Annotated in this window: 88 protein-coding genes and 4 tRNA genes (2 of these 92 running past the window's edge); 48 read left to right on the plus strand and 44 right to left on the minus strand. The window is 60.2% G+C overall.

What is annotated here, in order from left to right:
- Together copD and copC are read right to left on the minus strand one after the other, a co-directional pair.
- On the minus strand, nt 1-783 hold the 5' portion of the coding sequence (gene copD / locus JFT63_RS02465; RefSeq protein ID WP_186561741.1) for a copper homeostasis membrane protein CopD. 75 nt of this gene lie to the left of the window's left edge; 783 of the gene's 858 nt are visible here — the first part of the coding sequence; it begins with the start codon at nt 781-783; its stop codon lies beyond the left edge, outside the window.
- A 3-nt stretch (nt 784-786) separates the two neighbouring features.
- Nucleotides 787-1,152 carry a copper homeostasis periplasmic binding protein CopC gene (gene copC, locus JFT63_RS02470; protein ID WP_198843380.1) on the minus strand — a complete coding sequence of 122 codons (366 nt, stop codon included), beginning with the start codon at nt 1,150-1,152 and terminating at the stop codon, nt 787-789.
- 116 nt (nt 1,153-1,268) lie between these two features.
- On the opposite strand from copC, the gene JFT63_RS02475 reads away from it, so the two are divergent.
- Nucleotides 1,269-1,889, plus strand: coding sequence for a TetR/AcrR family transcriptional regulator (locus JFT63_RS02475; protein WP_005789320.1), 621 nt, complete (start codon nt 1,269-1,271; stop codon nt 1,887-1,889).
- Nucleotides 1,890-2,473: 584 nt separating this feature from the next.
- On the opposite strand, the gene preA is transcribed toward JFT63_RS02475, so the two are convergent.
- From preA to hydA, 3 genes are all read right to left on the minus strand, one after another.
- Nucleotides 2,474-3,748: an NAD-dependent dihydropyrimidine dehydrogenase subunit PreA gene (preA, locus tag JFT63_RS02480; RefSeq protein WP_057700550.1), complete on the minus strand. Its 1,275-nt coding sequence runs from the start codon at nt 3,746-3,748 to the stop codon at nt 2,474-2,476.
- Nucleotides 3,748-5,115 (minus strand): NAD(P)-dependent oxidoreductase, encoded by a 1,368-nt coding sequence (locus JFT63_RS02485; RefSeq protein ID WP_057701124.1) that lies wholly within the window; start codon nt 5,113-5,115, stop codon nt 3,748-3,750. The genes preA and JFT63_RS02485 overlap by 1 nt, the downstream gene beginning before the upstream one ends.
- 161 nt (nt 5,116-5,276) lie before the next feature.
- Nucleotides 5,277-6,716, minus strand: coding sequence for a dihydropyrimidinase (gene hydA, locus JFT63_RS02490; RefSeq protein ID WP_057700549.1), 1,440 nt, complete (start codon nt 6,714-6,716; stop codon nt 5,277-5,279).
- Between the two features lie 589 nt (nt 6,717-7,305).
- Between hydA and JFT63_RS02495 the strand changes: the two genes are divergently transcribed.
- Nucleotides 7,306-8,793 (plus strand): NCS1 family nucleobase:cation symporter-1, encoded by a 1,488-nt coding sequence (locus JFT63_RS02495; protein ID WP_198843381.1) that lies wholly within the window; start codon nt 7,306-7,308, stop codon nt 8,791-8,793.
- Between the two features lie 144 nt (nt 8,794-8,937).
- Entirely contained in the window at nt 8,938-10,221 is a 1,284-nt protein-coding gene (locus JFT63_RS02500; RefSeq protein WP_198843382.1) for a Zn-dependent hydrolase, read from the plus strand.
- 117 nt (nt 10,222-10,338) lie between these two features.
- On the opposite strand, the gene JFT63_RS02505 is transcribed toward JFT63_RS02500, so the two are convergent.
- The 3 genes from JFT63_RS02505 to JFT63_RS02515 are packed head-to-tail and all read right to left on the minus strand — an operon-like array spanning nt 10,339 to nt 16,118.
- Nucleotides 10,339-11,754: an efflux transporter outer membrane subunit gene (locus tag JFT63_RS02505; protein WP_198843383.1), complete on the minus strand. Its 1,416-nt coding sequence runs from the start codon at nt 11,752-11,754 to the stop codon at nt 10,339-10,341.
- Complete coding sequence (locus JFT63_RS02510; protein ID WP_198843384.1) at nt 11,738-12,907, minus strand: efflux RND transporter periplasmic adaptor subunit; 1,170 nt, start codon at nt 12,905-12,907, stop codon at nt 11,738-11,740. The genes JFT63_RS02505 and JFT63_RS02510 overlap by 17 nt, the downstream gene beginning before the upstream one ends.
- On the minus strand, nt 12,897-16,118 hold the full coding sequence (locus JFT63_RS02515) for an efflux RND transporter permease subunit (RefSeq protein WP_198843385.1): 3,222 nt from the start codon (nt 16,116-16,118) through the stop codon (nt 12,897-12,899). Before JFT63_RS02515 ends, JFT63_RS02510 begins: the two co-directional genes overlap by 11 nt.
- A 206-nt stretch (nt 16,119-16,324) precedes the next feature.
- On the opposite strand from JFT63_RS02515, the gene JFT63_RS02520 reads away from it, so the two are divergent.
- Nucleotides 16,325-16,735: a PA0061/PA0062 family lipoprotein gene (locus JFT63_RS02520; RefSeq protein WP_198843386.1), complete on the plus strand. Its 411-nt coding sequence runs from the start codon at nt 16,325-16,327 to the stop codon at nt 16,733-16,735.
- Here JFT63_RS02520 and JFT63_RS02525 read toward each other — a convergent pair.
- Complete coding sequence (locus tag JFT63_RS02525; RefSeq protein WP_164692270.1) at nt 16,732-16,893, minus strand: hypothetical protein; 162 nt, start codon at nt 16,891-16,893, stop codon at nt 16,732-16,734. The two genes, JFT63_RS02520 and JFT63_RS02525, sit on opposite strands and share 4 nt — an antisense overlap.
- A 334-nt stretch (nt 16,894-17,227) precedes the next feature.
- Between JFT63_RS02525 and JFT63_RS02530 the strand changes: the two genes are divergently transcribed.
- Nucleotides 17,228-17,893, plus strand: coding sequence for a peptidase C39 family protein (locus JFT63_RS02530; RefSeq protein ID WP_198843387.1), 666 nt, complete (start codon nt 17,228-17,230; stop codon nt 17,891-17,893).
- 116 nt (nt 17,894-18,009) lie between these two features.
- Here JFT63_RS02530 and pbpG read toward each other — a convergent pair whose 3' ends face one another.
- On the minus strand, nt 18,010-18,933 hold the full coding sequence (pbpG, locus tag JFT63_RS02535; RefSeq protein ID WP_044274651.1) for a D-alanyl-D-alanine endopeptidase: 924 nt from the start codon (nt 18,931-18,933) through the stop codon (nt 18,010-18,012).
- 784 nt (nt 18,934-19,717) lie between these two features.
- Between pbpG and JFT63_RS29940 the strand changes: the two genes are divergently transcribed.
- Nucleotides 19,718-20,605 (plus strand): fimbrial protein, encoded by an 888-nt coding sequence (locus tag JFT63_RS29940; RefSeq protein ID WP_198843388.1) that lies wholly within the window; start codon nt 19,718-19,720, stop codon nt 20,603-20,605.
- Between the two features lie 217 nt (nt 20,606-20,822).
- On the opposite strand, the gene folD is transcribed toward JFT63_RS29940, so the two are convergent.
- Complete coding sequence (gene folD, locus JFT63_RS02545) at nt 20,823-21,677, minus strand: bifunctional methylenetetrahydrofolate dehydrogenase/methenyltetrahydrofolate cyclohydrolase FolD (protein WP_078803388.1); 855 nt, start codon at nt 21,675-21,677, stop codon at nt 20,823-20,825.
- 275 nt (nt 21,678-21,952) lie between these two features.
- Here folD and JFT63_RS02550 point away from each other — a divergent pair.
- The 10 genes from JFT63_RS02550 (at nt 21,953) to JFT63_RS02595 (ending at nt 31,378) form a co-directional block, all read left to right on the plus strand.
- Nucleotides 21,953-22,029 (plus strand) — tRNA-Arg (locus JFT63_RS02550).
- A gap of 32 nt (nt 22,030-22,061) precedes the next feature.
- A tRNA-His gene (locus JFT63_RS02555) sits at nt 22,062-22,137 on the plus strand.
- 57 nt (nt 22,138-22,194) lie between these two features.
- A tRNA-Leu gene (locus JFT63_RS02560) sits at nt 22,195-22,279 on the plus strand.
- A 76-nt stretch (nt 22,280-22,355) separates the two neighbouring features.
- Nucleotides 22,356-22,431, plus strand: a tRNA-His gene (locus JFT63_RS02565).
- Nucleotides 22,432-22,832: 401 nt separating this feature from the next.
- Nucleotides 22,833-24,143, plus strand: coding sequence for a trigger factor (tig, locus tag JFT63_RS02570; RefSeq protein WP_057700538.1), 1,311 nt, complete (start codon nt 22,833-22,835; stop codon nt 24,141-24,143).
- 91 nt (nt 24,144-24,234) lie between these two features.
- Nucleotides 24,235-24,870 (plus strand): ATP-dependent Clp endopeptidase proteolytic subunit ClpP, encoded by a 636-nt coding sequence (gene clpP / locus JFT63_RS02575; RefSeq protein WP_005789297.1) that lies wholly within the window; start codon nt 24,235-24,237, stop codon nt 24,868-24,870.
- A 112-nt stretch (nt 24,871-24,982) separates the two neighbouring features.
- Nucleotides 24,983-26,266 (plus strand): ATP-dependent Clp protease ATP-binding subunit ClpX, encoded by a 1,284-nt coding sequence (gene clpX / locus JFT63_RS02580; RefSeq protein ID WP_003238279.1) that lies wholly within the window; start codon nt 24,983-24,985, stop codon nt 26,264-26,266.
- Nucleotides 26,267-26,454: 188 nt separating this feature from the next.
- Nucleotides 26,455-28,851, plus strand: coding sequence for an endopeptidase La (lon, locus tag JFT63_RS02585; RefSeq protein ID WP_186561711.1), 2,397 nt, complete (start codon nt 26,455-26,457; stop codon nt 28,849-28,851).
- A 148-nt stretch (nt 28,852-28,999) separates the two neighbouring features.
- Complete coding sequence (locus JFT63_RS02590; RefSeq protein ID WP_057700536.1) at nt 29,000-29,272, plus strand: HU family DNA-binding protein; 273 nt, start codon at nt 29,000-29,002, stop codon at nt 29,270-29,272.
- 231 nt (nt 29,273-29,503) lie between these two features.
- Complete coding sequence (locus tag JFT63_RS02595; RefSeq protein ID WP_057700535.1) at nt 29,504-31,378, plus strand: SurA N-terminal domain-containing protein; 1,875 nt, start codon at nt 29,504-29,506, stop codon at nt 31,376-31,378.
- A gap of 90 nt (nt 31,379-31,468) precedes the next feature.
- Here JFT63_RS02595 and nhaA read toward each other — a convergent pair whose 3' ends face one another.
- Nucleotides 31,469-32,812 (minus strand): Na+/H+ antiporter NhaA, encoded by a 1,344-nt coding sequence (nhaA, locus tag JFT63_RS02600; protein ID WP_198843389.1) that lies wholly within the window; start codon nt 32,810-32,812, stop codon nt 31,469-31,471.
- Between the two features lie 118 nt (nt 32,813-32,930).
- Complete coding sequence (locus JFT63_RS02605) at nt 32,931-34,112, minus strand: MFS transporter (protein WP_198843390.1); 1,182 nt, start codon at nt 34,110-34,112, stop codon at nt 32,931-32,933.
- Nucleotides 34,113-34,226: 114 nt separating this feature from the next.
- On the opposite strand from JFT63_RS02605, the gene JFT63_RS02610 reads away from it, so the two are divergent.
- Nucleotides 34,227-35,132 carry a LysR family transcriptional regulator gene (locus JFT63_RS02610; protein ID WP_057700532.1) on the plus strand — a complete coding sequence of 302 codons (906 nt, stop codon included), beginning with the start codon at nt 34,227-34,229 and terminating at the stop codon, nt 35,130-35,132.
- 83 nt (nt 35,133-35,215) lie between these two features.
- A complete protein-coding gene (locus tag JFT63_RS02615; protein ID WP_198706680.1) occupies nt 35,216-36,007 on the plus strand; it encodes a DUF2242 domain-containing protein in 792 nt (263 codons plus the stop codon).
- A 367-nt stretch (nt 36,008-36,374) separates the two neighbouring features.
- Here the strand turns inward: JFT63_RS02615 and JFT63_RS02620 are convergent, their stop codons facing one another.
- Nucleotides 36,375-37,409: an AraC family transcriptional regulator gene (locus tag JFT63_RS02620; RefSeq protein WP_186561703.1), complete on the minus strand. Its 1,035-nt coding sequence runs from the start codon at nt 37,407-37,409 to the stop codon at nt 36,375-36,377.
- A gap of 3 nt (nt 37,410-37,412) precedes the next feature.
- Nucleotides 37,413-38,543, minus strand: coding sequence for a carbon-nitrogen hydrolase family protein (locus JFT63_RS02625; RefSeq protein ID WP_198843391.1), 1,131 nt, complete (start codon nt 38,541-38,543; stop codon nt 37,413-37,415).
- Between the two features lie 211 nt (nt 38,544-38,754).
- Here JFT63_RS02625 and JFT63_RS02630 point away from each other — a divergent pair, with 211 nt between their 5' ends.
- Both JFT63_RS02630 and JFT63_RS02635 read left to right on the plus strand, forming a co-directional pair.
- Nucleotides 38,755-40,794 carry an NADPH-dependent 2,4-dienoyl-CoA reductase gene (locus tag JFT63_RS02630; protein ID WP_198843392.1) on the plus strand — a complete coding sequence of 680 codons (2,040 nt, stop codon included), beginning with the start codon at nt 38,755-38,757 and terminating at the stop codon, nt 40,792-40,794.
- A gap of 57 nt (nt 40,795-40,851) precedes the next feature.
- Nucleotides 40,852-41,739, plus strand: coding sequence for a 1-aminocyclopropane-1-carboxylate deaminase/D-cysteine desulfhydrase (locus tag JFT63_RS02635; protein ID WP_198843393.1), 888 nt, complete (start codon nt 40,852-40,854; stop codon nt 41,737-41,739).
- 106 nt (nt 41,740-41,845) lie between these two features.
- Here JFT63_RS02635 and JFT63_RS02640 read toward each other — a convergent pair whose 3' ends face one another.
- The 3 genes from JFT63_RS02640 to JFT63_RS02650 form a co-directional block, all read right to left on the minus strand.
- Nucleotides 41,846-42,406 carry a cytochrome b gene (locus JFT63_RS02640; protein ID WP_186561695.1) on the minus strand — a complete coding sequence of 187 codons (561 nt, stop codon included), beginning with the start codon at nt 42,404-42,406 and terminating at the stop codon, nt 41,846-41,848.
- A 114-nt stretch (nt 42,407-42,520) separates the two neighbouring features.
- Entirely contained in the window at nt 42,521-43,348 is an 828-nt protein-coding gene (gene phnX, locus JFT63_RS02645; RefSeq protein WP_057700525.1) for a phosphonoacetaldehyde hydrolase, read from the minus strand.
- 96 nt (nt 43,349-43,444) lie between these two features.
- The gene (locus JFT63_RS02650; RefSeq protein ID WP_198843394.1) at nt 43,445-44,569 is read right to left on the minus strand and encodes a 2-aminoethylphosphonate--pyruvate transaminase; all 1,125 of its coding nucleotides are present in this window, start codon (nt 44,567-44,569) and stop codon (nt 43,445-43,447) included.
- 111 nt (nt 44,570-44,680) lie between these two features.
- On the opposite strand from JFT63_RS02650, the gene JFT63_RS02655 reads away from it, so the two are divergent.
- Entirely contained in the window at nt 44,681-45,535 is an 855-nt protein-coding gene (locus tag JFT63_RS02655) for a LysR substrate-binding domain-containing protein (RefSeq protein ID WP_186561689.1), read from the plus strand.
- Here the strand turns inward: JFT63_RS02655 and JFT63_RS02660 are convergent.
- Nucleotides 45,511-46,401 (minus strand): LysR substrate-binding domain-containing protein, encoded by an 891-nt coding sequence (locus JFT63_RS02660; protein ID WP_198706687.1) that lies wholly within the window; start codon nt 46,399-46,401, stop codon nt 45,511-45,513. The genes JFT63_RS02655 and JFT63_RS02660 overlap by 25 nt on opposite strands.
- A gap of 258 nt (nt 46,402-46,659) precedes the next feature.
- Here JFT63_RS02660 and JFT63_RS02665 point away from each other — a divergent pair, with 258 nt between their 5' ends.
- Together JFT63_RS02665 and JFT63_RS02670 are read left to right on the plus strand one after the other, a co-directional pair.
- On the plus strand, nt 46,660-47,985 hold the full coding sequence (locus tag JFT63_RS02665; RefSeq protein WP_057700521.1) for an MFS transporter: 1,326 nt from the start codon (nt 46,660-46,662) through the stop codon (nt 47,983-47,985).
- A gap of 109 nt (nt 47,986-48,094) precedes the next feature.
- Entirely contained in the window at nt 48,095-48,802 is a 708-nt protein-coding gene (locus tag JFT63_RS02670) for a YebC/PmpR family DNA-binding transcriptional regulator (protein ID WP_057700520.1), read from the plus strand.
- 133 nt (nt 48,803-48,935) lie between these two features.
- Here the strand turns inward: JFT63_RS02670 and JFT63_RS02675 are convergent, their stop codons facing one another.
- Together JFT63_RS02675 and zapE are read right to left on the minus strand one after the other, a co-directional pair.
- Nucleotides 48,936-50,225 (minus strand): protein kinase, encoded by a 1,290-nt coding sequence (locus JFT63_RS02675; protein ID WP_057700519.1) that lies wholly within the window; start codon nt 50,223-50,225, stop codon nt 48,936-48,938.
- 37 nt (nt 50,226-50,262) lie between these two features.
- Nucleotides 50,263-51,357: a cell division protein ZapE gene (gene zapE / locus JFT63_RS02680; RefSeq protein ID WP_198843395.1), complete on the minus strand. Its 1,095-nt coding sequence runs from the start codon at nt 51,355-51,357 to the stop codon at nt 50,263-50,265.
- A 181-nt stretch (nt 51,358-51,538) separates the two neighbouring features.
- Here zapE and JFT63_RS02685 point away from each other — a divergent pair, with 181 nt between their 5' ends.
- The 7 genes from JFT63_RS02685 to JFT63_RS02715 all read left to right on the plus strand — a co-directional run bounded on the left by JFT63_RS02685 (nt 51,539) and on the right by JFT63_RS02715 (nt 57,864).
- A complete protein-coding gene (locus JFT63_RS02685) occupies nt 51,539-52,039 on the plus strand; it encodes a Csu type fimbrial protein (RefSeq protein WP_057701123.1) in 501 nt (166 codons plus the stop codon).
- Nucleotides 52,033-52,578: a Csu type fimbrial protein gene (locus JFT63_RS02690; RefSeq protein ID WP_198843396.1), complete on the plus strand. Its 546-nt coding sequence runs from the start codon at nt 52,033-52,035 to the stop codon at nt 52,576-52,578. Before JFT63_RS02685 ends, JFT63_RS02690 begins: the two co-directional genes overlap by 7 nt.
- A gap of 18 nt (nt 52,579-52,596) precedes the next feature.
- Nucleotides 52,597-53,139 carry a Csu type fimbrial protein gene (locus tag JFT63_RS02695; RefSeq protein WP_198843397.1) on the plus strand — a complete coding sequence of 181 codons (543 nt, stop codon included), beginning with the start codon at nt 52,597-52,599 and terminating at the stop codon, nt 53,137-53,139.
- 2 nt (nt 53,140-53,141) lie between these two features.
- Nucleotides 53,142-53,630, plus strand: a complete 489-nt coding sequence (locus JFT63_RS02700) for a Csu type fimbrial protein (protein ID WP_198843481.1) — start codon at nt 53,142-53,144, stop codon at nt 53,628-53,630.
- A gap of 26 nt (nt 53,631-53,656) precedes the next feature.
- Nucleotides 53,657-54,445, plus strand: a complete 789-nt coding sequence (locus JFT63_RS02705) for a fimbrial biogenesis chaperone (protein ID WP_057700515.1) — start codon at nt 53,657-53,659, stop codon at nt 54,443-54,445.
- 72 nt (nt 54,446-54,517) lie between these two features.
- A complete protein-coding gene (locus JFT63_RS02710) occupies nt 54,518-56,866 on the plus strand; it encodes a fimbria/pilus outer membrane usher protein (protein ID WP_198843482.1) in 2,349 nt (782 codons plus the stop codon).
- 77 nt (nt 56,867-56,943) lie between these two features.
- Nucleotides 56,944-57,864 carry a Csu type fimbrial protein gene (locus tag JFT63_RS02715; RefSeq protein WP_198843483.1) on the plus strand — a complete coding sequence of 307 codons (921 nt, stop codon included), beginning with the start codon at nt 56,944-56,946 and terminating at the stop codon, nt 57,862-57,864.
- Here JFT63_RS02715 and JFT63_RS02720 read toward each other — a convergent pair.
- Both JFT63_RS02720 and JFT63_RS02725 read right to left on the minus strand, forming a co-directional pair.
- Nucleotides 57,861-58,598 (minus strand): anti-sigma factor family protein, encoded by a 738-nt coding sequence (locus tag JFT63_RS02720; RefSeq protein WP_198843398.1) that lies wholly within the window; start codon nt 58,596-58,598, stop codon nt 57,861-57,863. The two genes, JFT63_RS02715 and JFT63_RS02720, sit on opposite strands and share 4 nt — an antisense overlap.
- Nucleotides 58,595-59,101 (minus strand): sigma-70 family RNA polymerase sigma factor, encoded by a 507-nt coding sequence (locus tag JFT63_RS02725; RefSeq protein ID WP_198843399.1) that lies wholly within the window; start codon nt 59,099-59,101, stop codon nt 58,595-58,597. Before JFT63_RS02725 ends, JFT63_RS02720 begins: the two co-directional genes overlap by 4 nt.
- A gap of 197 nt (nt 59,102-59,298) precedes the next feature.
- On the opposite strand from JFT63_RS02725, the gene JFT63_RS02730 reads away from it, so the two are divergent.
- From JFT63_RS02730 to JFT63_RS02750, 5 genes are all read left to right on the plus strand, one after another.
- Complete coding sequence (locus tag JFT63_RS02730; RefSeq protein WP_198843400.1) at nt 59,299-60,906, plus strand: amino acid adenylation domain-containing protein; 1,608 nt, start codon at nt 59,299-59,301, stop codon at nt 60,904-60,906.
- Nucleotides 60,899-62,185 (plus strand): hypothetical protein, encoded by a 1,287-nt coding sequence (locus JFT63_RS02735; RefSeq protein ID WP_198843401.1) that lies wholly within the window; start codon nt 60,899-60,901, stop codon nt 62,183-62,185. The genes JFT63_RS02730 and JFT63_RS02735 overlap by 8 nt, the downstream gene beginning before the upstream one ends.
- 42 nt (nt 62,186-62,227) lie before the next feature.
- On the plus strand, nt 62,228-62,992 hold the full coding sequence (locus tag JFT63_RS02740; RefSeq protein ID WP_032880559.1) for an enoyl-CoA hydratase-related protein: 765 nt from the start codon (nt 62,228-62,230) through the stop codon (nt 62,990-62,992).
- Nucleotides 62,993-63,110: 118 nt separating this feature from the next.
- Nucleotides 63,111-64,193 (plus strand): catalase family peroxidase, encoded by a 1,083-nt coding sequence (locus tag JFT63_RS02745; protein ID WP_198843402.1) that lies wholly within the window; start codon nt 63,111-63,113, stop codon nt 64,191-64,193.
- The gene (locus JFT63_RS02750) at nt 64,190-64,729 is read left to right on the plus strand and encodes a cytochrome b (RefSeq protein ID WP_057700511.1); all 540 of its coding nucleotides are present in this window, start codon (nt 64,190-64,192) and stop codon (nt 64,727-64,729) included. Before JFT63_RS02745 ends, JFT63_RS02750 begins: the two co-directional genes overlap by 4 nt.
- A 52-nt stretch (nt 64,730-64,781) precedes the next feature.
- On the opposite strand, the gene JFT63_RS02755 is transcribed toward JFT63_RS02750, so the two are convergent.
- Complete coding sequence (locus tag JFT63_RS02755) at nt 64,782-65,933, minus strand: M14 family metallopeptidase (protein WP_198843403.1); 1,152 nt, start codon at nt 65,931-65,933, stop codon at nt 64,782-64,784.
- 464 nt (nt 65,934-66,397) lie between these two features.
- Nucleotides 66,398-66,748 carry a DUF6124 family protein gene (locus JFT63_RS02760; RefSeq protein ID WP_198843404.1) on the minus strand — a complete coding sequence of 117 codons (351 nt, stop codon included), beginning with the start codon at nt 66,746-66,748 and terminating at the stop codon, nt 66,398-66,400.
- Between the two features lie 130 nt (nt 66,749-66,878).
- Here JFT63_RS02760 and JFT63_RS02765 point away from each other — a divergent pair, with 130 nt between their 5' ends.
- On the plus strand, nt 66,879-67,514 hold the full coding sequence (locus tag JFT63_RS02765) for a LexA family protein (protein WP_198706695.1): 636 nt from the start codon (nt 66,879-66,881) through the stop codon (nt 67,512-67,514).
- Here JFT63_RS02765 and JFT63_RS02770 read toward each other — a convergent pair.
- From JFT63_RS02770 to JFT63_RS02785, 4 genes are all read right to left on the minus strand, one after another.
- Nucleotides 67,511-69,436: an acetyl/propionyl/methylcrotonyl-CoA carboxylase subunit alpha gene (locus tag JFT63_RS02770; protein ID WP_198843405.1), complete on the minus strand. Its 1,926-nt coding sequence runs from the start codon at nt 69,434-69,436 to the stop codon at nt 67,511-67,513. The two genes, JFT63_RS02765 and JFT63_RS02770, sit on opposite strands and share 4 nt — an antisense overlap.
- Complete coding sequence (locus tag JFT63_RS02775) at nt 69,433-70,239, minus strand: gamma-carboxygeranoyl-CoA hydratase (protein WP_198706697.1); 807 nt, start codon at nt 70,237-70,239, stop codon at nt 69,433-69,435. Before JFT63_RS02775 ends, JFT63_RS02770 begins: the two co-directional genes overlap by 4 nt.
- A 133-nt stretch (nt 70,240-70,372) precedes the next feature.
- Nucleotides 70,373-71,980 (minus strand): carboxyl transferase domain-containing protein, encoded by a 1,608-nt coding sequence (locus tag JFT63_RS02780; RefSeq protein WP_198843406.1) that lies wholly within the window; start codon nt 71,978-71,980, stop codon nt 70,373-70,375.
- An 11-nt stretch (nt 71,981-71,991) separates the two neighbouring features.
- Complete coding sequence (locus JFT63_RS02785; RefSeq protein ID WP_057700504.1) at nt 71,992-73,155, minus strand: isovaleryl-CoA dehydrogenase; 1,164 nt, start codon at nt 73,153-73,155, stop codon at nt 71,992-71,994.
- A gap of 151 nt (nt 73,156-73,306) precedes the next feature.
- Here JFT63_RS02785 and JFT63_RS02790 point away from each other — a divergent pair, with 151 nt between their 5' ends.
- Entirely contained in the window at nt 73,307-74,938 is a 1,632-nt protein-coding gene (locus JFT63_RS02790) for an AMP-binding protein (RefSeq protein ID WP_198843407.1), read from the plus strand.
- A 99-nt stretch (nt 74,939-75,037) separates the two neighbouring features.
- The gene (locus JFT63_RS02795) at nt 75,038-80,185 is read left to right on the plus strand and encodes an NEL-type E3 ubiquitin ligase domain-containing protein (RefSeq protein WP_198843408.1); all 5,148 of its coding nucleotides are present in this window, start codon (nt 75,038-75,040) and stop codon (nt 80,183-80,185) included.
- Between the two features lie 552 nt (nt 80,186-80,737).
- On the opposite strand, the gene JFT63_RS02800 is transcribed toward JFT63_RS02795, so the two are convergent.
- From JFT63_RS02800 to JFT63_RS02810, 3 genes are all read right to left on the minus strand, one after another.
- Nucleotides 80,738-81,637 carry a hydroxymethylglutaryl-CoA lyase gene (locus JFT63_RS02800; RefSeq protein ID WP_186561663.1) on the minus strand — a complete coding sequence of 300 codons (900 nt, stop codon included), beginning with the start codon at nt 81,635-81,637 and terminating at the stop codon, nt 80,738-80,740.
- Nucleotides 81,638-81,653: 16 nt separating this feature from the next.
- Nucleotides 81,654-82,046 carry a MerR family transcriptional regulator gene (locus JFT63_RS02805; RefSeq protein WP_057700500.1) on the minus strand — a complete coding sequence of 131 codons (393 nt, stop codon included), beginning with the start codon at nt 82,044-82,046 and terminating at the stop codon, nt 81,654-81,656.
- Nucleotides 82,047-82,227: 181 nt separating this feature from the next.
- Nucleotides 82,228-83,157 carry a LysR family transcriptional regulator gene (locus JFT63_RS02810; RefSeq protein WP_057700499.1) on the minus strand — a complete coding sequence of 310 codons (930 nt, stop codon included), beginning with the start codon at nt 83,155-83,157 and terminating at the stop codon, nt 82,228-82,230.
- Nucleotides 83,158-83,307: 150 nt separating this feature from the next.
- Between JFT63_RS02810 and JFT63_RS02815 the strand changes: the two genes are divergently transcribed.
- Nucleotides 83,308-84,537 carry an acyl-CoA dehydrogenase gene (locus tag JFT63_RS02815; RefSeq protein WP_198843409.1) on the plus strand — a complete coding sequence of 410 codons (1,230 nt, stop codon included), beginning with the start codon at nt 83,308-83,310 and terminating at the stop codon, nt 84,535-84,537.
- A gap of 112 nt (nt 84,538-84,649) precedes the next feature.
- Here the strand turns inward: JFT63_RS02815 and JFT63_RS02820 are convergent, their stop codons facing one another.
- Together JFT63_RS02820 and xthA are read right to left on the minus strand one after the other, a co-directional pair.
- A complete protein-coding gene (locus JFT63_RS02820) occupies nt 84,650-85,981 on the minus strand; it encodes a substrate-binding domain-containing protein (protein WP_198843410.1) in 1,332 nt (443 codons plus the stop codon).
- A 210-nt stretch (nt 85,982-86,191) separates the two neighbouring features.
- Nucleotides 86,192-87,004 (minus strand): exodeoxyribonuclease III, encoded by an 813-nt coding sequence (gene xthA, locus JFT63_RS02825; RefSeq protein ID WP_057700496.1) that lies wholly within the window; start codon nt 87,002-87,004, stop codon nt 86,192-86,194.
- Between the two features lie 168 nt (nt 87,005-87,172).
- Here xthA and JFT63_RS02830 point away from each other — a divergent pair, with 168 nt between their 5' ends.
- The 3 genes from JFT63_RS02830 (at nt 87,173) to JFT63_RS02840 (ending at nt 93,300) form a co-directional block, all read left to right on the plus strand.
- A complete protein-coding gene (locus JFT63_RS02830) occupies nt 87,173-87,823 on the plus strand; it encodes a GNAT family N-acetyltransferase (RefSeq protein WP_057700495.1) in 651 nt (216 codons plus the stop codon).
- 63 nt (nt 87,824-87,886) lie between these two features.
- Nucleotides 87,887-89,614, plus strand: coding sequence for an autotransporter assembly complex protein TamA (locus JFT63_RS02835; protein ID WP_057700494.1), 1,728 nt, complete (start codon nt 87,887-87,889; stop codon nt 89,612-89,614).
- A complete protein-coding gene (locus JFT63_RS02840; RefSeq protein ID WP_198843411.1) occupies nt 89,614-93,300 on the plus strand; it encodes a translocation/assembly module TamB domain-containing protein in 3,687 nt (1,228 codons plus the stop codon). The genes JFT63_RS02835 and JFT63_RS02840 overlap by 1 nt, the downstream gene beginning before the upstream one ends.
- Before the next feature lie 135 nt (nt 93,301-93,435).
- On the opposite strand, the gene JFT63_RS02845 is transcribed toward JFT63_RS02840, so the two are convergent.
- The 8 genes from JFT63_RS02845 to JFT63_RS02880 all read right to left on the minus strand — a co-directional run bounded on the left by JFT63_RS02845 (nt 93,436) and on the right by JFT63_RS02880 (nt 106,345).
- A complete protein-coding gene (locus JFT63_RS02845; protein ID WP_198843412.1) occupies nt 93,436-95,916 on the minus strand; it encodes a fimbria/pilus outer membrane usher protein in 2,481 nt (826 codons plus the stop codon).
- A gap of 85 nt (nt 95,917-96,001) precedes the next feature.
- Nucleotides 96,002-96,751, minus strand: coding sequence for a fimbrial biogenesis chaperone (locus JFT63_RS02850; protein WP_198843413.1), 750 nt, complete (start codon nt 96,749-96,751; stop codon nt 96,002-96,004).
- A 75-nt stretch (nt 96,752-96,826) separates the two neighbouring features.
- Nucleotides 96,827-97,423: a fimbrial protein gene (locus tag JFT63_RS02855; protein ID WP_198843414.1), complete on the minus strand. Its 597-nt coding sequence runs from the start codon at nt 97,421-97,423 to the stop codon at nt 96,827-96,829.
- A 107-nt stretch (nt 97,424-97,530) separates the two neighbouring features.
- Nucleotides 97,531-98,178, minus strand: a complete 648-nt coding sequence (locus JFT63_RS02860; RefSeq protein ID WP_198843415.1) for a response regulator — start codon at nt 98,176-98,178, stop codon at nt 97,531-97,533.
- Nucleotides 98,179-98,200: 22 nt separating this feature from the next.
- Entirely contained in the window at nt 98,201-101,350 is a 3,150-nt protein-coding gene (locus JFT63_RS02865) for a hybrid sensor histidine kinase/response regulator (RefSeq protein WP_198843416.1), read from the minus strand.
- A gap of 86 nt (nt 101,351-101,436) precedes the next feature.
- Nucleotides 101,437-102,624 (minus strand): EAL domain-containing response regulator, encoded by a 1,188-nt coding sequence (locus tag JFT63_RS02870; protein ID WP_198843417.1) that lies wholly within the window; start codon nt 102,622-102,624, stop codon nt 101,437-101,439.
- Nucleotides 102,611-105,412 (minus strand): ATP-binding protein, encoded by a 2,802-nt coding sequence (locus JFT63_RS02875; protein ID WP_198843418.1) that lies wholly within the window; start codon nt 105,410-105,412, stop codon nt 102,611-102,613. The genes JFT63_RS02870 and JFT63_RS02875 overlap by 14 nt, the downstream gene beginning before the upstream one ends.
- Nucleotides 105,413-105,466: 54 nt before the next feature.
- Nucleotides 105,467-106,345 (minus strand): fimbrial protein, encoded by an 879-nt coding sequence (locus JFT63_RS02880; RefSeq protein WP_332875209.1) that lies wholly within the window; start codon nt 106,343-106,345, stop codon nt 105,467-105,469.
- A 286-nt stretch (nt 106,346-106,631) separates the two neighbouring features.
- On the opposite strand from JFT63_RS02880, the gene JFT63_RS02885 reads away from it, so the two are divergent.
- From JFT63_RS02885 to JFT63_RS02900, 4 genes are read left to right on the plus strand one after another with little or no spacing between them, the layout of a single operon-like run.
- Nucleotides 106,632-107,105, plus strand: a complete 474-nt coding sequence (locus JFT63_RS02885) for a MarR family winged helix-turn-helix transcriptional regulator (RefSeq protein WP_032896609.1) — start codon at nt 106,632-106,634, stop codon at nt 107,103-107,105.
- Nucleotides 107,102-108,553, plus strand: coding sequence for an efflux transporter outer membrane subunit (locus JFT63_RS02890; protein ID WP_198843420.1), 1,452 nt, complete (start codon nt 107,102-107,104; stop codon nt 108,551-108,553). The genes JFT63_RS02885 and JFT63_RS02890 overlap by 4 nt, the downstream gene beginning before the upstream one ends.
- Before the next feature lie 15 nt (nt 108,554-108,568).
- Nucleotides 108,569-109,768 carry an efflux RND transporter periplasmic adaptor subunit gene (locus tag JFT63_RS02895; RefSeq protein ID WP_198843421.1) on the plus strand — a complete coding sequence of 400 codons (1,200 nt, stop codon included), beginning with the start codon at nt 108,569-108,571 and terminating at the stop codon, nt 109,766-109,768.
- A complete protein-coding gene (locus JFT63_RS02900; RefSeq protein ID WP_186558554.1) occupies nt 109,768-111,297 on the plus strand; it encodes a DHA2 family efflux MFS transporter permease subunit in 1,530 nt (509 codons plus the stop codon). The genes JFT63_RS02895 and JFT63_RS02900 overlap by 1 nt, the downstream gene beginning before the upstream one ends.
- 657 nt (nt 111,298-111,954) lie before the next feature.
- Here the strand turns inward: JFT63_RS02900 and lpxH are convergent.
- Together lpxH and JFT63_RS02910 are read right to left on the minus strand one after the other, a co-directional pair.
- Nucleotides 111,955-112,704, minus strand: coding sequence for a UDP-2,3-diacylglucosamine diphosphatase (gene lpxH / locus JFT63_RS02905; protein ID WP_198843422.1), 750 nt, complete (start codon nt 112,702-112,704; stop codon nt 111,955-111,957).
- Nucleotides 112,701-113,207: a peptidylprolyl isomerase gene (locus JFT63_RS02910; RefSeq protein ID WP_014718940.1), complete on the minus strand. Its 507-nt coding sequence runs from the start codon at nt 113,205-113,207 to the stop codon at nt 112,701-112,703. The genes lpxH and JFT63_RS02910 overlap by 4 nt, the downstream gene beginning before the upstream one ends.
- A 260-nt stretch (nt 113,208-113,467) precedes the next feature.
- On the opposite strand from JFT63_RS02910, the gene JFT63_RS02915 reads away from it, so the two are divergent.
- Both JFT63_RS02915 and cysS read left to right on the plus strand, forming a co-directional pair.
- Nucleotides 113,468-115,168, plus strand: coding sequence for a glutamine--tRNA ligase/YqeY domain fusion protein (locus JFT63_RS02915; protein ID WP_057700480.1), 1,701 nt, complete (start codon nt 113,468-113,470; stop codon nt 115,166-115,168).
- 15 nt (nt 115,169-115,183) lie between these two features.
- Nucleotides 115,184-115,343 carry the 5' end (the start) of a cysteine--tRNA ligase gene (gene cysS, locus JFT63_RS02920; RefSeq protein WP_198843423.1) on the plus strand. The gene runs 1,223 nt beyond the window's last position, so only the first 160 of its 1,383 coding nucleotides appear in the window; the start codon lies at nt 115,184-115,186; its stop codon lies off the right edge, out of view.

Genomic DNA, 115,343 nt, shown 5'->3' on the forward strand with positions numbered 1-115,343 from the left:
TTCCATCATCACACTGGCTTTCAAACTGCCCAGGCGCTGTTCGCAGCGTTCGATACGCAACCGGTTCAGCAATGCCAACCCCAGCATACCCAGCACCAACCCCACCTTGATCAGCAGGATCAAGGCAAACCCATCGAACAGCGGCGTAGGCCACAGTTGCCCGGTGAGCACGCGCACATTGATCAGGCCGGTCACCAGCAGGCCCGCGACGAGGCCATAACCTACGCCGCTGAAGCGCCGCAGAATCGGCTCCAGGCGATGCTTGCGGGCGTGTCTCAGGATTAAAACCAGCACCAGCAACCCACCCAGCCAGGCCCCTACGCACAGCAGATGCACTACCTGGTTGAGGATCAGCAATCGCCCATTCAGCCCGTCGAGCATGGCGCCATGGCCTACCGGCGCCAGGGTCGCCAGCAGCAGGGCAGTCAGCGGCAAGCGCAGGGCCGGCCAGGGTTTGATCAGCACGATCACCAACAGAAAATTCAGCAGCAGGTGCCAGGCCCATACCTGGCCGAAAAAGGTCTTGCCCAGCACCAATTGCACGGTGGCCGGTTGCAGTGCTGCGGCCCAGCTGCCGGCCATGCTGGCAGTGATCAACAGCAGCCACACTACGCCGGAAACCAGCCCCACACAGGCCAGGCCGCGGGTGATGCGCAGTAGTTGCCGGTCCAGCACCGGCTGCACTGTGGCGCCGAGCAGCCAGGGCCTGAGCACACAAGCCCCGAACATCAGCAGCACGACGATAAAATGCAGGAAGCGGCACAGCACCAGCAGGGTTGCCATGGGTTACTGGCCGACCTTGAAGTTGTATTCACCGCTGCTCTTGTGGGTGTCGACCGACACCGCATTCCACACGACCTTGTAATTGCCGGTCGCGAGCGGTGCGGCAGGGGTCACAACCAGGACTTTCTTGTCGGCGTCCGGGGTTTCCAGGCCCTTGATGGCGATTTCAGTACCGTCCTTGCTCAGGGAGACTTTGGTGAAGGTGGCTTCGACACCTTCGCTGAAGGTCAGGCGCAGATCGGCGGGCGCAGCGACGGTGGTGTCAGGCGCAGGCGTCGAGCTTTTGAGGTGAGCATGGGCAAACGCCGTTGAGGCGCCAAGCAGGGCAGTGAATAGAGCAGCAGCCGTCAGGGACTTCTTGATCAACATTGTTCAATACCAATCAGAGGATAGGAACCGGCAGTGTACGAAGTTTCGGCTCGGCCTGTCGCCCCGATCTAGAGCTGGTGGTAGTCTCTAACTCGTGTTGTTGTCAGGGAGCCCTTATGGGCAATCACAAGATCGGAATCCGTCGGGTCAACGTCGAGAAAATCCTGCTGGCGGCGGAAAAAGTCTTCGCTGAAAAAGGCTATGGCAGTACCGCCATGGCCGACATCGCCGAAGAGGTGCAACTGCCGCGTTCTAACCTGCATTATTACTTCACCACCAAAAGCGAACTGTACAGCGCGGTGCTGTTCGACCTGCTGGAGCTGTGGAAGCAGGACGCCTTGAGCTTCGAAACCTTCGATGACCCGCGTGTGGTGCTCAGCAGCTATATTCGCGCCAAGATGCAGCGCTCGCGCACGCGCCCTTACGGCTCCAAGGTCTGGGCCAATGAAATCATCCACGGCGCGCCCACGCTCGGTGAGGCCCTGGATGAAAGCCTGTACGACTGGGCCAAGATGAAGGAAGCGAAGATTCGCCAATGGGTGCAAGACAAACGCATCCTGCCGGTGGAGCCGTCGAGCCTGCTGTACATGATCTGGGCCTCGACCCAGCACTACGCCGACTTTGATCACCAGGTGAAAATCTTGAATGATCACCAGCCGTTGTCGGATATGCAGTTCGAGAAAGCGATTCAGACGGTGACCAGCGTGATTTTGCGGGGGATCGGGTTGGAGCCTTGAATATTGTAATGAGGCTGAGGGCCTCATCGGGGGCAAGCCCCCTCCCACAGTGGATCTATGTGAACCTGATCAAATGTGGCAGGGGGCTTGCGCCCGATAGCCATGGGTATCTACACAACTTTTGTAGCCACTGCCGACGCTAACCACGATGCGAAGCGAGCCGCTCTTGCTCTTGCTCTTGATCTGCTTTTGATCTTAGGCGCCCCGTTAAACCACGCTGGCCGGAATTCGACAGGGATTTGGGGGGTAAACCGGCAGGGATGCCGGTTTAGCCGCCCCGCGCCATGGATGGCGCGTGGCGGCGGCCCCCCAGATCCATGGCGGATTACGGGCACACCGAGCCTAAGCGAGGTGCCGAGTGGTGGGGCAAGAGCGCTTTGGTTACTTTCGCGCCTTTCGAAAGTGACCCGCTGTAAAAGCGGAACCCTAAGTGGCCGTTACCGCAGGAATGGATATGTACTCGGTCTGATCCAGCATCCTGGTCGGCTCTTAGGCCGCCATCGGGGGCAAGCCCCCTCCCACAGGTCCGGCGTCGCACCAAAGAGTTGTGTAGATACCTATGCCCCGATAGCAGTCTAAAAGGCCTACACAGCTTCGCGATAAGGGTTGCGTGGGTCCTGCGTCCAATTCAAAAACGGCTTGCCCGTGTCCATCGGCACCATCTCAATACAGTCCGCCACCGGGCAGGTGATCTGGCACAGGTTGCAGCCCACGCACTCATCATCAATTACTTCGTACTTATGCGTGCCATCCGCCTGCTTCAAACTGGCGATCGCCTGGTGCGAAGTGTCCTCACAAGCAATGTGGCAACGCCCACAGCCGATACACGCCGCCTGGTCGATCCTGGCGATCACCTGGTAGTTGATATCCAGGTACTTCCAGTCTGTGGTGTTACCCACAGCCCGCCCGGAAAATGCCTGCAGGCTGGTGTAACCCTGGCTGTCCATCCAACGCGACAGCCCGTCCTTCATCTCGTCCACAATCCTGAAGCCATGCAGCATCGCCGCCGTGCACACCTGCACCGCGCCGCAGCCCAGGGCGACGAATTCCGCGGCATCGCGCCAGTTGCCGATACCGCCGATGCCGCAAATCGGCAGGCCCTGGGTCTGTGGGTCGCGGGCGATTTCGGCGACCATGTTCAGTGCTATCGGCTTGACCGCCGAACCGCAGTAACCGCCGTGGGTGCTCTGAGTGCCGACCACCGGCAGGGCGACCATGCGCTCCAGGTCTACGCTGGTGATGGAGTTGATGGTGTTGATCAACGACACTGCGTCCGCACCGCCGCGATACGCTGCTCTTGCTGCCACGCGGATGTCGGTGATGTTGGGCGTGAGCTTGACGATCACCGGCAGCGAGCAATACGTCTTGCACCAGCGTGTCACCTGTTCCACATACTCCGGTACCTGGCCGACCGCTGCGCCCATGCCACGTTCGGGCATCCCGTGGGGGCAGCCGAAATTCAGCTCGATGCCATCGCAGCCGGTCGCCTCCACCAGGGGCAGGATGTTTTTCCAGGACTCCTCAACGCAGGGCACCATCAGCGATACGATCAGGGCACGGTCGGGCCAGTCCTTTTTCACCTGGGTGATTTCCCGCAGGTTGATCTCCAGGGAGCGGTCGGTGATCAGTTCGATATTGTTGATGCCCAGCACTTCACGATTCGCCCCGTAATGCGCAGAGTAGCGTGATGACACGTTCACTGCCGCCGGGTCTTCACCCAGGGTTTTCCACACCACGCCCCCCCAGCCGGCTTCGAAGGCGCGAACCACGTTATAAGCTTTGTCGGTGGGCGGCGCGGAGGCCAGCCAGAAGGGGTTGGGGGCTTTGATACCGGCGAAGACTATCGAGAGATCGGCCATTACGCAGCCTCCACATTCAGCATGAGTTGGGCGTGCATGGCCTCGGCGGCCAGCTTGCCATGTTGCACGGCTTGCACGGTGAGGTCCTGGCCGAGGCTGACGCAATCGCCGCCGGCATACACGCCGGGGATACTGGTGCGCAGCTGTTCATCGACAAAGATGCGCTCACCCACACGGTGCAGTTGCTGAGCCAGCGGGTCGTGCAGTGCCTCGTTGCCGAAGCCTTGGCCGATGGCCTTGAAGATCGCATCGGCGGCCAGTTCGAAGGTTTCTCCCGTCGGTAGCAAACGACCCTGTTCCAGGTGGGTGCGGGCGAAACGCATACCGCGTACACGGCCCTGCTCATCGAGCAACACTTCGTCGGGCTGGGCCCAGGTCAGCAGCCGCACTTGATTGGCCTTGGCAATGTCTTGTTCGTGATGGGTAGCGCCCATGTCCGTCAGGCCGCGGCGGTACACAAGGTTTACATCGCGGGCACCGAGGCGAGCCATTTGCACGGCCATGTCGATGGCGGTATTGCCAGCGCCGAGCACGATGCAGCGGTCGGCCAGGGGCAATTGGGTGAGGTCATCGGCCTGGCGCAGTTCGCGGATGTAGTCGGTGGCGGCGAGCAGGCCGGGGGCGTCTTCGTGCGCCAGACCCAGTTGTTTGCTGGCCGCCAGACCGAGGCCGAGGAACACCGAATCGAATTGCTGGTGCAGTTCGCTCAAGGTCAGGTTGTGGCCCAGGCGCTCGCCGTGGCGGATTTCGATACCGCCGATTTGCAAAAGGAAATCCAGTTCCTGCTGGGCAAAATCATCCACCAGCTTGTACTTGGCGATCCCGTATTCATTCAGGCCGCCGGCTTTTTCCCGGGCTTCGAAAATCACCACGTCATGGCCGTGCAAGGCGGCGCGGTGGGCGCAGGCCAACCCCGCAGGCCCAGCGCCGACCACGGCGATGCGTTTGCCGGTGGGCGCGGCGCGCTGGAACGGGTGTTCGCTGAAGTGCGCGTTGTCGATGGCGTAGCGTTGCAACAGGCCAATCAGTACCGGCGCGCATTCTTCGGCGTTGTTACGCACGCAAGCTTGCTGGCACAGGATCTCCGTGGGGCAAACCCGTGCGCAACTGCCGCCGAGGATGTTGGCCGAGAGAATTTTCTGCGCGGCGCCTTGCACGTTCTCGGTGTGGATATTGCGGATGAACGACGGGATGTCGATATCGCTGGGGCATGCATTCACGCATGGCGCGTCGTAGCAGTACAGGCAGCGCGAGGCTTCCAGGTGCGCTTGCCGGGCGTTGAGCGGCGGTGCCAGGTCAGTGAACTGGCTGGCGAGGGTGGCCGCATCATCACGGGGGTGGGGGAGGTGGGTCAGGGTCTGGATCACGGTATTGGCCTCACGGTTATTGAGGTGCTGCCTCTGATGGGCATTGGTTTTTTTTTGCCTGTACTGGCCTCTTTGCGAGCAAGCGCGCTCCCACATTCCACCGCTTTTTTCCTGTTGAAATGGGATCAAATGTGGGAGCGGGCTTGCTCGCGAAGGGGGCTTCAGCGGTTCACGGCCACTGGCTTGCAAAGCGCTGCCCGCTTGCTCAACTGCTCGAACACCGACGGATACGCCGGCCGCTCCACATACCGTCCGGCCCCTCGCTCGGCGCGCAGGTCGCCATCGGCCCAGACCAGCTTGCCCTGGCTGATGGTGTGGCTGGGCACGCCGCGTACGGTCTTGCCTTCAAAGATGTTGAAGTCGACTTGCTGGTGGTGGGTCTTGGCCGAAATGGTTCGCGTGCCGTCAGGGTCCCAGAGCACCAGGTCGGCATCGGCGCCGACGCGAATCGCACCTTTACGGGGGTAGAGGTTGAAGATTTTCGCGGTGTTGGTGGAGGTCAGCGCAACGAACGCTTGCATCGACAGGCGCCCGGTGTTGACGCCTTCGTGCCACAGCAGCGCCATGCGGTCTTCGATACCGGCGGTGCCGTTGGGGATTTTGCTGAAGTCGTCACGCCCGGCGGCTTTTTGCTCGGCGCAGAAGCAGCAGTGGTCGGTGGCGGTGGTGTGCAGGTTGCCCGATTGCAGGCCGTGCCACAGGGCCTCCTGGTGCCCGCGCGGACGGAACGGCGGGCTCATGACGTAGCCGGCGGCGGTCTGCCAGTCCGGATGCTGGTAGACACTGTCGTCGAGCAGCAAGTGGCCGGCGAGTACTTCACCGTACACCGCCTGGCCCTTGCCCCGGGCGTAGGTGATTTCATCCAGCGCTTCTTTGGTCGACACATGCACCAGGTACAGCGGCGTGCCGATGGTCTCGGCAATTCGTATTGCGCGGCTGGCCGCTTCGCCTTCCACCTGAGACGGACGCGACAGCGGGTGGGCTTCCGGCCCGGTGATGCCCTGGGCCATCAGCTTGCGTTGCAGGTGATACACCAGTTCGCCGTTTTCCGCATGGACGGTGGGCACCGCGCCCAGTTCCAGGCAGCGTTCGAAGCTGGCCACCAGGGTATCGTCGGCGGCCATGATCGCGTTCTTGTAAGCCATGAAATGCTTGAAGCTGTTGATGCCGTGATGGCTGACCAGCTCGGCCATTTCCTCGCGCACCTGCTCGCTCCACCAGGTGATCGCCACATGGAAGCCATAATCGGATGCGGACTTTTCGGCCCAGCCGCGCCACTGGTGGAAGGCTTCCATCAAGGATTGCTGCGGGTTGGGAATCACAAAATCGATGATTGAAGTGGTACCACCGGCCAGGCCCGCGGCCGTACCACTGAAAAAGTCTTCGCTGGCCACGGTACCCATGAAGGGCAGTTGCATGTGGGTGTGGGGATCGATGCCGCCCGGCATCAAGTATTGGCCGCTGCCATCGAGTAGTTCAGTGCCTGCGGGAATATCCAGATTCGTGCCAATGGCCCGGATTAGACCGCCTGCGCATAACACGTCGGCGCGGTAACTTTCATCATGGGTAATAACGGTTGCGCCACGGATCAACAGCGACATGTCGAGTTCCTCACAGGCTTGACCGGCTTATGCCAGTTCTAAGTTGTAATACCGCCAGTCGATGATTGATTAATTCCTGTCATCGGTGACAGGAATAGAAACTAGCCCGAGTTTTTCGATTGGGCAAGTAGATTTTTTTCAAGCGTTTAATTAAATCAAGTTATTGATTTTAAAGGTAAAAACAACAAAATCACCAAAATGTAGCGGTAGCTCACCATTTTGACGCACTTGACAGCTTCGCTTTTTGAGCAACATTTCTTATTGCAAATCAGACGCTTGAGATATGCCTATTGACGGCGCTGAAAAATAAAAATAATTGTGTTGCACCAGATTGAGACCTGAGGGTTCGGGCAACTTGTGCAATGGGTCGCCTGAATAACGCGGCCATTAACTCAGGCTCACTTGGAAAGCTGATAAACATCAGCACGTTATATAAGCGGTGCGGGTTCAGCCGCCGTTGTCGGCACGGTAATTGAGTGCAAAGGCGACGGGTCGGAACCCGAGATGTCATGTTGTTTATGCGGTACTCCGGCCTCCTGCACACCGCGTGCAGGTGAGCAAAATAATTTTAAAAAACCGTGGAGCGGCCATGCAACAGAACAGATCGCAAGTCATCGAGCGCAACGGCCTGTACGAACTCGACGCCGGCCCCGACGTCCTCGACAGCCCTCGCTACAACCACGACATGGCACCCACCAAGGTGCACGAGCGCACCTGGAACAAATGGCACATCACCGCCTTGTGGGTCGGCATGTCGATCTGCGTGCCGACCTACACGCTGGGCGGGGTACTCACCGCGTATTTCGGCTTATCGGTGGGCGAGGCGCTGATGGCGATCCTGCTGGCCAATATCGTGGTGTTGATCCCGCTGACGCTCAACGCGTTTCCCGGCACCAAGTACGGCATCCCGTTTCCGGTGCTGTTGCGCTCGTCATTCGGCATTCTTGGTTCCAACGTGCCGTGCCTGATTCGCGCGCTGGTGGCCTGCGGCTGGTTTGGCATCCAGACGATGTTTGGCGGGTTGGCGATTCACCTGTTTCTCGGCTCCATTTTCGAAGGCTGGAAGTCGCTGGGCGGCACCGGTGAAGTGATTGGCTTCATGATTTTCTGGTGCCTGAACCTGTGGGTGGTGCTGCGCGGTGCCGAGTCGATCAAGCGCCTGGAAACCCTGTCGGCGCCGTTGTTGGTGGCGGTAGGCATTGGCCTGCTGGTATGGGCGATGCCGAATGTGTCCCTCAGCGAGCTGATGGCGATCCCGCCCAAACGCCCTGAAGGCGCAAGCCTCACCGGCTACTTCATGGCCGGCCTGACCGCGATGGTGGGCTTCTGGGCCACCTTGTCGCTGAACATTCCCGACTTCAGCCGCTACGCCAAGAGCCAGAAAGACCAGATCCTGGGGCAGATCTTCGGCCTGCCGTTGACCATGTTTTTGTTCGCCGCCCTCGGCGTGATCATGACCGCCGCCTCGGTGAAGTTGGTGGGCGTCAGCGTCTCCGACCCGGTGACCCTCATTGGCCATATCCAGAGCCCGGTGTGGGTAGCCGTGGCGATGGCGCTGATCATCGTCGCCACCCTGTCCACCAATACGGCGGCGAACATCGTTTCGCCTACAAACGATTTCCAGAACATCGCGCCCAAGCTGATCAATCGCACCACCGCGGTGATCCTGACCGGCCTGGTAGGGCTGGCGCTGATGGCCCATGAACTGCTGAAAAAACTTGGGTTGATCGTCTCCGATGTCAGCCTGGAGACCGTCTACTCCAACTGGTTGCTCGGCTATTCGAGCCTGCTGGGCCCGATTGCCGGGATCATGGTGGTGGACTACTTCATCACCCGCAAACAGCAACTGGACCTGGCAGGACTTTACCGTGATGACGTGTACCCGGCGTGGAACTGGAGCGGGTTTATCGCCTTTGGCGTACCGGTGGTACTGACCCTGTTGTCGCTGGGCAGCGATGCGTTCAGCTGGTTCTACAGCTACGGCTGGTTCACCGGTTCTGCGTTGGGCGGGGTGTTGTATTACGGGCTTAATGCCAAGCGCGCTAGCAGTCCACTCACCGCCAAATCCCCGTTGTAAACACGGTCGAGGTGGGAGCTGGCTTGCCTGCGATAGCGGACTATCAGTTAAAGCCATGTCGACTGACACACCGCCATCGCAGGCAAGCCAGCTCCCACAATTGACCGCGTCAATGCATAAGAAACTCAGCCTGAGGAGACCCCCATGAACGCTGCCCTCGACGTTCTGCAATCGACCCATCAGCACATCAACCGCGACCGTCTGTGGCAGTCGCTGATGGACCTGGCCAAACTCGGCGCCACGCCCAAGGGCGGTGTGTGTCGCCTGGCCCTCACCGACCTCGACCGCAAGGCTCGCGATCTCTTCGTGCAGTGGTGCGAAGCGGCCGGCTGCACTGTGACCATCGACGGCATCGGCAATATCTTCGCGCGCCGCCCCGGTCGCAATCCCGACCTGCCACCGGTGATGACCGGCAGCCATATCGACACCCAGCCCACCGGCGGCAAGTTCGACGGCTGCTTCGGCGTGCTGGCCGGTGTGGAAGTGCTGCGCACCCTTAACGATCTGAATGTGGAAACCGACGCGCCGCTGGAAGTGGTGGTATGGACCAACGAAGAAGGCTCGCGCTTCCCGCCGTGCATGATGGGCTCAGGGGTGTTTGCCGAGAAGTTCACCCTGGCCGATACCCTGGCCAAAGTGGATGCCGATGGGGTCAGCGTGGGGGATGCGTTGAACGCGATTGGCTATGCCGGAACGCGGCCGGTCAGCGGGCATAAGGTCGGCGCTTATTTCGAGGCCCATATCGAACAAGGGCCGATTCTGGAGGATGAACACAAAACCATCGGCGTGGTGCTCGGCGCCCTCGGGCAAAAGTGGTTTGACCTGAAGCTGCGCGGTGTTGAAGCCCATGCCGGCCCTACACCCATGCACTTGCGCAAGGACGCCCTGGTCGGCGCGGCCGCGGTGGTGGCCGCCGTAAACGCGGCGGCGTTGGCACACCAGCCCCACGCATGCGGCACGGTGGGTTGCCTGCAAGCGTATCCGGGATCGCGCAACGTGATTCCTGGCGAAGTGCGCATGACCCTGGATTTTCGTCACCTGGAACCGGCACGGCTGGATTCGATGATTGCCCAAGTGCGCCAGGTGATCGAGGACACCTGCGCCAAACATGGCTTGAGTTTCGACCTGCAGCCTACGGCGGACTTCCCGCCGCTGTACTTCGACAAAGGCTGTGTGGAGGCGGTGCGCGATGCCGCCAAGGGCTTGGGCTTGTCGAACCTGGACATCGTCAGCGGGGCAGGGCACGACGCGATCTTCGTGGCTGAACTGGGCCCGGCGGGGATGATCTTTGTACCGTGTGAAGGCGGCATCAGCCACAACGAAATCGAAAATGCCGCACCGGATGACTTGGCGGCGGGGTGCGCGGTGTTGTTGCGCGCCATGCTAGCCGCTTCAGCGGCCATCGCCAGCGGCAAACTCGCGGCCTGAAATGCGCTAAAAATGTAGGAGCGAGCTTGCTCGCGAAAACGCCAACGATAACGCGTGCTTCCTGAAAAAACGCAGCGTCTGTGGGTTTTTCGCGAGCAAGCTCGCTCCTACAGGGTATTAACTCGGCTGCCAGCCGCCGCCGAGTGCGGTCAAGAGTCCCACGCTCGCCTGCAACTGCCGGGTCTGCACCGCCTGCAACGTTCGCTGTGCCTGCAAGGCGGCGGTTTGGGCGGTGACCACGTCCAGGTAACTCACCGCCCCGGCCTGATAGCTGTTCATCGCCAAGGCCTGGGTATGTTGCGCCGCCTCTGCCGCCGCTTGCTCGTCCTCGGCTTGCTGCTGCAGATCCCGCAGTTGCGCGAGGTTATCTTCCACCTCGCGCACGGCTTTCAATACGTGGCTACGGTACTGTGCCGAGGCCTCCTCGAACTCGGCTTTTGCCTGGCGCTCATTGGCGCTCAAGCGCCCGCCGTCGAAGATCGGCAGGTTCATCAGTGGCCCCAACGCCCAATACCGGTTGCCGGCGGACAGCAGGTTGCCAACGCCTTGGGTCTGCCCGCCCAGCACACCGGTCAAACTGAAATCCGGAAACCACGCTGCCTTGGCCACGCCGATAGTCGCGTTGGCTGCAAACACGCGGCGTTCAGCGGCGGCAATGTCCGGGCGACGCTGCAGCAGGTGGCTGGGCAACTGCGCTGGAATGCCGGGCAACGCCATTAACTGCGAGCTGGGCGGCAGTGAAAATTCACTGGCCGTCACGCCCACCAATTCACCGACTGCATGCTCGGTCAAGTTGCGTTGCCCACGCACTTCATCCAGCTGTGCCTTGGCTTCGGCCAGTTGGTTTTGTGCGCGGGTCAAGTCCAGTTCCGAGGCAATCTGGCCTTCATAACGGCTGCGGGTCAGTTGGAGCGCCTGGCTGAATTCCTCCAGTGAGCTATTGAGTATCCTGCTTTGCGCATCCAGCCCATTGAGCTGCACATACAGGCTCGCCAACTGCTGTTGCAGGCTCAGGCGCACCACCGCCAGATCATCAAAGGACGCTTGCGCCTGGGCATCGCCTGCAGCGACCTGGTTGCGGACTCTACCCCACAGGTCGAGGTCGTAACCCAGGGAGAACCCAGCGGTATTGCTGTTGTACACCGACGGCTGTGTAGTGCCGCGTAACGGTCGTGAATCCGATTGACGCTGGCGCAGCGGTTGCGCACTGGCGGTGATTTGCGGGAAAAGGCCCGCGTGCAGTTGACTGGCATAGGCCTGGGACGCATCGAAGTGCGCCAGCGCCGCGGCCAGGTCCGGGTTGGCCTTGAGCAGTTGCTGTTGCAGCGCGTTCAGGCGCGAATCGTGGTAAAGCTGCCACCACTGGGGCGCCAATTGGTCCGACGGTTGCGCGCTGTGCCAGGGGCCATCGCTGGTTTGTTCACGGTAGTTCGCGGGCAGGTCAATCGACGGCACTGTATAGGTGGGTGCCATCGAGCAACCCTGCAACGCCAGCAGCATCAACGCCGCCAGTGGCTTAAGCCTTGGGCGCATGGGCACCTCCCGAGGCGTCGGCCAGTTGCACCGGGTCGCCTTCGCGCAGGGCGTCGGGCGGGTTGTCGATGATGCGGTCAGCAGGCTTCAAGCCCTGGTCGATCACCAGGCGCTCGCCGAGGTCCAGGCCAATATGAATGTCTTGCAGGTGCACATGGTTGCGACCGTCCAGTACCGCAACCTGGGTGCCCTGGGCGCGGAAGATCAAGGCGCTGGCCGGGATGCTTACGCCATGGGTATCAGCCGGAATCGGCAGGGTGACTTCGGCGTAATCGCCCGGCAGCAGTTCGCCGTTGGGGTTGTCGGCGACGAACTGGGCGAGCAGGGTGCCGGAGCGGCGGTCGATGGCGGTGGAGTCACCGATCAGGCGCGCCTTGAAGTGCTCACCGGGGTGCTCGGGGACGGTCAGTTCGGCCTCGAGGCCCGCATGAATGACCGCTGCATAGTTCTGCGGCACCGGCACGTACAAGCGCAATTGGTGGGTGTCGGCAATGTTGAACAGTTCCGGATCGCTGGCGTTATCGGCCTTGATCAACTGGCCGATGTCCGTGTTGCGGGCGGTGATGGTGCCGGCGAACGGCGCGCGCAAGCTCTTGTAGCTTTCCAGGGCGCACAGTCGCGCATAGTCTGCTGCGGCGGCTTCGGTGTTGGCCTTGGCGGCTGCGGCGTTGGAGGTTTTCTCATCGGCGTCCTGGCGCGATACCGAATGGCTGGCCAGCAGGTTTTGCCAGCGGGTCGCCGTGGTGGCTGCCAGGCGTGCGTTGGCTTGTTGCTGGATCAGGCGGGCATGGGCCTGTGCCAGTTGTTGGTCGAGGTCGGGGCTGTCGATTTCGGCGAGGAGTTGCCCGGCCTTGACCTGGGCGCCGATGTCGACTTTCCAGTCCTTCAAGTAGCCGCTCACCCGCGCATGGATCGCCGCCTTGCTCCATGCCTCCAGGTGGGCGGGCAGGCGCAGGGTGTCACCGGCGGCGTTTGGCTTGGGTTGGAACACCATCACCTGGGGGACGGCGGCGGCTTCGGTCCAGGCGGTGACCGATTGCTCGTGCAGCGTACGCGCGTGCAGGCCGCTGGCGACTAACAGGGCAGCCAACGTCAGGCCACCGACACCCAGGACCATCAGACGCTTGCGCGAGGGTTTTTGATCAGGCGACATGGGGCGTTTCTCCAGCAGTTGCGCGAGTAGGATGACGGCCGTGGACCAGGCTGAAGACCACGGGAACAAACAACAAAGTGGCGACGGTGGCGAAGACCAGGCCTCCGATGACCGCCCGGCCGAGCGGGGCGTTCTGCTCCTCGGAAATCGCCAGGGGCAGCATGCCGATGATCATTGCCAGGGCGGTCATGCACACCGGGCGAAAGCGTGTGTAGCCAGCTTCCAGCGCGGCTTTCAACGCATCGCCGTGTTCGGCCAGGCGCTCACGGCAGAAGCTCACCACCAGGATCGAGTTGGCGGTCGCCACGCCCATGCACAAGATGGCGCCGGTGAGTGCCGGTACCGACAACGAGGTGCCGCTGAGAAACAGCATCCATACGATGCCCGCCAGTGCTGCCGGCAACGCCGTGATGATCACAAAGGGGTCAGCCCATGACTGGAAGTTGACCACGATCAGCAGATAGATCAGCACCACCGCGCCGAGCAGCCCGAAGCTCAAACCACTGAACGCCTCATGCAGCGCATCGATCTGCCCGTGCAGGCTGATGGTCGCGCCTTTGGGACGCATGGACGCCGTGTCATCCAGCACTTTTTGCACATCGCGGGCGACGCCGCCGAGGTCGCGGCCTTGCACGTTGGCGTACAGGTCCAGGGTCGGTTCGATGTTGTAGTGGGTCACCACGGCCGGGCTTTGTACCCGGGAGATGGTCGCCACGCCGCCGAGGATTTGCGCCTGGCCATTGGCACCGGTCACCGGCAGCGCTTCCAGGGACGGCAGGCTGTCGAGACGATATTGCGGGGTGGCAGCGACGATGGAGTAAGACACGCCGTTGGCCGGGTTGAGCCAGAAGGTCGGCGCGGTTTGCGAGCTGCCGGCGAGGGAGGCGACCATGCTGTTGGTGACATCACGCTCGGTAATGCCCAGGCCATTGGCGCGCATACGGTCCACGTTTACTTGCAGCGAGGGGTAGCCGGTGGACTGCTGGATACGCAGGTCGGCAATCCCCGGTACATGCTGCAAGCGCCGTTCAAGCTCGATGGCATAGGCGCGGTTTTCTGCGTCACTGCGCCCGGAGATTTTGACGTCCAGCGGGGCGGGTGCGCCGAAGTTGAGGATCTGGCTGCTGATGTCGGCGGGCAGGAACGCAAAGTGGCTGCCGGGGAAGCTTTGCGGCAGGGCTTGGCGCAATTTTTTCACATAGTCGGCGGTGGGTGCGTGGTGCGCTTTCAAGCTGACCTGGATGTCACCGTCCTGCGGGCCGATGGTGCCGCTGCTGCTGTAGGCCATGTCGATGCCGCTGAGCGGAATGCCAATATTGTCGACGATGGTGTCCAGTTCTTCGGCGGGGATGACCTCGCGGATCCGCGCTTCGATGCGGTCGAACGCCGCGGCGCTTTCCTCAATGCGCGTGCCCAGGGGCAAGCGCACATGCAGCGCCAGGGCACCCGCATCGGTGGCCGGGAAAAAGTCCTGGCCCAGGCTCGGCAACAGCAGGAACGACGCGAGTACGCAGGCCAGGAACCCGATAATGAAGCGCTTGCGTGCGCCCAGTGCCAGCGTCAGCAGGCCATGGTAGGTGTCGCGGACATTGGAAAAGTGCCGCTCGAACCCTTGCTGAAAATTCAGCACCGATTGCAGCAATGCATTACGTGGTTTCAGGTGCTGTTCGCCCTCGTGGTGGTTGATGAATGCATCTTCCGGATGATGCCCTGCGCCTGACTCCGGCCTATGCGGTTTGAGCAAAAACATCGCCAGCGTCGGCACCAGGGTGCGCGAGAGAATGAACGAACTGGCCATGGCGAAGATCACCGCCAACGCCATGGGCCGGAACAGGTAACCGGCGATGCCTTGCAGCAAAAACATCGGTACGAACACGATGCAGATGCACAACAGCGAGACGAACGCCGGGCCGACGATTTGCGCGGCGCCGTCGAGAATTGCAGTCTTCACCGCCTTGCCTTGTTCCAGGTGCCAGTTGATGTTTTCGATGGTCACCGTGGCGTCATCCACCAGGATGCCCACGGCCAACGCCAGCCCGCCCAGCGTCATGACGTTGAGGGTTTGACCGCTGACGGCCAACAGCGCGATGGCCGAAAGCACCGCCAGGGGAATCGAGGCGGCGATGATCAAGGTCGAGCGCCAACTGCCGAGAAACAGCAGGATCATCGCACTGGTGAGCAACGCGGCAATGATGCCTTCCTGGGCCACGCTGCCCACCGACTGCTTGACGAACACCGAGGCATCGCCCAGCAGCGAGGTTTTCAATGAAGGCGGCAGGGTTTCGTTGATGCGCGGCAGCATCTGCCGGATACCGTCGATGATCGACAGCGTGGAAATGCTGCCGTTTTTCAGCGCCGGCATCAGCACGGCGCGATGGCCGTCGACCCGCACGATGTTGGTTTGCGGCGGTGAACCGTCGCGCACATGCGCCACTTGGCCGATGGTGATCAGCGCACCGTCAACGGTCTTGATCGGCAGGTCGTTGAGCTCATCGATAGCCTTGGGGCTGTTGTTGAGCAGGATCGTGTATTCGTTGGGCCCCAGCTTGGCGGTGCCCACCGGGATAATCTGGTTCTGCAGCGCCAGGGCATTGCCCACATCCTGGGCCGACAAGCCTTTGGCGGCCAGGGCTTGGGGGTCGAGGTCCAGCGTAATCTGCCGTTGCTTGCCGCCCATCGGCGTGGGCATGGCCAGGCCGGGGAGGGCGCTCAAAGGCAGGCGGATATTGTTTTGCACCAGGTCGCGAATTTTGGCTTCCGAAAGGCTGGGGCTGGAGAACGCCATTTGCAGGATCGGCACCGTGGAGGCGCTGTAGTTGAGGATCAGCGGCGGGGTGATGCCCGGTGGCATTTGCTTGAGCACGGTTTGTGATACCGCCGTGACCTGGGCATTGGCGGTACGGATATCCACGCCAGGCTGGAAGAAGATCTTGACGATGCCCATGCCGGGCAACGATTGCGACTCGATGTGTTCGATGTCGTTGACGGTGGTGCTCAGGGAGCGTTCGTAGGTGTAGATCACCCGGCCGGCCATGGCGTCCGGGGACAGGCCGTTGTACTGCCACACCACGGCGACCACGGGAATGCCGATATCGGGAAAAACATCCGTGGGCGTGCGCAGGGCCGCCATCGGCCCGATGATGCAGATGAATATAGCCAGCACGATGAAGGTGTACGGCTTGTGCAGTGCGGTCTTTACCAGCCCGAGCATGCGTGAGTCTCCGAGAAGAGCAGGATTGCAAACCCCGGCAGTCTTGCCCGACCCACCTAACACGCACCTTTCAGCCAGGTGAAGGAAGTTTTAGTTAACGGCTGAAGATCCTTTCATAGGGATTCATTTGTTCCAGGAGAGGCGGCTGATCAAGCTTGTCAGCCATCGGATACGACTTTTTCATTCATGCCCTTTGGAGCCCTGTCATGTCACACAAGCCACTGTTGTTAGTTCCCGTCCTTGGCTTTGTCTGTTTACTGTCGGCCTGCGCCGGCCCGATCCCCAAGGCGGACCCCAGCCAAGCCTGGATCGGCCTGCAGGAAGAAGCGCCGAATGACCTGATGGCCGAGCGTGTCGATGGCAAGCGCGTGGACGATGGGCGCTATTTTGAAGTGACCCCGGGGGACCATCGCCTGGACGTGACCTTATTTGAAGACGAGCCGGGTGACGACAACCAGCAGGACTGCCAGGGCCGCATCGAGTACAAGCATTTCAAGGCGGGTGAGCACTACACCCTGGTGGAGTCGAGCCTGGGCACCACGGTGCGCGCGTCCCTTGAGGACGGCCACGGCAAGGAAATTGCCGCGACCCAGGACTTCAATTGCATGCCTGGCTAGGCGTGATGCGCCGTCGCCTTGCGCGGCTCGGCGGGTTCAGCAGGTTTGACGTGGGGGTGATGATGCCGGCGCGTCACGCGCATGACCCCCCACAGCATGGCGGCGGCGACGGCCAGCCAACCACAGATCAACAGGAAAATCGTTGTCGCAAGGCTCATTCGGGCCTCCTTTCGCCCACCTGGGGCACACACAGTCTTCTCAATGGACAGTCTAGTCAGCTGGCGGTTGCCTGCTATTGACCAATGGTCGAGTCTGTCCAACTTCTTTGCTCTATCGTCACCGCTTTATTGCGCGCGTCGGCTATAGATATCTTGCGCCGCCCCCTGTAGGAGCGAGCTTGCTCGCGAAAAACGTCAACAATGACGCAGGCTCCCTGAATAAACCCGGCGCCTGTAAGTTTTTCGCGAGCAAGCTCGCTCCTACGGGATAGAGAAAGCGCGATTGGGCTATGATCGGGGCCTTTACCGGCAGTTGATCAAGAGAGTGAAAAAATTGCGCTTACGGTCGAACCTTAAAACTTCCTTGCTACTGGCCGTTGCCCTTGGGTTGGCGGCCTGTTCCAGCAACACTCCATCGAAACTGCCTGGCTTGCCCGAGCGCGTCGAACTCAATGGCGTGCCGACCTTTCGCAGCGAGGCTTATCAGAGCGGTCCTACGGCACTTGCCAGCATGCTGTCGCAACAAGGCATTGTCATGACACCGGGTTTGCTTGATAAGCCGCTGCGCCTGCCCGGCGCCGAGGCGGACCTTGAGCGCAACATGCAGGTGCTGGCGCGTGAGTACGGGCTGATGGTGTACCCATTGGACGCCAAGCTGACCGCCGTGCTGGCCCAGGTAGCGGCGGGTTACCCGGTGATGGCGCGGATCAACGCCAGCTATTGGTCCGGAGCGCGTTATGTCGTGGTGGTGGGGTTCAACCAGCAGAAGAGTACGGTGCTGTTACGCTCAGGCAATGAGCGCCGCTTGAGCATGAGCTTCAGCGACTTCGAGTCGGCGTGGAAGGGCGCGGGCCATTGGGCCATCCTGACCCAGCGCCCGAGCCAGTTGCCGGCCGATGTGGACGCGCAGCGCTGGCGCGATGCGGCCAATGCCACCGCCCAGGCGGGGCAGGAGCAAGCGGCGGCCCAAGCGCTCAAGGTGTTGGCAGAGAAGAAGTGAAACTCAAATGTGGGAGCGGGCTTGCTCGCGAAGGCGCAGTGTCAGTCGCTGAATGCTTAGGTTGACCCACCGCATTCGCGAGCAAGCCCGCTCCCACACTAAAAACGCATCGTTGCTTATCGACGTACTTCCGTAGCGGTCGCTCGATTCTTGAGGTTTTTATCGGCCTTGTAACGCAGCGCCACATCCGGCACTGCGCCGCCTTTGCCGGTCTCGACCCAACTACGAATACGGCTGGCATCGGCAAAATGGGTGAACTTGCCAAAGGCATCCAGGATCACCAGCGACACCGGGCGATTGCCCATGCTCGTCACCAGCACCAGGCAATGGCCGGCCTGGTTGGTAAAGCCGGTCTTGGTCAGCTTGATATCCCAGTTGGCGCGGTTGATCAGGTGGTCGGTGTTGGAGAAGCCCAAGGTGTAGTTGGGCTTGCGGAACGACACGGTCTTTTCCTTGGTGGTGCTCAACTGGCTCAGCATCGGGAATTTACGCGCATAGGCCAGCAGCTTGCTCAGGTCGCGGGCGGTCGACACGTTATGGATCGACAGGCCGGTGGGCTCCACGTAATGGGTGCTGGTCATGCCCAGGGATTTGGCCTTGGCGTTCATCGCCGCGATAAAGGCTGCGTAACCGCCAGGATAATGGTGGGCCAGGCTCGCAGCGGCGCGGTTTTCCGAAGACATCAGCGCAATCAGCAGCATTTCCTTGCGCGGCATCTGGCTGCCGATCTTCACCCGCGAGAACACGCCTTTCATCTCAGGCGTGTCGGTGATGTTGATGTCGATGTACTCGTCCATATTCTGCTTGGCTTCGAGGACGATCAGGCCGGTCATCAGCTTGCTCACCGAGGCGATGGGTACCACCACGTCGGGGTTGCTGGAATAAATGACTTTATTGGTCTGCAAGTCGACCAGCATGGCGCTGCCGGAGGCGATTTGAAGCTTGGAGGCGTCACGCGGGGCCAGGGTGGTTTCGGCGGCGTGGGCAAAGGTGCCTGTCAAAGCGAAAAACAGGCTGACAATAGAGAGACGAATTTTCACGCGGATGAACTCGCTAAAATGTAAGGAAATACCGTTGTGGAACGGGCTTTATGACAAATGACGTTACATTTTAGGAGTATGGATCAGAAAGCGATAGAGAGCCTTAAATAAAGGCTGTAAGCCGATGATTGGTTGGGGTTGTACCGATTTTGTACCCATCACTGCGCGCTCAAGCTTTCCAACTTCTGACGGTCCGTGGTTGCCGAAAGCCATTTTGCATCGGGCCTCAACCGCATTACCTGTCATGTGGCAGTAGATGCCCTATGCAGGCATGCCTACGCGACCATTTAGAATCCATGCCTGCGCAGGTTCCGCCGCGGTTTTATCCGACCCGGCATGGAGGCGTCGCAGCCCAGACATTGGCAAGGCCCAAGCGTTCGCCATCACCGCCTGCGGCGATCCCGCTGCTGTCCAGCGAGGCGCGTCAGCCACCCGCGCCGCTATGGTGCTCTCCGAGACGCCTTTCGCTTAGGGCGCGAATGAAAAGCCTATGCATTGTAGCCCGCAGGCTAGCATCGAGGAGAGCGGAAAAAAGGTGCAGATTCTATAGCTGGATCTAGAAAGGGCTGCAAATTTAAGGATCATCTTATGTCGCAGGTAAAATCATCGTGGTGATATGCGCGACTGAAATGTATGTGGAGTTATGATGAAGAAGTGCGAGTGGTTTGTAAGCTCTATATTTAGGGGGGTAGGCGCACGGGTATCAAATATAATGTTGGTGTCGTTGCTGGTTTTATCTGATTCGTCATTTGGGGGCGAAACTCCTAGGTGTGGAAATAGCCCAGTGAGCGTGCCTTTGGAATTGGTATTCAATGGCTCAAACAATCTTCAGGTAGGCAGAGATGTACCTGTGGGGACAGTTATCTATGAGGAAACGATTTCTGCCGGAGAGGTTCTTTTTCTATGTAAAAAAATAACTCATTCAATCGGGATTCAGGATGGTCCTGCGTCTGCGCATGGGAACGAAAACACCTTCCCTCTATTGGGGAGCAAAAGTTTATCATGGAGAATTCGTTTGTCCGGCTCTCCGGAGGTTGAAGGCATTGCAACTCGCCCTTATGGCCCAGGCTTGATGCCAAATACTATCTACGCGCTGGGGCCTGGTGCATTTACTCTATACTTGGTCAAGACTGGAGAGTTTACTAATGATACTGTTGTGCCGACAGGCATTATTGGTATGGTGCGCGGTGGCTCTGGGTATGGGAATACGCTCGGATTGCTCGCCAATATTAAAATTAGAAATGGAAGTCGCCCTATTGTTTCGTCTTGCAGCACTCCAGAGTTTATAGCGGTGAATATGGGGGTGTATGTTTCATCTGATTTGGACAGTGGAGAGAGTAAAGCCGTTCCGTTTAGTATTAAGTTGAGTGAGTGTGATGATAGTGTGGCTATTGTTAAATACAGTTTCTTGCCAGCTACCCCAGTGCTCGATCAAAGTAAAGGCGTGGTTTCACTTAATCGAGGATCTACTGCCCGAGGAGTTGGACTCAGGATTACACGGGAGAATGGCGGTGCTGTTGTTTTTGGCAACAGCTACCGTGTAGATGGCTTTACTTCTGGTCTCACAAATTTCGATATCCCGTTTCATGCGACGTATTCTCGATTAATGGGAGAGCCATTAATATCGGGTACAGCTGATACTGAGTTGACTTTTGTCATGACGTATCTATGAAAGTATGAATTCTTGGCTCGGACGGTGGGAGGGGGTGCAGTAGTATCTTTACGGCGCGCTATTCCTTGAGTTGGCAAGGCTTCAGCCATCACTGAGTGGGATCTGCGCCTCGGCCATTGCGCCCCGAAGGCGTACTTAAAAACTAAGAAAAAAACAATTTTTCTGAGGTGATAAAAAGCCCTGCGCTAAGGCAGGGCTTTTTCATTACGCCTGGTTATTAACCGTGCAGGGTTTCGGCGGCATATAAGGTGTTTTCCAGTAGACAGGCCCGGGTCATCGGCCCGACACCGCCTGGCACTGGTGTGATCCAGCCTGCACGGGGCAGGGCGGTTTCATACACCACGTCGCCCACCAACTTGCCGTCTTCCTGGCGGTTGATGCCCACGTCGATGACGATGGCACCTTCCTTGATCCACTCACCCTTGACCAGGCCCGGCTTGCCGGCGGCGACTACCACCAGGTCAGCGCGGCCGACGTGGCCGGCCAGATCCTTGGTGAAGCGGTGGGTGACGGTCACGGTGCAGCCGGCGAGCAGCAGTTCCATGGCCATCGGGCGACCGACGATATTCGATGCGCCCACCACGACGGCGTCCAGACCATACAGGTCGACACCGGTGCTTTCCAGCAGCGTCATGATGCCTTTAGGGGTGCATGGACGCAGCAGGGGAATGCGTTGGGCCAGGCGGCCGACGTTATAAGGGTGGAAACCGTCGACGTCTTTGTCCGGGCGGATGCGCTCCAGCAGTTTGGAGGCGTCCAGGTGCTCAGGCAGTGGCAGTTGCAGCAGGATGCCGTCCATCTGCGGATCATCGTTGAGGCTGTCAATCAGGTCGGTCAGGGCCTGTTGAGTGGTGTCCGAAGGCAAGTCGTAGGCCTTGGAAATAAAGCCGACCTCTTCACAGTCTTTACGCTTGTGCGAGACATAAACCTGAGAGGCAGGATCGCTGCCGACCAGGATCACCGCGAGGCCAGGCGTGCGCAGGCCTTGCTGGCTGCGCTCGGTGACTCGTTTGGCGATCTGCTGGCGCAGGCTGGCGGCGATTGATTTGCCGTCGATAAGTTGTGCAGTCATTACGCGTGATTAACCATCGAGAGGGGGAAGAAAAGTGCGCGCATTCTCGCATGCCAAGGCGCGAGGGCAAAGGCGCTTGGTCTGCAAATTGCCCTAACCCCTTAAATAAAATCAGTTTTTTTCAAAAAAGATTTGACGGGTTTCCGGGGCATCTATACTATTCGTCGCACTTGTCGGGCACAGCCTAGCACTGGTTAAGAAGGTCGAGCAGAATAGTTGTACTGCAAGGCTGGAAGCACTTAGTTTGTAATCCTCCAAGAGTACAGATTAATAAGGCGCCCGTAGCTCAGCTGGATAGAGCATCCGCCTTCTAAGCGGATGGTCGCAGGTTCGAGTCCTGCCGGGTGCGCCATTAGGCAGCTTTGGCACAAGTAGCGCTATATGGTGGGCGTAGCTCAGTTGGTAGAGCACGGGATTGTGACTCCCGTTGTCGAGGGTTCGATCCCCTTCGTCCACCCCATATTCTGAAAGGCGCCAGATTTAACAGTCTGGCGCCTTTGCTTTAAGAGTTTCAAGCGCGGATGTGGTGGAATTGGTAGACACACTGGATTTAGGTTCCAGCGCCGCGAGGCGTAAGAGTTCGAGTCTCTTCATCCGCACCAATTAAAGCTTTTGCCGGTCGTCAGGCGGGCAGGGCTCAACAAAGAAGTGGTTTGGTTTCTTTGTTAACGCAATATGGTGGGCGTAGCTCAGTTGGTAGAGCACGGGATTGTGACTCCCGTTGTCGAGGGTTCGATCCCCTTCGTCCACCCCATATTCGAAAGGCGCCAGATTTAACAGTCTGGCGCCTTTTTTGGTTTTGGCGGTTTGAGATTGGGTAGTTGCAGGTGCTGGGCTGCCCCGGCAGGGCGTATCGTCGTATTTGTGTATCTCGATGATGCCGCGCTGCTTGCCTGTTCTGTTCGCAGGGCGGGCCGTCAGGGAGATGAATGGTTGTTCCTTCTATATATAGAGAGGGGCGGCGCAGAGCCCTGGCGCAATTTGGCTGTATTTGTCACCGGGGCGAGGTGCATCCGTGCCTTCGTACCGATAAATTGTCGGCTGTTTTCCGCTGTATTTTCAGTAGGGTGACTTCTTGAGTTTGACCCACTAGAATGCATGCCCTTGATTGGGGTCGGAAATGGCCGGCTAACGTCTGTGCAACGAGGAATATCCATGCAAGTTTCTGTTGAAAATACTACTGCTCTCGAGCGCCGCATGAGCATCACCGTGCCGGCAGAGCGTATCGAGACTGCGGTCAACAAGCGTCTGCAGCAGACTGCCCAGAAGGCCAAGATCGCTGGTTTCCGTCCAGGCAAAGTGCCGATGAGCGAAATCAAGCGTCGTTTTGGTGCCGATGCGCGCCAGGAAGCTGTAGGTGACGTGATCCAGGCTTCTTTCTACGAAGCGGTTGTCGAGCAAAAGCTGAACCCGGCTGGCTCGCCTTCGATCGAACCCAAGTCTCTGGAAGCTGGCAAGGACCTGGAATACGTTGCTGTATTCGAAGTGTTCCCGGAATTCGAAGTGGCTGGTTTCGAAGGTATCGAAATCGAGCGTCTGAGCGCCGAAGTGGCTGATTCGGACCTGGACAACATGCTGGAAATCCTGCGCAAGCAGAACACTCGCTTTGAAGTGACCGAGCGTGCTGCCCAGAACGAAGACCAACTGAACATCGATTTCGTTGGCAAGGTTGACGGCGAAGTGTTCGCTGGCGGCTCCGCCAAGGGCACCCAGCTGGTGCTGGGTTCCAACCGCATGATCCCGGGCTTTGAAGACGGTCTGGTTGGCGCCAAGGCCGGCGAAGAGCGCGTTCTGAACCTGGAATTCCCGGCGGACTACCAGAACCTGGACCTGGCCGGCAAAGCCGCCGAGTTCACCGTGACCGTCAACAGCGTTTCCGAGCCTAAGCTGCCAGAGCTGAACGAAGAGTTCTTCGCTCAATTCGGTATCAAGGAAACCGGCATCGAAGGTTTCCGCACCGAAGTTCGCAAGAACATGGAGCGTGAGCTGCGCCAGGCCATCAAGTCCAAGGTCAAGAACCAGGTCATGGACGGTCTGCTGGCCGCCAACCCGATCGAAGTGCCAAAGGCTCTGCTGTCCAACGAAGTGGATCGCCTGCGCGTACAAGCTGTTCAGCAGTTTGGTGGCAACATCAAGCCTGACCAACTGCCGGCCGAGCTGTTCGAAGAGCAAGCCAAGCGCCGCGTTGTGCTGGGTCTGATCGTGGCTGAAGTGGTCAAGCAGTTCGACCTCAAGCCTGACGAAGACCGTGTTCGCGAAATGATCCAGGAAATGGCTTCGGCCTACCAGGAGCCTGAGCAGGTCGTGGCTTGGTACTACAAGAATGACCAGCAACTGAACGAAGTACGTTCGGTTGTGCTTGAAGAACAAGTTGTGGATACTGTTCTGCAGAAGGCTAAGGTGACCGATAAAGCGGTCTCTTACGAAGAAGCAGTCAAACCGGCGGAAGCAGCACAAGCCGACTGATTGTCCAACTCGTTGGAAATTCAACCATAAGCCAGCCTCGCGCTGGCTTATGCGTTTTCAAGACATGACTATTTGGGAGTAACTGCAGAGCATGTTCCGTAATTCCTATATTCAGCAGAACTCTGATATCCAGGCCGCTGGCGGCCTGGTCCCGATGGTTGTCGAGCAGTCCGCTCGTGGCGAACGCGCCTACGACATCTACTCGCGCCTGCTCAAGGAGCGAGTGATCTTTCTGGTTGGCCCGGTAGAGGACTACATGGCTAACCTGATCTGTGCGCAATTGCTGTTCCTTGAAGCGGAAAACCCGGACAAGGACATCCATCTTTACATCAACTCGCCAGGTGGTTCGGTGACCGCAGGGATGTCGATCTACGACACCATGCAGTTCATCAAGCCAAATGTGTCGACTACCTGTATCGGCCAGGCTTGCAGCATGGGCGCGTTCCTGCTGACAGCGGGCGCCGAAGGCAAGCGTTTCTGCCTGCCTAACTCACGCGTGATGATTCACCAGCCATTGGGCGGTTTCCAGGGGCAGGCATCGGACATCGAAATCCATGCCAAGGAAATCCTCTTTATTCGTGAGCGTCTGAACACGCTGATGGCCAAGCACAGCGGGCACACACTGGAAGAAATCGAGCGCGATACCAACCGTGATAATTTCATGAGCGCAGAAGCTGCCCGTGAATACGGGTTGATCGACGCAGTGATCGAAAAGCGCCCCGCTTAATATAAGCCGCTCAAAATAGGGCTGGTCGGCATGTCCGACCACTGGCGGGCTTGAAAAAGCCCGCATAAGCCTTCATCTTGTGTTGCAAGCCTATCGGATTTGGATCGAACGAATGACTGACACCCGCAACGGCGAGGACAACGGCAAGCTGCTCTATTGCTCCTTCTGTGGCAAAAGCCAGCATGAAGTACGCAAATTGATTGCCGGCCCCTCGGTGTTTATCTGCGACGAATGCGTCGACCTGTGCAATGACATCATCCGCGAGGAGGTGCAGGAAGCCCAGGCCGAGAGCAGTGCGCACAAACTCCCATCGCCTAAAGAAATCAGCGGCATCCTTGACCAATATGTTATTGGCCAGGAGCGTGCAAAGAAGGTTCTGGCCGTAGCGGTGTACAACCACTACAAGCGCCTGAACCAGCGTGACAAGAAAGGCGACGAGGTCGAACTCGGCAAGAGCAACATCCTGCTGATCGGTCCTACAGGCTCGGGTAAAACCTTGCTTGCGGAAACCCTCGCTCGCCTGCTGAACGTTCCGTTCACCATCGCCGACGCCACCACCCTCACCGAGGCTGGCTATGTAGGCGAAGATGTCGAGAACATCATTCAGAAGCTGCTGCAAAAATGTGACTACGACGTAGAGAAGGCCCAGATGGGTATTGTCTACATCGACGAAATCGACAAGATTTCGCGCAAGTCCGACAATCCATCGATCACCCGGGATGTTTCCGGTGAAGGCGTGCAGCAGGCCCTGTTGAAACTGATCGAAGGCACGGTTGCTTCCGTACCGCCACAAGGCGGCCGCAAGCACCCGCAGCAGGAATTCCTTCAGGTTGATACGCGCAACATCCTGTTCATTTGTGGCGGTGCGTTCTCCGGCCTGGAGAAGGTTATCCAGCAGCGCTCCACCCGTGGCGGCATTGGTTTCAGTGCGGAAGTGCGCAGCAAGGAAGAAGGCAAGAAGGTGGGCGAGTCCCTGCGTGAAGTCGAGCCTGACGATTTGGTCAAGTTCGGTCTGATCCCGGAATTCGTTGGCCGTCTGCCGGTCCTGGCGACGTTGGATGAGTTGGATGAGGCGGCTTTGATTCAGATCCTCACCGAGCCGAAGAACGCCCTGACCAAGCAATACGCCAAGTTGTTCGAGATGGAAGGCGTGGACCTCGAGTTCCGTACCGACGCGCTCAAATCGGTGGCCAAGCGGGCACTGGAGCGCAAGACCGGTGCACGTGGCCTGCGTTCGATCCTGGAAGGCGTATTGCTCGACACCATGTACGAAATCCCCTCGCAGTCTGAGGTGAGCAAAGTGGTGATCGACGAAAGCGTTATCGAAGGCAAGTCCAAGCCACTGTATATCTACGAAAACAGTGAGCCGACGGCCAAGGCTGCGCCAGACGCGTAAGCGTTCAGCAGCTGCGGTACAAGCAAGGGGCCTTTAGGGGCCCCTTGTTTTTTGGGGCGTTTTCTTGGTGCGGTGGTTAAATTCGCGTGTATTCATGCGTTTAACTACTGGCATTGAGCTTGTTTTTTTTGCATGTAACCCCCATCTTGGTTTCATGCTTACTTATCAACTGTCATAGAGGCGAAATCATGAAGACAACCATCGAATTGCCTCTCCTGCCGTTGCGTGATGTCGTCGTCTATCCGCACATGGTTATCCCGCTGTTCGTGGGGCGCGAGAAGTCTATCGAAGCCCTCGAGGCCGCGATGACGGGCGACAAGCAGATCCTGCTGTTGGCCCAGAAGAATCCTGCTGATGATGATCCGGGTGAAGATGCCCTGTATCGCGTCGGCACCATTGCCACTGTGCTGCAACTGCTCAAGCTGCCGGATGGCACCGTCAAGGTGCTGGTGGAAGGCGAGCAACGTGGTGCGGTTGAGCGTTTCATGGAGGTGGACGGCCACCTGCGCGCCGAAGTGGCACTGATCGAAGAAGTCGAAGCTGCCGAGCGCGAATCCGAAGTGTTTGTGCGCAGCCTGCTCTCGCAGTTCGAGCAGTATGTGCAGTTGGGCAAGAAAGTCCCGGCTGAAGTCCTGTCTTCCCTCAATAGCATTGATGAGCCAAGCCGCCTGGTCGATACCATGGCCGCGCACATGGCGCTGAAAATCGAGCAGAAGCAGGACATCCTCGAAATCATCGACCTGTCGGCCCGTGTCGAGCATGTGTTGGCGCTGCTGGATGGCGAAATCGACCTGTTGCAGGTAGAAAAACGCATCCGTGGCCGCGTGAAAAAGCAAATGGAGCGCAGCCAGCGTGAGTACTACCTGAATGAGCAGATGAAGGCCATTCAGAAAGAACTCGGCGACGGCGAGGAAGGCCACAACGAAATCGAAGAGCTGAAAAAGCGCATTGATGCCGCTGGCCTGCCCAAGGACGCCTTGACCAAGGCCACTGCCGAGCTGAACAAGCTCAAGCAGATGTCGCCTATGTCGGCCGAAGCCACCGTGGTGCGCTCCTACATCGATTGGCTGGTGCAGGTGCCGTGGAAGGCCCAGACCAAGGTACGCCTGGATCTGGCCCGCGCCGAAGAAATCCTCGATGCCGACCACTACGGTCTTGAAGAAGTCAAAGAGCGCATCCTCGAATACCTCGCCGTGCAAAAGCGCGTGAAAAAGATCCGTGGTCCGGTGTTGTGCCTGGTCGGCCCACCGGGTGTGGGTAAAACCTCCCTGGCCGAGTCGATTGCCAGTGCCACTAACCGCAAGTTTGTGCGCATGGCCCTGGGCGGGGTGCGTGACGAGGCGGAAATCCGTGGTCATCGCCGTACTTACATCGGTTCGATGCCAGGAAGATTGATTCAAAAGATGACAAAAGTGGGCGTGCGCAACCCGCTGTTCCTGCTCGATGAAATCGACAAAATGGGCAGTGATATGCGTGGCGATCCTGCCTCGGCGCTGCTTGAAGTACTCGACCCCGAGCAGAATCACAACTTCAACGACCATTACCTGGAAGTCGACTACGACTTGTCTGACGTAATGTTCCTGTGCACGTCCAACTCCATGAACATTCCGCCAGCCTTGCTGGACCGGATGGAGGTGATTCGTCTGCCGGGTTACACCGAAGACGAGAAGATCAATATCGCCGTCAAATACCTCGCGCCCAAGCAGATTTCGGCCAATGGCCTTAAGAAGGGTGAGATCGAATTTGAGGTCGAGGCGATCCGCGACATCGTGCGTTATTACACCCGCGAGGCCGGCGTACGGGGCCTGGAGCGCCAGATCGCGAAGATTTGCCGCAAGGCGGTCAAGGAACACGCCCTGGAGAAACGTTTCTCGGTGAAAGTGGTGGCTGACTCCCTGGAGCACTTCCTGGGTGTGAAAAAATTCCGTTACGGCCTGGCCGAGCAGCAGGATCAGGTCGGGCAGGTGACTGGCCTGGCGTGGACCCAGGTGGGTGGCGAATTGCTCACCATCGAAGCTGCGGTGATTCCGGGCAAAGGCCAGTTGATCAAAACCGGCTCCCTCGGCGACGTAATGGTCGAATCCATTACCGCCGCGCAGACTGTGGTGCGTAGCCGCGCGCGAAGCCTGGGCATTCCTCTGGACTTTCACGAGAAGCACGACACCCATATCCATATGCCGGAAGGGGCGACTCCGAAGGACGGCCCTAGCGCGGGCGTAGGCATGTGCACGGCGCTGGTGTCGGCATTGACTGGCATTCCGGTGCGCGCCGATGTCGCAATGACCGGGGAAATTACCCTGCGTGGTCAGGTACTGGCCATCGGTGGTCTGAAAGAGAAACTGCTTGCGGCACACCGAGGTGGAATCAAGACGGTGATCATTCCTGAAGAGAATGTTCGCGACTTGAAGGAAATTCCTGACAACATCAAGCAGGATCTTCAGATTAAACCGGTTAAATGGATTGACGAGGTCCTGCAAATTGCGCTGCAATACGCGCCGGAACCCTTGCCGGATGTAGCTCCGGAGATAGTCGCGAAGGACGAAAAACGCGAGTCAGATTCCAAGGAAAGAATTAGCACGCATTAATGTGTTAAAGCCTGGGGGCTTCCTTGACAGCTTTTTAGAGCCCTTGTTATAAAGCGGCTCTTAAGTGTCTGTAGGCCACCCAGCACTGGTTTTTGCTTTCACCAAAAAACTTAGAATCATACTCAATAGATATATAAGGGGACTTAGAGTGAACAAGTCGGAACTGATTGATGCTATCGCCGTATCCGCTGATATCCCGAAAGCTGCTGCTGGCCGTGCGCTGGACGCAGTAATCGAATCCGTCACTGGCGCTCTGAAGGCTGGCGACTCCGTGGTACTGGTAGGCTTCGGTACTTTCTCTGTGACTGACCGCCCAGCTCGCACTGGTCGTAACCCACAGACTGGCAAAGCACTGCAAATCGCTGCTGCCAAGAAACCAGGTTTCAAAGCCGGTAAAGCCCTGAAAGAAGCCGTTAACTAAGCTTCGATCAAGCCTTTGCTTACCCGGGCCGGACGCACGTCCGACCTGGCCGCGGAGCGGTAGCTGACCCACGTATCCATCGGGTCGCCACGCCGGGGGTGAGAATTCAAGCCCCCGTCCGCTCCGCCAGTTACGAGAAGGCGCATCCTCGGATGCGCCTTTCTTCTATCCGGATTCTACCCACGCTCCACGGTTGCCTATTTTTGAAGTTCAACCGTTTCTGGGGGACGCATGCTGCAAAATATCAGGGACAATTCACAAGGCTGGATTGCCAAGACCATTATCGGGATCATCGTCGCATTGATGGCGTTCACCGGTATCGAAGCCATTTTCCAGGCTTCGGGTAATAACGCGCAGGACGTGGCCAAGGTCAACGGTGAACAAATCACCCAGACTGAACTGAGCCAGGCCGTCGATATGCAACGTCGCCAGCTGATGCAACAGCTGGGCAAGGATTTCGATGCTTCCCTGCTGGATGAAAAACTGCTGCGCGACGCGGCCCTCAAAGGCTTGATCGACCGCAAGCTGCTGCTGCAAGGCGCTGCTGATGCCAAGTTCGGCTTCTCGGAAGCGGCCTTGGACCAGGTGATCCTGCAGACGCCGGAATTCCAGGTGGATGGCAAGTTCAATGCTGAACGCTTTGACCAGGTGATCCGTCAGTTGGGCTACAGCCGTATGCAATTCCGTCAGATGCTGACCCAGGAAATGCTGATCGGCCAGGTTCGTGCAGGTATCGCCGGCAGCGGTTTTGTCACCGATGCCGAGGTGCTGGCGTTCGCCCGTCTGGAAAAACAGACTCGCGATTTCGCCACCGTGAACATCAAGGCGGACCCTGCAGCGGTGAAGCTCACCGATGATGAGGTCAAGGCTTACTACGATCAGCACGCCAAAGAGTTCATGACCCCGGACCAGGTGGTTATCGACTACCTGGAGTTGAAGAAGTCGTCCTTCTTCGATCAGGTCACCGTCAAGGACGATGAGCTTCAGGCTGCCTACGAGAAGGAAACCGCCAACCTCGCTGAACAGCGTCGTGCCGCGCACATCCTGATCGAAGTCAACGACAAGGTCACCGAGGCGCAAGCCAAGGCCAAGATCGAAGAAATCCAGGCACGCCTGGCCAAAGGCGAGAAGTTCGAAGCCCTGGCCAAGGAGTTTTCCCAGGACCCTGGTTCGGCCAACAATGGCGGCGACCTGGGCTTTGCCGGCCCTGGCGTTTACGATCCAGACTTCGAAACCGCCCTGTACGGTTTGAAGCAGGACCAGGTATCCGCGCCGGTGCGCAGTGCCTTCGGTTGGCACTTGATCAAGTTGCTGGGCGTTGAAGCACCTGAGGTGCCATCGTTTGCCAGCCTGAAAGACAAGCTGACCCGCGAGCTCAAGGCCCAACAGGTTGAGCAGCGGTTTGTCGAAGCGACCAAGCAATTGGAAGATGCGGCATTCGAAGCGTCCGACCTGGCCCAGCCGGCGTCTGACCTGAAGCTGACCGTTCACACCTCGGCGCCGTTTGGCCGTGAAGGTGGCGAAGGTGTTGCGGCCAACCGTGCCGTGGTCACTGCGGCATTCAGCCCTGAAGTGCTGGATGAAGGTGCCAACAGCAGCGCCATCGAGCTGGATCCGGAAACCATCATCGTGTTGCGTGCCAAAGAGCACCTCAAACCGGCCCAACTGCCGCTTGAGAGCGTCGCTGCGGCGATTCGCACCCAGATGACCAAGGAGCGTGCGAGCGCTGCCGCCAAAGCCCATGCCGACGAGTTGATCGCCAGCCTGCGTGATGGCAAAACCGCGCTGGATCAGCCGATTGACGGCCAGGCCTGGAAGGTGACTGAAGCGGCAACCCGCAGTCAGGAATCCATCGACCCAGCCGTGCTGCAAGCCCTGTTCCGCATGCCCAAGCCTGCGGCCAAGGACAAGCCAACCTTCACCACCGTGACGCTGCGCGATGGCAGCCTGGTGATTGTGCGCTTGAACGGCGTCAACGAAGCGGCAGCCCCGACGGACGAAGAAAAGGCGCAATACCGCCGCTTCCTCGCTTCCCGTATTGGCCAGCAGGACTTCGCCGCGTTCCGCAAGCAGCTGGAAACCCAGGCAGACATCAAGAAGTACTGATGCCGGCTTGAATAAAAAAGACCCCGTCCTGAAAAGGCCGGGGTCTTTTTTTGCCTTCGATAAAGCGGCAAGTCAGGATGTCGCCACAGGTTAAGTACGTTTGCCTGAAAACTTGAGCTTGCCCCAACTCAGACCGATCACCGCCGCCAGGGTCGAAGCGGCCAATACGCTGAGCTTGGCAGCCGACAGTAAGGCCGGGTCGGAGAAGGCCAGCGATGAGATAAAGATCGACATGGTGAACCCGATCCCGGCCAACAGACCAACCAGGCCGACGCCTGTCCAGGTCACACCGTCCGGCAGCTTGCAGATGTTGAGCTTGACCAGCATCAGGCTGGCCAGCATCACGCCCAGGGGTTTGCCAAGCACCAGCGCGAAGATGACCCCCATGAACACGCCATGAGCCATCGGATCATCCAGGTTGAAGCCGTCCAGGCTCACACCGGCATTGGCCAGGGCGAACAGCGGCATCACACCGAAGGCCACCCACGGATGCAATGCCGACTGCACCCGTTGCACCGGCGGCAACATCTCCCGTTGGGCTTCGCGCAGTTGTTTGAGAGGCTTGGCGACTTGCTGCGCACCTTCATCCGATTGCGAGAAGCGCTCCATCAGCTCGTTGAACGTACGTTCGATGGTTTCCAGCGGGCGTTCCGTGGTGGGTTTGGAACTGACCGGCGTCATCAAGCCCAGAATCACCCCGGCGAGGGTCGGGTGCACGCCGGTCTTGAGCAGCCCGAACCATACAATCGCGCCCGGCAGCAGATAGATCGCGGCCTTGCCGATGCCCATGCGTTGGAACACCAGCACCAGCGCCAGCCCGCCTGCGGCAATCACCAAACCCATGTAATCAAGACTGGCAGTGAAGAAGATCGCGATGATCAGGATCGCCACGATGTCATCGATGATCGCCAGGGCCAGCAACAGGATACGCACACCACTGGGAATCGACTTGCCCAGCAGCGCCAGCACACCGACGGCGAAGGCGATGTCGGTCGCGGTGGGTACGGCCCAGCCGCTGGCGGCGACGGTGCTGTGGTTGAGCAAGGTGTAGATGAGTGCGGGCATCAGCACACCGCCCAGCGCAGCGCCCAAGGGCAGTGTGGCCAGTTTAAGGTTGGCGAGTGCGCCGTCTTTGATTTCCTGGCGGATCTCGGCGCCGACCACCAGGAAAAAGATGGTCATCAGCCCGTCATTGACCAGAAAGTGCAGGGAGCGCGAGACGCTGTAATCGCCCAGCCCCAGGGTGATAGGCGTATTCCAGAAGTGCTCGTAGGTCGCAGCGGCGGGGCTGTTGGCCCAGATCAGCGCCATGATCGCCGCCAGCAGCAGGACGATACCGCTCACGGCTTCGATATGGGAAAAGCGCTCAAGGGCAGACAGCGCGCCCTCAGTCAGGCGCTGTGGGCGTGGGATGGCAGGGTGTTTATCAGGCACGACAACTCTCCATTGGCGGCCCGACCAATGCTTGGCTTTTAACCTGCGCCGTGCCTTATGCAGCAACGCACCCAGGGGCGATGATAGGAAGTTGAGGAATAAGTTGTAAACAAACTTGTCATCGGCCGGACAAGGTCTTGCCCGTCATTGCACCCAGTGCCAGCGCTATCAGCGCCAGTACTGCCCAGGCAAATGCCTCTACGCCCCAGTGCTGGAGCATCAAGCCGCCGGCCAGCCCACCCCCGGCGATGCCCAGGTTCCATACCGTGACCAGCATCGATTGTGCGGCATCGGCCGAGTTGCCGGCTGACTTGGCGAGTGCAGTTTGCAGCAGGGCCGGCAGGCCACCGAAAGCCAGGCCCCAGGCCGCCACGCTGATGTAGATGCAGATCGTAGAGCTGATGCAGAAACCAAGCAGCAGGGCCGCGGCGGCGAACATCGCGCAACTGATGAGGGTCAGCAACCGCAGGTGTTGATCAATCCACATCCCCACCAACCAGATGCTCACCAGGGCCATCAAGCCGAACACCAGTAACACCTGGTCGATCTCGCTGCCAATGCCGGCGGGCACCAGCAAAGGAGCGATGTAGGTGTAGAGAATGTTATGGGCCAACACGTAGGTGAAGGTCACCCACAGCACTGGGCGGATTCCCGGCAGGGCCAGCACGCGATTCAAACCCAGGCGTTTGCTTGGCGCTTCACCGGCAAAATCCGGCAGTTGCCAGCGCGCCCACACCAGCAATAACAGGGTCAGGCCGGTCATGATGGCAAAGCTGGTGCGCCAACCGACCAGCGTGCCAAGCAAAGTGCCGGCGGGTACGCCGAGGGATAAGGCCAGCGGCGCGCCGAGCATGGCCACGGCGATCGCTCGACCCTGCAGATGAGGGGCAACCATGCGGCTGGCGTAGCCTGCCAGCAGCGCCCACAGCAGCCCGGCGAATACGCCCGCAAAGAAGCGCGCGACCAGGGTCACGCCGTAGTGGCTGGAAAACGCGGTGACACTGTTGACCAAGGCAAAGCCGCCAATAGCAATCAACAGCAGGGGCCTGCGACGCCAACCACGGGTCAGCAATGTCAGCGGGATGGCCGCGAGCAATGAGCCCAAGGCGTAGAGCGTTACCAACTGCCCGACCAGCGCCTGCGACACTCCCAGCCCTTCGCTCATTTGTGGCAGCAGCCCGGCGGGCATGGCCTCGGTGAGGATGGTGATAAAGCCGGCCGAGGCCAGGGCCAGCAACCCTGCCAATGGCAAAGGGTCACGCAGGGGCGCCGTTACGGCCAATGAAGCGTTGTCGTTCATGGGAGTCTCCTTAAAGGGCAAGGAGGCAGGGTAGTGGGCAGCGGCGCGCGGAAAAACAGGCTAAGGTACCGAACTTATCGGACATTTTTGTCCGTAATCGACCAAGGCAGCAGAATGGACAGTCTGAGCGGGCTCTCGGTATTCGTACAAGTCGCGCAAACTCGCAGCTTTACCGCGGCGGGGCGGGTATTGGGCGTGTCATCCTCAGCCGTCGGCAAAAGCATCGCACGCATGGAAGAACGCCTGGGCGTCAGGCTGTTTCATCGCAGTACCCGCAGTATCACCCTGACCAGTGAGGGCGCGCTGTTGCTGGAACGCTCGCGGCGTATCCTGGCGGAAGTGGAAGCAGCCGAGCTGGAATTGAGCGAGGCCAGTGCTACCCCACGGGGCAAGCTGCGTATCAGCGTGCCCCAGGTGCGGGGTTTGTTGATGCCGGTGATCAGTAGCTTTATGCGTGCCTATCCGGATATCGAGTTGGACGTGGATTTTTCCGACCGTATGGTGGACGTCATCGATGAAGGCTTCGACGCGGTGATCCGCACCGGCAAGCCGCAAGACTCGCGCTTGATGGCACGTCATCTGGGGCATTACCAATTGGTGCTCGTCGGTACGCCCGGCTATTTCGACCAATACGGTACGCCACGTCAGCCCCAGGACTTGAGTCGTCACGCCTGCCTGCGGCATAAATTCTGTGCTTCCGGCAAACTGGAACCCTGGCCGCTGCGACAGGTTCCGGGTGCGGCGGAGCCGAGCTTGCGCGCGCCGCTGGTCAGCAGCACCATTGAGTCGCTCAAACATGTAGCTCAGGACGGTCTCGGTATTGCGTGCCTGCCGGACTACATGGTTAACCAGGCGGTCGCGCAAGGGCAGTTGCAGCGGGTACTGGACGAGCATCTCGAACACCGCGGCAGTTTCTGGTTGCTGTGGCCGGCCAGTCGCCATGCCTCGGCCAAACTACGGGTATTTATCGACCATATGTGTGCCGGGCTTTTTCCTACTGACGCGGCCTCACAAGCCTGAGATGTTTTACCGACGGGAATGCGCGCTTCAAGGTCGTGTTCTGTTGCACAATACCGTCCGGACCGTTTTCCACAGGATTTTCAATGTCGACATCATTTCACTTGCGTAGCCTCGGGTTGGCGCTGGTGCTGGCGGGGGCCGCGGGCTGCTCGTCACCCAAGACCGCTATCTATGAACATGAGAATTTCGACGACTCCGGTACGTTTTCCCGTGATTACCCGGTCAGCGATGTAGCGGCGTGTGAAGCGGCGCGCCGGGCCCTGCTGAGCCAGGGTTACATCATTACCAGCAGCGATCCCAAGCTGGTGGCGGGCAACAAGAGCTTCCAGCAGACCGGCGAGACCCATCTGCAGATCAGTTTCAATGTGGTGTGCGCCGCTGATGGCAAGGGCAGCAATCACTCGACGATGTTTGCCAACGCCTTGCAGGACCGCTATGCGCTGAAGAAGGTCAACAACTCCGCCAGCCTCGGCGTGGGCGTGTTGGGTTCGGTGTCGATGCCGATCGGCTCCACCGACGACTCGATGGTGAAAGTCGCGAGCGAGACCGTCTCGGCGCCGAAGTTCTACGAGCGATACTTTGCGCTGGTAGATGTGTTCCTGCCGCAGGAGGTCAAACAGGCCGAGCATATACCCGAGCAGCCCAAGGCTGACCTGGGGGTGCCTGAACCCAAGGCTGCTCCGGTAGCCGATCAGGTCGAGGCGCCGAAGGAAGCACCTGTCGTGCCGGCGGCTGCGCAGCCCCTTGCACCGCCGCCTGAGGCTGCGCCGATTGCGCCGATGACCGAGCCTGCTCCAGCGGCGCCCGCTGCGACTGATCCGACCTTGCCTGCGCCGACGGAAGCGATTCCACCGTTGCCGGCACCTGCCCAATAAGGTTTATAGACATCCACAGGCCGCTATCGGGGCAAGGCCCGATGGCAGAACATTGTAACTGTGGCGAGAGAGCTTGCTCCCTCGCCACAGGTTGCGGGTTGTCTGCTCTAGCGCTCAAAAGCTTCCCTGACTAAATCCTCCCTTCGTAGTGACGTTTAATCCTCAAGCGCAGGACTGTCATCACATCGACTTTTTTTCGTCATGACGGCACTTTAAGCTGGGTTCGCAGGTCATTGATCTGCAACCGCTTACATTTGAAGAAGGAGTCCACCATGGACGATTACCAGGAAGAGCTGCTGGAGTACCAGGCGTTCGAACTGGATCCACTGGATCCGGCCGACGATGCCACCGAGCTGTAACGCTGACTTCAGGCGGAATGCCGCTGACTGCGGCGAAATTCCCCTGGGGTCTGGTTGTTCCAGCGCCTGAAGGCACGCTGGAAGGCTTGGGCCGAAGCAAAACCGAGCAGGTAGGCGATTTCGCCGAACGCCAGCTCCGTATCGCGTATATAAGTCAGGGCCAGATCGCGGCGCGTGTCGTTGAGAATCGCGCGAAACTGCGTGCCTTCCTCGGCCAGTTTGCGCCGCAGTGTCCAGGTTGGCAGTTTCAAACGTGCCGCCACTTCTTCCAGGTCGGGTTCACGGCCGCCATTGAGCATCGGCCCGAGCAACCGCGTAATGCGTTCGCGCAGGCTGCGGGTGCGAGTCAACTGCTCCAATTCCCTTTCACACAGCTGTAGCAACAGGTGCCAGGTGCTTGGACAGTGTTGTGGGTTGCGCAGCGCCAAAGTCGGTTGGTTCAGACGCAGTTGATTGGCGTCGGCGCCGAAGTGCACCACGCCACTTCCCAGCACGTTGTAGTGTTCTTGGTAATCCGGCGCGTCGAATTCGATGTCTATGCGTTGTGCCTGCACCGGCTGCTGCGCCACGCTGGACAGCTGCTGTAACCAGCCGGCAATGATCGAGTCGACCACAAAGCGGTTATAGGCGTTGTAGGGACTGATGGAGTAGAACCGCAGCCACGCGCCTTCGGCATCTTCATGAAAGCTTGATTGCCCGCGATAGTTGGAGCCGTACAGTGCTTCAAAACGTGTGAGCGTGCGCGCCGCTTCGCGCACATTGGGGGCCTGGGCGGCGGTGACGCCAGCCAGACCGGCCTGGCTCAAGCGGCTGAGTTGGCCCATGCGCAGGCCGAGGCTCGGGTCGCCGGTCAGTTGAATAGCCGCGTGGCCCAGGCGCATATAGCGCGGGATCGACAGGCGGGCGCCAGCTTCAGCCAGGCGCGCCGGGTCCAGGCCGTATTGCAGCAGCAGCGGTTGCGGGTCCAGGCCGTGGCTGTGGATGGCGTCGGCCAGGGTGTGCACGAAGCCCACCGACAGATCCCCCAGGCGCACCGGCTTCAAGGGCTACAGCCAGATATTCAGCAGGCGCGCGCCACGGGCATCGCCGTCGGCGAACACTTGCCCATTGCTGCTAAGAAAACTCTGGCCGGCGCTGCCCAGGTCCCAGAACTGCCCACGCAAGAATACGCTCATGCCCGCCGTGGCCTGGCTTACGGGTTGCTGGCTGATCAGGGTGAGGCGGCGCCAGGCGGCGCCTTCGCTGGTTTCTTCAGGCTTGAGGCTGACTTCAGAAGGCGTCGACACGCTCTTGAAACCACGCCATGGACGGTCCCAGGTGTCGCGGCCGGTGACGAAGGCCGGTACTGCGATCAGTTGCGCGCCGTGCTCGTTAAGCTTGCGGTAGTTGTCCGGGTACCAGCTGTCGCTGCCGACCAGGGTACCCAGGCGCCCGGCAGGCGTATCCACCACGCTGACGACATTCTCATCGCCTGGTTCGATAAAGCCACGTTCATCGTAGATCGGGTAGAGCTGGCGCTGCGGTTGGCCCAGTGGCAAGCCGTCGGCGGCAAACACCACGCTGGCGTTGTACAGCGCGCCGTGACCGACCTCCAACTGGCCCTGGATCACGCTCGGGTTGGGCAGGGCGATGGAGCCGGCCACCAGGGTTACGCCAAACTCTTTTGCCAGGCTGCCAAACACCACTTGATAGTCGCGTGCCATGGCAGGGGCCTTCATGCGCAGGTAGGCGTCATCCATGCGGTTGTCGCCGGTGGCGCTGATCCAGGCTTTAGCAAATTGCAATGGGTTGCTGACCGACAGCCAGTTCATCGCATCCTTCAAATGCGTGGCCTGGTACAGCTCGTTTTTTTCGCCCTTGAGCATCAGCCAGGTGCCGATATGTTCGGGCAACACCACGATGGTCTTGGCGTTGATCAGGCCCAGGTCGCGCGCCTTTTGCAGGTAGCTCGACAGCTTCAAATGCAGACGTTCCAGGCTTTGGTAGTCGGCAGGGAACAGCTCCGGCTGAATGCCGAGCAGGTTGCCCCGATCGGCCGGTTCGCCCTCATTGACGGCGAGGGTGATGCGCAGGTCCGACAGGTAATGCGCCACGGGGCGCTCCTGGGTCCAGACCAGATACGCAGCGAGGGAGGCAACCAGGGCCATGGTGACGGTGAACGCTAGAAGTTTACGCATGGGGCAACAGACAACAGACCAGGTGCAGGGTTCGCGACTAGGGTAGGGCCCATGGCGCGGCTTGCCAAGGGGCGCTGTGCATTTGGATCAATAACTTGTCAGTTTCGGTCATTGAGCCGTGGTCCACCGCCTCTTAGTCTGTGGGACATAAACCGATGGCACGCCGTTCGAGTGCGCCACGTCCCGTGATGATCCGTTGTGGAGCTGTACCATGACCGCTGCTGCCTACCCGCACCTGCTGGCCCCGTTGGACCTGGGTTTTACCACCTTGCGCAACCGTACCCTGATGGGCTCGATGCACACCGGCCTGGAAGAAAAGCCCGGCGGTTTCGAGCGCATGGCGGCTTACTTTGCCGAGCGCGCCCGTGGCGGCGTTGGCCTGATGGTCACCGGTGGCATTGGCCCGAATGATGAAGGCGGTGTATACGCCGGGGCAGCCAAACTGACCACTGAAGAAGAGGCGCGCAAGCACAAGATCGTCACTCAGGCGGTGCACGAGGCGGGCGGCAAAATCTGCATGCAGATCCTCCACGCCGGGCGTTATGCCTACAGCCCCAAGCAGGTGGCACCGAGTGCGATCCAGGCGCCGATCAACCCTTTCAAGCCCAAGGAGTTGGATGAGGAGGGCATCGAGAAGCAGATTCAGGATTTCGTTACCTGTTCGTTGCTGGCCCAGGCCGCCGAATACGACGGTGTGGAAATCATGGGTTCGGAAGGCTACTTCATTAACCAGTTCCTCGCCGCCCAGACCAACCATCGCACCGACCGTTGGGGCGGCAGCTTTGAGAACCGCATGCGCCTGGCGGTGGAGATCGTACGCCGGGTGCGCGAAGCCGTCGGCCCGAACTTCATCATTATCTTCCGCCTGTCGATGCTTGATTTGGTGGAAGGTGGCAGTGTCTGGGAAGAAATCGTGCAGTTGGCCAAGGCCATCGAACAGGCTGGCGCGACGATTATCAACACCGGTATCGGCTGGCACGAAGCGCGGATCCCGACCATCGCCACCAAGGTGCCCCGTGGCGCCTTCAGCAAAGTCACCGCCAAATTGCGCGGTGCGGTGCAGATTCCGCTGATCACCACCAACCGCATCAACACCCCGGAAATCGCCGAACAGATCCTGGCCGAAGGCGACGCCGACATGGTCTCGATGGCGCGCCCGTTTCTGGCCGACCCGGAGTTCGTCAACAAGGCGGCAGCCGGGCGTGCCGATGAAATCAACACCTGCATCGGCTGCAATCAGGCGTGCCTGGACCACACCTTTGGCGGCAAGCTGACCACCTGCCTGGTCAACCCGCGCGCCTGTTATGAAACCGAGCTCAATTACCTGCCCGTCAAGCAGATCAAGAAAATCGCGGTGGTCGGTGCCGGCCCTGCTGGCCTGGCGGCGGCCACCGTGGCGGCCGAGCGCGGGCATCAGGTGACCTTGTTCGATTCCGCCAGCGAGATCGGCGGCCAGTTCAATATCGCCAAGCGTGTTCCGGGCAAGGAAGAATTTTTCGAAACCCTGCGTTACTTCAAGCGCAAATTGCAGACCACTCATGTAGAGCTGTGCCTCAACACCCGTGTGGGCGTTGAGCAACTGGTGGCCGGCGCTTATGACGAGGTGATCCTGGCCACCGGTATTGCACCGCGTACCCCGGCGATCCCGGGCGTCGAGAACGCCAAGGTGTTGAGTTACCTGGACGTGATCCTGGAGCGCACACCGGTCGGCAAGCGTGTAGCGGTGATCGGCGCGGGCGGTATTGGTTTTGACGTATCGGAATTTCTCGTCCACCAAGGCGTGTCCACCAGCCTGGATCGCGAAGCGTTCTGGAAGGAATGGGGCATTGATACCCGGTTGGAAGCGCGTGGCGGCGTGGCCGGAATCAAACCCGAGCGCCATGCGCCGGCCCGTGAAGTGTTCCTGCTGCAACGCAAGGCCTCCAAAGTGGGCGACGGCCTGGGCAAGACCACCGGCTGGATCCACCGTACCGGCCTGAAGAACAAACAGGTGCAGATGCTCAACAGCGTCGAGTATTTGAAGATCGATGACGCTGGCTTGCATATCCGCATCGGCGCCGAAGGCGAGCCGCAGGTGCTGGCGGTGGACAACATTGTCATCTGCGCCGGCCAGGACCCGCTGCGCGAACTGCATGATGGCCTGGTCGCCGCCGGCCAGAACGTGCACCTGATTGGCGGCGCCGATGTGGCGGCCGAGCTGGACGCCAAGCGCGCCATCAACCAGGGCTCGCGCCTGGCTGCCGAGTTGTAAGGCGATACCAGGGGCGGTGTTAGACTTGCCGCCCCTTTCTCATTCAGATACCTGCCGATGGGCCCTTTCGATTGGCTGCCTCATGCGCCCCTTGAACCTTTGCAGCTCGATTGGCTGAACGGGATCGAGTTGGCTGTGCTGCGCCTGGACCGTATCGACCCGCTGATCAGCGGCAACAAATGGTTCAAGCTGACCGAACACCTGGCTCAGGCCCAAGCGGCTGGCGCCAAGGGCGTGATCAGCCTCGGCGGGGCTTACTCCAACCATTTGCACGCACTGGCAGCGGCGGGCAAACGCTTTGATTTTCCCACGGTCGGCCTGCTGCGCGGCCATCCCCAAGACACGCCCACCGTGCTTGACCTCAAGGCCTTCGGGATGCAGCTGCATTGGCTGGGCTACGGCGGTTATCGGGCGCGGCATGAGCCGGGTTTCTGGCTGCCCTGGCGCGAGCAGTATCCCGACCTTTATCCGATTCCCGAAGGCGGTGGTGGGCTGGCCGGTGCGCAGGGCTGTGGGGTGTTGGTGGCGCAGGCGCGGGCGCAGTTGAGTCACCTCGGTTGGACGGATTACGACGCATGGTGGCTGGCGGCGGGCACCGGTACTACCCTGGCCGGGTTGGTGCTGGCGGAGGCGAGCGCGCATCCGGTGTACGGCGCCATGGCGGTGCCGGATGATCATGGCGTGGCGCAGAATGTGAGTGCGATGGTACAGGGTGGCTATGAATTGCTGGACGCCAGCCGAGGTGTCTTTGCCAGGGTCGATCCGCTGCTGCTCGATTTTATCCAGCACACCGAACAGGCCTGCGGGTTGCCGCTGGAGCCGCTCTATACCGGCAAGGCGTTGCTGGCATTGAAGCAACAGATCGAGGCCGGACGCTTCACCCCCGGCACTCGCCTGATCTTCATCCACACCGGCGGCCTGCAAGGCCGCCGAGGCTTCCTGTAGGAGCGAGCTTGCTCGCGAACAACGTCAACTATGACGCGGGTAGCCTGAATGCACGTGGCGCCCTTGGGTTTTTCGCGAGCAAGCTCGCTCCTACAGGTATCGGCTATCAGTTGGCGGGCTTGTGCCTGCTCGGCATCATGCGCAAAGCAGTGTTATCGCGCACCACATAGTGATGAAAGATCCCCGCCAGTGCATGCAGGCCGATCAACCAATAACCGACCTGGGCGAACAGCACATGCCAGCCTTCAATCTCCTCGGCCAACGCCTTGTTTTCTGCAATCAGCGGCGGCAATTCGATCCCATAGAACATCACCGAATGCCCTTTGGCGCTGACGATCAACCAACCGGCAATCGGCAGCCCGATCATCAACGCATACAGCGCCCAATGCATCAGCTTCGCCAGCAGGCTCTGCCATTGCGGCGGTGTCGGCACGATCTTCGGCGCCACCCCCAGGCTGCGTGCGAACAGGCGCAGCCACACCAGCACAAACACGGTAAGGCCGAGCATAAAGTGCATTTCCACAATCAGCGTGCGCGCACCGCTGCCTTTGGGGAATTGCCCGCGTAACTCAATGCAGGCGTAGACCACCGCCAGCAGCACCACCATCAACCAGTGCAACGCAATCGACATGGTGCTGTAGCGCGTATCGGAATTTTTCCACGGCATTGCTGTGTTCCTCACTCATCAGGGCATACCTCCGCTCTTTAGCGACGGAGTACGTTAACTGTATGCCCGTTTTAAGCGTTTCGCTCGTTGCCAATGCCGTTGCCTTGATCCTGGTCAGTAGCTTTGCGGCATTTCCCCGCGTGCCAGGCGGGCATTGATGTCGGCGATGACCTTCGGCAGGTCGGTGATGGTGTCGATCAGGTAGTGCGGGCGCGAGCCTTCGAACATCGTTTCGATGCGCCGGCGCTCGCTGGCCAGTGTGGCGCTGTCCAGGGCACGGAATTGCTCATAGGTCAGGCCCAGGGCGTTGCCCGAACAGGTCAGCGCGACGGTCCACATCCCGGCACGACGGCCCTCAAGAATACCCGGCACGGTGTCGTCGACCTTCACGCACGCCGCTACATCATCAATGCCCAGGGCAATCACATTGGCCAGAGCCTGGGCCGGCCAAGGGCGGCCGTTGGGGACTTCGTCGGTAGCGACCACGTGGTCGGCGACATAGCCGTTGGTGGCGGCCAGGGCGACGACCTTGTCCATCACCTGCTTGGGATAGCCGGAGCAGGAGCCGATCTTGATGCCTTGCGCGCGTACACCGGCCAGGGTGTCGAGGGCGCCGGGGATCAGGGCTGAGTGTTCGGCGATCTTCTCGATTTGCAGCGGCATGAAACGCTGGTAGATGGCGGTCACGTCATCATCGGTCGGTGTGCGGCCGAAGGCCTTGCGGTAGCGCTCGGCAACGAGCGGCTGATCGCACAGGGTGCGGATATGGTCCCACTTGCCCATGCCCATCGGGCCACGGGCTTCTTCGATAGAGACTTGCACGTCGAACTCGGCAAACGCCTCGACAAAGATCTGCGTGGGGGCGAAGGAGCCGAAGTCGACCACGGTGCCGGCCCAGTCGAGGATAACGGCCTGGAGGGTGTTGGGGTTTTGATAGTTCATGGTTCAGGTCCTGTGGGTAACGAAATTCATGTAGGAGCGAGCTTGCTCGCGAAAAACTCCCGGGCATCGCGTTGAATCAGAATGCCCGTGTCATCGTTAACGGTCTTCGCGAGCAAGCTCGCTCCTACACATTTCTTGCAGCACGTCGGCGATAGCCTTGACCGCCGCCTGCATACCGGCCGCATCGACATGGCCGATGCAGCCCACGCGAAAGGTTTCCACCTGGGTCAGCTTGCCGGGGTAAAGGATGAAACCCTTGGCCTTGACCCGTTCGTAGAAGTCCTTGAACTGGTAGCGTGGGTCTTTTGGTGCGTGGAAGGTGACGATGATCGGCGCCTGGATCGCCGCCGGCAGGAAACTGCGCAGGCCCAGCGCAGCCATGCCGTCCAGCAGTGCCTGACAGTTGTCGGCGTAGCGTTGATGACGGGCGGGCAGGCCGCCTTCTTCGGCGTATTGCAGCAACGCTTCATGCAGGGCCGCGACGACGTGGGTCGGTGGGGTGAAACGCCATTGTCCGGTCTTGGCCATATAGGTGTGCTGGTCGAACAGGTCCATCGCCAGTGAATGGCAGTTGTCCTGGGACGCGGCCAGCGCAGCTTTTTCGGCAAAGACAAAGCCCATGCCCGGTACGCCTTCCAGGCATTTGCCCGAGGCGGCGATCAGCGCTTCGAACGGCACTTCGCGAGCATCAATCGGCAGCGCGCCGAAAGAACTCATGGCATCGATGATCAGGCGCTTGTCGTGGCGTTTGACGACCTGGGCGATCTCCGCCAGCGGGTTGAGAATGCCGGTACTGGTTTCGCAATGGATCAACGCGACGTGGGTGATGGTCGCGTCAGCCTGCAGTAGGCGATCTACATCGGCGGCGGTGGTGGGCTCGTCCTCAGCGGTTTCAAAGGTGCTGAACGAGCGACCGAGCACTTCGCAAATCTTCGCCAGGCGCTTGCCGTAGGCGCCGTTGATCAACACCAACACCTTGCCATTGCGCGGGACCAGCGTGCCGATGGCGGCTTCGACGGCGAAGGTGCCGCTGCCTTGCAATGGCACGCAATGGTGGCTGTCGGCAGCATTGAGGATGGCCAGCAGTTGCGCGCAGGCGCTGGCGGTGAGCTGGTTGAAGCGGTCATCCCATGACCCCCAATCCACCATCATCGCCTGACGGGTGCGGGGCGAAGTGGTCAGGGGGCCAGGGGTCAACAGGATCGGCGCGGCAGTGGTCATCTCAAATCCTCGCAAGGGTCGGGGTTGAAGCTACGGCGCCTAAATTGCAGTTTGGCTTGTTATCAATCAAATTGTTTGTTGTTATGCGAGCTATCAGTGAGGCCGATAGCTATGAACCTGTTCCAACTGCGTGCATTCGATGCCGTGGCCCGCGAGGGCAGTTTTACCCGTGCTGCGGCGCGGCTGTTCATCAGCCAGCCGGCGGTGACCGGGCATATCAAGGCGCTTGAAGAGCATTATCAGATTGCGCTGTTGCGCCGTACCGCCCGGCGCGTGGAGTTGACCGAAGAGGGCGCACGCCTGGCGGCCATCACCCGGGCCATCTTCGGCCTGGTCGATGAAGCGCAGACCATGCTGGAGGCCAACCGCCAGTTGCTCACCGGGCGCCTGGAAGTGGCCGCGGATGGCCCGCACCTGGTGATGCCGATGATCGCCAGCCTGCGCTCGCGCTACCCGGGCATTACCGTGAACCTGCGCCTGGGCAATGCCCAGGAAACCCTGGCGGCGCTGCTGTCCGAACATGCCGATGTGGCCGTGCTCACCGAGGTGGAGCCGCGCAATGGCCTGCACCTGCAACCTCTGGACGAGTCACGGATTTGCGCTCTGGTGCCGGCAGCGCATCCGTGGGCAAAGCAGCCTGACGGGATTGAACTGGCGCAGCTGCATGAGGTGATCATGGTGCTGCGTGAACCCAGCTCCATAACCCGGCGCACGTTCGATGACGCGTGCCTGGCGGCGAACGTACAGCCCAAGGTGCTGCTGGAACTGGACAGCCGTGAAGCCGTAACCGAGGCGGTCGCGGCCGAATTGGGGGTAGGGGTGGTGTCGTCGATGGAGGTCAGCCCGGACCCGCGGGTGCACGCTGTGCCGATCCTCGGCGATGGCCTGCTGAACCGGCACACGCTTGGCTGCATGGAGCGGCGTCGTTCGCTGCGCTTGATTCAGGCCTTTTTCGAGTTGGCGTGAAGGCTGTCACGCACGATCTCCAAAAAGCTTGCCACCACGCGGCGTGAGCTCTGTTCTTTCAGGCACACCAGGGTTTCTTTCATGCGCTGGGTGCAATCGCGGATCGGCATGGCGTACACCCGTGCGTCGGCGCCCAACTCTGCCGCCGATACCACGCCCACGCCAATACCCACCACCACCGCTTCACGCGCGGCTTCGCGGCCTTCCACCTGGATCGCCGGGCGAATGCGCAGGCCGGCCTGGCGCATTTCCTGCTCCAGGGTCTGACGGGTCACCGAGCCGATTTCCCGCAGTACCAACGGCGTGTCATCAAGGTCGGCCAGGCAGATGGACTCGCGCCCGGCCCAGGGATGATTGCGGGCGACAAACGCCAGCAGTTGGTCGTCAGGCAATGGCAGCGACAGCAGGCGCGCATCGTCGACATCGCGGCCCAACAGAGCCAGATCGGCCTGGTAGTTGTACAGGCGCAACAATGATTCATCGGTGTTGCCGGTTTCGATCTTCACGCTGATCCCCGGGTACAGCCGGCAGAAATGCGCAATCTGCGGCAGCACGTGCACAGGTGCATCCACCGCCAGGGTCAGGGTGCCGGTGAGCAGGGCGCGGGAGTCTTGTAGCAGTTCTTCGGCTTGCGCCTCGATCACAAACAGGCGCTGAGTAATGCCCAGCAGGCGTTCACCCAGGTCGGTCAGGCGGACCGAACGTTTGTTGCGGTGAAACAGCAACACGCCGAAGCGCTCTTCGAGTTTGCGCACTTGGTCGGAAATGGCAGGCTGGGTCAGGAACAGGCGCTCGGCGGCGCCGGTAAAACTGCCGTGCACGGCCACCGCATGGAAGGCTTTGAGCTGGGCATGGGAAACCGACATGGCGCGTCCTCTTACAAGCTGAACTTATATTTGAAATACGATAAATCGATTTTACCTATTAGTCAGCCATTGCTTTGATGCACCTCAGCCGCCGTAGGTTGAGTCCTACAACCTCGGTGACCATGGGCGCAGGCAAACCGCGTTCATCTGACCAATACCGTGCCCTTCAAGGCCCGGGATTGCAGTGCTCAACCATAAAAAAAACAGGCGTTTTCTTTCGATTCTGCCGGCACACTCACACCTGAGGTCAGAACCACCATGAATATCCCTATGGGTAGCATCAAGCGTTGGCGCGTGCAGATTTTCGCCATCACCTGGCTGGCGTACGCCGCGTTCTATTTCACCCGCAAAGCCTTCTCGGTGGCGAAACTGGGAATCGGCGACGACCCCAGCTTTCCCCTCGATAAAATGATGATGGCCAACCTGGATGGCCTGTATCTCGCGGCGTACGCCGTGGGCCAGTTCACTTGGGGTATGCTCGCCGACCGCTTCGGGCCACGGGTAGTGGTGCTTGGCGGCTTGCTGATTTCGGCCGCCGCCGCGCTGGTGATGGGCACGTTTGCCACCTTGCCGATCTTTATCACTTGCATGTTGATCCAGGGGTTGGCGCAGTCCACCGGCTGGTCGGGGTTGTGCAAAAACCTCGGTAGTTTCTTCCCGGCTCAGCAGCGGGGGCGGGTGTTGGGGCTGTGGAGTTCGTGTTATGCCTTTGGCGGCCTGGTGGCTTCACCGTTTGCCGGATGGTGGGCCTATACGCTGATCGGTAGCTGGCACGCGGCGTTTATTTCCAGCGCTGCGGTGGTAGCGGTGGTGGCCGTGCTGTTCTTTATGTTCCAGCGCAATACCCCGCAGGATGTGGGCTTGCCGGCGGTGGAGCCCGAGCCGGTCTTGAGTGCCGAAGAGGCTGCTGCTGAAAAGCGCGTCAGTGTGCTCGAACCGTTGCGCGCCATTCTGCGCAACCGCACGGTGTTGACGCTGGGGCTTGCGTACTTCCTGCTCAAGCCGGCGCGCTACGCGATTTTGTTGTGGGGGCCGGTGATCGTCTACGAACAGATGCCGTCGGTGGGCAAGGTCGGCGCGGCCATCGTGCCCACCGCGTTTGAGTTGGCCGGTTTGCTCGGGCCGGTACTGATCGGCCTGGCTTCCGACAAACTGTTCGGCGCCCGGCGGATGCCGGCCTGTGTGCTTAGCCTTTTGGCGTTGACCGTGGCCCTGGCGTTGTTCATGGGCGCGCTGCACACCGGCAGTGTGGTGCTGGTGATGGCCTTGCTGTTTGTCATGGGCCTGACCCTGTACGGCCCGGATTCGATGATCAGCAGCACCGCTGCCATTGATTTCGGCACTGCCAGGGCCGGTGCCACGGCGGCCGGGTTTGTGAATGGTTGCGGGTCGGTGGGCGCGATCCTTGGCGGCCTGCTGCCGGGCTACTTCGATACCGTCACGGTGTTTATTGTGTTTGCCGGCGCGGCGCTGTTTTCTTCACTGGTGTTGATGCCCTACTGGAACGCCAGGCCCGCTGTTCTGGCCCAGGTGGGGGACTTCATACCGGATCGCAGTGCCAGCATCAAACCCCTGCGCACCTGAGGTGTCTGGCCGGTTTTTTGGTGGATTAGAGTGTTCTTGCGCTATAAACTCTGCCCCCAAAGCGCCGGCCAGTAGACGTTTCGGCGCGATGGGAATAAGAGAGTGAGTCATGGGCGCACAGTGGAAAGTCAAACATAAAGAAGCGGCAGCCAACGCCAAGGGCAAGATTTTCGGCAAGCTGGTGAAAGAAATCACCATCGCCGCCCGCAATGGCGCCGATACCGCGACCAACGCGCACCTGCGCCTGGTGGTCGAGCAGGCCAAGAAGGCCTCGATGCCCAAGGAAACCCTGGATCGTGCGATCAAGAAGGGCGCCGGTCTGCTCGGTGAAACCGTGCAATATCACCGCGTGACCTACGAAGGGTTTGCCCCGCATCAGGTGCCCCTGATCGTCGAATGCGTCACCGACAACATCAACCGCACCGTGGCGGAAATCCGCGTGGCGTTCCGCAAGGGCCAATTGGGCGCTTCCGGTTCGGTGGCCTGGGATTTTAACCACGTCGGTCTGATCGAAGCCTCGCCGGACACCCCGGACGCTGATCCGGAAATGGCCGCCATCGAAGCCGGCGCCCAGGATTTTGAAGACGGCGAAGAAGAGGGCACCACCCTGTTCATCACCGAAACCACCGACCTGGATGCTGTGCAGAAAGCCTTGCCGGAGCAAGGGTTCACCGTGCTGTCGGCCAAGCTGGGCTACCTGTCGAAGAACCCGGTCAGTGGTTTGTCCGATGAGCAGATGGCTGAAGTCGAGGCGTTCCTGGAAGGCCTGGACAACCATGATGATGTGCAGGATATGTTCGTCGGCCTGGCGGGCTGATTTCTATCTGAGTACACGCGGTCAAATGGCCTTGTAGGAGCGAGCTTGCTCGCGAAAAACGTCAACGATAACGCGTGCATCCTGAATAAGCGCAGCGCCGGTGAGTTTTTCGCGAGCGAGCTCGCTCCTACAGTTAGATAGCGTGCAGCAAGGCTTTGATCTCTTCGAAGCTCGGTCGCGTCAGCACATCCGGCTGGCAGCAGCGTTGTTGCAGTGCCTGCAAGCTTTCGTCACTGGCCTCAACCCGCTCCAACAACTCCCCCAGCAGCACCCCGAACGCGCGCACTTCAATACGCTGCAACGCACGGGTTTCAAGCGTGTCCGTCGTGGCATGGAAGGACGCCGCGCCAAAGTCTCCCAGCAAGCAATCACCTGCTGCGTTCCACAAAATATTGTGACCATACAGGTCACCATGGGTAATGCCGTGCCGATGCAGGTGCGCCGCCACCGAAGCAATGCCCCGCGCCATGCGCAGTGCCACGTCCAGGCTGAAACGGGTGGTGGGTGCGTAGACATCCCGTGTGCACGACGCCAGGCTCGGCAGGGCCGCGAGGTTGCGGTAACTCGGGTCGATCAGGTCCATCACCAGGGCGGCCTGGTTATCGGGATGGCCGACGACGCGTCCTTCAACCTTGATCAGGTTGGGATGCAGACCGGCAGCGATGCAGGCTTGCATTTCATGCAGCGGTGAACCGTCGCTGGTGATGGTGCCCTTGTACAGCTTGACCGCGACCGGCAACGCCTGGGGTTTCCACAGTGCCTTGCGAATAATCCCCGAAGCGCCTTCGCCAAGGACTTCGCCCATGTCCAGTTCCTGCCAGGCGATGTTCGGCGTCGCCTCATCACTGCTCACCTGCACGGCCATTTCCACCGGGTTACCGGCGTAGGCCAGCCAGGTCAGGCTCGGCAGGGTCAGCAGCCACTGCGGCAGATGAGTGAGGCGATTGGAGGCGATACGGATCAACTCCAGGTTTTGGCACTGGGCCAGGCTTGGCGGCAGGTCGGTCAACTGGTTACCGGCCAACATCAACTTTTGCAGCAGCGGGCGCTGGCCCAGCTCATCGGGCAATTGGCTGATGCAGTTATCGGTGAGGATCAGCCAGCGCAACTGGGGCGGCAGGGCGGCGGCGGGCACGCGGCTGATCTGGTTGGCCTTGAAACCGATCATGCTCAGCTTCGCGCACTGGCCCAGGCACGCTGGCAGCTCGGTAAAGGCATTGTCCGAACAGAACAACACCCGCAGGTGCGTCAGACGGTGCAGGTCGTCGGGCAGGCTGCTCAGGGCGTTGCCGGTGAGGTTGAGGGTTTCCAGGGAGTCGGCCAGGTCGAAGATTTCCCGGGGGAATTCGGTCAGCCCGCAGGCCAGGTCCAGGCGCTTGGCACCGGCCAAATGGCCGGCCTTGAGTTGGGCGAGGGTATTCATGAACAGCGCGGCACTCGGAAGGGGGCGTAAAAGGCGCTCATGATAGCGGCTCGGGTGCGGTTTGCGGGCAGAGCGTTTGCAATTGGTGCAGTCGGCTGGCGGTGCGGGCGAGGTCGATCGCCTGGCCTTCCAGGGATTTATCCAGCGGCTGGTGACCGATGAGGGTCAGGTGTTTGTCCTGGTCGTAGAGCACGTCCACCAGGTTGATAAAGCGCTGTTGCACGGCGATGGGGCATTCGGCCAACTGCGGCAGGCCGTCGATGATCCAGTGGTCGAAGTCCTGGCACAGCAACAGGTAATCCATCACGGCGGTGAGCTGTTCGCACAGATCGTTGAAGGTGAACAGGATGGTCGGTGCCTGATGGCTTCGGCACAGCAACTGCCGGTTGCCAACCGTCAGGGTTTGCGCCGGGCCATTGGTTGCGGGTACACCAAGGCTTTCGCGCTGGGCCGATGTACCCGGCCATACATAGTGGCCACGGGTAAAACGTTGTTGCGCATGGGCCTGGGGCAGGCTGCGAAAATCCTCGGGTGCGCTGACTTCCAGCACGTCCATGCGGGCGGCGATCAGGTCGACCACCGGTTTGAAGCGTTCGTGGTACAGCGGGTTGGGCAATAACCCTTCGGGCGGGTAGTTGGACGTTACCAGCACCAGCACGCCGCGTTGGAACAGGGCTTTGAACAAGCGGCTGATGAGCATTGCATCGCCGATATCGTGCACATGGAACTCGTCAAAACACAGCACCCGGCAACCTGCGAGCAACCGATCCAGAGTAACGCCCAAGGCATCCTCATGCTCACGGTTCACAAACATGCCCTGGTGCAGCCGGGCAAAGAAGCCGTGGAAATGCACGCGTTGTTTCTCGGCCATGGGCAGCGCCTGGAAAAAACCGTCCAGCAGCCAGCTTTTGCCTCGCCCTACCGGGCCGTGCAGGTACAGGCTGCGCGTGGCCTGGCCGTTGAGCAGGTGCTGGGCCTCGCGATTCAGGGCGGTAATCGCCCGGATCTGGCCATCACTGAGGGTATAGCCCTGTTGCTCGGCCTTTTTTTGAAAATAGGCGGGAATGGGCGAGGCGCCCCAGGCGTCGGTTTTTTTACCCAGCAGGCGCTGGAGCAGGGCAAGCACGGCCAAGAATAATCACTCTGTATTGCGGTGGTCGCTCACTGTAGGACGCTCGATGCCATTTGACCAATAGGGAAGGGCGCCACACCTTGCAAACTGGCACTTTCACGTTAACTGGCTAACCTCATACACAGTTGTCACCCCTGTATAAGGAATTGGGGCAGTGAAGGGATCGGCGGTATTGGCTGTCATGGGTGCGATGCTCTACAACACGGCTTCTGCTGCGCAACTCCAGGTGGAGGTGCGCATCGACGTGCAGCGGGGTTGCCAGTTAGTGGGCACCACTCGCACTGCGGGCATCGAGCAACTTGGCGTATTGGATTTCGGCAGCGGCCCGCGTCTGGATGACCCGGCCGGCCCCCTGAGTGCGGCCCTGATCAGCCAGCGCCAGCCGCGCCTGGAGTGCAACCCCGATACGCCTTACCAAATGCGCGTTGACGGCGGCCTGCACGGTGGCGTGGGCGAAGTGCGTTACCTCGTCACTGCGACGCCCTCAAGCAAACCCATTCCTTATCGCATTTATGCCGATGCAGCACGGTTGATTCCCTTGCCGGTGGACGTGCCGGTCAGCGGCCGCGTACCGGACACTGGCTCCGTCGACCTGCCGCTGTATGGCCGTATCGAACCGCTCAAAGACGTCCCGGCGGTGGGGCGTTATTCCGACCTGCTCAAGGTCACGGTCACATGGTAAGCCGCTATCTGGCCGTTGCGGCCCTGGGCGGTCTGCTGTTGTTGGCCGAGGACGCGCAGGCGGCCGTGACCAGCGGGCAGATCCACGCGCGGTTGGTGATTACCGCCAGTTGCGAAGTCAGCAAAGGCGTGGAGCGCGCGCCGGTGACGCCCGAAGGCGGCACTGCACTGTTGGATTTTGGCAGCCAGGGCCCGACCTGGAACGACACCCTGGGCGCGACCATTTCCGATGGCGACAAGGCGCCGCTGTCGGTGTCCTGCAACCCGTCGTTGGTCAGCAGTTTTACCGTGACCATCGACGGTGGCGCCCATGGCGACGGTACCACGCGCCGCTTGAGCAACGGGCGCCAGACCATTCCCTATCGGCTATCGGCCGATGCGCTGGGCCAAAGTGCCTACCGCATCGGTCAGCAACGCAATTTCGTCGTGACCCAGGGCGCACAGGTACCCATTCCGGTATTCGGCACCGTGGTGGCGAATACCAGGGCCCTACCGGCCGGCATCTACACAGACACCCTGACGGTGACTCTGGATTGGTAAACCATGAGGATGGATATCATGCATGTACTCGTAGCGCGAATGGGCGTGTGTGCCCTGGGCCTGGCACTGGCCTCCAGCCTGAACGCGGCGACCACGGTCACCGGGCAGATCAGTTCGAGCCTGACCCTGATCGCCAGTTGCCAGGTCAACGGCTCAGGGGCGGCCACCGGGCTGAATTTCGGTAGCTTGAACTTCGGCACCACCAACAGCCTGTTTACCAACGCCGATGCTCAGTTGCTCGGCGGTACCGGTACCGGCGGGGCGTTGTCGATCCTGTGTTCGGCTGGCACCGCGCCAACGATCAAGGTGCGTGCCGGCGCCCACGATGGTGCTTCCCCCGGTGGCACTCGCGCGCTGGCCGATGGCGTGGGGAACTTCGTGCCCTACGATTTCTACACGGACAGCGGGCGTTCAGCGCTGTTAGCGATCGATGGCGTGGTGACGCTCGCCACCAGTACCGGCGTGGCGCAAACCGTCAATCTTTACGGTCGGGCAGTGGGCAAGGCGGGCCTGCCGGCAGGTACTTACACCGATACCGTGGCCGTGGAGCTGACGTTCTGACCCTGTGCCTCAGGCTGGGGTTGGCCTGTGGATTGGCACTGCCGCTGCCGTTGCCTGCCGCGACGAGCCAGAGCTTCCAGGTCAGCGCGACCATTACCCCTGGCTGCCTGATCGTGGGCGGCGGGTCCAACTACGGCGCGTTGAGCTATGGCAGCTATTCGGCACTGGCCACCGGTACGGTCACGGCGGCCCTGACCGGCGGTGTGACCTTGCAATGTACACCGGGGGTGGCGCTGAGCATGAGTGTCGATGGCGGCCTTTACAACAGTGCCGGGCGCAATTTGCAGCTCAACAGCGGCAGCGCGCGGGTGGCCTATCAATTGTTTCGCGATGCGGCGTTCAGCCAGAGCCTGGGGGTCAACCAGAGCGTCAGCGTGACTTACAGCGATGCCAACACCATCAGCCTGCCGATATACGGGCGGGTGGTATTACCGGGCAATCAGCCTGGGGGGACGTACAGCGACACGCTGCAGGTGCAGCTGTCGTGGTAGGGCTAACGGTATTGAGGAGTGGATTTATGCGTTCAACTTCCCGGCGGTGGTGGGCCGCGGGTATTGCCTTGGGACTTTTGTGCAATGCAGGGCTGGTGCAGGCGGCCAGCTCGGTGCTGATCTGGCCCATCGACCCGGTGTTGGAGGCCGATCAACAGGCTAGCGCGCTGTGGCTGGAGAACCGCGGTACGGAGACGGCCAACCTGCAAATCCGCGTATTTGCCTGGAGCCAAAACGGCTTCGACGAGCAGTACCAGAACCAGCGCGACGTGATCGGCAGCCCGCCGGTGGCCAAAATCGAGCCCGGCCAGAAGCAACTGGTACGCCTGACCCGCACCCGCGAAGTGCCGCCGGGGCAGGAACTGGCCTATCGCATCATCATCGATGAAATCCCCTCGGCGCTGCAGGTGCCGGCGCCGCCGGAAGGCAAGAACACGGCAGCGGCGATTCGCTTTCAGATGCGTTATTCGGTACCGCTGTTCGCCTACGGCGCCGGGTTGTGGAGCAAGGACGACGCGACCCGCCAACGCGACCCCAAGGGTGCAGGCAAGCCGGACTTGAGCTGGCAAAAGGTCAACGTAGGTGGGCGCAGTTACATCGAGGTGCGTAACCAGGGCGCCGTGCATGCGCGGCTCACCGATGCCTCGTTCAAACAAGGCGGGCAGACTCGGCCATTGGTAGAAGGTTTGCTCGGCTATGTGCTGCCGGGCGCGAGTATGCGCTGGCCGGTGCCGGATGCCGTATCGGCCGACCAGCCGTTGCAGGTCAGGGTCAACGGCGCGCCGCAATTGGAGAGCCTGGCGCCCAAGCGATAACGGTTATGTCGCGCAACGGGCACACGCCCGGGTTTTAACAGGATGGAGATGTCCATTGAAGGACACAACGCCATGGTGAGTCGTGGCTGGGCTCGAGGTTTATGGCCGTCGGTGGCAGTGGCAAGCGGGCTGTGGGGCGCTGCGATGGCAGGCGACTTACCGCCGCCGCCCGGCAGCATGGAGGCAGTTGCCGATGCACAGCTGTTTCTGGAACTGGTGGTCAACCAGATGGACACAGGCCGCGTCATTGCGGTCGACCAGCGCGCCGGCCAGTTGTTCGTGCCGGCCAGCGCGTTGCAGGAAGTGGGCATGAAACTGCCCGGCGAGCCTGTCGGCAGCGTGGCCCTGGACCAGGTTCATGGGCTGCACAGTGACTACGACAGCAATGGCCAGCGCCTGTTGCTGGATGTGCCGCCGTCCTGGTTGCAAGCGCAGTTTATCGGCAACCGCAACACCTATCCGCGCACCCAGGCCATGAGCAGCTTCGGCGCCTTGCTCAACTATGACGTGTATTTCAATGACACCGATGACGGCGGCAGCTACCTCGCCGCCTGGAACGAAGTGCGGCTGTTCGACACCTGGGGCACCTTGTCCAACACCGGACAGGTGCGCCAGACCCTGGCCGATGGCATCAATGACAATGCCCTCGGTAACGGTTATCGGCGTTACGACACCACTTGGCGATTTTCTGATGATGAGCGCTTGCTCACCTACGAGGCTGGCGATGTGATCAGCGGCTCGTTGCCCTGGAGCAGCTCGGTGCGCCTGGGCGGGGTGCAACTGTCCCGAGACTTTGCAGTGCGCCCGGATTTGGTCACTTACCCTTTGCCGCAGTTCGCCGGTGAGGCGGCAGTGCCCTCGTCGGTGGACCTGTTTATCAATGGCTATAAATCCGATACCGCGCAGCTGCAACCCGGTCCTTATACCCTGACCAACGTGCCCTTTATCAACGGTGCCGGGGAGGCTGTCGTGGTGACCACCGACGCCCTCGGGCGCCAGGTATCGACCACGGTGCCGTTCTATGTAACCAGCACCTTGCTGCAACAAGGCTTGACGGATTTTTCGGTGGCTGCCGGTACCTTGCGTCGTGACTACACCCTGCGCGATTTCGGTTATGGGCCGGGCGTGGCCAGCGGCACCTTTCGCTATGGCTACTCCGACAACCTGACCCTGGAAAGCCATGCCGAAGCCTCCAGCGACCTGACCCTCGGCGGGCTTGGCGGCAACCTGCGCCTAGGCAACTTCGGCGTGCTCAATACCGCCCTCAGCCAAAGCCAGTTCGACAGCCGCAGCGGCCAGCAACTGAGCCTCGGCTACCAGTACAACAGCACCCTCTACAGCCTGATGTACCAACGTGTCGAACGGCGCGATGACTACGCCGACCTGACCCTGGTCGACACCCCATACGCCAGCCTCAGCAAGCGCAGCGAGCAAGTGACGCTGAGCCTCAACCTTCAACGTTTCGGCAGCCTGGGCCTGGGTTATTTCGACGTGCAGGCGGCAGACGATTCGCGCACGCGCCTGCTCAACCTCAGCTGGAGCAAACCCCTGTGGCGCAACACCAGCTTCTACCTGTCGGCCAACCGCGAAATCGGCGACAGCAACTGGGCCATGCAGGCGCAACTGGTGATCCCGTTCGACCTCAACGGCAGCCTGGCCTTGAGCACCGAGCGCAGCAAAGATGGCGCCAGTCGCCAGCGCATCAACTACAGCCGCGCGGTGCCCAGCGAAGGCGGCGTAGGCTACAACCTCGGCTATGCCCAGGGCGATGCGCCAAGCTATCGGCAGGCTGACCTGACCTGGCGCTTGCAGTCAGTGCAGTTGCAGGCCGGCGTTTACGGCAGCAGCGATGCCGAAACGCGCTGGGTGGATGCCAGCGGCTCGCTGGTGTGGATGGGCGGTGAAACCTTTGCCGCCAACCGTATCAATGACGCGTTTGTGGTGGTGAGTACCCAGGGGTTCGCCGGGATTCCGGTGCGCTACGAAAACCAGTTGGTGGGCCAGACCGACCGTAACGGTCATTTGCTGGTGCCGTGGAGCAGTGCGTATTACCGCGGCAAATACGAGATCGACCCGCTGAACTTGCCGGCGAATGTACAGAGCCCCAATGTGGAACAGCGCGTGTCGGTACGCCGAGGCAGCGGCTATCTGTTGGAGTTTGCGCTGCGCCGGGTGCTCGCCGCGAGTGTCACGCTGGTGGACCGCCAGCATCAGGAGTTGGCGCTGGGCAGCCTGGTGCTGCACGAGCAAAGCAACACTCAGGCGGTGGTGGGGTGGGATGGGCTGGTCTATCTGGAAAATCTCAGCGCCCACAATACCCTGCAGGTCACCCTCGGTGAGGGGCGTACCTGCCAGGCGACATTCGACATCGATGAGCAACAACAGGACGTGCCCCTCATCGGGCCGTTGGTGTGCCAGTGAGTGCTTGAGCAAGGAGGCTGCGGGTGAGGGGCAAGGCATGGGTGTATGGGGCAGGGCTGTTGTTTTCCGGGCAGGTTATGGCGGTGTGTTCGGTGGTTTCCACGGTGCCGGCCAGTTTCGGTTCGATCAGCTCGATGACGGTGCGCACTGCCGCGCAAACCAGTTCTACCACCAACTCCGGATTGAGTTGCACCCAGGCGTTGATTTCGCTGCTGGTGTCTACCGACCACTTCTACGCCACGATCACCTCGTCCACCGCTGGCATGGTCGGGCCGACCGGTGATGTGATTGGCTACACGATTTATGGCAACAACAGCACCAGCTATCCCATCACCCGTGGCACCCAGTTCGATTTCGGCGGTGCTGGCGGCATTGCCCAGAGCATTGGCCTTATCGCCGGGCCCGGGGCGAAAACCGTGCCGTTGTACCTGAGCAGCATTACCGGCAGCAATATCGCAGCGGGGCTGTACACCGAGACACTGAACATTGCCTGGGTGTGGAATTATTGCTCGGGGATCGGCCTTGGCGGCATTTGTCTGGGGCGTGACACGGGCAGCGGCACGGCAGCCCTTACGGTCAGCATGACGGTGACCAATGACTGCCAGATCACCGCGCCGAATATCAGCTTTGGCAGCGCGCCGGTGGTCAGTGGGTTTACTGCAGTGACCGGCCAGACCATCAATATTGCCTGCACCAAAGGCAGTGCCTATACGGTGGGCTTGAGCGATGGCCAGAACCCGCTCAGCGTCGGCGGGCGCCGGCGCATGGTTTCGGGCAGCAACTACCTGGCCTATGACCTCTTCAAAAGCGCCGGTACCACGCGCTGGGGCAGCGTCGGCGCGGCGCGGCGGGCCAGTTCCACCGCGGAGGTCAACCCCGGCAATGGGTTGGGCATCGGCAGCCAGGTGTTTAACTACAATGCGCGCATCTACACCGACCAGCCCACGCCACCCGGCGGCACCTATCTGGACAACGTGGTGCTGGACGTAGGCTTTTAAAACTTCATCAGCGCCGGGGTGGGTTGGTCTGTCGGGCTGACCATTGCGTAGTTGTAGCCGCCGCCCGACCAGTACTCGGCCTGCAAGCCATCGGCGCTGCGGCTGCCACGGGGCAGGAACCCATTGTTCGGGCCCGGCGGGCGGATATAAAAGCTGATGCGTCGGCCCTGGGGGTCCTGGTACAGCACCATGGCCGCTGCACCCTGATCGGTGGTGAGCAGGCGCCCGCTGACCGGCTTGAAGCCTGCCTGGCTGAGGTCGGGCAGGCGATGGGCTTGCTTGAAGTAGCGGTCAAGCCAGGCCTGCATATTGCCGCTGCCCTCGTCGTTGTAGTCGGCGGGCATAATGCCGTCCTGAGCAAACAGGCGATAAGCCTGCATGGCATCGGTCATCGGCAACGGCTGTGGCTGGGTGGCTTCGCGGGCGTGCCAGCCGCCAAACCCGCCAAGGCTCACGGCGATCAGCAACACCGCCGCCGTGGCGAAGTGGCGGCGCGACTGACGCTTGATGCGCTGACGGATCAACGCCGGGTCCAGTGCCGGGTTACTCGGCTGCTGCAGGGCGCCGCTTAAGGATGCCCGCAATAACTGCGCGTCCTGTTGCCAGGCGTGGACCTGGGCGGCCGCTTCGGGGTGGTTGGCCAGCCAGGTTTCAAGCGCGCGGCGGTCACTGTCCGGCAGTTGGTGATCGACGTAAGCATGCAGGTCGCGTTCGCTGGGGGGCAGGCTGATCATTTGAGTCTCCGCAGGGCAGGGCCGGCAATTTCGCCATCGCTGAGCTGACGCAACGCTTGACGCGCGCGGGACAGGCGCGACATCACGGTGCCGATAGGTACCGCAAGTATCTCGGCGACTTCCTTGTAGCTCAAACCCTCCACAGACACCCACAGCAGCAGGGCACGCTGTTCGGTGGTGAGCTGGTCGAAGGCTTGCAGGGTGGATTGGGCCATCACTGTGCGTTCCACCGAAGGTTGCGCGTCATCGCGACCGGTGAAGAATTCGAGCATACGTGCATAGCGTCGGCTGCGACGGTGTGCGTCGAGGAACTGCCGATAGAGGATCGCGAACAGCCAGGCGCGCAGGTCGCCTTCGATACGCTTATCGGCCCAGGCGATGATCGCCCGCTCCAGAGTGGCCTGCACCAGGTCGTCGGCGCTGCTGCTGTTGCGCGTCAGCGATACGGCAAAACGTCGCAACCTGGGGATGAGTTCGTGTAACTGTTCGTCGAGTTCATGCATGGGGATGAGTCTACTCACGTGTGTTGAAGTAGACGTTGGTCCCTGTAGGTTATTCCACGCTTTGCGCAAAGAAACTTCCCGGCTAATACGTGGGAAGCGTCTGTATACCTTGAGAGTCTGTAATCTCGTGCGCAGCCCTCTATCCACCCTTGCATCTGTCGGCATTAAGCCGGCAGTTGAATAGTGAGAGGGTGCTTATGACGTGTTTGCCGAGTGATAAACAGTTTTTTTCCTGCATCTCGCTGGCTCATTTGCCTGCCGCGCAGCGGGTTTTATTTGAGCAATGGGGTTGTGGCCTCTCAACCCGAGCCACCTACGCCAACGTGCACCACGCCTTCGAAGCGCAAGCGAGGCTGGCACCCCAGGCGACCGCTGCGGTATGCGCGGGCCAACGTATCAGCTATGAACAACTCAACCGACAAGCCAATCGATTGGCTGAGCATCTGCTTGGGCAGGGTGTTAAGCGTGGGGACACGGTGGGATTGTTCGTCGAGCGCTCGATTCCCATGCTGGTCGGGCTCCTGGCGGTGTTGAAGATTGGCGCCGCGTATGTCCCTCAGGACGCCAGAATCGTACCCACCCTGCAATTGGGCATGGTCCTCGAATCATTGACCAGCCCGGTGATTCTGACCTTATCGAGCCTGGTGGAGCGCATTCCGGCAGACGCGTCCCACCGCTGCCTCAATTTGGATACGTTCATTGCTCAAACGCCATGGCTGGCTGAAGACAATGATTGCGTGCGTGTCGGTGCTGGCCCGGATGATCTGTGCTTTGTACTGTTTACATCTGGAACTACAGGGCGCCCTAACGGCGTGTGTGTCAGCCACCGTAACGTATGCAACATTCTGCTCACTGAACCTGGGCGGATGGGGATGGCACCGGGTCGTACCGTAGGGCAGATTCTCAATATCGGCTTTGACATGGCGGCTTGGGAAATACTCGGTTGCCTGGCTCATGGTGCGACCTTGCTGATTCGCGGCAAAGACATCGCACAGACGGCCGCACAGTGCAATGTGTTGATCGCAACGCCTTCGATACTGGCCACCCTTGAGGCTCGACAGTGTCCCCACCTCGACGTCGTTGCGGTGGCTGGAGAAGCCTGCTCCCAGGCCCTGGCGGATCGGTGGGCCGAGCACTGTACGTTCTACAACGGCTGCGGTCCTACCGAGACGACCATCGTCAACACGCTGCACCGGCATGTACCAGGCACGCCACTGACTATTGGCCGGCCAACCCCCAATAACACTGTCTATGTGCTCGATGAGCAGGGGCGTGCCTGTGCCTTGGGTGAAACGGGAGAGATGTGGGCCGGTGGTGCGGGTGTGACAGCAGGCTACCTGAACAATACGGCATTGACCCAGCAGCGATACCGTCCGGATCCCTTTCTCGGTGGCGACGCCATGATGTTCCGCACACGAGATTTGGGGCGCTGGGTGGGAGACGGCCAGCTCGAACACTTAGGGCGCGTGGATGACCAAGTGAAAGTCCGCGGCTTTCGCGTGGAACTGGATGCGGTGTCGGCGGCTCTGGAGGCCGGCGCTGGATGCATGCGCGCCGTCACTTTGAAGCTGGACAGCCGCACGTTGGTGGCCTTTGTTTCGCCTGCCAGCACTGACATCGAGGCTTGCCAAACCGCGTGCCAACAGCGCCTGGCCTATTACTGCGTGCCTCAGTCCATCTACGCAGTGGAGCATTTTCCACTGACAGCGAGGGGCAAGATCGATAAGGCATTGTTACTGCAAACGGCCCGGGAGAACCATTTGGCGGTGCTGGCGTTCGCGACCGGGGAGCCCGGCCATGATTGATACGCTGATCCGTACCGTTGTACCGCCCAAGCCGGCGCTTTGGCGTCGCTGGACGTCACTGCCGATGTTTTCCTGTTACAACCGCCTGGCAGCCGCCGCGCTGATGGGCAACCTGGTGTTTTTGCTGTTGGCTTTGGACCTGCACGCCATCACGGTTCAGACGCTGTCGGACATGGTGCTGATCAACCTGTCGGTTGCCATTCTCGTTCGCCAGCAATACGTGATCAATGGGCTGTTCTGGCTGGCAACGCGAGTACCGCCTACATGGCCCTTACAGGTGCGGCGTAGCGCGGCCAAGGTGTACCACTTCGGTGGGCTGCACAGTGGCGCAGCCTTTGCGGCCACTGGGTGGTTTGCCGCCCTGGTTGGCGTGCAGGTTACGCGTTACCTGCAACAACCTGACAGTGTTTCGGTGGCCGGGTTATGGGTCAGCGTTATGCTGCTCAGCTTATTGCTGCTCATAGTGGTCATGGCTCAACCACGTATTCGAGGCCGGTTCCACAATGGGTTCGAACGCGTTCATCGGTTTGGCGGTTGGAGTGCGTTGCTGTTGTTCTGGTGGCAAACGTTACTGACCACGTCGAGCCTGCTGCACAGCGTTACGTTTTGGATGCTGGCAGTGCTGACCCTGAGCGTCCTGCTGCCCTGGCTGCGGCTGCGCAAGGTGGCTGTTGAACACGCACGGCCTTCCGGGCATGCGGTGATTACGCGTTTGAGCCACACCACACCGTTCGCCGGTTCATCCACCGCGATCAGCCGCAACCCACTGCTGGAGTGGCATTCCTTTGCCAATATTCCCACGCCACACGAGGCGGGTTTCCGCCTGATAATTTCCCGCGCAGGGGATTGGACCGGGCGATTTATCGAGGACTTGCCGCGCCATGTGTGGGTTAAGGGCATCACCACAGCGGGTGTTGCCAATGTAGAAACCCTGTTCAAGTCGGTGGTGTACATCGCCACTGGCAGCGGCATCGGGCCTGTCATGCCGCATCTGCTGGCGGCTCAGGTACCGATTCAGTTGATCTGGTCTGCCCGTAGCCCGAGGACGACCTATGGCGATGAACTGGTGGAGGAAATTCTGCGCGCCCAGCCTTGCGCATTGATCTGGGACACCGATGAGCGCGGCAAGCCAGACCTGGTGAAGTTGGCTTATGGCGCAGTGCAAGCCTTTGGTGCAGAAGCCGTGATCTGTATTGCCAACCAAATGGTGACCCAGCGTCTGGTGCAAGAGTTGGAAGCTCGGGGAATACCCGCCCATGGCGCGATCTGGGATTCCTGAGACAGCCCCAAGTGTGAATAACATCAATCAGTGGAGATGCCTATGAACGTGTTTGTGGAACGTCATGATCGAGTGGTCCTGGTCAAGCTCAACCGTCCTGAAGTCAAGAATGCGCTGAGTTCGGCGCTGATGACTGAGTTGATCAGTCATCTGGAAGCAATGGATCGAGACCCTCGGATTGGGTGTTTTGTCATTACCGGCACCGCAGAGTTCTTCGCGGCAGGGGCCGATATCAAAGAGATGAGCGGCAAGTCCTATCTGGACGTGCTCAACGAAGACTACTTCGTCGGTTGGGAGGGCTTCACCCGTTTGCGCACCCCGACGATTGCCGCAGTGGCGGGCTATGCGTTTGGCGGAGGCTGTGAGCTGGCGATGATGTGCGACATGATTTTCGCTGCTGATACCGCCACCTTTGCACAGCCTGAAATTAAGCTAGGCGTCATCCCGGGCATGGGCGCGACCCAGCGGTTGACCGGGCTGATCGGCAAGGCCAAGACCATGGACCTGGTGTTGACTGGCCGGTCAATGACCGCCACGGAAGCAGAGCAGGCGGGGTTGGTGTCGCGGGTTTACCCGGCTGCGAACTTGCTGGACGAGGTGATGGCGGTGGCGGCACAAATTGCCTCCTTCTCGCGAACGGCCACCCGTGCAGCGCGGCAGGCGGTGGAGCATTCTCTGGAGGTCGGGTTGCACGAAGGTGTGCGTCAGGAGCGAAGGTTGTTTCATGGCCTGTTTGCCACGCCTGATCAGCAAGAAGGAATGCAGGCATTTCTTCACAAGCGGCAGGCCTTGTTTAATCAGCCCTAGCCGGCACTCGATCTGGCCGCGCGTTGACTACAAAGAAACTACAGTGAAGGGGGAATAAGCCTACGTGGGATTCGTCTCATAACACTTTCCCCCTGCGGCCTCGGGCCCTGGAGCTTCTATGGTTGATCACTCTTTACCGCCGCGTCCGCCTCTTGGTACTACAAGTCTGCTCGTAAGGCTGGCGTGTATAGGGGGCGTGGTGGCAGTGTTGGTGGTTGCATTTGCCTACGTCAACGGCACCCTCGACCCACAGCGTCTGCGGCCAAAGACCTTGGTCAATGCCCTGGAAACCAATAACGGCGTACACCCGGGCTTTCGCCGCAATCATGCCAAAGGTGTGTGTGTGGCGGGTTACTTCGAGGCGAGCACAGAGGCGCGTGCTTACTCCAGCGCCCAGGTGTTCAGCGAGGCCAAGACCCCGGTAATCGGACGGTTTGCCTTGCCCAGCGGTAACCCCTATGCACCGGACAGCAGTGTGCCGATTCGCAGCTTTGCCGTGCAGTTCAGTCAGGCCAACGGCCAGCAGTGGCGTACGGGAATGAACAGTATGCCGGTGTTTCCGGTGGGCACGCCCGAGGCGTTCTACCAGTTGCTCAAGGCGGGTGCGCCAGACCCGGCCACCGGCAAGCCCAACCCTGCGAACATGCCGGCGTTTTTTGCCGCACACCCGGAGACGGCGCCATTCCTGGCCTGGGTCAAGACCGCCAAGCCATCGGCCAGTTATGCGACGCAAACCTACAACGGCATCAACGCCTTTTACCTGGTGGGCGAAGGTGGCAAACGCCAGGCTGTGCGGTGGAGCGTGGTGCCGCAGGCCCAGGACGCAGCGGGTGATACCGCGCCGTCGGGCAGTGATTTTCTGCAACAGGATTTGGTGCAGCGCCTGGCCGCCGGGCCTTTGCGTTGGCAGTTGAACATGACCCTGGCCAACCCCGGTGACCCCCTGGATGACGCGAGCAAAACCTGGAGCGGTCCGCACACGGTGCTCAACGCCGGCACCCTGGTGTTGCAAAGCAGCCAGCCGCAGGCAGACGGTGATTGCCGTGATATTAACTTTGACCCGCTGATTTTGCCCAGTGGTATCGAGGCCTCCAACGATCCGCTGTTGGCCGCACGTTCCGCCGCGTACGCCAGCTCATACCTGCGCCGCGCGGGAGAAGTCAGCCCGTTGCACAGCGCCCCTCAGGAGTCGAAGCCATGAATGCTCAACCGCGTTTTTTCGCGCCGCTGGCGCGTCTGCTGCACTGGCTGATGGCGCTGATGATCATTGCCATGCTGTTTATCGGTGCGGGACTGGCGGCGTCGGTGTCTGAGCGCCATGAGTGGTTGATCCACCTGCACAAACCGCTGGGTATTGCGATTCTGGCGCTGGTGATTGTGCGCTTGGCTGTGCGTTTTTCCACCCGGCAACCGCCTTTGCCTGCCGACTTGCCGATGTGGCAAGTGCTGGCGGCCAAGGCTTCCCATGTGCTGCTTTATGCGTTAATGCTGGTGTTACCGCTGCTCGGCTGGGCGATGATTTCGGCCGCCGGTGACCCGGTGATGCTCAGCAGCTCCGTGCAACTGCCTGCGCTGGTAGGGGCGAATGCGCCGTTGTTTGCGCTGTTGCGCAAGGCTCACGGCTACCTTGCCTACCTGTTGTTCCTGACGGTGCTGGTGCACTTGGCTGCGGCGTTGTTTCACGGGTTGATCCGCCGCGATGGGGTATTGCAGAGCATGACCGGCACGCGGGATTAATCGCTTCTGTGGCGAGCGAGCTTGCTCGCCATAAAACGCTTGCCGCAGGGGGTTAGCGCAACAGCCCGACGATATCGGCGACGCTGCTCAATACGTCCTTGCCCAGCTGTTTCGATCGATCGCCCGACCAGCCGGTACGCGGGTTGGGCGCATCGTCGTTGTCCTTGAAGGGTATTTCCAGGGTCAAAGACAGGCAGTCGTATTTCTCACCGACCGCGTTGCAGGCCAGGGTCATGTTGGCTTCGCCCGGCAGGTCGCGGGTGTAGCCGTGGGTAGTTTGGAAGTCCCGGGTCAGATGGCTCAGGTGGTTGCGAAAGCGTTTTTCCAGAGCTTCGATGCGTGGGGTGTAGCCTGGATTGCCTTCGCAGCCGGCGGTGAAGATGTAGGGGATTTCTTCGTCGCCATGGATATCGAGGAACAGGTCCACGCCGTACTTTTCCATTTGCTGCTGCACAAACAGCACTTCCGGGCTGGTTTCCTGATCGGCGCTCTGCCAGGCGCGGTTGAGGTCCTGGCCCATCGCGTTGGTACGCAGGTGACCATGGAAAGCGCCGTCGGGGTTCATGTTGGGCACCAGGTACAGGTCGGCTACTTTCAGGAGTTTTTTCAACTCGACGTCACCGTCCTTTTGCAGGCGCTCAATCACGCCTTCCATAAACCATTCGGCCATGTGTTCGCCGGGATGCTGCTGGGCAATGATCCACACCTTGAGGCGGCCTTCAGCCCCTTTGCCACGACGCAACAGTTGTATATCGCGCCCTTCGATACTCTTGCCGGTGGCCAGCAGCTTGACGCCGGCGTACTTCAGGGCTTGTTCGATCAGCCAGTCGTGGCGTTCACGGCTGTAGGGTTCGAAGTAGGCGAACCATGCGTGCTTTTCGCGGGTCTGGAGCGTGATATGCAGAATCTCGCCATCAAAGCGCGTTGGCACGCGGAACCAGTTGATATGGTCATAGGACGCCACGGCGTTGTAGCCGCTCCAGGCGTGTTTATAGGATGAGCCACCCGCGTTGCTCAATCGAAAGGTGTGGGTGTGCCCCACGTGCATGCCTTCGGCCTTGAAGTGGAACCATTGAAAATGTTTGCTACGGGTATCAGGTTTGATTGCCAGCAACAACTGATAGGCATCGCTGGCATCCAGGACCTGGATATTGCCGCTGTCGAAATCGGTGCTGATCTTGATGGAGGTCAAAGCCACGGTCATAGTCTGGTTGCCTGAATATGAGTGATGTGGCGGCTATATTACACAGAGGTCAGGTAAAACCTGGATGCAAAATTGTTGCACGGGGAGGGGGCGTCATCCGTGACGCCGCAGCAGCTTAGGGTCTATGAGATTGATTCTCAAGCGCTATTTCGCAAAGATCCGGCCTAGAGCAGTTGCGTGGCTTTCTTTCTGCGATGCTCTTTTGCTACCATGCGCGCCATCGAGCAACACACAGTCTTCATTAGCCTGAAGCCATGCCAGGGAAACTGGCAAAAAAAAGACCCGGCCAAAGAGCCGGGTCAAAAACCGTGATTAGCCTGATGAGGAGATATTCCAAGAGTCCGACCTAAGGTCCCTTGGTCTATCGACTGATCTCGCGATCAGCTGGGTCCAATAATAATCATTATCATTTGCAAGTCAAATGTTTTTATCCGTGGGATAGAAATATTTTTCTTTCGTGTCTGTTACGCGTTTGCCTGGGCCTCTGGCGTTTGCAACGAGCGCTCCACCATCGCCTTCGCCATATCGATCAAATACACCACGGAAAACGCCAGGTCGCGCTGATTGCCCTGATGGCGGCACGCTGACTCGTAGGCGGTTGCCGCAGCACTGCGCAGCAGGTCCGAAGCATGAACCAGGGCCTCCTCCTGGCTGACGCCCGGCTTGATCGCGAACAGGGCACCTTCCACGTCCGGCGTCGACATCTCTTCTTTCAAGTAATAGTCCAGCGCGCGCTGGGCTGCGTCGCTGTGGCACATGTGTTGTAACTCAACGTGTTCCGGTGTTTCGGGCAATGAATGCGGGCTATTGGTCATAAGCGGCAGTACTCCGGTGGGTGTCGAAATCCTTAGGCTTGATGATAGTACGTATCGTATTTATGTCGTTTTATGGATTACTACAAACTGTTTATTGCCCCGAAAAATACGCACCGTATTGTCAGGCGCCATGGATAACTGGATAGCGTTGGTCAAAGCCAACATGAAAGACCGCAAGGTCACGCAGGAGCAATTGGCGGAGCGCCTGGGCATGTCCCAGGGCGGTGTCGGCCATTGGCTCAACAAGCGTCGAGTGCCAAGCCTGGCGGACATGAACCGGGTACTGGCCGAGCTGGGGCTGGGCTACCTGGAGGTGGCGCTGGAGATTCGTGAGCGGGCCGTGCAGGAGCCTGTGTTGGAACAGCACTACAACCCGTATTTCCGCTACCCGGTCAGCGATTGGCAGCAGGCGTGCGAGCTGCGCGAAGAACGTGCAGCCTATGGGCCTGGCCGCTACGAATTAACCGATTACCACGCTCGTGGCGAGGCGTTCTGGCTGCCTGTGACGGGCGACGCCATGACCGCGCCAACGGGAATGAGCATCGGTGCCGGGATGATGATCCTGGTGGATCCGGCCATCGATCCTGTACCCGGCAAACTGGTGGTGGCCCAATGGGCCGGCAGTTCCCAAGCCACTTTTCGTCAATTGCAGGAAGAGAGCGGCCAGCGCTACCTGGTGCCGCTCAACCCCACGTACCCCAAGGCGCTGCTCACCGACGACTGCCGCCTCCTTGGCGTCGTGGTGCAAGCCAGCGCGAAGTTCTAGTCGGTGCTTTCAAGCTCCACCAGCGCGCTGCCTTCGGCAACCATTTCACCTTCCTGGCAGAACAGCGCCTTGACCACACCGGCATGGGGCGCACGAATGCTGTGTTCCATCTTCATGGCTTCAAGTACCACCAGCTGTGTGCCAGCCTCAACAGTTTGGCCAACCTCCACCAGCACGCGCACGATACTGCCGTTCATCGGTGCGCTGAGCCCGCCCTGATGAGATTGGCCGGCCTCGACCGCGGCAATCGGGTCGAACAGCCTGACGTCATGCATCTCGCCCTCCCAGCGCAGGTACAGGCTGCCTTCGTTGCGGACTGCCAGCTGGGCACGGCGTACACCCTGGTGTTCGATCAACAGTTGTTCGCCGCACAGTTGCGACGCGTGCCCGGCCAATGTCACCAGCCGATCTTGCCCGTTGCAGCTCAGATGCAGCGACACTTCGGCGGGCAGCCCCGTGCGAAAGCCCTGGTTATTGGCCCAAGGCCCATCACCCACCGGCAGGCTCTGCATAAACGCCGCGCCCGCGGCCTGCCAGAATACCTCGCTCAACGCACCGGGCGCCGGTAGCAGTTCATCCTGATAACGCGGGATAAACCCGGTATCCAACTCAGCCGCCGCAAACGCGGGATGGCCGACGATGCGCCGCAGAAAACCCAGGTTGGTCTTGAACCCACCCACGGCAAACTCATCGAGCATACTTAAAAGACGCAGGCGGGCCTGTTCGCGGTCTTCGCCCCAGGCGATCAGTTTGCCGAGCATCGGGTCGTAGAAGGGCGACACGCTGTCCCCTTGCTCGACACCGCTGTCCACCCGACGGCCCGGGCCTGGGCTGGACTCGCGGTACAGCGCCAGGTGCCCGGTGGCCGGCAGGAAATCATTGGCCGGGTCTTCGGCATACAGCCGCACTTCAATCGCATGACCGATCAAGGGTACCTGTTCCTGCGTGATCGGCAGTGCCTCGCCCTGGGCGACCCGGATCTGCCAGGCCACCAGGTCCAGACCGGTAATCGCTTCGGTGACCGGATGTTCCACCTGCAGTCGCGTGTTCATCTCCATAAAGAAAAACTCGCCACGGGCATCCAGCAGAAACTCCACCGTCCCGGCACCCACATAGCCGATGGCCTGGGCCGCACGTACGGCCGCTTCGCCCATGGCCTTGCGCTGCTCAATACTGAGCCCTGGCGCCGGCGCTTCTTCGACGACCTTTTGATGGCGCCGCTGGATCGAACAGTCGCGTTCATTGAGGTAAAGACAATGACCATGCTGGTCGGCAAATACCTGAATCTCGACATGACGCGGCTTGAGCAAGTACTTCTCCACCAGCATCTGCCCATTGCCGAAGGACGACAGTGCCTCGCGCTGGGCGGAGGCCAGGGCGTCGGCCAATTGGCTGACATCCTCGACCACCTTCATGCCCTTGCCGCCGCCACCGGCCGTCGCCTTGAGCAATACCGGGTAGCCAATACGCTCACAGGCGTCGCGGAAGGTTTCCAGGTCCTGGGCCTGACCGTGATAGCCCGGCACCAGGGGCACGCCTGCGGTTTCCATCAAGGCCTTGGCCGCCGATTTGCTGCCCATGGCGTCGATGGCCGCAGCGGGAGGGCCGAGGAAGATCAAGCCTGCCGCCTCGATGGCCCGGGCAAAGCCGGCGTTTTCCGAGAGGAAGCCGTAGCCGGGGTGAATCGCCTGGGCGCCACTGGCGTGGGCGGCGGCAATCAGTTTGTCGATTTGCAGGTAACTGTCGGTGGCTTTGCTGCCTCCCAGGTCGACACAAATATCCGCCTCGCGGCTATGGCGCGCATCACGGTCGATGGCGCTGTGCACGGCCACGGTCGTCAGCCCCATGGCCTTGGCGGTGCGCATGACTCGGCAGGCGATCTCGCCACGGTTGGCCACCAGGAGGGTAGTCAGTGTACTCATGAGCGCGGCTCCTGGGCTTGCCAGCTTGGCGCACGTTTTTGCAGGAAGGCCCGCAACCCTTCCTGGCCCTCGGCGCTTACCCGAATGCGTGCGATGGCATTTTCGCAATACCGTCGCAGTGCAGGGGTGAGTGCGCCGTGACCGACTTCACGCAGCAAATCCTTACTGGCGCGCATCGCCGCCGGGCTGTTTTGCAGCAGGTTGGCGACCCATTGATCCACGTGTTGATCCAGGGTTTCGACCGGATAGCTCTCCGCCAGCAAGCCGATCTCCCGTGCCCTTTGGCCACCAAACCGTTCGGCCGTCAGGGCATAGCGACGGGCTGCGCGTTCGCCAATGGCCTGCACCACGAACGGGCTGATCACTGCCGGCGCCAGACCGATGCGCACTTCCGACAGGCAAAATTGCGCATCATCGGCGCCGATGGCCATGTCGCAGCAACTGATCAGGCCCAGCGCGCCCCCATAGGCCGCGCCTTGCACCACGGCCAGCGTGGGAATTTTCAGCTTGGACAGGTTGTACATCAGCTCCGCCAGTTCGCGGGCGTCGTCCAGGTTGGTGTGATAGTCCAACTCGGCAGACTGTTGCATCCAGGCCAGGTCGGCGCCGGCGCTGAAGTGCTTGCCGCGCCCGCGCACCACCAGAAAGCGCAGAGATGGGTCGCCTTGCACCTGGTCCAGGGCAAGGATCAGTTCGCGGATCATTTCGGCATTGAACGCGTTGTTCTTGGCTTCACGACTGAGCCACAGCGTGGCAAAGCCACGGCTGTCGGTGATCAGTTCGAGGGTGTTGAAATCGTTCATGCAAGGAGCTCCATGATAATGAGAGGCCTCCTGTAGGAGCGAGCTTGATCGCGAAGGTCGTCAACGATAACGCGGGTATTCTGGATGTTCGCGTTGCTCTGACGTTCTTCGCGAGCAAGCTCGCTCCTACAGGTTACATGCGGAACACGCCGAAGCGGCTCGGCTCGATGGGGGCGTTCAGCGCGGCGGACAAGGCCAGGGCCAGCACATCGCGGGTCTGCAGGGGGTCGATAACGCCGTCATCCCACAAGCGCGCGCTGGAGTAGTAGGGGTGGCCCTGGGTTTCATACTGGTCGAGGATCGGCTGCTTGATGGCGGCTTCCTCCTCGGCACTGAAACCGTTGCCAGCGCGTTCAGCCTGCTCGCGTTTGACTTGCACCAGCACCCCGGCCGCCTGTTCGGCGCCCATCACGCCAATGCGTGCGTTGGGCCACATCCACAAGAAGCGCGGGTCATAGGCGCGGCCACACATCCCGTAGTTACCGGCGCCAAAGCTGCCACCGATGATCACGGTGAATTTCGGCACCCTGGCGCACGCCACTGCCGTCACCAGCTTGGCGCCATGCTTGGCGATACCCCCGGCTTCGTATTTCTGGCCGACCATGAAACCGGTGATGTTTTGCAGAAACAGCAGGGGAATCCCCCGTTGACAGGCCAGCTCGATAAAGTGCGCGCCTTTCTGTGCGGCCTCGGCAAACAGGATGCCGTTGTTGGCCAGAATCGCGATCGGGTAGCCATGCAGGTGCGCAAAGCCGCATACCAAGGTCGTCCCGAACAACGCCTTGAACTCGTCGAACACCGAACCGTCCACCAGCCGCGCGATGACTTCGCGTACATCGAACGGCTGTTTGGCATCCGCCGGAATCACCCCGTAAAGCTCTTCGCTGCTGTACAGCGGTGCCACGGGCGGGCGCTGCCGCAACTCACCCTGTTTGCGCCAATTGAGGTTGGCCACGCTGCGCCGGGCCAGGGCCAGGGCGTGTTCATCGCTGTCGGCATAGTGGTCGGCCACGCCGGAGATCTTGCAGTGCACATCAGCGCCGCCGAGGTCTTCGGCGCTGACCACTTCACCGGTGGCCGCCTTTACCAGCGGCGGGCCGGCCAGAAAAATAGTGGCTTGCTGACGCACCATGATCGCTTCGTCGGCCATCGCTGGCACATAGGCGCCGCCGGCGGTACATGAGCCCATCACCACAGCAATCTGCGGGATGCCCTGGGCGCTCATGTTGGCCTGGTTGAAGAAGATCCGCCCAAAGTGCTCGCGGTCGGGGAACACCTCGTCCTGGCGCGGCAGGTTGGCGCCGCCGGAATCCACCAGGTAGATACACGGCAGACGGTTCTGCTCGGCGATGGTCTGGGCACGCAGGTGTTTTTTAACGGTCAGTGGGTAATAGGAGCCGCCTTTGACCGTGGCATCGTTGGCCACGATCATGCATTCGACGCCTTCCACCCGGCCGATACCGGCGATCACCCCGGCAGCCGGAACGTCTTCGCCATATACCTGATGGGCGGCCAGTTGGCTCAGCTCCAGAAACGGCGAGCCCGGGTCGAGCAGACGGTTGATGCGCTCGCGGGGCAACAGCTTGCCGCGCGAGGTGTGGCGTTCCTGGGCCTTGGCGCCGCCACCCAGTTGCACGTGGGCGAGCAGGGTATGCAGGGCGTCGACCTGTGCAAGCATCGCCGCGCTATTGGCGGCAAATTCCGCCGAGCGTGGGTTGAGCTGGGTATGCAGGGTGGCCATGACGCGCTCCTTCAGCGGGTTTCGTTGAACAGTTCGCGACCGATCAACATCCGCCGAATCTCGCTGGTACCGGCGCCGATTTCATACAGCTTGGCGTCACGCAACAGGCGCCCTGCGGGGAATTCGTTGATATAGCCGTTGCCGCCCAGAATCTGGATCGCATCCAGAGCCATTTGCGTGGCGCGCTCGGCGCTGTACAGGATCACGCCGGCGGCATCCTTGCGCGTCGTCTCGCCGCGCTCGCAAGCTTGGGCCACGGCGTAGAGGTAGGCCCGGCTGGCGTTGAGCTGGGTGTACATGTCGGCAACCTTGCCCTGGATCAGCTGGAATTCGCCGATGCTCTGGCCGAACTGCTTGCGGTCGTGGATGTAGGGCACGATCAAGTCCATGCACGCCTGCATGATCCCGGTAGGGCCGCCGGAGAGCACCACGCGTTCGTAATCCAGGCCGCTCATCAACACTTTCACGCCGCCATTGAGCACGCCGAGGATGTTTTCTTCGGGTACTTCGACGTCATCGAAAAACAGCTCGCAGGTATTGGAGCCGCGCATGCCCAGCTTGTCGAACTTGTTGCTGCGACTGAAGCCTTTCCAGTCGCGCTCGACGATAAAGGCGGTAATGCCGTGGGGGCCCTTTTCCAGGTCGGTCTTGGCGTAGATCACATAAGTATTGGCGTCGGGGCCGTTAGTGATCCAGGTCTTGCTGCCATTGAGGACGTAGTGGTCGCCGCGTTTGTCGGCACGCAGTTTCATTGAGACCACGTCGGAGCCGGCATTCGGCTCGCTCATGGCGAGGGCGCCAATGTGCTCGCCGCTGATCAGCTTGGGCAGGTACTTGAGTTTTTGTTCGTGGTTGCCGTTGCGGTTGATCTGGTTGACGCACAGATTGGAGTGAGCTCCGTACGAGAGCGCCACCGAGGCCGAGCCGCGGCTGATTTCTTCCATGCTCACCACGTGGGCCAGGTAGCCCAGGCCGGCACCGCCGTATTCTTCCGGCACGGTGATGCCCAGCAGGCCCATGTCCCCGAACTTGCGCCACAGGTCAGCGGGAAACAGATTATCGATGTCGATCTGCGCCGCACGCGGAGCGACTTCCTTGGCCACGAAGGACTGCACCTGGTCGCGCAGCATGTCGATGGTTTCGCCGAGGGCGAAGTTCAGGGACGGGTAACTCATGGACAGGCACCTTAATGTGGACTTTGTTGTTGTGTGGGTGGGCCGCAAGAGGAGGACGCTCACCTTTACGTTAACGTAAGCTTGCGTTGCGATGCTGTCAATCGTAGTTTACGTTTACGTCAACCTACAAAAAAGACAACAAGGGGTCGTTATGGATCAACCGAATCAGAGCTACAGCCGTGGCTCCCAGGACAAGACCTTGCTGGCCATGACCATTGGCCAGGCGTTCGATCAAACCGTCGCGCAGTATCCTGATGGCGAAGCCTTGGTGGTTCGCCATCAGCAGCGGCGCTACACCTGGCGGCAACTGGCCGAGACGGTTGATCTGCACGCCCGGGCGTTCCTCGCATTGGGCATGCAGGTCGGCGACCGCCTGGGCATATGGGCACCCAATTGCGACGAGTGGCTGATCTGCCAGATCGCGAGCGCCAAGCTTGGCGTCATTCTGGTCAACATCAACCCGGCCTATCGCAGCAGTGAACTGGATTACGTGCTCAAGCAATCCGACTGCCAATGGCTGGTGTGCGCCGGCTCGTTCAAGACCTCCGATTACCACGCCATGCTCCAGGCACTCAAGCCTGAGTTGCGCGGCCTGATCAGCCTTGATCCCAGCCCGCCGCCGGAGTTTTTGCCCTGGTCGCAGTTAGCAGACCTTGGCGCAGGCGTGCCGCCCGAGCAACTGCACAGCCGCCAGGCCAGCCTGCATTTCGATCAACCGGTAAATATCCAGTACACCTCCGGCACCACGGGCTTTCCCAAGGGGGCTACCCTCAGTCACCACAACATCCTTAATAACGGTTACATGGTCGGCGAAAGCCTGGGCCTGACCGCGCAGGACCGCCTGGTCATCCCGGTGCCGTTGTATCACTGCTTCGGCATGGTGATGGGCAACCTCGGTTGCATCACCCACGGCACCACCATGATCTATCCCAATGACGGTTTCGACCCGCTGCTGACATTGACCGCCGCCGCCGAAGAACGCGCCACCGGCCTGTATGGCGTGCCGACCATGTTTATCGCCATGCTCGATCACCCGCGACGGGCCGAGTTCGACTTGGCCAGCCTGCGCACCGGCATCATGGCCGGGGCGACATGCCCTATCGAAGTCATGCGTCGGGTCATCAACGAACTGCATATGAGCGAAGTGCAGATTGCCTACGGCATGACCGAAACCAGCCCTGTGTCGCTGCAAACCGGAGCGGATGACGATATAGAACGGCGCGTCACCACGGTGGGCCGCACCCAACCGCAACTGGAGACCAAGATTGTCGACGATGCCGGCAACACCGTGGCTCGTGGCGTGATCGGTGAGCTGTGTACGCGTGGCTACAGCGTGATGCTCGGTTACTGGAACAACCCCGACAGCACCCGCGAGGCAATTGATGAGGCCGGCTGGATGCACACCGGCGACCTGGCGACCATGGATGAACACGGCTACGTCTGCATTGCCGGGCGGAACAAGGACATGATTATTCGCGGCGGCGAAAACGTATACCCGCGTGAACTGGAGGAGTTTTTCTTCACCCATCCGGCCGTGGCCGACGTGCAGATCATCGGTATTCCGGATGAGCGTTACGGTGAAGAAATCGTCGCCTGGATCAAATTCCATCCCGGCCATGTGGCCAACGAGCTGGAACTGTTGAGCTGGTGCAAGGACCGCATCGCCCACTTCAAGACGCCCAGGTACTTTAAATTTGTGGACGAGTTTCCGATGACGGTCACCGGCAAGATTCAGAAGTTTCGTATGCGCGAGATGACATTGGAGGAACTCAAACGAAACTGAAACCGTAAGCCCCAAAAGGGTGGTAGCCCTGTATGACCTGCCTGTGCGACGGGCCCCTTAGGGTAGCGAACTTACTTCGCTATCCTCGGGATATTCCACATGACAGCCAGTCCTCCCTCTGCGGCGCCTGACGCGGACGAACAAAGCGTTCACTTCTATACCCTCCAAGACAACACACCTGACTGGTATACGCAGTCGCTGGCAGAGCACAAAAGACAACTGGCTCTTCAGCCGCTGAAGATTCCTGATTGGTATCGATATGCATCAGAGGAGTCCAGGGCGAACCTCAAGAATATCCACGCGCGCAGCCGGCGATCATTGAATCAGCTGGATCAGTTGTTGGTTGAGTTGAAAAGCCCGGTTGATTTTGCAGCGCCTCTGCTGGTGGCGGCCATTGAAAAAACATTCAACCTTCGGCTGGACGTTTTGCGTGTTTTTTACGCGCGCAAAATGGAAGAGTTGCAGTGTGAACGCATGCCCACTGCAGTTGCACGCAGCAGTGCCGTGGTGTTGGATCCAGTGTTCTATTTCTACAAGGGAGTCAGCCTGCTCGAAGCCGCGTTGGGCAACTTCACCGAGGATGAGGCCAAGGTCCCGGCCTGCAAGGACTGTCACCTGATTACCGAGTACAACTTTCATCGGCGCTTGCCGCAAGCACGACCGATTCCTGGCGACGTAAAGACCGTTCGGGTTCGAATCGAGGCGCACGAGTTTGCGCGGATGTGCCGGGAGTTGGATCTAGGTGCAAAGTACTACGACCATGTCCGTAACACGCTCAATGCTCAGATCCGTCCGACAACCCCAGGTGCGTCGTCCGGCAAACTCTACAGCTCGATGATCACAGCCCATCGAAATCAGCTGGCGCTGGCTGCGCAAATCGCCGTGATGAAGCAGGACATTCAGACGGATAGCCATGCGTTGATCAAGAATCTCCTGATCAACCAGAGTGGACTCACCTTGGATGGATTGGAGGTCAAGTACTCAAGGTTTTCGCTGTGCGCATGCGCCCTGGAACAGATTCTGATCATCGGCCCTGTAGTAGTTAAAACCTACTTCAGGAGTACTTTAATCCTGCCTGCTCGCTGCTTGGTTTATATACCCGGCGACCCGGAGTTCGTACTTAAGGAATACCCCAATCTCGATCTGTTCGCCGACCACCTGACAACACGTTTGTGCAGCGCCAAGTACCGTGCATTTTTCAGTCAGTTCGTGCTGCTTTCCCAACAGGATGTTTTTTTCACACGGCTTAAGGCAATGCTGGATCCCGAGGGGGTATTCACGCCATTCGACGATTTTGACCTCGGTTCAAAACGCAGGCTCAGTAGTCCAGCGGACTACGGTTATGCAATGGCGTGGAAAGATGTGTGGTATGACAGCGCGCTACACAGAATCCGCTCGATCATCAGCAATAGCAGTACCGCAGCGGTGTCGACGCATGACATTGACGCGCGTGAGCACAGCGCTCGGTTGGCGTGGTGGGGCAACAAGGCGCTGGATATTCTTAACGTGGCTGCGTTTGTGGTCCCTGTTCTTGGCGATGTCATGTTGGCCGTCGCGGCAGTGCAAATGTTCAATGAGTTCGTCGAGGGCGCAGAGGCGTGGTCCGAGGGGCAGACCCAGGAGGCCTGGGGGCATTTCTCGGCGGTGTTGCTGGGGGCGGCTGGGCTGGCGGTGCCCAAGGCACTGATGCTGGCTAAGGACTCGGCGTTCGTCAAACGCCTGGTTCGTATCGAATTTGCGGACGCAAGGGTGCGCTTGCACGATTCTGACTTGGGAACATTCAAGCACTCGGTGACATTACCCGCTGACATCAAGCCAGATGCCAGAGGCTTGTACGTTCATCAAGGTCAAGCCTATCTGCCGGTGGATGCCGCACACTACCGGATCATGGAGGGCGAAGGCGGGACCAGGCTTGTGCATCCGGATGGGGCATCGCAGTATTCACCGCGAGTTCGTCATAACGGCGGTGGTGCCTGGGTCCACGAGTTCGAACAACCCCTGGGGTGGGATCGCAGAACCTTGCTGCGCCGCATAGGGCACACGGTCGATGCACTGAGCGATACCGAACTGGAACAGCTCAGAATCATGAGTGGGGTCACGGATGACGAGCTACGCCGACTTTACATTGATCAGCAGTTACCTGCGCCGCTGTTCCGCGAAGGCCTGAGGCACTTTGACATCCACCTCAGTTACCAGACCTTGCTCGACAACCTGAGCAGCACTCATCCTGAAGAGTTTGGGCGTGTGAGTGGTTACCAGCAGCTCGACCTGCTCCAGCGCGATGGCGCATGGCCCAGTACCAAGGTGCTGGAAATCAGGAATGCTGCCGGAGAAACCATCTGGCGTTCCACCCCCGATATCGCCGTGCAGGAAACCGTGGTACTGAGCGAAGAGGAGGTTCTCTCGGGGCGCATCCTGCAGCCCTTACTGGCGCAGTTGGACCTTGCTGAAGCGCGCATGTTGTTGAAAGAGGGCATTCCACGTGACACGGTCACGCTCGATACGATCGTGACCGGTGAGGTCGAGGTTGAATTGCCCGATCATCTGCAACGGCCAGTCAGTGAAAGGGCACTCGACGTGCCTTCCTATGCCAAGCGGTTGGCCCATTATCAGCGTCGCTTGTTGAAGCTGGCGCGGGAACAACGCGATGACCTCATCGAGCGCGACCTTGCAGCCGGTAACCTGTCCAGTGATCCCAACGTGCAATTGGTCCAGCGCTCCTTTCCAGGCTTGCCCAAACTGGTTATTGAAGAGCTGCTGCAACATGCCACCAGCGCAGAAATGACCTACATGGAGCAAAGCTCGCGTGTGCCATTGCGCCTGGCAGAGGAGGCCCGAAGCTATCTGCCGCGTGCGCGTCTGCTGCGCGCTCATGCCGCGCTTCACTTTGGCACCCGGCTCACGATGGATAGCGTGCGGCTTGCCTTGCACAAGCTGGCAGCCATCCCCGGAAAACTGCAGGGGATAGGCATCGAGCTGCGCGCCGACAGCTCAACAGGAACGTTGCTGGATCAGGTTGGAGAACGCGATGCCCTCAAACGGTTTCGGATAATTCGTCTCAGCATGACGCGTTGGGAGGTTCGCAACGCATTGGACGAAACGCTGTACGCGCGCTCAGACAAAGATGCGTTCTACAGCGCGCTTTGGTTCGCTACGGGCGGCGAGTTTGGCGACTGGGCGCGGCTCAGGGCCGCGACAGATAACCTGAAGAGAGAACTTGTGCGACAGCCATTGAACGAAGCGTCGGCCAGGCAGGCGCTGAATGTGCAGCCCATCAAGCCAGGCTACAAATCGCCCATGCGCCTTGCCGACGGGCGTTATGGCTATCCACTGAGCCCTGTAACGGGGGCTGCCGAACTCCCGTTCATATGTGACCTCAAGGTGGGGCGGCTGTACCCCACCCTGGAAACTGAAGAGGTGCGAGCATTGTTGGGCATGGAAGGGCGAAGCCATGCTGATTTCCTGGCGCGATTGATTGAGCTGGAGAAGGAATTCGAAGGACTCCACACCACCTTGACTCATTGGGTCCAGGAGGGCGGAGCGAATCTCTCCGACAGCAGGCGCAGAGTCGCGTCCAGAATCAAATCTGCCTGGCGGCGTATCTCTGCGCAAGCGCACGCAGCAGATGGGAGCCCCATTGGTCATACCCTTGATATATCCGATGAAAACATTCAGCAACTGCCAGCGATCACCGCCAATATGGATCACGTGGGCAGCTTGAATTTGAGCCGTATGTGGCTGACCGATGACTCGATGGTGTTCCTGCGAGCTTTTGGCCGGTTGCGTTGGTTAAAGGCTAGTGGGAACTATCTGACCCAACTGCCGGAGTTTGCCAATGAAGGGGCTGGACTGACCAAACTGGATTTGAGCGCAAACGACCTGGCGCTGACCGCACAGGCGAGCGCGCGCCTGGAACGCATGGGCGGGTTGAAAATTCTTAATCTGGCAGACAACCTCCGGTTGGGCTGGACCGCTGATATAAGCGGGCTACGAAGCCTCAATCGACTCGACTTGAGCAATACCGAGACGCACACATTTCCCTCTGGAGCCGAGCATCTGACGCAGCTCGCCGCGATTGATCTGCATTCAAATCAGATCAGTACGCTGCCTGATTATGCGTTCGATAATATTGAAAGAATCAACCTGCACGATAATCCGTTATCTGAAGAAACCGTTGCACGTCTTGGTAACCGCGCACCGTATGTTCAACCGTTATGGGCACATGTCACCCGTGCTGAAGGGCGCGAGTTATGGCTACGCGATCTGGAACACACCGAGCGAACACGCTGCGAACCACTTTGGGATTCGCTGGGCGCGGATCCGAACTCAAGCGCGTTTTTTACCATCATCACTGACGTTACCCGCTCTGCTGAATACCAAAGCGTGGTAACCCGGCCGCAATTGCGTGAGCGTATTTGGGAGATGCTTACGGCTGTCAGTGAACACGAGAGTTTTCGTGAACTGATGTTCGATATTGCCGATGAAAGGTTTACCTGTGGTGATGGAAGTACGCTGGAATTCATGAATCTGGAGCGAGAGCTGTTCGTGCTGGAAACTACGCAACTGGCAGAGGGTCCAGCTCTCGAAAATCAACTGTTGGTGGCGTCGAAAAAATTGTTTCGTCTGAAGTTGGTGGACGACATTGCGCAGCGAGATGTGACTGCCCGAGGCGTTGAGTTCAAAGAGCAAAGCGAAGTGATCCTGGCATACAGGATCCGCCTGGCGGACAGGCTTGGGCTGCCGGTCAAGACGCGCAGAATGCTCTTCCCTGCAATCGCCGACGTGAGTCAAACAGCGATCGAGGACGCTTACGTAGAGGTGCTTAGAGCCGAAGCGATAGGTAGCGACGAAGTCGATTTTTTGGTTGGGCAAGAATACTGGGAAAGGTATCTGCGTAAACACTACGCCCGTGAATTCAATTCCTTGACAGGCCCCGACATGGCAAATATCGAGGAAAAAAGTGAAGCGCTGGAGACGTTATCGCAATTGCAAGCGGAGCCGGACGCTGACGCGGATCAAGCGACACGAGACGCTTGGCAAGCCAATCGAGATGCGGCGGTTGAGCGGCTGGGAACCTTGCTGGGTATGACTAAGGATGAGATTTTGGCCGATGGTTCGATGCAAAGCGGCTTTTACGACGCGCAGATGCGCGCGCTCGGCGTTGCGCGCAGGGAGCAGCAAAATAACGGGTTAAGGATGCTGACGCGAAAGGTACTCGATAACCACGCGGCGGAGCCGGGAGTGTAGCTCTGAGCTATCAACCTCTGGATGCACAAAGGGGACCCGAAGGTCCCCTTTAATTTGTCGTTGCGTGCTCTTTTTTATTATTGAGGGGCGGCCTGTTGTTGTTTTTGGTAGCCGTGGCCCGTACTGCTGTTTTTAGCGACCCCCATCCGGGGTCAAGAGCAAACGTATTTTTTTGAACGCTGACCTGCTTCTTCGTAAACGATCCAACCAGTGGTAGCTACCTGAGGTAGTTTTATTTTTCTCTATCCGGTTGCGGGTTGCGGCACGCCGTACCCTGCGAAGCACATCTTCTCCAAAAAAATCTGTTAGCTGCGTCTCTGCCGTGTTGTTTTTGTTATGTCAGAGTCGTTTCGTCTTGTTTTTATTAGGTTTGGCGCTTTTTATTCTTGTTATGCCATAGAGATAGCAGAAGCCGTGCCAACTTTTAAAAACCGTTTAAAATCAATCGCTTATATTTTTTCCTGGAAAGGGTGTTGCCTAAGCACGACGAATTCTGTTCCCGCGTTACCCGTTGTGTATGTGTGCGGTAACACATTGTCACAGCTGTGCTACTCAACCGGCGTTACGCACCTTCGCAACACGAGACCCTGTAGGTCGCCCAAGAACATGGCTGATCTGCTGGCCCGCGCCAATCAAGCGTTCCAGGTCGATCCCGGTTTCGATCCCCAAACCGTTGAGCAGGTACAGCACGTCTTCGGTGGCAACGTTACCGCTGGCGCCTTTGGCGTAAGGGCAGCCGCCGAGGCCCGCGATAGAGCTGTCGAACACATGGATGCCTTCGAGCAGGCTGGCATAGATATTGGCGATGGCCTGGCCGTAGGTGTCATGGAAATGCCCGGCCAGCTTGTCCCTCGGCACTTGCGCGCCGACCACTTCGAACAGGCGCCGGGTTGCGCCCGCGGTGCCTGTGCCGATGGTGTCGCCCAGTGAGACTTCATAGCAGCCCATCGCGTACAGCTCACGGGCGACCGCGGCGACTTGCTCCGGGGCAACATCGCCTTCATAGGGGCAGCCCAGCACGCACGACACATACCCGCGCACGCTGACGCCGTGTTGCTTGGCCGCCGCCATGATCGGCGCGAATCGCTCCAGGCTTTCGCTGATAGAGCAGTTGATATTGCGCTGGGAAAACGCCTCAGACGCCGCAGCAAACACCGCAACTTCCTTGACGCCGGCCGCCAGCGCATCCTCAAAGCCGCGCAGGTTCGGCGCCAGCGCACCGTAGGTCACGCCAGGCTTGCGCTGGATCTGCGCGAATACCTCAGCCGAACCGGCCATCTGCGGTACCCATTTGGGCGAGACAAAACTGCCGACTTCGATATAGCTCAACCCGGCTTGGCTCAACGCGTCTACCAACTGGACTTTGTCCGCCACGCTGATGGGCTGGGCTTCGTTCTGCAAACCGTCGCGTGGGCCGACTTCCACCAGGCGCACGTAAGAGGGGAGGGACATGGCAGTTACCTTCTGGTTAATGGCCGGCTTGGCTGATGGTCTGCGCCAGGGCCTGGGTGCAGCGCTCTTCGGCGGTGTCCAGTTCCAGCTTCATTTGTTCGATATCCAGCAGCTGCTGTTCCAGCTGTTCGCGGCGTTCGGCGATTTTCGCCAACATGCTGTTGAGCTGGATCTGGTTGCCGCCGCTGGGGTCGTAGAGTTCGATCAGTTCGCGGCATTCGGCCAGGGAAAAGCCGATGCGCTTACCCCGCAGGATCAGCTTGAGGCTGACCTTGTCCCGCGCCGAGTAGATGCGCTCCTGGCCCCGACGTTCCGGAGCCAGCAGGCCTTGTTCTTCATAGAAGCGAATGGCGCGGGTGGTGATATCGAGCTCGCGGGCGAGGTCGGAGATGCTGTAGGTGGTGCTCATGGCGGTGCTCAAGAAAGGCTTGGCGCTAAGCTAATTGCAGGTTGACGTGAACGTCAAGGCCGTCATCAGTACTGTAGGAGCGAGCTTGCTCGCGAAAAATCCGAGAGCACCGGGTTGAACCGGGCAGCCCACGTTATTGTTGACGATTTTCGCGAGCAAGAACTAGGCGTCCCCCCCGCTCCTACAATTTGTCGAGCTTCTTTTCGTGGGCGGTGACTTGCTGGCACAACTCGATCATTTGCTCACGCATCCAGCGGTTTGCCGGGTCCTGGTCGGTGCTTTCGTGCCAGTACAGGTGGGTTTCCACCGGCGGCACGTCGTTGAGCGGCAGGTTGAACCAGTGCAGTTCATGGCGGCGGGCGAAGCGCTCGGGCACGGTCATGACCATGTCGGTCTGCTGCAACACTTGCGAAGCCATCAGGTAGTGCTGCGAGCGCAGGGCGATCTTGCGCTGGATGCCCATCTTGCCCAGCGCCAGGTCCACATGGCCCAAGCCATTGCGACGGCTGGAAATATGAATGTGGGTCAGCGACAGGTAATCGTCCAGGCTGAATTTGTCTTTGCCGGCCATGGGGTGACCCTTGCGCATGGCGCACACGTAGCGGTCTTCCATCAGCTTGACATGGCGCACCTGCGGGTCGGTGTTGAGCGGCGCATCCACAGCAAAATCCAGGCGCCCGGCGGCCAGTTCCTTGGTGGTCTCACGGCGCTTGGACAGGAAACTCTCGATCACCACCGTCGGCGCCAGGCGACGCAGGCGCTGGAACAATAACGGCAGGATCACCGCTTCAGTGAGGTCGGTCATGCTGATGCGGTAGGTCTTGGCCGCCTGCTGGGGATTGAAAATCCGACTTTCCTGTACCGACACCCGCAGCAACGACAGCGCATTGCGCACCGGGCCGATGATGTTCTGCGCCATCGGTGTGGGCACCATGCCTTGGGCGGTACGCACGAACAGCGGGTCGTTGAAGGTTTCGCGCAGGCGCGCCAGGGCGTTGGACACAGCCGGCTGGGTGATGCCGACGATCTGCCCGGCGCGGGTCAGGTTGGCTTCGGTGTAGATCGCATCAAAGACGATGAAGAGGTTGAGGTCGACCTTGCTCAAATTCATTTCGTTGCGCTCTTATTGTGAGTGTCCATACGCCGATCATATATCGGTGATGAATGTTAATACACGCCGAGAATAGGCTAGGTAAATTATCAGCGCTGTTCTAGCATCGAATGCATGACCTAAACAACCTCTCAAAGAAGGGAGCTGCTCATGGATTTCGCCTATTCGCCCAAGGTTCAGGAACTGCGTGAACGCGTCACTGCGTTTATGGACGCCTACGTCTACCCGGCCGAGCCGGTGTTCGAACGCCAGGTCAGCGAAGGTGATCGCTGGCAGCCCACCGCAATCATGGAAGAGCTCAAGGCCAAGGCCAAATCCGAGGGCTTGTGGAACCTGTTCCTGCCTGAATCCGAACTCGGCGCTGGCCTGACCAACCTCGAATACGCGCCGCTCGCGGAAATCATGGGCCGCTCGTTATTGGGCCCGGAGCCGTTCAACTGCTCCGCACCCGACACCGGCAATATGGAAGTGCTGGTGCGCTACGCCAACGAAGAGCAGAAACAACGCTGGCTTGAACCGCTGTTGCGTGGCGAAATTCGCTCGGCCTTCGCCATGACCGAGCCCGATGTCGCCTCCTCGGACGCCACCAACATGGCCGCCCGCGCTGAACGCCAGGGCGATGAGTGGGTGATCAACGGCAAGAAATGGTGGACCTCCGGCGCCTGTGACCCGCGCTGCAAAATCCTGATCTTCATGGGCCTGAGCAATCCGGATGCACCACGCCACCAGCAGCACTCAATGATCCTGGTGCCGGTAGACACCCCCGGCGTGAAAATCGTGCGCCCGTTGCCGGTGTTCGGCTACGACGATGCGCCTCATGGCCATGCTGAAGTGTTGTTCGAAAACGTGCGTGTGCCGTATGAAAATGTCTTGCTGGGTGAAGGTCGTGGCTTCGAAATCGCCCAGGGACGCCTCGGCCCGGGCCGTATCCACCACTGCATGCGCTCTGTCGGCATGGCCGAGCGCGCGTTGGAATTGATGTGCAAGCGCTCGGTAAGCCGCACCGCATTCGGCAAGCCGCTGGCTCGTCTGGGCGGCAATATCGACAAGATCGCCGACTCGCGCATGGAAATCGACATGGCGCGTCTGCTGACTCTGAAAGCGGCGTACATGATGGACACGGTGGGCAATAAAGTAGCGAAAAGCGAAATCGCCCAGATCAAGGTGGTGGCGCCGAATGTGGCCTTGAAGGTGATCGACCGCGCCATCCAGATTCACGGCGGCGCCGGGGTTTCCAATGATTTTCCGCTGGCCTATATGTACGCCATGCAACGCACCCTGCGCCTGGCCGACGGCCCGGACGAAGTGCATCGCGCAGCGATTGGCAAGTTTGAGATTGGCAAATATGTGCCGCGGGAATTGATGCGCGGCGGGCAGTAACACCCCAATCTGGGGCAAGCCCCCTCCCACATTTTGATTTGCGAACACAGTCAAAGGTGGGAGGGGGCTTGCCCCCGATGAGGCCAGTCCAGGCACACCAACCCCCAAAATTTCAATACACCCATACCTCCACCCGCCGATTCTTGATCCGCCCCTCATCCGCAGTATTGGCCGCCACCGGCATCTGCGCACCAAACCCGCGAATATCCTTGAGCACCACGCCGCTTTTGACCAGCTCGCGGCGCACCGCCATTGCGCGTAACTTTGACAACAATGCCGCACGCTGCGGATCATTCTTGGTATCGCCAAACCCCACCAGCGTGACCTGCTTGTTCAGCTTGCCCTGGTTTTTGATATAAGCCACTACCCGCTGCAAATCCTGGCGCGCCTTGTTGTCGAGGCTGGCGCTACCCTCTTCGAAGCGAAAATTTACCGTCAGGCGCTGAGCGTCGCGGGCGATGGCCTGGTAATCGTCCGGCATCGACGGGCGCGGTGTCACGCCGATCGCCTGCACTTGCTGGGCGATAAAGCCATTGGCCGCCACTATCGCCTGGCCCTTGCTGCCTTGGGTAAAGTCCACCAGCGCCTTGGCCCACGGGTTGGGGGAGGAGGGTGGCAAGTAGAAGAACAGCCGACGCGACAGCGGGTAATCTTCGGTGGCGATCAGGCTGGTCAGCGGCAACATCGGTTGCGAGTCACCGTCGACAATCGCCACCGCCTTGGCCTGACGCACATAGGGCAGGCCGATAAAGCCGATACCCTGAGGGTCCTGGCTGACGGCATCGGACAACTGTTCGCTGGATTCGAAACGCTTGGCGGAGGGCGCGAGCGGTTGCTTGCGTCGGTCGAGCACCAGTTCTTTGAAGGTGTCGTAGGTGCCGGACTGATCATCACGGGCATATAAATGAATGGCCCCGCCACTCCCGCCCAACGCCTCCCAGGTGCTGACTTCACCGTTGAAGATCTGAGCCAACTGCTCGGTGGTCAGGCTATGGAGTGAATTGCGCGGGCTAACAATGATCGCCAGGCCATCAATGGCGATGACCTGTTCGGCATCGGGGCCTTTCAGGTCGCCCAGAGGTTCAAGGTCCACCAGTTCGCCGTCCTTGATGGGGCGCGACGCCGCGGCCAGGTCGGCGCGGGCGTTTTTCAGCGCGATAAAGCCGGTGCTGGAACCGTGGGCCGCGATTTCGATGGTCACCGTCTTGCCTTGACGCGTCGTGCCGATCACACGCTGTTCATTTGCCCCGGCACCCGGTTCGCTGCGCACATCCCGTAAGCCTTGATACTCCATTAAACCCTTGACCAACGCCGGGCCGAGAGCTGCGCCGATGGTGTTGGAGCCCTGGATGCGCAGGGCCGGGCCTTGGTCGGGAATGGGAAGGGAAGCTGCCATCGCGGGGAGTGCGAGGGCAAAACACAGGAACAGAACGCGCAGCATCATGCCGGCACCTTCTCAAGCCAAAGGGAGTGCCGGGAGATTAAGTCAGTTGGATTGCAGCAATATGACCGACACAGGCGCCGGCAAACCCTGATGCCCTGTAGGAGCGAGCTTGCTCGCGAAAACCGTCAACGATAACGCAGCGACTCTGTTTTAACGCGGCGCTTTCAAGTTCTTCGCGAGCAAGCTCGCTCCTACAATTTATTTTTGAGCTCAGCTCAATTCCAGCCAAATCGGCGCATGATCCGAAGGCTTCTCCAGCCCGCGCAAATCGTAATCCACCCCGGCATCCTTGATCCGTGGCACCAGCCCGGTCGACGCCATGATCACGTCAATGCGCAACCCACGCTTAGGCTCATCCTCAAAACCACGGCTGCGGTAGTCGAACCAGCTGAAACGGTCGGTCACATCGGGGTTGAGGTGGCGGAAACTGTCCACCAGGCCCCAGTTTTTCAGGCGCTCCATCCACTCGCGCTCTTCCGGCAGGAAGCTGCACTTGCCGGTTTTCAGCCAGCGTTTGGCGTTGTCGGCGCCGATGCCGATGTCGCAGTCTTGCGGGGAAATGTTCACATCGCCCATCACCACCAGCGCCTGGTCATTGCTGAACTGGCTTTCCAGCAGGTGCTGCAAGTCTTCGTAGAAGCGCTGCTTGGCCGGAAACTTGGTGGGGTGGTCGCGGCTTTCGCCCTGGGGGAAATAGCCGTTCATGATGGTGACCGGCTGGCCATGTTCGTCGGCAAAGGTGCCCCAGATAAAACGGCGCTGGGCGTCTTCTTCATCGCTGGCGAAACCTTTGTGCAGGCTCAAGGCCGGCTGGCGCGAGAGCAGGGCCACGCCGTAATGGCCTTTCTGTCCGTGGTAGTACACGTGATAACCCAGGGCCTGCACTTCGGCCAGCGGGAACTGATCATCGTGGACCTTGGTTTCCTGCAGGCCGATCACGTCGGGTTGATGCTTTTCAATCAGCGCCGCCAGCTGATGAGGGCGAGCACGCAGCCCGTTGATATTGAAGGAGACGATTTTCATGGTCGGCAGTCCAGTCTGGCAAAAGGGCGATGCTAGCCGACAAGTCGGATGGGGGCCAGTGTGGCGGTAAGGGCAATGCGCTGCTAATGTCGGGGAACGACTGGAGCTGTGCAGGTTCGTACCCATAAGAACGCCATGTTTGAGTGGCGCCCAGGGAGATTGACTGTTATGCCAGACACTTCGACGGCCACTGCCGAAATCCGCCTGCTCAATAGCGGTTATTCCCGTGAAGCGCGATCTCTGCTTTATCAGGCGTATCGCCACGAACCGACCTTCGCCTACATCTTTGAAGCCGAGCGGCCGGGTTACGAGCAGCGGGTGCGCGCCACCGTGCGCGAATTGGTCAAGCAGCACTTCTTCCAGAAACTTCCCGCCATCGGCCTGTTCGTCAACGACCGGTTGATCGGTATAGCCCTGATCGCGCCGCCGCAACGCCGCCTGGGCATCACCGAAAGCTGGGCCTGGCAAATCCGCATGTGGCTGAGCACGGGCGTGCGCGGTACGCGACGCTACCTGGAATATCATCAGGCCGTACTGGCGTGCTTGCCCAGCGAGGCCGTGCATGTGTTGCCGCTGCTGGGTATTCACCCGCAGTTCCAGGGCCAGCATCATGGTGAGCAACTGCTCGAAGCCGTCCACAATTGGTGCGCTGACGACCCGCATTCCTCAGGCGTGGTGCTCGACACCGGCAACTCCCGCTACCTGGATTTCTACAAGCGCCAAGGCTATGAAGAGATCGGCGAAGTCGCCGTAGGGCCAGTACTGGAGCATGTGTTTTTCCATCCCAATCCCCAGGCGTTACATCCTGCAACGGCTTAGCCAGAATTATTCAGACAATTCCCGGTTCTAAGTCCCTCCCTAGCTCGTGTAGCATCCGCGCCTATGAAGTTTCCAGGAAGATTTACCAGCGGCTTGATTCTGCTGTTCACAAGCTGCGGCGCATTGGCGCAAAGCGAACTGGACGTGCGGATCAAACCCTCAAACGACGCGCTGAAAGCCAACATCGAAGGCTATATCGGCGGGGTTGGCGATCGTGACGAAGAAGCCTTGCTGCGGTTCAGCCGTGGCGCCGAAGAGCAGGCGCGCAAAGCCGCGCAGGCTTTAGGCTTCTATCAGCCACAGATCGCCAGCGAGGTGAAGGGCGGCAAGAATCCGCGTCTGACCCTCACCATCGATCCCGGCGAACCAGTGCACTTGCGCGACGTGACCATTCGTGTCGATGGCCAGGCCGCGAGCCTCAAGGCCTTTCGCGTGCCCGCCAGCGACGACCTCAAATCCGGCGCGGTGCTTAACCACGGCCATTACGAAGACGCCAAGCGCCTGATCCAGAACCAGGCCTCGCGCTACGGGTTTTTCAGCGGGCGCTTTACCAGCCAGAAGCTCGCGGTTGACCCTCAAGCGGGCGTGGCCGACATCGAACTCATTTACGACAGCGGCCCGCGCTACAGCATGGGCAAGGTCAGCTTCAGCGGCGACACGCCGTTTGATGAAGAGCTGTTGCAACGCATGGTGCCCTTTGACAGCGGCACGCCGTATGACTCCGAACTGGTCGCCGAGCTCAACCAGAACCTGCAAGCCAGCGGCTTCTTCGAAGGCGTGCGCGTAGACGCCAGCCCCACGGCCGCGACCGATGATGTGATCCCGGTCGCCGTACAACTGGAAACCCGCAAGCCGCGCACCATGGGCCTTGGCCTGGGCTACTCCACTGACGTCGGCCCACGGGGCAAAGCCAACTGGACTCGCCATTGGGTCAACCCCCAGGGCCACAGTTATGGCTGGGAAGCCGAGTTGTCGGCGCCGCGGCAGAACGTCGGCCTGTGGTACGACATCCCGCTCGACCCGCCGCTCACCGACAAATTGCGCTTCGCCGGCGGCTATCAGAATGAAGAGATCGCCAACACCGACACCTTGAGCAAGCTGCTCACCGTCGGCCCTGAATGGCACAGCAAGTTGCCCAGTGGCTGGACGCGGGTGATTTCTCTCAAGTACCAGCGCGAAGAATACCGCCTGGGCAATGACTCGGGGATGAGTAACCTGTTGATGCCGGGGGTCAGTTATTCCTACCTGCGCAGCGACAACCGAATCGACCCGCACCATGGGTATCGCCTGATGTTCGACACCAAGGTCGCCAAAGAGGGGCTGGGGTCTGACACCAACCTGCTTTACGGCACGGCCACTGTCAAAGGCCTGACCACCTTGTGGGACAACCACCGCTTTCTGGGGCGCGCACAATTTGGCGGCAGTGCCACCAACGGCTACAAATCCGTGCCGCCGTCGTTGCGCTTCTTTGCCGGTGGTGACCAGAGCGTGCGCGGTTACGAGTACCAGACCCTGTCGCCAGAGAACGATCGCGGCGATCGCATCGGTGGTCGCTACATGGTGGCCTTGAGTGCCGAGTATCAATACTCCATCACCGACAAATGGCGTATCGCGACCTTTATCGACCAGGGCAACTCGTTCAACAACCTCGACCTGCCGAGCCTGAAAACCGGCGTGGGCGTCGGCGTGCGCTGGGTATCGCCGGTGGGGCCTATCCGCCTCGACCTGGCCCATGCCCTCGAAGATCCGGGCGGCGTTCGCTTGCACTTTTCCATGGGGCCTGAGCTGTGATGCGTGGTTTGAAAATAGCGGGGCTGGCGCTGGTCGCCATCCTCGCGCTGTTGCTGTTGACGCTGTGGACGGTGCTCGGCACTCAGGCGGGCAGCCGCTGGGTGCTGGGCCAGGTGCCGGGCTTGAGCGTGGAGAATTTTCATGGTCGCCTGGGCGGGCAGTGGAGCGCCGACCATCTGCTGTGGCAGCAAGATGGCAGCCGCGTCGAGTTGAATGCGCCAAAGTTTGACTGGTCGCCCGGCTGCCTGCTTCGCATGACCCTTTGCATCAACCGATTGGATGTAGAACAGGTCAGCCTGGAATTTGCGCCCAGTACCGACGAAAGCAGCAGCGGGCCGATCCAACTGCCTGAACTCAAGCTGCCGGTTGCGATCCAGTTGGGCGATGTGCGCATCGGTCGCCTGCTGTTCAACGGCAGCGAAGAGCTCAAGGGCCTGCAACTGGCGGCGCACTGGACTGGCGCCGGTATGCAGATCGACTCGGTACATTTACAGCGCGACGACCTGGTGCTGGACCTCGCCGGCCTGCTGCAACCCACCGGCGACTGGCCGCTGAACGCCACCGGCAACCTGAGCCTGCCCTACGCCCCTGGCGGTGCTCCCTGGAGCGTTGCGCTCAAGATCGACGGCGACCTGCTCAAAACCCTCAAAGTCGACGCCGACAGCAGCGGTTACCTACCGGCCAAGCTCAGCGGCGAGCTGCAACCCCTGGTAGAAAACCTGCCGGCGCAGTTGCGCATCACCTCCGAGGCGTTCAAACCCAGCGCCGACCTGCCGGACACCTTGCAACTCAACCAATTGGACCTGAGTGCCAAGGGCGACCTGAAAAGTGGCTACCAGTTACTCGGCAAGGCCGTGCTACCGGCGGAAAAAGGCCCGGTGGATTTACTGCTGCAAGGCAAGGTCGACGCCAAGGGCGCGCAGATCGCCGGGCTGAACCTGAATGCCGGTGACCAGCAAAGCCTCAAGCTCAGTGCCAACCTGGATTGGCAACAAGGCTTCAGTGCTGACGCCAAAATCGACTGGCTGGACTTCCCCTGGCATCGCCTCTATCCCGTGATCGACGAGCCACAAGTGGCATTGCGTACCTTCAATGGTGAAATCTCCTATAAAGACGGCAATTACCTGGGCAATCTCAAGGCCGACCTCGACGGCCCGGCGGGTAAGTTCAATGTGGTCACCCCCTTCAGTGGCGACCTCAAGCAAGTCTTCCTGCCCGAGTTGAAACTGACGGCCGGTCAGGGTAAAGCCGAAGGCCACCTGAACCTGCAGTTTGCCGACGGTATTGCCTGGGATACCGCGCTGGACCTGTCGGCACTGAACCCGGCGTACTGGGTGGCCGAGTTACCCGGCACCCTGGCCGGACCGCTTCGCAGCAAAGGCGAGTTCAAGAACGAACAACTCAAGCTCAACGCTGACCTCGACCTCAAGGGCCGCCTGCGCGGGCAAACCGCTGTGTTGGCGGCCAAGGCCGAAGGTGCAGGCGAACAATGGACCCTCGCCAACCTGGATATTCGCCTGGGTGACAACCGCATCAACGGCAGCGGCAGCCTGCAACAACGCCTGGCCGGGCAGATCGACATCAAGCTGACGCGCCTGGCCCAGCTCTGGCCGCAACTGCGCGGGCAAATCAATGGGCGTGTCGATGTAGCCGGTACCTTGAAAGCGCCGCAAGGCAAGCTCGACCTCAAGGGCCAACAACTGGCATTTGCCGACAACCGCCTGCAATCGCTCAACCTCGACGCCAGCCTCGATACCGCCCAACGCGCCAGGCTCGACCTCAAGGCCAGCGGCATCTACGCCGGCGAAACCCAGGTCGGCAACCTGACCGCCAGCGCCCAGGGCGATATCAAGAACCAAAAGGTCCAGTTGGACCTGGCCGGCCCCTTGGTCAAGCTGGCCCTGGCATTGGATGGCAACCTCGACAAAGACAACTGGCGCGGGCGCCTGGCCAGCGGCAACGTACAAGCAGGCGGCCAGGATTGGCGGCTGCAAGCCCCGGCAAAAATCGAGCGGCTGGCCGATGGCAAACTGAACTTCGGTGCGCACTGCTGGGTTTCCGGCCCTGCCAGCCTGTGTGGCGAAGACCAGCGCCTGATGCCCGAACCGAAGCTGCGTTACCATCTCAAGCAATTTCCCATCGACAGCCTTGCGGCATTTTTGCCCAAAGACTTCGCCTGGCAGGGCAAGCTCAATGCTGACGTGCAGCTTGACCTGCCCGAAAGCGGCCCCAAGGGTGTGGTAGCGGTAGATGCCAGCGGCGGCACCCTGCGCGTGCGCGACAAGGGCCAATGGCTGGATTTCCCCTACAGCACCCTGAAGCTGGAAACCACCCTCAATCCCAAGCGCATCGACACTCAGCTCAACTTTCATGGCGGCAAGCTCGGCGAGTTGCTGTTGCAGGCGCAGATCAACCCGCTGCCAAACAACAAGCCAATTACCGGCAACTTCAGCCTTACTGGCCTGGACCTCGCCGTGGCGCGGCCCTTTGTGCCAATGGTTGAAAAACTCACCGGCAAGCTCAACGGCAGCGGCCGCATCTCCGGCGGCTTGCTCGCGCCGCAGGTCAACGGCAACCTGAACCTGGTGGACGGTGAAGTCTCCGGGCCGGAGTTGCCCATCAGCCTTGAGGGCTTGAACCTGCGGGCGCAAATCGCTGGTGAAAGCGTGCAACTCAACGGTGGCTGGCACAGCGGCAAGGCCGGGCAGGGCAGCCTCACGGGGCAGATCGACTGGGGCCGTGCCCTGGTGGTCGACCTCAGCCTCAAAGGCTCGCAACTGCCGGTGACGGTGGAACCCTACGCCAAGCTGGAAGTGGCGCCCGACCTGAAAGTCAGCCTCAAGGACGACAAGCTGGCGATCGCCGGCAAGGTCCATATCCCCCGTGGCGACATCACCGTGCGCGAGTTGCCGCCGTCGACCGTCAAGGTTTCCGACGACACGGTGATCATCGGCAGCCAGACCGAAGAGGGCAAACCGCCGATGGCCATGGCGATGGATATCGACGTGGAGGTAGGCGAAGACCAGCTCAACTTCGCCGGCTTCGGCCTCACCGCCAAGGTTCAGGGCCATGTGCATATCGGCGACAACATGGACACCCGTGGCGAGCTGTGGCTTAACGACGGCCGTTACCGTGCCTACGGCCAACGCCTCAACGTACGTCGCGCACGCCTGTTGTTCGCCGGGCCCTTGGACCAACCGTTTCTGGATATCGAAGCGGTGCGCATCGTTACCGAATCCAGCCGCACGGTCACCGCAGGTATCCGCCTGAGTGGCAGCGCTGAACAGCCCACTACACAAATCTTCTCCGAGCCGGCCATGGCCCAGGAAGATGCGCTGTCGTACCTGGTGCTGGGCCGTTCGCGTACCAACACCGGCGAAGACAACAACATGCTCGCCGAAGCCGCCCTGGGCCTGGGCTTGATGGGCAGTGCTGGTGTGACTTCGGATATTGCCAATAAGCTGGGGATTCAGGATTTTGATCTGGACACCCAGGGTACTGGCAACAGTACGGCGGTGGTGGCCAGCGGCAAGATCAACGAGAAACTCAGCCTGCGTTACGGGGTAGGGGTGTTCGAGCCGGCTAACACCATTGCCTTGCGCTACCTGCTGAGCAAGAAGGTGTACCTGGAAGTGGCCACGGGTGTGGCCAGCTCTCTGGATATCTTCTACAAGCGCGATTTCTGAGGGGTATACGGAACACTTTCTGTAGGAGCGAGCTTGCTCGCGAAAGACGTCAACGATAACGCGTGCTTTCTGAATGAACGCGGCGCCCTTGAGTTTTTCGCGAGCAAGCTCGCTCCTACAAAACAGACCGGCGAACTAGGGACGACAGCTCAGCTCCACCCGCTCATAGTTCAACGCCTTATTACGCTGCGGCAACGCATAAGCCGCCTCGCACCGCTGGTCTTGCCAAGTGATGACCAAGGTGCCAGTGTCGGCCTCAACCAACGCCAGCGCCTTGCCGTTGGGGTCGGCAATTGCGATTTGCTTGCCTGCACTGTCCTCCAGCGCCGCGCCAAACGGAATAGGCCGGTGCTGGGCATCGAACAATGCGAACTGTACACGTCGCCCGGTCTTGCTGGCATAGCGCGCCAGCACCACAGCACCACGTCGCGGCACCACTTGCTGGGTGGCGTTATCGATCTCGATATCGGTGCCCAGGTCACGGGTGTCCAGGCTGATCCAGTTGACGCGATAAGGCTGCGCGTTAGGCACCACGGCGAAGCCATTGCTACCGGTCTTGGCGCCGGAAAAACTGCCGATTTTCGCCCCTTCGACACCTTCGACCTGCGCCAGCGCAAAGGTCTCACCCACGGTTTGTCCCAAGTTGATCCCGCCCGCATGCCCCACCACGGAACCGGCCAGGTTAAGGTTCTGCGAGTTATACCCGCGTCCCTGACTGTAGCCGGCGCTGATATCCATCACCGAAGTGCGGGTGCTGAGGTTGGCCGAGCCGGTGCTGCCGCCGGTGCTGCTGTTACCGCCTTGCACCGAGTAATAGGTGTCGCTGTCCTCTGACAGGTAGCCGTTGATGCCCACCTGCGTGGTGTCGCTGGCCTTCTGCGTGCTGGCGGAGACAAAGGCCCGTGGTGCACGGGGTTTTGAGCCCAGGGGGAAGGACAGCGACAGGTTGACCAGGGTGTCGTTGTTCGCCGGCCCATAGTTGCCGACATCCTTGCTGTAAGTCGCGCCAAGGTTGTAACTCACCTCGCCCCAATAGTTGCTGTAGCCCGCCGAGACACTCTGCGAACCACCACGGCCCCAGTAGCGCTGGTCACTGGCGTTCACGTAGACGCTGCCATATTGCTGGTTGAGGCCAAGGCTCTGGTTGATGGTCAGGTCGGTACGGGTTTTCGAATTCCCCGTGCGCTTCTGGCCTTCATGGCTCAGTTCCTCGACGTGATCGCTGAGGGTGCGATAACCCTCGGTCGAATAGCGATAAGCAGCAAGGGTGAAGCTGGTGTCGGTGCCGGTAAACGTCTTGGCGTACAAGGCCCGCACGCTGTTGCCCGTGACCGCCTGGCCAAAGGTACGGCTGACCGAATGGGTCACGTCCAGGGACACCGCACCGATAGAGGTATTACGGCCAGCGCCGAGGGACATGGCCTGGAAATTTTCCGTGGCCTGGGCGCCGATAATCCCGGACAGGTTGCTGCTGATGCCGTAGGCCAGGGTGCTGCTGACGAACTGCGGCGTCTTCTGGTCATCGCTGTTGCTGTTGTATTGGCCGGCCGACACGCTGTATTTGAGTTGGCCCTGGCGCACCATGATCGGCAAGCTGGAAAACGCCTGCACTGTGACCCGGCGCCGGCCATCGGCTTCGATGATGGTCACTTCCAGGTCGCCGTTGGAGCCGCTGGGGTAGATGTCACTGATTTCGAACGGGCCCGGCGGCACGTTGGCGGTATAGAGGATGTAGTTATTCTGGCGAATCTCCACGGTCGCGCTGGACTGGGCGATACCACGAATGATCGGCGCATAGCCGCGTTCGCTGTCGGCACGCATGCCGTCGTCGGAGGCCAGTTTCAAGCCGCGATAGCGCACGCTGTCGAACAGGTCGGCGTCGGAGAAAATATCCCCGGCGCTGAACTGGCCCTTCAACGCCGTCACGTCATGCTGCAGGTAGCTGCGGTTGCTTTTGAACGTACTGGGGCGACCGGTGCTGCTGTTGAAGTTCGATTCGTTGCGCAGCCGCCAGCCGCCCAGGTTGATACCATTGCGCAGGCCGATGTTGTTGGAGAGCGTGGTTTCACCCTGGTTGCTGTTGCGGCTGCTGCTCAACTGGTAGTTGATGAAGGTGGCGGGCACACCGTCGTCCCACAAAGCCGGGTCGACATAGCCGCGGCGGCCACGTTCCATGGCGCTCTGTGGCACGCTGACCAACAAGCGCAGGCGCGGCACGTCGTAGCGCACGCTGGCTTTGTCGATCAAGGCTGGCAGGTTGATGCAAGCGTTGGGGTCATCGCCGGCAAGTTTGCCAGCCGCTTGCAGCCTGGCGATATCGACCCCCAATTGCTGCACCATCTCAAGGGTCAGGCAGGCCTCGGTTTTACCGGTGGCCGGGTTGTGGCGAAAGTCGATGTCGCGACGACCTACCAGGGTGTCGTTGCCGTACAGGTCAACCCGGTAGTTGCCAGGCAGCACACTGCTGCTGGCGAGCAGTGCTTGTACGTCGACGGCGGAGGCTGCGCCCTGCAGGAACGAGGTGTTGAATTGTTCATCGTCGTCGGCCAGGCAGGCGTTGCTGAAGATCAGGGCAACCGACAGCGGTGCCAATCCTTGGTACTTGAATACAAACATGCAGGAACCCTATATCACCTCCGATACGAACTAACGGAGCGAAGATAAATACAGTGAGAGTGCGACCGCTGAATAAGCGGGCGTATTAAGAGGCGTCTTTAATTGCGATGGCCTGCACATCGGCTGCGTTGGAAAGTTGTGCGCTATAGCGGTCTTGCGCGCCATAGTCGTTAATGCTGCGAAATAATAAACTCGCAACCTGACCCGGCATGAAATGTTTCAGGTGGAACTCTTTTTGCTCGCCGGGCGCAATCATCATCGAATCGAATGGCTGCTCGCTGATTGCACCCGAGGTCAGGCTGATTTCGGCAATCGACACGTGATACAGGCCAGGGTTGCTCACCACCAGCAGACTTTTGCCGCCACGCTCAACCAGACGCCATTTCAATGTGGCGGGTGCCAGGTAGGCCTCGGCTTTGAGCCCGGCAGGGCGGAAGAACACCTTGATGCGCTGGCGCACGGCGAGCTGCAAAGTGTTCTGGGCCTTGGAAGCCTTGGGGATTTCCTGCACGTTGAGCCACATCACCGACTCGCGGTCGGCCGGCATGCCCGTGCCTTCATAGATCACCCGTAGCAGTTGCTGTTCGTCGTTGCTCACTCGCACCAGTGGGGGAGTGACGGCAAAGGGTACCGAGGTGGCGTCGCTGCCGTCGGCGTCGATCCAGGACTGGATCAGCACGTCTTCACCGCTGTTGCGCACGGTGATGCCGGCTTCCTTGTGCTTGCCGTCGAACACTAGGCGCGTGCTGCTCAACGAAATACCGGCCGTGGCTTGGTTGACCGCCAGCAGGCCCAACAGGCCTACGCAGAAGGACAATGATTGACGATAAAACATGATGACCACCGCGCAAATGAATGAATGTGCAGGGCCGGTCTCAGGCCCTGCACGGACCCGTAATGCTCGTGCGGGTTATTCGTATTGCAGGGTGAACGGCAGGGTGGCGTCGCCACGACCGGCCACGGCCAGTTTCGGGTCAGCACCGGTGGTGACATAGGCCGCCGAGAATTTCAGCGAGGCGTTGCTGTCTTGCAGGTTGCTTTCAATTTTGGCGGTGGCGGGTGAGCTCAGGTCGATCAGCGCGCCATTGGAGTCCAGCAAGGCAATACCAATGTTCTTGGCTGCGCCCAGGCCGTCGATGACTTTCAGCACGCCAGTGCCGGTCACCAGGCCACTGCCTTTGCCAGAGGTCGGTTCGAAGAGCATGGCCACCTTGGTACCGGCGTTGCAGTTGACCTTCATCTCGAAGTTCTCGGCGCTCAGCGTGCCGCTACCTTTTGGCGCGGTGGCGGTGCCCATGTCCTTGATCGACACTTCGCCCATGTTCACCGAAATGGTTTTGTTGGTGCCAGCGCCTTCAACGGAGCAGGCATCGTTGTTGATGGTACCGGTGAAGTTGATGGTGCCGCTGCCTGCTTTAACAGGGGTGACGGTTCCGCCTTCTGCCAGCGCATTACCCGCGGCGGCGAAAATTGAAAGGGCCAGCAGTGCTCGAGTGAACGTTTTCATGTTGCTTTTCCAATGTTGGGAAGTGAGGCAGCACGATAAGACGCTGGCGCTTAATAGAGAATCAGACGATCCTTAGAAGTTAAACGTTCAAGTTTTAGTGTGATCTGTTAGTTGAATAAATTGTGCTCTATGCAGTAAGTCAATAAATCCTGATCACTGCTGACTTCCAACTTTCGCATCGCCGAGACTTTCTGGGTGCTGATGGTCTTTGCACTTCTGTTTAAACCGCGCGCAATTTCATTGACACTTTGTCCTGCAACAAACAGCCGCAGAATTTCATGTTCCTTGGCTGATAATCGAGTGAATCGCTCCTCCAGATCCGCATCGTCATCCACGACGGAGGTCGGCTGTGACCAGTTGTGGCGTACCGGGTTACCGCGGGCAATGGCCTTGAGTGCCGCCTGGATTTCGTCATGCAACTGGTTTTTCTGGATCACGGCCAACACCCCGAGTTCTTGCAGGCGTGTCAGGATCAGCGGGTTGGAGATCATCGTCAGTACCACGACCCGCACGCTGGGAAAGTGCCGTGTCAGGTACTCCACTAACTTGAGTCCATCCCCATAGGGCGAATCGCCGGGCATATTGAAGTCGGTGACCACCAGATCCACCGGCCCGGACGCCAGCAAGTTGACCAGTTCATTAGAACACACAGCCTCGCCCACTACGCGAAAGCGTGGGTCACGCTCGATCAATTCGCGCACCCCGACCAGTACGATGGGGTGATCGTCGGCAATGACTACATTGAGGGTATCCATGGGGTGATTTTCCAAAGTGAAATTATTCAAGGGTGTCGAGCAACGCGTTCAATCTCGCCAGGTTTTGTTGCACTTCCAAGGCAAGGGCAGGCGTGACGGCCATGCCGGTCAGGCGGCATTCCAGTTCGATAAACGCGGTGGTCATTGCCTGGAGCTGCACCGAGCCTAGGGCCCCGGCCATGCTGTGCAGTTGCTGCGCCACGCCACTGGCATCACCACGCTCCAATGCCGTAAGGGTGGTCTGTACGTCCTGGCGCAGGGTGGTGACAAACAGCGCGCGCATTTTAGGTGACAGTGTGGGCTGTTCGGCCGCCGGGGGCAGGAGGATCTGGCAGTGTTTTTCCAGCTCGGCGCGCAAGGTCGCCAGGTTCAGCGGCTTGACCAGCCACGCCTGCATGCCGACAGCGGCGCAGCGTTCGCCTTCCTCGCGAAGGGCGTTGGCGGTGATGCCGATGATCGGCAGCGTGTTATCCCGCTGGCGCAGCGCTTCGGCCAACTGGTAGCCATTCATGACCGGCATATTCACGTCGGTCAGCACCAGGTCGTAATGCCCGGGCAGCCACTGCGCCAGGGCTTGTTCGCCATTCGCCGCCATCACCACCGAGCAACCCAGCGCCTCCAGTTGCTCCTTGATCACCGCCGAGTTGATCACATTGTCTTCGGCCACCAACACGCGCAGGTTCAACTGACGGGGTGTTGCTGTGCGCAAGGGCGTGCTGTGTGCATCGGCATTGTGTTGTGCCAGGACAATCGCGTTGGCAATCGCGCGCACATCATGGGCATCGACGGCCCAGGCCGTATCTGACAATTGCGACGGACTGGGCCCGCCCGGTGTCGCGATGATGTGGGGGCCAGGCCAAGCGGGGTGATTGGCGAGCGGGGCAAGGTCGATCAGCAGCGCCGAGGGCGGCGGCGCGTCAGCGGTGACGGCGCGGCTGTCCAGGCCAAACCGCGCCAGCCAGTCGATCAGGTGCTGCGCCAATTCAGCCACCGGCGCACGCACATACACCGCCGGAGCGTCGGGTACGAAGGTGGGACAATCGGCCAAACTGCCCGGCACGGTTTCCAGGGCCAGTTGCAGGGTAAAACTGCTGCCCAGCCCAGGCTCGCTGACCACCCTCAACTGGCCGTGCATCAACTCACACAACCATTTGCAAATGGCCAGGCCCAATCCCGCGCCGGCTTGGCTGGTGGCATCGTTGACCTGGTAGAAAGGGTCGAACAATTGCCGTTGCTGCGCCTGGGAAATGCCCACGCCGGAGTCGCTGACTTGCCACTGCACCTGTGCGTTTTCCAGCACCCGCACCCGCAGTACCACGCGACCGTTATCGGTAAACTTGATCGCATTGCTCAGCAGATTATTGAGTATTTGGCGAATACGCAGCGGATCACCACGCAGCCTGTCCGCCAGTGTCGGATCGATGCAGGCGTACAGTTGCAAGCCCTTGGCCTGGGCAAAGGCGCTGTAGGTGCGCACGCTGTCTTCAGTCAGCTCCAGCGGGCAGAAGTCCTGGCGTTCGAGGGTCATCTGCCCGGCTTCGATCTTCGACACGTCCAGCACGTCGCTGATCAGCTGGAACAAGGTGGCGGACGAGCGCTGGATAGTGTGCAGGTAATCCTGCTGGCGTGGGGCAAGGTCGGTCAGGCCGAGCAGCTCCAGGGTGCCCAGCACGCCATACAGCGGCGTGCGGATCTCATGGCTCATGGTCGCGAGGAAGCGACTCTTGGCGTCGTTGGCCGAGTCGGCGGCTTGGCGCGCTTCCTCCAGGGCGGCGGCATCTTCGATGTGCCGGGTTACATCATGCAGCGCACACAGCCAGGCATCCTGGCCCTGGTAGCGCGTGGGCACGAAATCGACGTGCAGGTGACGCCCGTTGATTTCAAGGTCGCTCTGCCCGGCCTCGCTGTGCAGCTTGAGCAGGCTTATCAATCGTTGGCTGTCATGCCAGGCGCGAGCGCGCTGGTTTTGCAGAAGCACTTGGTGATCACTGCGGCGGATCACACACAGGCCGGCGGGTGCCGTGTCGATCACCGTGCGGCTGAACGCCTCGCTTTCAGCGGTGCTGGCATGGGCGCGTTGCGCGGGCAGGATAACCCGTGCGGTGTACCAGCGATTGGCTGCCCGACTACAGCCGAGCACTGCCAGCACCAGCGCAACCAGGCACAGCAACGGCCACAGCGCGTACTTGAGAAAGCGGTGCAGGCTAATGACGTAGATAGCCGTCCAGTGTTGTTCGCCAGGACTGGTGAGCTTGAAGACCAGCCCGTCGCGGCTGAAATTCAAGCCCTTGGCCAGCACTTGTCCGTCTTTCAGAGTGCCTGTCAACACTTGGCCTGCGGGAGTGACCAGGGTGAAGTCATCGTAGATCGACCATTGCAGCAACCGCTCGATGTTATTGATCTGCGCCAGGTTCAACAGTGAGCCCAGCACCACCCGAGTACTGGCCCCCGCGATGGTTGAAAACTCGCCAGGCAGATTGATCTCCACGTAAGCCAGCAGTATCGGTGCAACGTCACCGGGGGCTGCCGGGTAGGGCGCCCAATGCACCTGATCGTCCCTCTGCGAGGTTTTTTTTGTTTCCAGGCGCTGATTCAGTTGGGTCATCACCTCGACCAACGCGTTCACTCGTGTCGGTCCTGCCCCGCGCAGTCGGCCGGCTGAGGGCACCGTCACGTCAAAATTGCCAGGGCCATTGAGCAGCATCACTTGGGGCGACTGATAGTGCGAAGTTGCCCAGAACGCACTGTAATAGGCGGCCAGATAGGTACCCAGCGCAAAGATGTTGGGGGATTGATCGGCGGCGATCTTGTCCGGATTGATCTTCAAGCTATACGGCAAGGAGAATGGCAGGGCGCGACCTTCATACACGTTCGGCCCCTCTTCGGGCAGTAGTCTTTGCATAGGGGGTGGCAGGGAGGTCGAGGGCTTGATCTCACCTTTGACGCTTTCCAGTGTCGCATTGCGCAGAAAAACCTCGTGCTCGTGGATGTTTTCCATCAAGCGGGCGAAGTGAAAGTCCAAGGTGTCGCGCTGTTCGTCAAGCATGCGCAGCACGCCCAGATAGCTGATGCCCAGCAATAGCGGCACCAGGGCGCCGAGCACCAGCAGACCTTTATTCAGGCGCGAGGAACTGCTGGCCAGTTTTTCCAGGAAGGCGTTGGGCTGTTGCATTAACGAGCCTGGGCGAAGATGAGTGAGCTGCCTGTGAACACAATGACCTCTATAGCAAGCGACGTTCGGCCACACTCTTGCGCGGATCAATAAACGTTCGCCGGCCCGTCATGGGTCAGCAACTGCTGGAACTGATCTGAAGACACGGCGTGGGAAATCAGGAAGCCTTGTACCTGAGTGCAGTCGATCTTACGCAACAGCGCAAGTTCTTGCGCGGTTTCCACGCCTTCGGCCACCACCGTCAAGCCCAGTTGACGGCCCAGGCTGACAATACTGGTCAGCGCCTGGGCCAGTTCTTCGTTGGCGTTGCAGCCTTGCACCAGCGCACGGTCGATCTTCAACTCGGTGAAGGGCGCCGACACCAGGTTCATGTACGAGCTATAGCCCTTGCCGAAATCATCCTGGGACAAGCCGAAGCCCTTGATCCGCAAGCGGCAGGCGCCGGCGTAGAAGTTGCTGATGTCATCCGGGACCGAACACTCCATCAATTCGAAGCAGATGCGCGCGGGTAGGCCTTGGTGTTCCAGTACGAAAGCGAGGATGCGGTCGGGGAGGTCGTGGCTGTTGAGCAGGTGAGTGGGCAGGTTGATCGACACGGGAATGTCATAGCCGTGTTGGCGCCACTGGGCCTGAGCCACCATCGCCTGTTCCAGCATCCGCCACAACAGGCGTTCTTCGAGGCCGAAGGCAATCAACGCCGGCAGGAACGCGCCAGGCAGCAAAGTGCCGTGGTCGGGGTGAGTCCAGCGCACCAGAGCTTCGGCGGCGACGATGCGGCCGTTGTCCAGGGCCTTCTTGGGTTGGAACCAGGCTTGCAGTTCGTCGTTATCCAAGGCATCGAGCAGGCTCTGGCGGTCGACGCCGGGGTGGATTTCAGCGAGTGGGGTCTGACGCAGCCCCTGCAGTTGATCAATCAGGCATCGCAGGGCAGCGGCATTGACCGGTTTGGAAATCAGCCCGATGACCTTTACTTGCAGGTTGCTCGCCACCAGGCTAGCCCCCATCAACATACGGCGTGACGCCGCACTCATGATCGCCAGTGCCGGTCGCGAGGGTTGCGCGGCCAAGCCCTGGATAAATTGCACGCCGTCCATGCCCGGCATCAGCAGGTCAGTGAGCACCAGGTCGAAGTCGTGGCTTTTCAGGCACGCCAGGGCGGCTTCGCCGCCCCTGGCAAACACCAGGTCAAACTCACCCAAGGTGCTGAACAGGTTCTGCAAATACAGGTGCTGGAAGGGGTGGTCTTCGACAATCAAAATGCTACAAGGCTTCATGGGTGGCTCGTTCGTAGGGAGCCAGGGCGGTGAACAAGGCTCGCAGCGTAAAAGGTTTGATCAGGCAGTGGTTCATGCCGGCGGCCAGGCACAAGGCATCTTCACCGCGCAGGGCATTGGCGGTTGCTCCGATGATGGGGGTTGTACAACCCAGGTCGCGCAAGGCCTTGGCCAAGTCATAGCCATTGAGCCGGGGCATGTTGACGTCGGTGAGCACGACGTCAAAGTCGCCGTCGTGCCAGAGCGACAAGGCTTCTTCACCGTCACGGGTCAAGGTCACGCTGCACCCCAGCTCTTCGAGTTGGTCGCGCAGGATCAGTTGGTTGATGACGTTGTCTTCGGCTACCAGAATATGCAGGCCTAGTGGGTGCAGCTCGCGCGGTTCGCACGTCGGCTGGGGGACGGCGGGTCGGCCACCCTGGGCATGGCGCACCGCTTGCTGGATCGCATTCAGGTCATTGAGGTTGACGCACCAGCTGTCGCCTTTGAACTGGGGGGCGTGGGCACCGTCGCGACGGGCGATGATCCGTGGTCCATGCCAGGGCAAGGGCGGGTGGGAATCCGGCGAGTCAGGATACAGCTCAAGCAATACGCCATTGGCGTCCGGTCCCATCCCCACCGGCATGCCGATCTGCGGCCGGGCGCCCCAGCGGCGTAGCCAAGCGCTGATGTTCTGCGCCAGTTCAAGCACGGGCGAAACCACATAGACGGTCTCGGCCGGCAGTGTCAGCGGTAGCGCCGACAGCAGCCTGGATGAAGGTTGTTCCAATGGCACTGTCAGGGAGAAGCTGCTGCCCAGGCCAGGTTCGCTGACCATGCGCAGGGTGCCGTTCATCAAGTGGGTCAAGCGCAGACAGATAGGCAGGCCCAGGCCGGTACCGGCTACCACGTTGTTGTTACCCTCGGTCTGGTAGAAGGGTTCGAAAATAAACGCCTGGTCTTGATGGGCAATCCCCTTGCCGGTGTCCGAGACCTGCCATTGCAGGCACACCCGTTCGCCTTCGCGGCTGAGCACCTGGACCCGCAACACTACGCGCCCGGCGTCGGTGAACTTGACGGCATTGCTCAGCAGGTTGTTGAGGATCTGCCGCAGTCGACTGACATCGCCCAGCAACGGCTCCGGCAATTGCGGGTCGAGGCAGGCATACAGTTGCAAGCCTTTGTTCTGCGCTGCGGCGGCATAGCCCTGCACAACCTCCCGCACCAGGGCCTGCACAGAGAACTCGCTCAGTTCCAGGGCCAGTTGCCCGGCCTCGATCTTCGACACGTCCAGCACATCGCAGATCAACTGCAACAAAGTCGCGGACGAGCCCTCGATGGCGCGCAGGTAGCTTTTTTGCTGGGTATCCAGGTGCGTGCGGCCGAGCAGCTCCAGGGTGCCAAGCACACCGTAGAGCGGCGTGCGGATTTCGTGGCTCATGGTGGCCAGGAACAGCGTCTTGGCCTCATTGGCGGCGTCGGCCGACTGGCGCGCCTGTTGCAGTGCGGCTTCGATCTGTGTGCGTGCACTGATGTCGCTGAATGCACACAACAGCACATCCTCACTTTTGTAGCGGGTAGGTGCGCAGCTCAAGTACAGGTGGCGGCCATCGGCGGTCTCGAAGTAATCCGTGAGGCAGGGCGCTGTGGGGTCGAAGGCGTTGCGTATCCAGCCCGGGCCCAATTGCTCGCCGCACTCGCCCAGCCATTGTTGGGCGAGGGTGTTTTCCAGCACCACCTGGCCATCGGCGCGGCGCAATACGCAAAGCGCCACGGGGGCGGTCTGGATCACATCGCGGCTGAACAGCTCGCTTTCCACCAGTGCCTGAAGACGGTGCAGTGCGGGGGTAATGAAACGGTGTTCCAGGCGGCGGGTCAGCAGGCATACCAGGCTGATACTCAGCACGCAAAAAGCCAGCGCGCCGAACATTTGTGGCCATAGCGCCCGCAGTACGGCGAGCAAGTCGATGGAGTAGGTGAGTTGCCAGTCCGAGGACTTCAACTGCTTGCGCAACACCAACTGCTCGGGCAACCAGCCGGTGCCGACAAAACCGAAGAAGTCCTGTTGCCGCAAGAGCGGCAGGTTCTGCCCGGGCGGTGGTGTCTGGCTATTGCTGAACAGCGCCATGCCTTCGGCGTTGAACATGGTGAACTCGCCGGCACTGTGGTCGTTCAAGGCGCTGGAGACTTCGTGGTCGTCCATTTCCAGGCCGAGCCAGCCGGAGTTCACGTCGCGCTCGTCCAGGCGAATAAAGATATACAGCCGTGAATGCCCATTTGATGCATGGGTCAGCCATAACTCTTGAAGGGTTTTCGATAACTTGAGGGTGGCCAGTTGATCGAGCATGGCCTGGGGGAAAACCGTGGTGACCGACGTGGCACTGTACAGCCGCATTACACAGCCCTCGGTGCCGACATATAGCAGGTTGAGCTGCTTGGCCTTCAAGTAGTCATGCATGCGTCGAGTCAGCCAGATGCTCCATTGCTGGCCGGGTGTTTGCCCCAGCAACAGACGGATCTCCTCGTCGGACACCGGCGCGTCCACGTTGGTCTTGCGGGTGGCAGAAAGGCTCAGGCTCTCCAACAACGCTTCACGGGTGGTGAAAAAGGTATGCGCTTCGGCAATGGCGCTGCTCATGTAGCTGCGCCGCTGGGAGATTTCATTGTTGAAGGTAAACAGCAAAAAGCTGTACACGCCGCCGAGAATTCCCACCAGCAGCACCAGCGCAAAAACGCGCAACAGCCGGCGTGCGGCGTTGGGGTTGGAAAGGACGGGGCTAATCTGGTGGAGGTAGTTCTTCAATCTCATCCCGGCACTCTAGGGCGGGCCGGGTGCAGGGAAAATCAGACGATCCTGAGTTTGCTACAGGTAGTTCACGATGAAGGTCACGTCCGTGTTGGCACTGCCTGCCTTCAGGGTGCCCGTGGGCAAGCGGTAATACGCCGCCGACAGGGGAATCTGGAAATTGGTGCCGGTGGGGGTGAAGGCATTGAACGGGTAGGTGGTGCCCAGTGCAATGGGTTGCCCGGTGTCATTCAACAATTGCAGGCCGATGCCGGCGGCGGTGGAACTGCTGTTAAGCGCGACGATGCCTTTGGCCACATCGATGACGGACGTGGTGGCCTTAAGCGAATAGGTAACCTTTTTTATACCGGTCTGGCATTGGTTCAAGCCGATATTGAAGTGCACCTTGCGAGGTGTTGCGCCTGCCTTTTCAAAGTCCTGAAGCTGATAGTCGTCGCCCATGGCAACTGGCACGGCGGGCGTTTGGCAAGAGGCGGTAACCAGCCCGATGGGGTTGCTCAGGTTGAATTTTTTCAGGATCAAGTCATCGGACTGCAGGCTGCCCAGATAACCCGCTTCAACCCTGGCGTCTTCCGCCAATGGGCCGGTCTTGACAATTTCCAGCCTCACCGTACCTGCGCTGATGCCGTAATTGGCATTCGCTGCGAGGGGTTGTAATGTCGCTTCATAGCGACCTAAAGCCTGCATCCAGACGCGGAAGGAAAGTCCTGACTTGCCAAGGGGGAAGAGCGTGTCCTTACCGGTCGCGGTGCCCAACATGGGGTTGAGTGAAATGCCATACAACGAAATTCTTGAGCAGGTCCAGATATGCCCTTGCCCCTGCAAAGTCTCCTGATAAACCACCGTGCCATCAGGTGTGTCAGCAGGGATGTTCACGCCTTCGTTAGCCAGCCGCGCACCGAAGTTGAGGGTTTCGGTTTTGGAGTTGACAGCCACACAACTCCCCGCCTGGGCGAGCATTGAGCACGCCAACGTCATCAGAGTGACAAAGCAGAGCAGTGGCAGACGTGGTTTTAAACACTTCATGAGCAGGGCTGTACGAGTGATCAAGGAGCGGCTTACGTTAAGCAGCCAAGGCACGCTTGCCCATCAGGCGATCCTTAGAATCTGCCTTTTGCTCGCCAACTACCAAGCAACCTAATTATTCCATTTGACATTCGCTGCCTAAGCAGTAACATCTCGTCACACATTCACTGCCTAGGCAGTAATAAGGTGACTTTCAATGCCTCACTTCACCCCTGACAACTTCCACAACTGCCACCTAGGCCTGTTGCTGGGCCGCGCTGCGATCCTCAAAGACCGCATCATCGACACCCATATGGAACCCCACGGCATCACCGCCGCGCAGTTCAAGGTGTTGATCATCATGGCCCAGTTCGGCGTCGATACCCCGGCGGAGCTGTGCCGCAACCTGTCCCTGGACAGCGGTTCGATGACGCGGATGCTCGACCGCCTGGAGCAAAAAGACCTGCTCAGCCGCAAACGCTCCGAGCTGGATCGCCGCCAGGTGCAGTTGGTGCTGACCGCCGAAGGCCAGCGCCTGGCGGACATGCTCCCGAATATTGGCGCCAAGGCCCTCAACCAGTTGGCCGGTGTGCTTGAGCCGGGCGAGTTGGAAACCCTGGAGCGGATCCTGAAGAAAATGCTGATCGCTGCGGGTGACCCCATCACGATCCAGCGGGTAGGTCGATCATGAACACACGCGCATTCAGCCTGGTGCTGGCGGCGATGACGCTGGCCGGTTGCGCCAATTACAGCGGCCTCGATACCCAGGGCCAGCGCCTCGACGCCAACACCCTGCACACCGGCAAATCCCTCAGCGGCGTGACGCTGTCGAGCGCCGCCTGGCCGGCCGCTGACTGGTGGAAAAGCCTGGGCGACCCTCAGCTTGACGGCCTGATCCAGGAAGCCCTGCAAAACAGCCCCGACATGCAAGTCGCCGACGCCCGCGCCCACCAGGCCGAAGCGGCGGCCTATGCCGCCAACGCGGCGCGCATGCCGACCCTGGATGCCAGCGCTGGCGTGAGCCGTTCGCGCCTGGCCAAGGATCAGGACCCTCGCGGGCAGGGCGATGCCTATTCGACGGTGCGCAACATCGGCGCCAGTTTCAATTACAACTTCGATCTCTGGGGCGGCCAGCGCACCGCCTGGGAGGCCGCATTGGGCGAGGCCCGTGCTGCCGAAGTCGACCAGCAGGCCGCGCGCCTGACCCTGGCGGCCAACGTGGCCAAGGCCTACAGCGACCTGGGCCAGGCGCATATCGTGCGTGACCTGGCCGTCGATGACCTCAAGCGCACCCGCCAGATGCTCGACCTGAGCAAGCGCCGCCTGAGTTCCGGTATCGACAGCGAGTACCAGTATCAGCAGACCGAAAGCCTGGAAGCCAGCTCCCAGTCGCAACTGATCGACGCGGAAAAACAACTGCAAAGCGCCAAGATCGCCCTTGCCATATTGCTCGGCAAAGGCCCGGACCGTGGCAACGAGTTGGCTCGCCCGATGGTGCTCAAACCCAGCGCCGTCGCGGTGCCCGCGGTGTTGCCTGCCGAGCTGCTCGGTCGTCGCCCGGACCTGGTCGCCGCACGCTGGCGCGTAGAGGCCGCGAGCAAGAACATCGACGCCAGCAAGACCCGCTTCTACCCCAACCTCAACCTGAGTGCGAGTGCCGGCGCCGAGTCGTTGCTGGGCGATGCGATGTTCGGTTCGGCCAGCCGTTTCTTCAACATTGCGCCGACGATCTCGCTGCCGATTTTTGACGGCGGCCGCCTGCGCGCCGACCTCGATGCCCGCGACGCTGACTACGACCTGGCCGTGGCCCAGTACAACAAAACCCTGGTGCAAGCCTTGGGTGATATCGGCACGAGCCTATCCCAACTGCGCGATACCGGGCGGCAGATCCAGGCCCAGCAACATGCGGCCGACATCGCGCAGCAGTCCTACGACACCGGGGTGCAACGCTACAGCTCAGGCATCGGTAACTACCTGGATGTGCTCAGCATCGAGCAGCAATTGCTGCAGGCCCAGCGCCAGCTGGCGACCCTGAATGCGGCGCAGATCGACCTGTCGATTCAATTGATGCAGGCCCTGGGTGGCGGGTACCACGCCAACAGCGTGGCCGCGACCACCCCCGCTACACGCACGGAATAATTTGAGGTATTTGTCATGGCCACTGCCGAAAGCAACAACGCAACCGAACAACCCAAAGACACCAACCCACGCAAACGCAAAGTCATGCTCATCGGCCTGGCGCTGATCGTCATCCTTGGTGTGGTGGGCGTGTGGGCCTGGTATGAGTTCTACGGGCGCTTCAATGAAAGCACCGACGACGCCTATGTGAACGGCAACGTGGTGGAGATCACCCCGCTGGTCACCGGCACGGTGGTCAGCATTGGCGCCGACGATGGCGACCTGGTCCACGAAGGCCAGGTGCTGATCAACTTCGACCCCAACGACGCCGCCGTCGGCCTGCAGAGTGCCCAGGCCAACCTGGCCCGCACCGTGCGCCAGGTGCGTGGTTTGTACAGCAACGTCGATGGCATGAAGGCCCAGGTCAATGCGCAGAAAGCTGATGTGCAAACCGCCCAGGACAACTACAACCGCCGTAAAACCCTGGCCCAGGGCGGCGCGATTTCCCAGGAAGAACTGTCCCACGCCCGCGACAGCCTGACCGCCGCCAAGAACGCCTTGACCAACCTTGAGCAACAACTGAAAACCACCAATGCCCTGGTGGATGACACGGTAATTTCGTCCCATCCCGACGTGCAAGCGGCCGCCGCGCAACTGCGCCAGGCGTACCTGACCAATGCGCGCAGCACCTTGATTGCGCCGGTCACTGGCTATGTGGCCAAGCGCACCGTGCAACTGGGCCAACGCGTGCAGCCGGGCACCGCGCTGATGGCGGTGATCCCGCTGGACCAGCTGTGGATCGACGCCAACTTCAAGGAAACCCAACTGCGCGACATGCGTATCGGCCAGCCGGTGGATATCGAGGCCGATATCTATGGCAGCGACGTGAAGTACAGCGGCACCGTCGACAGCCTCGGCGCGGGTACCGGTAGCGCGTTCGCTTTGCTACCGGCACAGAACGCCACCGGTAACTGGATCAAGATCGTGCAGCGGGTGCCGGTGCGCATCCACATCAATGCCGAAGAGCTGGCCAAGCATCCGCTGCGGGTGGGCTTGAGCACCGTGGTGAATGTAGACCTGCACGACCAGAGCGGCCCGGTGCTGGCGCAACAGGCGCCGCAAAAAGCCTCGTTCACCACCAACGTGTATGACCGCCAATTGGCCGAGGCCGATGCCATGATCAACCAGTTGATCCATGACAACAGCGTCGCCGCTCCCAAGGCTGCGCAACGCTGATGAGCAATAACGCCTCGTTCACGCCGCCCAGCCTGTTGATGGCCACTATCGGGCTGTCGCTGGCGACCTTTATGCAGGTGCTCGACACCACCATTGCCAACGTGGCCTTGCCGACTATTTCCGGCAACCTGGGGGTGAGTTCGGAGCAGGGCACCTGGGTGATCACCTCGTTTGCGGTGAGCAACGCCATCGCCTTGCCGCTCACGGGCTGGTTGAGTCGGCGCTTTGGTGAGGTGAAGCTGTTCCTGTGGGCGACCATCTTGTTTGTGCTGGCCTCTTTCCTGTGCGGTATCTCCACGTCGATGCCCGAGCTGATCGGCTTTCGGGTGCTGCAAGGCTTGGTTGCCGGGCCGTTGTACCCGATGACCCAGACGCTGTTGATTGCGGTCTATCCTCCCGCCAGGCGCGGCATGGCCCTGGCGTTATTGGCGATGGTTACGGTGGTGGCGCCGATTGCAGGCCCCATCCTTGGTGGCTGGATCACTGACAGCTACAGCTGGCCGTGGATCTTTTTCATCAACGTGCCCATCGGTATCTTCGCGGTGATGGTGGTGCGTTCGCAGTTGAAGAAGCGTCCGGTGGTCACCAGTTATCAGCCGATGGATTACGTCGGGTTGTTGAGCCTGATCGTCGGGGTCGGCGCCTTGCAGATTATCCTCGACAAAGGCAATGACCTGGACTGGTTCGAATCCAACTTCATCATCATTGGTGCGGTGATATCGGCAGTGGCCCTGGCGGTATTTGTGATCTGGGAAATGACCGACAAGCACCCGGTGGTGAACCTGCGGCTGTTCGCCCATCGCAACTTTCGCATCGGCACCATCGTGCTGATCCTCGGTTACGCGGGCTTCTTCGGCATCAACCTGATCCTGCCGCAATGGTTGCAGACCCAGATGGGCTACACCGCCACCTGGGCCGGACTCGCCGTGGCGCCAATCGGGATCCTGCCGGTGTTGATGTCGCCGTTTGTGGGCAAGTACGCACACAAGTTCGACCTGCGGCTGCTGGCGGGCCTGGCGTTTCTGGCGATCGGCTTGAGCTGCTTCATGCGCGCTGGTTTCACCAACGAGGTGGACTTCACCCATATCGCCCTGGTGCAGCTGTTCATGGGCATTGGCGTGGCGCTGTTCTTCATGCCGACCTTGAGCATCCTGATGTCCGACCTGCCGCCGCACCAGATCGCCGACGGCGCTGGGCTTGCGACCTTTCTGCGCACCTTGGGCGGCAGCTTTGCGGCTTCGCTGACCACCTGGATCTGGATTCGCCGGGCGGACCAGCACCATGCCTACATGAGCGAGAACATGACCACCTACGACTCGGCTACCCGTGATGCGTTGCAGGCGCTGGGCGGGGCAGGGCAGAAGGCCTACACGCAACTGGATCAGATCCTCACCAGCCAGGCGTACATGATGTCCACCGTGGATTACTTCACGTTGCTGGGGTGGATGTTCATGGGCTTGATGTTGCTGGTGTGGCTGGCCAAGCCGCCGTTTACGGCAAAGGCCGGGCCGGCGACTTCGGGGCACTGATCATAAGGTCAGCGCGGTCCCTGTGGGAGCTGGCTTGCCTGCGATGCAGACACCTCGGTGTATCAGATGCACCGAGGTGATGCTATCGCAGCATAGGTATCTACATAACGCTGTAACGGTGGACGGTAACCACGATGCGAAGCGAGCCGCTCTTGATCTTGATCTGCTTTTGATCTTGATCTCAGGCGCCCCGTTAAAGCACGCTGGCCGAACGCAGGCTTGAATTCGTGGGTAACCCGGCAGGACGCCGGGTTAGCCGCCCCGCGCCATGGATGGCGCGTGGCGGCGGCCCACGGATTCAAGCCTGCGTTCGGGCACACCGAGCCTAAGCGAGGTGCCGAGTGGTGGGGCAAGAGCGCTTTGGTTACTTTCGCGCTTTTCGAAAGTGACCCGCCGTCAGGGCGGAACCTTAAGTAGCCGTTACCGCAGGAATGGATATGTACACAATCCAGCTGTGTTGGCTGTCAGGCCGCTATCGCAGGCAAGCCAGCTCCCACAATTGGATCGCGTGCGTCAGCTAGATCAGCGTCGGTTGTCAGTCCGTCACGGGAGCAAGCTCCCTCGCCACAGGGTCAGCGCCGTACCGAAGTTGTGTAGACACCTATGGCTATCACAGGCAAGCCAGCTCCCACAGGTTGATCGTTGTTGTGTCGCAGGTTAGGCGCCAGGCAGCGCCAACTGCGGGTTGACGAAGTCAAACGCCGCCAGTTGAAAGCCCTGCTCATCCACCTGCAGCGCCCACCCTTGCTTGTCCCAGTCACCCAGCACAATGCGCTTGGCCGCCAGGTCGCCGATCTGCAACTTATGGATCGCCGGGCGGTGCGTATGGCCGTGGACCAGGGTGCGCACGCCGAACTGCTGCATCACCCGTGGCACTTCTTCAGGCGTGACATCAACAATGTCATTGGCCTTCATACGCACCTGCGCGCTGCTCTCACTGCGCAGCTTGCGCGCCAGTTTGTGGCGGGTGCCCAAGGGCAGGTGGCGCAGGATAAACAGCACAATGGGGTTACGCAGGATGCGCCGCAGCTTCATATAGCCAAGGTCGCGGGTGCAGAGGCTGTCGCCGTGCATCAACAGCACGGGTTCGCCATAAAACTGCACGACACTCGGGTCCTTGAGCAAGGTAGCGCCTGCCGCTTTACAGAACGCCTTGCCGATCAGGAAATCGCGGTTGCCATGCATGATGAAAATCGGGGTGCCGCTGTCGCTCAGCTCACGCAGAGCCTCGCAGATGGCACGCTGGAAGGGGGTCATGCCATCGTCGCCAATCCAGGCTTCGAAGAAGTCCCCCAGAATGTACAACGCCTGGGCACCACGGGCGCGGCCGTGGAGCAGATCCAGAAACGCCCGGGTGATGTCCGGGCGCTCCTCTTCCAGATGCAAGTCTGAAATCAGCAATATCACGCTTCGATGATCTCGGCTTTCTCGACGATCACGTCTTCGGCTGGAACGTCCTGGTGACCGGCCTTGGAGGTGGTCGATACGCCTTTGATCTTGTCGACAACGTCGGTGCCTTGGGTGACTTTACCGAACACGGCGTAGCCCCAACCCTGCACGTTCTTGCCGCTGTGGTTCAGGAAGGCGTTGTCGGCAACGTTGATGAAGAACTGCGCGGAGGCCGAATGCGGCTCCATGGTACGGGCCATGGCGACGGTGTACTTGTCGTTGGAAAGGCCGTTGTCCGCTTCGTTCTGGATGCTTGGACGCTTGTCTTTCTTCTCTTTCATGCCAGGCTCGAAACCGCCGCCCTGGATCATGAAGTTGCCGATGACACGGTGGAAAACGGTGTTTTCGTAGTGGCCGGCTTTCACGTATTCGATGAAGTTGGCGACGGTGATCGGCGCTTTCTCGGCGTTCAGCTCGATGACGATGTCACCGTGGTTGGTGGTCAGTTTGACTTGAGTCATGTTCACTACTCTTTTCAGGGAATTCGTGGGTGTGGGCGCCTGGGCACCTTACCTGTCTGGCTAAACGACGGCCAAGGCGCGCAGTTTAGCGTGCCTTGCGGGAATTTCGAGGTGGTTTTTTATCGCGCTTGTCATTAAAGCAGCAATTAAAGCCGCAGTTTTCAAGCGTGTGCTGTCAGTGTCTTGACTGCTTCGGCTATTATGAGCCCTTTGTTTTATCTGGCCCCACCTGGCCACGAACCTGTCTGTTCAAGGATCCTATGAGCAAGCCCACTGTCGAACCTACCTCGAATGCCAAGGCCGGACCTGCTGTCCCGGTCAATTTCCTGCGCCCGATCATCCAGGCGGACCTGGATTCGGGCAAGCATACGCAGATCGTCACCCGCTTCCCGCCAGAGCCCAACGGCTACCTGCACATCGGCCACGCCAAGTCGATCTGTGTGAACTTCGGCCTGGCCCAGGAGTTCGGTGGCGTCACGCACCTGCGTTTCGACGACACCAACCCGGCCAAGGAAGACCAGGAATACATCGACGCCATCGAAAGCGACATCAAGTGGCTGGGCTTCGAATGGTCCGGTGAAGTGCGCTATGCCTCCAAGTATTTCGACCAGTTGTTCGACTGGGCCGTCGAGCTGATCAAGGCCGGCAAGGCCTATGTGGACGACCTGACCCCGGAGCAGGCCAAGGAGTACCGTGGCACGCTGACCGAGCCGGGCAAGAACAGCCCGTTCCGCGACCGTTCGGTGGAAGAGAACCTGGACTGGTTCAACCGTATGCGCGCCGGCGAATTCCCGGACGGCGCCCGCGTGCTGCGCGCCAAGATCGACATGGCCTCGCCGAACATGAACCTGCGCGACCCGATCATGTACCGCATCCGCCATGCCCACCACCATCAGACCGGTGACAAGTGGTGCATCTACCCCAACTACGACTTCACCCACGGTCAGTCGGACGCCATCGAAGGCATCACCCACTCCATCTGCACCCTGGAGTTCGAAAGCCACCGCCCGCTGTACGAATGGTTCCTGGACAGCCTGCCGGTACCGGCGCACCCGCGTCAGTACGAGTTCAGCCGCCTGAACCTGAACTACACCATCACCAGCAAGCGCAAGCTCAAGCAACTGGTCGATGAAAAGCATGTACATGGCTGGGATGACCCGCGCATGTCCACGCTGTCGGGCTTCCGTCGCCGTGGCTACACCCCGGCCTCGATCCGTAACTTCTGCGACATGGTCGGCACCAACCGCTCCGACGGCGTGGTCGATTTCGGCATGCTCGAATTCAGCATCCGTCAGGACCTGGATGCCAATGCACCGCGCGCCATGTGCGTGCTGCGCCCGTTGAAAGTCGTGATTACCAACTACCCGGAAGGCCAGGTCGAGAACCTCGAACTGCCGCGTCACCCGCAGAAAGAAGAGCTGGGCGTGCGCAAATTGCCGTTCGCCCGGGAAATCTACATCGACCGTGACGACTTCATGGAAGAGCCGCCAAAAGGCTACAAGCGCCTGGAGCCGAACGGCGAAGTGCGCCTGCGCGGCAGCTACGTGATCCGTGCGGACGAAGCGATCAAGGACGCCGATGGCAACATCGTTGAGCTGCGTTGCTCGTACGATCCGGACACCCTGGGCAAGAACCCTGAAGGCCGCAAGGTCAAGGGTGTGGTCCACTGGGTGCCGGCCGCTGCCAGCATCGAGTGCGAAGTGCGCCTGTACGATCGCCTGTTCCGCTCGCCAAACCCTGAGAAGGCTGAAGACAGCGCGAGTTTCCTCGACAACATCAACCCTGATTCCCTGCAAGTGCTCACAGGTTGTCGTGCTGAGCCATCGCTTGGCGACGCACAGCCGGAAGACCGTTTCCAGTTCGAGCGCGAAGGCTACTTCTGCGCAGATATCAAGGACTCGAAACCAGGCGCTCCGGTATTCAACCGTACCGTGACCTTGCGAGATTCGTGGGGCCAGTGATTTAAGGGAAACATCGTGCTAACGATCTACAACACGCTCAGCAAGACCAAAGAAGTCTTCAAGCCGCTGGACGGCAACAAGGTGCGCATGTACGTGTGCGGCATGACCGTGTACGACTACTGCCACATCGGCCACGGCCGCAGCATGGTTGCCTTCGACCTGGTGACCCGCTGGT

The organism is Pseudomonas sp. MF7453 (assembly GCF_016405455.1).
GTDB lineage: Bacteria > Pseudomonadota > Gammaproteobacteria > Pseudomonadales > Pseudomonadaceae > Aquipseudomonas > Aquipseudomonas paralactis.

What these genes read in the sequence shown, in the direction of transcription:
- copC (WP_198843380.1), bottom strand. Translation starts at nt 1,152, where the DNA reads ATGTTGATCAAGAAGTCCCTGACGGCTGCTGCTCTATTCACTGCCCTG.
- JFT63_RS02475 (WP_005789320.1), top strand. Translation starts at nt 1,269, where the DNA reads ATGGGCAATCACAAGATCGGAATCCGTCGGGTCAACGTCGAGAAAATC.
- preA (WP_057700550.1), bottom strand. Translation starts at nt 3,748, where the DNA reads ATGGCCGATCTCTCGATAGTCTTCGCCGGTATCAAAGCCCCCAACCCC.
- hydA (WP_057700549.1), bottom strand. Translation starts at nt 6,716, where the DNA reads ATGTCGCTGTTGATCCGTGGCGCAACCGTTATTACCCATGATGAAAGT.
- JFT63_RS02495 (WP_198843381.1), top strand. Translation starts at nt 7,306, where the DNA reads ATGCAACAGAACAGATCGCAAGTCATCGAGCGCAACGGCCTGTACGAA.
- JFT63_RS02500 (WP_198843382.1), top strand. Translation starts at nt 8,938, where the DNA reads ATGAACGCTGCCCTCGACGTTCTGCAATCGACCCATCAGCACATCAAC.
- JFT63_RS02505 (WP_198843383.1), bottom strand. Translation starts at nt 11,754, where the DNA reads ATGCGCCCAAGGCTTAAGCCACTGGCGGCGTTGATGCTGCTGGCGTTG.
- JFT63_RS02510 (WP_198843384.1), bottom strand. Translation starts at nt 12,907, where the DNA reads ATGTCGCCTGATCAAAAACCCTCGCGCAAGCGTCTGATGGTCCTGGGT.
- JFT63_RS02515 (WP_198843385.1), bottom strand. Translation starts at nt 16,118, where the DNA reads ATGCTCGGGCTGGTAAAGACCGCACTGCACAAGCCGTACACCTTCATC.
- JFT63_RS02520 (WP_198843386.1), top strand. Translation starts at nt 16,325, where the DNA reads ATGTCACACAAGCCACTGTTGTTAGTTCCCGTCCTTGGCTTTGTCTGT.
- JFT63_RS02525 (WP_164692270.1), bottom strand. Translation starts at nt 16,893, where the DNA reads ATGAGCCTTGCGACAACGATTTTCCTGTTGATCTGTGGTTGGCTGGCC.
- folD (WP_078803388.1), bottom strand. Translation starts at nt 21,677, where the DNA reads ATGACTGCACAACTTATCGACGGCAAATCAATCGCCGCCAGCCTGCGC.
- tig (WP_057700538.1), top strand. Translation starts at nt 22,833, where the DNA reads ATGCAAGTTTCTGTTGAAAATACTACTGCTCTCGAGCGCCGCATGAGC.
- clpP (WP_005789297.1), top strand. Translation starts at nt 24,235, where the DNA reads ATGTTCCGTAATTCCTATATTCAGCAGAACTCTGATATCCAGGCCGCT.
- clpX (WP_003238279.1), top strand. Translation starts at nt 24,983, where the DNA reads ATGACTGACACCCGCAACGGCGAGGACAACGGCAAGCTGCTCTATTGC.
- lon (WP_186561711.1), top strand. Translation starts at nt 26,455, where the DNA reads ATGAAGACAACCATCGAATTGCCTCTCCTGCCGTTGCGTGATGTCGTC.
- JFT63_RS02595 (WP_057700535.1), top strand. Translation starts at nt 29,504, where the DNA reads ATGCTGCAAAATATCAGGGACAATTCACAAGGCTGGATTGCCAAGACC.
- JFT63_RS02605 (WP_198843390.1), bottom strand. Translation starts at nt 34,112, where the DNA reads ATGAACGACAACGCTTCATTGGCCGTAACGGCGCCCCTGCGTGACCCT.
- JFT63_RS02610 (WP_057700532.1), top strand. Translation starts at nt 34,227, where the DNA reads ATGGACAGTCTGAGCGGGCTCTCGGTATTCGTACAAGTCGCGCAAACT.
- JFT63_RS02615 (WP_198706680.1), top strand. Translation starts at nt 35,216, where the DNA reads ATGTCGACATCATTTCACTTGCGTAGCCTCGGGTTGGCGCTGGTGCTG.
- JFT63_RS02625 (WP_198843391.1), bottom strand. Translation starts at nt 38,543, where the DNA reads ATGCGTAAACTTCTAGCGTTCACCGTCACCATGGCCCTGGTTGCCTCC.
- JFT63_RS02630 (WP_198843392.1), top strand. Translation starts at nt 38,755, where the DNA reads ATGACCGCTGCTGCCTACCCGCACCTGCTGGCCCCGTTGGACCTGGGT.
- JFT63_RS02635 (WP_198843393.1), top strand. Translation starts at nt 40,852, where the DNA reads ATGGGCCCTTTCGATTGGCTGCCTCATGCGCCCCTTGAACCTTTGCAG.
- JFT63_RS02640 (WP_186561695.1), bottom strand. Translation starts at nt 42,406, where the DNA reads ATGCCGTGGAAAAATTCCGATACGCGCTACAGCACCATGTCGATTGCG.
- phnX (WP_057700525.1), bottom strand. Translation starts at nt 43,348, where the DNA reads ATGAACTATCAAAACCCCAACACCCTCCAGGCCGTTATCCTCGACTGG.
- JFT63_RS02650 (WP_198843394.1), bottom strand. Translation starts at nt 44,569, where the DNA reads ATGACCACTGCCGCGCCGATCCTGTTGACCCCTGGCCCCCTGACCACT.
- JFT63_RS02655 (WP_186561689.1), top strand. Translation starts at nt 44,681, where the DNA reads ATGAACCTGTTCCAACTGCGTGCATTCGATGCCGTGGCCCGCGAGGGC.
- JFT63_RS02660 (WP_198706687.1), bottom strand. Translation starts at nt 46,401, where the DNA reads ATGTCGGTTTCCCATGCCCAGCTCAAAGCCTTCCATGCGGTGGCCGTG.
- JFT63_RS02665 (WP_057700521.1), top strand. Translation starts at nt 46,660, where the DNA reads ATGAATATCCCTATGGGTAGCATCAAGCGTTGGCGCGTGCAGATTTTC.
- JFT63_RS02670 (WP_057700520.1), top strand. Translation starts at nt 48,095, where the DNA reads ATGGGCGCACAGTGGAAAGTCAAACATAAAGAAGCGGCAGCCAACGCC.
- JFT63_RS02675 (WP_057700519.1), bottom strand. Translation starts at nt 50,225, where the DNA reads ATGAATACCCTCGCCCAACTCAAGGCCGGCCATTTGGCCGGTGCCAAG.
- JFT63_RS02685 (WP_057701123.1), top strand. Translation starts at nt 51,539, where the DNA reads ATGGGTGCGATGCTCTACAACACGGCTTCTGCTGCGCAACTCCAGGTG.
- JFT63_RS02690 (WP_198843396.1), top strand. Translation starts at nt 52,033, where the DNA reads ATGGTAAGCCGCTATCTGGCCGTTGCGGCCCTGGGCGGTCTGCTGTTG.
- JFT63_RS02695 (WP_198843397.1), top strand. Translation starts at nt 52,597, where the DNA reads ATGCATGTACTCGTAGCGCGAATGGGCGTGTGTGCCCTGGGCCTGGCA.
- JFT63_RS02705 (WP_057700515.1), top strand. Translation starts at nt 53,657, where the DNA reads ATGCGTTCAACTTCCCGGCGGTGGTGGGCCGCGGGTATTGCCTTGGGA.
- JFT63_RS02710 (WP_198843482.1), top strand. Translation starts at nt 54,518, where the DNA reads ATGGTGAGTCGTGGCTGGGCTCGAGGTTTATGGCCGTCGGTGGCAGTG.
- JFT63_RS02715 (WP_198843483.1), top strand. Translation starts at nt 56,944, where the DNA reads ATGGCGGTGTGTTCGGTGGTTTCCACGGTGCCGGCCAGTTTCGGTTCG.
- JFT63_RS02720 (WP_198843398.1), bottom strand. Translation starts at nt 58,598, where the DNA reads ATGATCAGCCTGCCCCCCAGCGAACGCGACCTGCATGCTTACGTCGAT.
- JFT63_RS02725 (WP_198843399.1), bottom strand. Translation starts at nt 59,101, where the DNA reads ATGCATGAACTCGACGAACAGTTACACGAACTCATCCCCAGGTTGCGA.
- JFT63_RS02730 (WP_198843400.1), top strand. Translation starts at nt 59,299, where the DNA reads ATGACGTGTTTGCCGAGTGATAAACAGTTTTTTTCCTGCATCTCGCTG.
- JFT63_RS02735 (WP_198843401.1), top strand. Translation starts at nt 60,899, where the DNA reads ATGATTGATACGCTGATCCGTACCGTTGTACCGCCCAAGCCGGCGCTT.
- JFT63_RS02740 (WP_032880559.1), top strand. Translation starts at nt 62,228, where the DNA reads ATGAACGTGTTTGTGGAACGTCATGATCGAGTGGTCCTGGTCAAGCTC.
- JFT63_RS02745 (WP_198843402.1), top strand. Translation starts at nt 63,111, where the DNA reads ATGGTTGATCACTCTTTACCGCCGCGTCCGCCTCTTGGTACTACAAGT.
- JFT63_RS02750 (WP_057700511.1), top strand. Translation starts at nt 64,190, where the DNA reads ATGAATGCTCAACCGCGTTTTTTCGCGCCGCTGGCGCGTCTGCTGCAC.
- JFT63_RS02755 (WP_198843403.1), bottom strand. Translation starts at nt 65,933, where the DNA reads ATGACCGTGGCTTTGACCTCCATCAAGATCAGCACCGATTTCGACAGC.
- JFT63_RS02760 (WP_198843404.1), bottom strand. Translation starts at nt 66,748, where the DNA reads ATGACCAATAGCCCGCATTCATTGCCCGAAACACCGGAACACGTTGAG.
- JFT63_RS02765 (WP_198706695.1), top strand. Translation starts at nt 66,879, where the DNA reads ATGGATAACTGGATAGCGTTGGTCAAAGCCAACATGAAAGACCGCAAG.
- JFT63_RS02770 (WP_198843405.1), bottom strand. Translation starts at nt 69,436, where the DNA reads ATGAGTACACTGACTACCCTCCTGGTGGCCAACCGTGGCGAGATCGCC.
- JFT63_RS02775 (WP_198706697.1), bottom strand. Translation starts at nt 70,239, where the DNA reads ATGAACGATTTCAACACCCTCGAACTGATCACCGACAGCCGTGGCTTT.
- JFT63_RS02780 (WP_198843406.1), bottom strand. Translation starts at nt 71,980, where the DNA reads ATGGCCACCCTGCATACCCAGCTCAACCCACGCTCGGCGGAATTTGCC.
- JFT63_RS02785 (WP_057700504.1), bottom strand. Translation starts at nt 73,155, where the DNA reads ATGAGTTACCCGTCCCTGAACTTCGCCCTCGGCGAAACCATCGACATG.
- JFT63_RS02790 (WP_198843407.1), top strand. Translation starts at nt 73,307, where the DNA reads ATGGATCAACCGAATCAGAGCTACAGCCGTGGCTCCCAGGACAAGACC.
- JFT63_RS02795 (WP_198843408.1), top strand. Translation starts at nt 75,038, where the DNA reads ATGACAGCCAGTCCTCCCTCTGCGGCGCCTGACGCGGACGAACAAAGC.
- JFT63_RS02800 (WP_186561663.1), bottom strand. Translation starts at nt 81,637, where the DNA reads ATGTCCCTCCCCTCTTACGTGCGCCTGGTGGAAGTCGGCCCACGCGAC.
- JFT63_RS02805 (WP_057700500.1), bottom strand. Translation starts at nt 82,046, where the DNA reads ATGAGCACCACCTACAGCATCTCCGACCTCGCCCGCGAGCTCGATATC.
- JFT63_RS02810 (WP_057700499.1), bottom strand. Translation starts at nt 83,157, where the DNA reads ATGAATTTGAGCAAGGTCGACCTCAACCTCTTCATCGTCTTTGATGCG.
- JFT63_RS02815 (WP_198843409.1), top strand. Translation starts at nt 83,308, where the DNA reads ATGGATTTCGCCTATTCGCCCAAGGTTCAGGAACTGCGTGAACGCGTC.
- JFT63_RS02820 (WP_198843410.1), bottom strand. Translation starts at nt 85,981, where the DNA reads ATGATGCTGCGCGTTCTGTTCCTGTGTTTTGCCCTCGCACTCCCCGCG.
- xthA (WP_057700496.1), bottom strand. Translation starts at nt 87,004, where the DNA reads ATGAAAATCGTCTCCTTCAATATCAACGGGCTGCGTGCTCGCCCTCAT.
- JFT63_RS02830 (WP_057700495.1), top strand. Translation starts at nt 87,173, where the DNA reads ATGCCAGACACTTCGACGGCCACTGCCGAAATCCGCCTGCTCAATAGC.
- JFT63_RS02835 (WP_057700494.1), top strand. Translation starts at nt 87,887, where the DNA reads ATGAAGTTTCCAGGAAGATTTACCAGCGGCTTGATTCTGCTGTTCACA.
- JFT63_RS02840 (WP_198843411.1), top strand. Translation starts at nt 89,614, where the DNA reads ATGCGTGGTTTGAAAATAGCGGGGCTGGCGCTGGTCGCCATCCTCGCG.
- JFT63_RS02845 (WP_198843412.1), bottom strand. Translation starts at nt 95,916, where the DNA reads ATGTTTGTATTCAAGTACCAAGGATTGGCACCGCTGTCGGTTGCCCTG.
- JFT63_RS02850 (WP_198843413.1), bottom strand. Translation starts at nt 96,751, where the DNA reads ATGTTTTATCGTCAATCATTGTCCTTCTGCGTAGGCCTGTTGGGCCTG.
- JFT63_RS02855 (WP_198843414.1), bottom strand. Translation starts at nt 97,423, where the DNA reads ATGAAAACGTTCACTCGAGCACTGCTGGCCCTTTCAATTTTCGCCGCC.
- JFT63_RS02860 (WP_198843415.1), bottom strand. Translation starts at nt 98,178, where the DNA reads ATGGATACCCTCAATGTAGTCATTGCCGACGATCACCCCATCGTACTG.
- JFT63_RS02865 (WP_198843416.1), bottom strand. Translation starts at nt 101,350, where the DNA reads ATGCAACAGCCCAACGCCTTCCTGGAAAAACTGGCCAGCAGTTCCTCG.
- JFT63_RS02870 (WP_198843417.1), bottom strand. Translation starts at nt 102,624, where the DNA reads ATGAAGCCTTGTAGCATTTTGATTGTCGAAGACCACCCCTTCCAGCAC.
- JFT63_RS02875 (WP_198843418.1), bottom strand. Translation starts at nt 105,412, where the DNA reads ATGAGATTGAAGAACTACCTCCACCAGATTAGCCCCGTCCTTTCCAAC.
- JFT63_RS02885 (WP_032896609.1), top strand. Translation starts at nt 106,632, where the DNA reads ATGCCTCACTTCACCCCTGACAACTTCCACAACTGCCACCTAGGCCTG.
- JFT63_RS02890 (WP_198843420.1), top strand. Translation starts at nt 107,102, where the DNA reads ATGAACACACGCGCATTCAGCCTGGTGCTGGCGGCGATGACGCTGGCC.
- JFT63_RS02895 (WP_198843421.1), top strand. Translation starts at nt 108,569, where the DNA reads ATGGCCACTGCCGAAAGCAACAACGCAACCGAACAACCCAAAGACACC.
- JFT63_RS02900 (WP_186558554.1), top strand. Translation starts at nt 109,768, where the DNA reads ATGAGCAATAACGCCTCGTTCACGCCGCCCAGCCTGTTGATGGCCACT.
- JFT63_RS02910 (WP_014718940.1), bottom strand. Translation starts at nt 113,207, where the DNA reads ATGACTCAAGTCAAACTGACCACCAACCACGGTGACATCGTCATCGAG.
- JFT63_RS02915 (WP_057700480.1), top strand. Translation starts at nt 113,468, where the DNA reads ATGAGCAAGCCCACTGTCGAACCTACCTCGAATGCCAAGGCCGGACCT.